The sequence below is a fragment of the Pantoea sp. alder81 genome, from assembly GCF_020179835.1.
GTDB lineage: Bacteria > Pseudomonadota > Gammaproteobacteria > Enterobacterales > Enterobacteriaceae > Pantoea.
Genome location: NZ_JAIUDA010000005.1, coordinates 172,818 through 288,160, shown reverse-complemented (window position 1 = coordinate 288,160; position 115,343 = coordinate 172,818). Strand labels below are relative to the sequence as shown.

The following is a 115,343-nucleotide window of genomic DNA, read 5'->3' as shown; positions in this document are numbered from 1 at the left end:
AAACGGTTGAGCCACCATTTCCAGCGGGTCATCGGGATACAACCAATCGGCCAATAATGCCATCAGTAACACGATGGCCAGTAGCAGACTGCCCAGCACCACTTCCAGCGATCGAAACCAACGACGCCAGGCGGCTAATGGCGTGAATGAGAGTGTGAGGGCCTTCATGCGCGACCCTCCATACGCGGGTCGAGCAGGCTTTGCAGCACATCGACCAGCACATTCACTATCACCACCATAAAGGCCGACAGCAGCAGTATGCCCAGCACCACATTGAAATCACGCGCCACGATGGCTTCCATCGCCAGGCTGCCTAATCCTGGCCAGCTGAACACGGTTTCAATGACTGCGGCACCGCCCAACAGATTGCCAAAATACAAGCCTGCAACAGTGGTCACCGGCGTCAGCGCGCAGCGCAGCATATGGCGCAGTACGATACGCCATGGTGCCAGACCTTTGGCGTGCGCGGTGCGGATGAAATCCTGATTGGCGACGTCCAGCAATGCGCTGCGGGTCAGGCGGGCATAAATCGCGATGAAATAACTGCTGAGCGCCAGCACTGGCAACAGCGCGTGTTGCAGTTTATCCAGCAAAGCGCCACCGGCCGAAAGATTGGCCCCAATCGTTTGGTTGCCGCCGCTGGGTAGCCAGTTGAGTTGCACCGAAAACAGCAGTAACACCAGCAATCCAATCCAGAAGCCGGGCAGGGAATACAACAGCAGGTTCACCAGCGTTAGCAGACGATCCGGCCATTTATTGGCCCAGACGGCCATAACGACGCCGAAGCCAATCCCGACCAATAATGCAACGGCTTGTGCCAGCAGCATCAGCAATAACGTATCGGGTAAACGGCCGAGTATCAGCCCGGTGACATCGGTGCCAAAGCGTGGAGAATAACCGAGGCTGAAGTGCGCAAGGTGCCACAGATAGTTCCAGAACTGCGTCAGAACAGGTTGATCAAGACCGTATTCGGCTCGCAGCCACGCCATGGTTTCGGCGGAGGCACTGCCAGACTGGCTGGCCATCACATCCACCACATCGCCGGGTACCAGTTGCAGTAAAACGAATACCACCAGCACGATCCCCAACGCAGCGGGAACCGCCTGAATCAGTGCATCACGCAGTGCATAGAGTACGCGACGGGTGGTGCGTGACAGCGGCCGTACGGGTTGGCGATCGGCCGCGTGGCTGCGCGACATTAAAGGGTCCATTGTGCCCCCCGATCCCAATACGGAGGGCGCAAAGCCGCCTGAAAGCTGTTTACCATCGTCAGTGTGTCATACACCGGCAGGCCAAAGCGTGCCTGCAATAGCGCGCTAAACGGCGCAAGGTTGGTGCATTCCAGCAGCAGTGCGCCGCTGTTGGGGAAGCGTTGTAAAGCGCTTGCCGCCGCACTAAGCACTTCATCGGCCAGGGTTGCCCAGTTGACGCTGCTGTCGCCTTCGCGGATAGAGCGCACAAACTCAGAATCTGCTGGCATACCGGCCACCTGCGCCTCAGCAGGAATGCCCACACGGGTCAGATAATCCGCTTTTAGCGTGCTCTCATCGAACGTTAGGATCAGCGGAGGGCGGTTAGCCGGCAGGAACTGGCGCAGGCTGACATACTGCAACAAACTGCTGGTGACGATGGGCACCGGTGACCAGGCCGCCAGTTCCTGTTGATACCAGGAAAGATAGCCGCAGCTGGTGGTGAGCCCATCAACACCCTGATCAATTAAGGTCTGAGCGGCACGCTTAAACGGCTCCAGCAGCGCGTGTTCGCCCAAATGCCCCATGCGCTGAGGAATGGCCTCGTCCACCACCTGATAGCGCACCGGAAATCGCCAGGTTTGCGGATTGCCAATATCGCCCTGGTAGCGACGAAAAGCAGTTTTGACCATCAGAATGCCAATGGTGGCGGGTTGGTGTATGGATTGCGTCATGATTGTGATCCCTGGAAATACCGAATGGCATAATAAACATTGACGTTAACAAAGGGGGCTGACGGGAAGAATCAATTAAAAGCGCAAAAGTTTTGCGCTTTTATGATAAAGAAAAGCGGCAGCGTTAATCTGCCGGATTAATTATTGTTGCGAGCGCTGCATTATTTGGCTGTCTTATCGATCCATACGCTGGATAAATTACCTTCCAGACCATCGGCAGTGGGCGAGTCATCATGAACATGTTTACTTCGGATGGTGATAAATTGCGGAGAGGCCAGATTAATATCCGGCAGTTCCTGCTGCACGATGTCCTGGAATTGCTGGAATTCCGCAACGCGCTTCGCCGCATCGTTCTCGGTTTGAGCCGCTTCCAGCAATTGATCAACCTGTGGATTCTGGTAATGAGAGATATTGGTAAATGGCACACCCGGACGGTAGTTCTTTGACCAATACAGGCGCTGCACACCTACGGTGGGATCGTACAGGTTGGCATACTGATCGATGGAGAAGGAAAAATCGCGTTGAGTAAACACGCGTGTGGCATAGGTTGACAGATCCTGCGAGCGCAATGTCACCGCGATACCCACGCGAGCGAGTGCGGACCGGACAAATTCAGCGTTGCGGCGGAAGGTGTCATCGAAGGTGCTGTAATCCAGCGTGACGCGCAGGCGTACACCGTCATCACCTTTCTTGTAGCCTGCCTCATCCAGCAAGGCGTTTGCTGCTGCCAAATCGTATTGATAAGGAGAAGGCTTGTTGCTATGGAATGCTTTCAGGTTAGGCCCAACAGGCGTTTCTGTGGGGGTGGCATAGCCAAAATAAACCACATTCAATAGCGACTTACGGTTGATACTGTGCGCAATCGCCTGACGCACGCGCAGGTCTTTAAACAGCTTATCGTCCAGGTTGAAGTGGATCGAGGCCACGCTGTTGGAGTAGTTATAGCCTTTGGTTTCAAATTCTAATTTGGGGTTTTCCTGCAGACGCTTCAACTCGCTGAGCGCGACTGGCGTACGATAGCCAATATCAGCCTGACCGGTTTGCAAGGCCAGTGAACGTACGGTGGGATCGGTTGAAAACTTCACAACCAGCTGGTCGATATAAGGCTTTGGCGCATCCCAGTAGTTAGGGTTGCGTTTATAAAGAATGTAACTGCCGCGCTCCCATTTTTCGGAAATATACGGCCCGGTACCAATCGGTGCATTGTTGTTAGGATTTTTCAGCACATCACCGTTTTCATAGATGTGTTTAGGCAGAATCGGTGTTTCTCCGGCGGCAAACGCGGTGATCAGATAGGGTGCCGGATGGCTAAGCACCAGTATCGCTGTCAAATCGTCTGGCGTTTCGATGCTAGTGACATTAGCAAAGGTGGATTTGGCTCGCGGATGGGTTTTCTTCAGTAAATCGAGAGAAAAGGCGACATCCGCAGAGGTAAAGGGCTGACCATCATGCCATTTCACCCCTTTACGCAAATGGAAAGTATAGCGCTTGCCGTCTGGGCTGATTTCCCAGGAAGTAGCCAACTGTGGTAGCGGATGGAGATTATAGTCGTAGGTCAGTAAACCTTCATTGACCTTGGCGCTGGTGGCAATCACAGGCTGCGCAACTGTTGCCAGCGCGACCAGTGCTGACGGTTCACTGGGTAAAATCAGCGTCAGCGTCCCGCCTTTTTGTGGCGCTTCCGCTTGAGCTGAAATAATACTAAGCGTTCCCATTAGTGTAATAAATAAAATTAGACCTAAACGTCGCAATGCATTCATTTCGCGAACCCTTTTGTGAGAATAATAAATATGTTGCAGGCTCGGGGAAATTAGCAGGTAAGGGTGGGGTTGACTATTAAGTAAAATGGGATTGGATTGCAGTCATTCAAATATTAACTTAATGGCGTGATGATGAAGTCAGGTCGTTATTAATAACGACCTGATACCTCATCACATCACGGTGATTACCACTTCATCTCGCCAGTATTCACTTTCGCACTCAGCTCCAGTGAGCTTTCATCCGGCAGATTCGGATAGGCTTTTTTCATCGCCTCAATCACTTCTGCTGACCCCTTGTGCTGCTGGAGTGCTTTTTCAAAAGTCTGCAGATAATTAAGGGTAAAGGTCACCGCGCTATCGCCTGCCGGGCGGGTGCCAATATAGTGTCCTGGAATCACTACTTTCGGTTTAAGCTGCTGAATTTCCCTTAGTACGCTGCGCCACTGCTCACGGCTGGCTGGCGTTTGCGTATCTGCAGTCCAGACGTGGATGCCAGCAGCGATGGCGGTTCCGCCCAGCACGGCTTTGTTGGCTGGGATCCACAGATAGGCGGATTTATCATCCGCATGGAGCAGTTCAATACGTTCGCCATCCACGCTAAACGAAGTCTGATGGGTGATCTGCGGTACATAAAGTTGGGTAGGCGCGCCGCCCGGCATTTTCGGGCCCCAATACGCTAACTTGGCGGCTTTGGTGGCTTCGATATGTTCAACCACCGTCGGTGCTGCGACAATTTTCACCTGAGGGAAGGCTTTGACGATGGGCTCCAGGCCAAAGTAGAAATCAGGATCGCCCGAGGTAATCACGATCTGCGTGAGTTTTTTACCGCTGGCTTTAATCATCTTCACCAGTTTCTCGCCGTCTTTCGGGCTGAACTGTGCATCGACCAGCAGCGCTTCGTGTGGCCCGGTAATCAGCGTTGACGATACCGGAAACACCCCTTGCTCTTGTGGATTGTAAACTGCCAATTGCAATGGGGCAGCAAACGCCGGGCTGCCTGCCAGTGCGAGCACCAACGTCAGTGACTTCATCTTCATCTCATTTTCCTTTCAGTGCCAACATGGCCGGTAAGCGCACCATTGTAAGGATTTTGTCGTCTGCTATAATTCCCGCAAATAGAGATGATCAGTTTCATAAAACGATCAGATGGAGAGCAGATGGACAGAGTGACAGCGGCATCGGTATTTAATCGCATCTGTGAACTTGGCAGCCTGAGTGCCGCAGCGCGGGCGCTGGATATCTCCCGGCCGATGGTGAGCCGTTATCTGGATGAAATGGAGAAATGGGCAGGTGCACGTTTGCTGCACCGTTCATCCCGTCGTCTGACCATCACCCCGGCCGGGGAAAAAGTGCTGGAAAAAACCCGCATGCTGGCACGTCTGGCCGATGAGATCACCGGGCAGGGTGAACCGGGAGAACCGCAGGGCACATTGCGCGTCGCCTGCGCGCACTCCACCGCGACCCATATTCTGGGGCCGATGATCCCGGCATTTCTGGCGCGCTATCCACTGCTGCGCATTGAGTTAGAAATCAACAATCAGCCGGTCAGCCTGGTAGGCGAGCGCATCGACGTAGCGGTAAGAATCACTGACAATCCTGAACCGGGCGCGATTGCCCGTCGTCTTGGCGAATGTGTTTCAGTGGTATGCGCAGCACCCGATTATTTGCGTAAACATGGTATCCCTGAAACGCCGCAGGATCTGAGCCAGCATAATTGCCTGCACTACAGCCGCTTTGCCGGGCAGAGTTGGCAGTTTAACGATGCCAACGGCGATGCGCTGACTACAGCCGTAAGCGGCAATTTCAGCGCTGGTATCTCATCAGTGTTGTGCGATGCCGCCATCGCCGGATGTGGCCTTGCCATGGTGCCAGAGATGGAGGCGCGCGCCGGGATAGCAAACGGTCAGTTACAATGTGTACTGCCAGACTTAACGCCGAAAACTCTCAGTATTTATGGTTTGTATATGTCGCGCGAACGCCAACCCGCCGCGCTGCGACTGTTTCTTGATGCGGTGCAGCTACAGCTGGCTTCATAAATGTATTACGCATAACGTCATACAGTTGTGTTATGTCTTGAGAATCCGACAAGCAAGGAGAACTCAAGATGCGCATTCCCGATTACCCTTCGCAACATAACGAACAGTGGGCACAAGTCGATAGTTACTTTGCGAACGCATTTGCAGCCGAGGACGTGGCGCTGAAAGCTGCATTAGCGCATAACGCTGCTCAGGGCTTACCGGTCCACGATGTTTCGGCATTACAAGGTAAATGGCTGGCATTGATGGTGACGATAACAGGTGCAAAGCGCGTACTGGAAATTGGAACATTGGGGGGATACAGCACCATCTGGATGGCCAGGGCGCTGCCGGAAAGCGGCCAAATTATCACCCTCGAATTCAATCCCCATCACGCCGAAGTGGCCCGTCACAACCTGGCGCTGGCACGTGTTCACGATCGTGCAGAAGTGATAGTTGGCGCTGCATTGGATAGCTTACCGATGCTGACTGCGCCGTTTGACCTGATCTTCATTGATGCCGATAAAGTCAATAATCCTCACTATATTCACTGGGCATTAAAACTCGCCCGAGTTGGGACCGTGATCATTGCAGACAACGTGGTACGTGGAGGGGCGATAGTCGATGCGGATAGTGAGGATCCTAATGTCAGCGGCCTACGTGAGTTCGTCGATATGATCAACCAGGATAATCGATTGGAAGCCACGGCACTGCAGACGGTTGGCGAAAAAGGCTGGGATGGACTGATCATGGCGGTGGTGAAAAGTTTGTAATCGTTTGAGCGCTCATTATGTCTTCCGAAACATGCCATCGAACTCAAATCGCGGGACAGAGCGCGCTGGGCTCGCACCCAGCAGGATGCGAACCAGGAAGCGCTGGCGTACTGCGAGCAATATCGAGAGAAGGGAGAGGCGGCGTGCACAGTTTACGCAGCCGGAGACCACCTCTCAGCGACGAAATGACGCGCTAAGCGACGGGCGTGACCTGCATAAAGTGCATGATCGCCACCAGTGTAACGATCGACAGCACCGTGGAGATGAGGATTGCGCCAGAAGTGATTTGCGCATCGCGCCGATAATACTCTGCCAGCATAAAGGGACCGGTGCCGGTGGGCAGTGCCGCCAGCAGAATCGCCATGTTGGTGAGATCCTGCGGCAGATGGAACAGCCAGATGGCTAATATCCAGGTCAGCAGCGGTTGCATCACCAGCTTAGCCACCACCACCAGGCCCACCGTGGTGAAACTCATTTTCGCTGCGGTGGGCAATTCGCTGGCTTTGGCTTTTTGCCGACTGGCAAGAAACACCCCCAAACACACCAGCGCGCATGGGCTGGCCGCTCCGCCTAGCAGTTTCAGGAAGGTTTCAACGCTGCCTGGCATCGTCAAACCTGCGCTGGAGCACGCCGCGCCCAACAGCGGCGAGATAATCAGTGGGTTCTTCAGAATGGCGCGCAGTACCTTAATCGCCAGTCGATGAAACTCGCGCTCGCTTTGCAAACCTATCTCGATCATCGCGATGGCAATTGCAAACAGGATACAAGCCACCACAATGGTCGCAGTGGTGGTGGGGATCAGGCTGCTTTTACCAAAAATCAGTAACAACAACGGGAAACCCAGATAACCGGTGTTGGGATAGGCGGCGGCAACGCCATCGACGCTGGCATCGGCAGTCGATTTTCCTTTGATTTTTTGACAGGCAAACACGATAACGAAAGAGGCGGCGCAGGAGAGGGCAAATGCCCAGAAGAATCCCGGTTGATAAATGGTGTGCCACGGCGTGTGTGCCATGATGTCAAACAGCAGCGCGGGCAGCGCCAGCCAAACCACAAATTTATTCAGTTCCGTCGCCGAAGTCGGTCCTAATACACCCAGCATGCGGCAAGCGTATCCCGCCACAATTAAGCCGAAAACCGGCAAAAGAATCAGAAACGTCGCTATCATAGTGTCCTCCCAGTAAGCTGGAGGACTCTAGTGACTTTATTGATGCAGATCCAATAGCAAATTTGACCGGGATTGATACGGAAAATGAATCATGCTCGATGTTAAACCCCTGCGTTATTTTATCGCGCTGGCAGAAGTTAAAAATTTCCACCGCGCCGCTGAGCGCTTGCATTTGTCACAGCCTTCCCTAAGTCGTCATATTGCGGCATTGGAAAAAGCGGTGGGAACACAGTTGGTGGAGCGCAATACGCGCCAGTTAATGTTAACGCCCGCCGGTGAGAGCTTTTACCGGGATGCGCGCAAGATACTCGAAACGCTACAGCAAGCGCAGCAGCTGGCACGTGACACCGCCGCGGGTAAATCGGGCTCATTGCGCGTGGGCTTCACCATGTATTCTGCACACAGCGTGATCCCTGAGTATGTACGGCTGATACGCCATCATTTCCCTAATATTGCTCTGGAGTTGGAAGAGGCGGTGACTGAAGATTTGCCGGATAAAGTGCTGGCCGGTGAAGTCGATTTAGCGGTGCTGGTGGAGGGGAGTGCGCGCGTGGGCATGCAAACCTTAACCGTGTTAACCGAGCCTTTATGTGTGGCGATGTCGCGCACGCATCCCAAAGCGAAAAGTCGAAAATTGCTGATCGAAGATCTGCGTGACGATCCTTTTGTGATGACCTCCGCCAGCGCCGGGAGCCGGTTAACCGCGGTAATTATGGATTACTGTCGTGCGCATGGGTTTGAACCCATGGTCAGTCTGCAGGTTCGTCTGCAACACACCATGCTCAGCCTGGTGAATGATGCCAGCTATGTGGCGCTGGTGCCTTCGTCGGTTCAACAACTGAAAATGGATGGCATTGTCTTCAAACCGCTGGCGGATGCGCCGCAGGTCAATCTTGCCGTTGCCTGGAGCAGCGACAACCGCAATCCCTGCCTCAACAGTTTTATAGAACTGCTGATTCAGCGACATGCACCAGTGTGAAACCTACGCCAGCCGCATAATCTTCTGCGGCGTAATAACTACCTATATTTAAATCAATTAGTTAACGTTGCACGATCCCGCGAGCCAGTAGCAGTTTCAGCCTGAAATCGCCACAAACACAGTATTGGGCTGTTCAAAAAATGAGCCAATATTTACTTTATCATTAAGCCAATTTTAATCTTCGCCACGTAGAGTGCCCTCACAGTTACAACCATCAGTAAACGAAGTCAGAATTGCCGAGGCCTAACAGAACTCCTGTTATTTGCCCGCGTCTATAGACCGTGCTGAGCTGTGTGTTATCCGCTGGAGAGTACCTTTGCTGCGACTATTATTTCTGTTGATGGGAGGACCGGCGTTAAGAGCGGGTTGGCCTTACCTGACCGGGCTAGGCCTGCTATGTGCTGGCGCGAGTGCCGGGATCCTAATGGATCTGGTACAACATGGGAGTCTATCGTTTCCCTTGCATGTGTTGGGAGTTTTCCTGGTCGTCGAAGGGTTGGCAGAAGCGATGAGTGCAATCTACTCACCTGCCGGCATTGCCTGGCCACCTTTAATGAAATCAGCTGGACTGATGCTGTTCGGCGTGTTGGTGTTCATTGCACCGCATGGCAGCAGCATCAGCTTATCACTGGGTTTTGCCTTGATTTTTCTACTGGATGGCGGTTTCCGTGTTATTTCATGCAGCTTGATGCGCTGTCGGAGATGGACGCGAAAATTTAGCCTCGGATGCGCGGAAATCCTGTTCAGCATTCTGATTGCCACCCATTGGCCGCTGGCTCCGCATGTGATCGTGCCGCTGTGTTTTGCACTTTTGCTGGCGGGATGGGGCATCAATCTTTTGTTTATGGGAGCGCAAATTCATGCGTTGCCAGAGAACACCAGTGTGACCGCACTCCCTCTCTTCACCCGCAAGGGTTTACGTGCGCCGCATGGGCTGAATTATGAACATCCGCCGCTACAAGCCGGGCATGCTAACGTGCCGCTGAATGTTTACATCTGGACCCCTCTGGGTTCGGGTGATGTCGCTGGACGACGTCCATGGTTTGACCGTTGGGTGGCAGCGATTGACCATCGCGGTGAAGTATCAACCGGCCATACATCGTTAGAGATGGGTGATGAACTCTATATCAGCCTCTACCCGGTTGATGATGTTTCACGCAGCTTGCGCGGTTTCCTGCAAACGCTGCGCGCGAAAGAGGAGTTTGACGTTGAGGGTTGTTTACTGCCATCGCTGGAAAATGAAATCAAAAGATGGTGTCGACCTGACAAACGTTTGGTTCTCACGCATTACAACCAGGCCGCATTGCGCAATTACTGGCGCGCGAATGCAACCGATACCCGCTATAACCTCACGTCACGCAACTGCTCGACCAGCGTGATGCAGGCGCTGGACGTTGCCACTGAGGGCTTGTTGGGTGAACACGGCTTAAAAGGCCTTTGGGTCATCCTTAACCCCGATTTTTGGTTATTGAGTCTGGTACGCAGCCGGGCAGAAGGTATGACGTGGACGCCAGGACAGGTGATGGATTACTGCATATTGTTGCGCCGGGTGCTGGAGACTCAACAGCGAACCAGCCGCTATCGTAAAATCATCAACCGTCTCAGAGTTGAATTAGTGGGCGCACGATTGGCAGTGCGCGGTTTGTTACGTTGAGCGCTTTTGAACAGCGTTCAGGCAAAACCATGCTGTTGCAGAATGGCCCTGGCTTCCGTTGTACTGAGAAAGGCGGCAAGGGGATTAGCAGAGTGGGTGAAAGTCGCCCATCCATATTCCGCCTGAATGTTGAACGGTTGCGGGATGCTAACTACCTGCAAATGCGGATGATGTATTAGACGTGGAGCATAGCTGACATATCCAATGAAGAGATCTGCGTGCTGGTGGTCGATTAACCATTGTGCTGCCAGTTGGCCCGAGGGAACCGCCAGGCTATCAATGCCGCCCACCAGCTGACGCGCTTTCTGTTTCAGCCGTTCACCCCGGCCCGGGTAAACCTGTTCGATGTTATCAAACAGCTGCCAGGTGTAATCGCCGGAAGGGTCACTTAACGGCGTCGATGTTGCCAGCCGCAGTTCGTCACGTTGTAAAAGTGAAAGCCAGTTATCGCTCTCAGTGACAACGTCACGTCTGGCAGTCAAACATAAACTGTTAGCGGCAAATTTGCCGGTATTCGTTGCCAGATCGCGCTGTAACAGTGCGGCCGGGTGCTGAAGATTGGCGGATGCAAACAGATCGCAGCGTTCACCTTGTTCAATCCTCTGCCGCAGTAAGCCAGCGGGGCCAAAGTGGGTGTCGGTCGTCAGGCCAGACTGGTGATGAAAGGCTGTCATCAGATCCGGCCAGACACCGCGCAGACTACCGGCTGCCAGAATGTGGAGCGTTGTCATGATAGGCGGTCCGATAAAAGTGCTGATACCAGCGATCAGCCTGCTGTTGCATATCAATATCGCGGAATTTTTCTGGATAGAGTTTCTTCGCCATCCAGAGCTCGCCTAAGCCGATAGCTTCAGGCATCGGATAACCCCAGGCTTTGGCATATTCCGGCATCAGCCAGACCCGATGATGCTTCACCGCGTCAATCGTGCGCCAGCGTGGATCTTGTTGGATCTCATCTACCACCTGTGGATAGCGATCCTGGACAAAAATCACCTGAGGGTTCCACGCCACAACTTGCTCCATGCTGACCTGCTTGAAACCCTGAACGGTCGATGCCGCGACGTTGTAGGCGCCCGCGTGCGACATCATCAATCCGGTGTATTTGCCAGAACCATAAGTGGTGAGATCCGGATTGGCCATGTAAGCGCGAACACGCTGTTGCTCAGTTAACCCCTGCAGACGATCGCTCACCAGTTTACGTCCGGCAAACGCCGCGGCAATCAGCTCTTTGGCCTGTTGCTGCTTATTCACCACCTCACCAATCAAGGTAATACCTTCTTTGATGCCGAGATCGTAGGCTTGATTCTCATTCTGCATGCTGGGGTTAATCTTGCCTTGTTCCCCTGCATCGTCATGGCGTAAGGAAATAGCCAATACCGGAATGCCCAGCGCCGAAATCTGGTCAATCATCTCTTTTGGCGCGTAGTTGGTGACAAAAACCACCTGCGGATGCAGCGCCACCAATTTTTCTAAATCCACATGAGTAAGATCGCCCAGCATGGCTTTCTGTGTCAGTTCAGGCACCAGCTGCGCGTAGCCATCACCCAATTGTTGCTTCCAGTTCGCGAGGATGCCGACGATCTTATCGGTCGCATTGAGCTGCACCAGCAGGTTCAGCGTTTGGTGCTGTAGCACCACCACGCGATCGACCTGATCGGGAATCGTAACCTGACGACCAATTTGGTCGGTCACCACACGGCTGGCGAAGGTGTTCAATGAGGTAAAGGTGAGTAAGCCCGCCAGAATCAGGCGGTTAATCGTAGTGTTCATGGGTTATCCCTGCAGCGTAATGCAACGGATTATATAGCGCTAATGGGCAGGCGCCTATGACTGTTTCAGTGATGCGCAGTCGTCGGAGGACATGGCACAGCGTCATCTGCTACTATATCGGCCCCATTGCAGCGCGATCCGCTGCACATATTCACCTGTCAATTTAAAAACAAACGTCATCGGGCGAATCAACCTGCATGGCGCTGGAGTAATGGTTGTTATGTTGCACGATGTAGGAATTATTAATGTCTGGACGTTTCTGGCGGGTGCGCTGGTAATTATTCTGCTGCCTGGTCCAAACAGTTTGTACGTATTGCGCACCGGGATGGGCCGTGGCGTAAAAGCGGCTTCTAAAGCGATAGCAGGGGTGATGATGGGCGACCTGATTCTCATCTTCCTTGCCTGGGCCGGCGTCGCGACGCTGATTCGCACCAGTCCGCATATTTTTATGGTGGTGAAGTATCTTGGCGCGATGTTCCTGCTCTATTTAGGCGTAAAGATCATTCTGGGTGCATTGCGCAAACGTGAAGGTAACCAGCCCGCTGAAGCCGTTAAAATAGAAAACTATTTCCTGCGCGCACTGCTTCTGGGCGTGACCAATCCTAAAGCCATACTGTTCTACGTCTCCTTTTTCATTCAGTTTATTGATCCGGCGGTCACTCATACTGCGCCTGCCTTCGCGGTACTGGGCTCGATGATCCAACTGATCAGCCTGAGCTATTATCTGATTTTGCTGATGGCTGGTAGCGTGATGGTTCGCTTCCTGAAAAACCGCACTCGACTGGTAAAAATCGGGAATATGCTCACGGGCATGTTGTTCTTTGGTTTTGCTGTGCGCTTAATGAGTGCACAAAGTTAATTTTACTCTCAGCGCCAATATCCAGGAAACAGCAGGAAAACCTGCTGTTTCCGTTTTCGAGTAGCATTTAAATCATCCCAGGCCTATCTACTCTCACCAAAATTTGTTGTGACCCGCCCAGCTTTTTTCTTTTTATTTATTCGACGTCCGTCATTAGCAGGATATTGTTTGCCATAGTGCAATGCACTATTGGCGTGCACCGTTAGGGCGCAGAAAAGATTAACGACTGCGGAAGCAAGCGGATATTTAACTGGCACCACTCTTGCATACTCTTGTATATACATGAGTGTATCACTTGTCTTAACACCCCATAATCATAACAGAAGGAAATAACTATGTTTTCTCTCCATGCTGTGAAGAAATCGGTTTCTTATGTTTGCTGCTTTAGTTTATTCACACTCGCGGCACACTCTGTTTATGCAGCGGAAGCAGCGCCTATCAAAATGGGGGTTGAACCCTGGTTGGGTTACGGTCAGTGGCACATCGCCTCAGCAAAGGACCTTTTTGCCAAATCGGGGTTGAAGAAGGTTGAAGTGATCAACTTCGCTGAAGATAAAGATATTAATGCGGCGCTGGCGAGTGGTCAGATTGATGCTGCCAATATCGCCACGCACACCGCTATGGGGATGATTTCCGCCGGGCTGCCGGTAAAAATCGTCCTGGTGCTGGACCAGAGCAATACGGCAGACGCCATTCTGGCGAGCAAAGAGGTTGGCAGCGTCAAGGATCTTAAAGGTAAGCAGGTGGCATATGAAGAAGGTACCACCAGCGACATTCTGCTGCGCAGCGCGTTGGCATCGGCAGGATTATCCTTTAGTGACATTAAACCGGTGCCGATGCCTGCAGCTTCCGCTGGTAGCGCTATCCTGGCCGGAAGAGTACCCGTGGCAGTCACCTACGAGCCGTATCTCAGCGTGGCGAAGAAATCAGACCCAAGTATTAAAATGCTGTATAGCGGATCTTCCGATCCAGGTTTAATCAGTGATGTGCTGGTCGTGCGTGATGATTTTATAAAAAGCCATCCGGATGAAATCAAATCATTAATTAAAACCTGGGGTGCTGCGCTCGATTTTTATAACGCCAATACCACTGAAGGTCGCGCCATTATTTCTAAAGCAGTGGGCGCTACGCCTGAGGATTTAGATACCGCCTTTGATGGGGTTAAATATTTCACCTTGAGTGAAAATAAAGCCTACCTCTCACATGATTTCACTACCAAAACTTTCCCACATATTTTAAAAGCGGCAACCGAGGCCGGAATTGTGACCCAACCGGTGACGCCAGCTCAAACCATTGATGCAGAGTTTGCCAATCAGCAATAAGCGTTGATAGCGCCTCTCTGCCGCACCTGTGAGCGGAGAGGCATGGAAATCAGGAGGGGGCATGAGTTCAGTCGAGTTGCAGCGGGTTAATCGTCAGGCGAAAAAAAAACGCCGTCGAAGTCACCTTTTAACCATAGGTAAAGAGCCAACACGGGCCCAATTTTTAACTATCGCGATTCTGGTGTTCGTATTCTTGATTTTGGCCTGGTGGCTGGCCACATCCTCAGGGGCAATCAAACCTATTTTTCTGCCGGGCATTGAGCGCGTCTGGCATCAGATGGTGACGCTGGCACAGAACGGTACTTTGCAAAGTGATATCGCCAGCAGCCTGTATCGCATGGTGATTGCGTTCGCGATTTCCTCAGCGATGGCCATTTTCATTGGCGTTCTGGCGGGTTGCTACGGTTTGTTTAAAGCCATAGTTGAACCTCTGGTCGATTTTATTCGCTATATGCCGGTGGTGGCGTTTGTCCCTCTCACCATTTTATGGACGGGTACTGACGATATTCAGAAATTCCTCGTGATCTGGATCGGTACCTTCTTTCAGCAGGTGCTGATGATGATCGATGCCATCAAACGCGTTCCACCTGATTTCGTCGGGCTGGGTCGCACCCTTGGCCTATCCGATCGCAAAATTTTACTGCGAATTGTCATCCCCTCAGCTTTACCCGCGATTTGGGATGCATTGCGCATCAGCCTCGGTTGGGCATGGACGTGGTTAGTGCTGGCTGAATTGGTGGCTTCAACCTCAGGTTTGGGCTACCGGATTGTGGTTTCCCAACGCTACTTCCAGACCGACACCATCATCGGCTACATCCTGTTACTGGGGCTGCTGGGCTTGATTACCGACCAAATCATGCGCGCCGCTGAGCGTGTGTTATTCCGCTACAACCGGAGACGTTCCTGATGGCGAGCTTAACAATGAATCAACTGGAGAAGAGTTTCGCTCAGGGGAAATCTCGCCGCCGCGTGCTGCACGGCATCGACCTCACGCTCAATGACAACGAGTTTGTTTCGATTGTTGGGGCTTCAGGCTGCGGCAAAAGCACACTGTTATCGATTGCAGCCGGTCTGGAGGAGTTTGACAGTGGCGATGTGCTGGTGGATGGGCAACCGATTCCCGGCCCAGGACTGGATCGCGGCGTAGTTTTCCAATCTTACACTTTGCTGCCGTGGCTGACGGCGCGCGGCAATATTGAATTTGCCCTGAAAGCCGCAGGCACGCCATCCAGCCAGTGCCGGGAAATCGCGCAGCAGCATCTTGAACTAGTGAAACTCGGTGATGCCGCCGATCGCTGGCCCAGTGAACTTTCAGGGGGGATGAAGCAGCGCGTGGCCATCGCCCGAGCGCTCTCGTATCGCCCCAAAATTCTGTTAATGGATGAGCCTTTTGGCGCGCTGGATGCCATGACGCGTCACCAGATGCAGCAGTTACTGATTGAGATTTGGGAAAAGCATCGCCTGACGGTGATGTTTGTCACGCACGATATTGAAGAAGCCGTCAGGCTGTCGGACCGCATTGTGGTGATGGGCCCAGGGAAAATCGATACCACCTTCGCAGTGAACTTACCGCGCCCACGTCATGAGGGGATCAATCGCGTACCAGAATTTATCGAGCTGCAGCATCAGGTGCTGAGCCGCATTCACCAACACGAATTCACGCACTGACAATATTGAGGATTTATTATGGCCGTTTCATTTCATGATCTGTCAACGTCTGACGTATTACCTGAGCAGCTGTTCAAACGTACCGAATCTGACCTGTCGAGTTTTGCCGAAAAGGTGAAGCCGATTATTGAAGCTGTCAGAACTGAAGGGGATCAGGCGTTAATTCGATTTGCCCGTGAATTTGATGGTGTGCAGCCAGAAACTTTTGCCATTAAGGCTGACGAACAGGAGTTCGACGCGGCATTCGAGCGCGTTGATCCGCAAGTGATCGACTCGATCCGTTTCGCGGTGGAGAATATTCGCGCGTTCCATGAAGCACAGAAGCCCGAGGAAATGTGGTGGAAAGAGATGCGTCCTGGCGCTTTTGCCGGGGATCGACATGTTCCGATTGATGCCGTAGCCTGCTATGTCCCGCGCGGTAAAGGTTCATTTCCCAGCGTATTGCTGATGACAACCATTCCCGCCATTGTCGCCGGTGTGCCGCTGCCAATTGTGATTACGCCACCAGGCCCGGATGGCACCGTTGATGATGCGACGCTGGTTGCTGCGCGACTGGTGGGGATTGAGCACGTTTATAAATGTGGTGGTGCACAAGGCGTGGCGGCAGTGGCGTTCGGCACCGATTCCATCCCGAAATGTTTAAAGATTGTCGGCCCCGGCAGTCCCTGGGTGGTTGCGGCTAAACGTCAGCTCGCGCATTTGATCGATCCCGGCGTGCCTGCGGGCCCAAGCGAAAGCCTGATCTTAGCGGATGATTCGGTGAATGGTGCGTTAGCGGCACTCGATCTGATTATCGAATCCGAACACGGCCCTGATAGTTCGGCCTATCTGGTGACGTCCAGCCGTCGCGTGGCGGAAGAGGCTATCGCCGCGCTACCGGGCTACTGGCAGCAAATCGGTGAGAAAAGGGCGGACTTTTCGCAACGCGTGCTCTGTGGCGACCACGGTGGCGTGATACTCACCAAAGACTTCGCCACGGCGATTGAATTCGTCAATGCGTATGCCCCGGAACATCTAGAAGTGCTGGCGCACGAACCGATGGATGTGATGATGGAAATCCGCAATGCGGGTGAAATTCTGCTGGGAGAACATTCGCCGATTGTGCTGGGTAACTTCGTGCTCGGGCCTAATGCGGTGTTGCCAACCAACGGGGCGGCGAAAACCGCAGGACCGCTCTCGGTGTTTGACTATATGAAGCGTATGTCTATCGCTTATGTCACCAGCCGGGGCTATCAGGAATTGGCTCCTAAAGCCAAACGTTTTGCGGAATATGAAGGGTTCCCCGGCCATGCATTGGCGGTGTCAGATATCCGACAGACCTTATTAAAAGGTGGGCGCGATGAGTGATCGCCTGCGTCCTCCACTTGCGGCACAAGCGCGTCGTTTAACTAAAGAGAACCAGTGGGAACGTGCCAGCGAGAAACTCCAGCAGCTGATCGCAGATGTCACCGGGATCGAGGCAATCAGCCTGCAGATCAACCGCGATCAGTACAGCCTGAACTCGTTAAATGGTCGCGTGGTGCTCGCGGATGGGCGCACGCTGTTTTTTAAATTCCATCACGAGGAAGGGGAAGAGCACACCATTGATGAGTATTACCGAGCTGAACTGCTGCGTGAGCACGGTTTCGCTGTCGATGTGCCGGTCTACACCTGCGGTGAGCCTGGACGACAGATTCTGCTGTATAGCTTACGCAACGATCAGCGTCTGGCAGATGTGTGCCGTGCAGTGGAATCTGTAGCTGACTGGGAGCAATCAGCAGCGATTATTGAGGCTCAGCGTCGCGCCGATAGCAATATTCTCGCTCACACGCTGCCCACGTTGCGCATGGCAACGGCGGCAGAAGTTGCCGCTGAATCTATTCACCAATTGTTCTGGAATCGACTGGTTTCCGCGGGTGATCCGGATGGCTTAGGTGGACGAGTGGCGCAGTTCTATGTCGGGCAGCGCTTCACACTGGGTGAGGTGCAGCTCGATTGGGAGAAACTGAGCCAGATGCACTGGCAGGTCAACGGCGTGTTATATCCCCAGACTCTTCACCAGCTTTTTCTGACTGCGGGACAAGTGTTGAAACCTGCTGCGCTGGCGTCACAGGGTGTCGTGGTGGCGCATGGTGATGCACACAATGCCAACGTGTGGTACGAAACGCAGCACGGTGAACCTGAACTGGTGAGTTTCGACCCTGCTTTTGCTGGCAGCAACATTCCCGCTCTACTGGCTGAGATCAAAGCTACGTTCCATAACATTTATGCGCATCCGTGCTGGCTGTATGAACCTGACGATGCCGCTGCCCGCTATCAGGTTAATGTGCGGTGCGATGGCGACACGCTGATTGTTGCACATGACTGGCAACTCAGCCCGCTACGCCGCGCATTTCTGACGAGCAAAGGAGAGCTGTACTGGAAGCCTTTGCTTGCAGCCTTGCAGAAGAAAGGCTGGCTACCCGCCAACTGGCAACAGATGGTGCGGCTGGCGTTGTTCTGCTGTCCGACGCTGGTGATGAATTTACGTGCCGGCTCATCCAGTAACCATAATCCGACCAGCTCAGCGATTGGCTTCTCGGTTGCCGTGATGCTGGCGTGCGGCGGAGAGGATGAATTCACCCATTGGATCGACAGCCTGATCACGGAGAACTGATATGAAAGCGGTACGCCTCAAAGGTATTGGTCAGGTCACTGTTGAAGAACTCTCCCCACCCGATTTGCCCGCCGGATGGGCCAGAATCAATGTGCACTCAGCAGGGATCTGTGGCTCCGATTTACATAATTTCAAAACCGGAAAGTGGATAGCTCATCTTCCGGTGACACCGGGACATGAACTGTTCGGTGTCATTAGCGAAATCAACGGCGAAAGCGATCGTTTCCAACTGGGCATGCGCGTGGTAGGTGATTCGCGTGTGTACTGCGGCCATTGCGCATTTTGTTCATCGGGCGCGATGAACCTGTGCGAGTCCCTGGGCTTTGTCGGAGAAGTGTTTGACGGTGGTTTTGCTGAACAGGTGGCGTTACCGCTGAGCAGTATGCTGGCGGTACCCGATGCGATTCCCGATGAAATAGCGGTATTGAGTGAACCGTTAGGCGTGGCATTGCGGGTGGTGAATCAACTCAATCCTGTAGAAGGTGATGCTGTGTGTGTCACGGGCGGTGGAACCATCGGAGGCCTGACGGCGTTACTTCTGCACCGCCTGAAAAAATGTCAGGTGGCGTTAATCGAACCGAATGCGCAACGCTATCAATTAATCGCTTCTGTAGTGCCGCTGGCCACGCTGGAAAAATATGCCTTGGGTGTTGAAGCCTCTGGATTTCCTGCCGCACTCTCGCAGCTGATAGCGGGGATAACCTCCGGCGGTCGCATCGCGATGGTCGGAATATTCCACCATACGGACGGCATTGATCTCAATGCTTTAGTGGAGCGGGAGATCACGCTGGTGGGTTGCAGTGTGTTCCAGCATGAACAACAAGCGGCACTGGATATCATGGCCTTGCTGGCGGACGACTTAACCCGGCTTATCGCGCCACGGGTGCAGCTGGATGATGTGCCTGAAACCTATCAGGCGCTGATTGCGGGCAAATCGGCTTTCCTGAAAACGGTGATAAAAATATGAGTGTCATGACGTCATTTTCCTTACAAGGTAAAAACGCATTGGTCACGGGCGGGACGCGTGGCATCGGTTATGCGCTGGCACAGGCATTGGCTCAGGCCGGTGCGCATGTGACGATTACCGGTCGGGATGCGGTCTCACTACAAGCCGCGGTGGCGCAGTTGCGTGCTTCTGGCGTAGAGGCGCAGGGCCTGGTTCTGGATGTCACTCAGGCTGAGAGCATCCAACAGGCGGTAACCGCTGCGGGTCGGGTGGATATTCTGATTAACAATGCCGGCACCGAACAGATTCGCCCGTCGCTCGAAGTGGATGAAGCGTTGTGGGACACGATTGTTGGCACTAACCTCAAGGGCGCATTTTTTTGTGCTCAGGCGGTGGCAAAAAAAATGGTTTCCACGGCAACCGGCGGCGCGATTATTAATGTGTGCTCGCTGACCACCTGTGTAGGCGTACCCGGCGCTGCAGCGTATGCCAGCTCCAAGTCAGGGCTGGCCGGGTTGACGCGCACGCTGAGCGCGGAATGGGCCGCGCATAACATCCGCGTAAATGGCATCGGTCCCGGCTATTTCGAAACGGAAATGACTCAGGTGTTTTATCAGGATGAAGGCTGGCGCGATGCGATGCAGAAAAAAATCCCGCTTGGTCGATTTGGTGAACTCGACGATCTGGCCGGCAGTGTGGTTTTTCTAAGCTCAGAGGCTGCCCGATATATCACCGGGCAGATTCTGTATGTCGATGGAGGATATCTGGCATCTATTTAATCTGCAGCATCTCTGGCCGCAGGTCTGAAAGGGTATTGCAGCCTAATTGGGCCAGCGTGCGGTCAACTTCCTGAACCAGCGCATTGATTACCTCGGTTGCCAGTGCTTCGCCACCTGCCGCCACCGCATACAGTAAGGGCCGTCCAATCAATACGGCATTAGCCCCGAGAATCAGCGCTTTAACCACGTCGGTACCGCGACGGAAGCCGCTGTCAATTAGGATGATAAATTCATCACCGACCGCCGCACGCACGCTGGCAAGCACAGACATCGGGCTGGCGGTGCCATCCAGTTGTCTGCCGCCGTGATTCGACAGGACAATGCCTTGCGCACCGATATTTTTTGCCATGAGGGCATCGTCAACGGTCATGATGCCTTTCACATACAATGCGCCGTCCCAGAGTGAGCGGATCCACGCCAGCGTTTCCCAGCTCAGGGTCTGGTCCATTTGCTGGGCAAAGTAAGTGGCGCCGCCGGCACCTTGCTGCTGTTCCGCGGGCAGGTAAGGCTTAAGATTGCCAAATCCCGGCATGCCGTGTGGTACCAAAGTGCGTAACACCCATCCCGGTTTCATCGCTACGTCGCAGAGTGCCGGAAAAGAGAGTTTCATGGGCCGTCGATAGTGCTGCTTATCGCGCTCACGATGACCAAAATGCACCGCATCAACGGACACCACTAATGCAGTGCAGCCTGCGTCTTTGGCGCGACTGATCAAATTCTCTGTCACTTGCTTATCTTTAAGGACGTAGAGTTGAAACCAACGTTCCTGATGACCGGTCGCTTGTATATCTTCAATAGAAGCGGTGGAAACGGTGCTCTGAATATGGCCAATGCCCGCCTGATCCGCTGCGCGTGCGAGCATCATATCGGCCTGATGTCTCAGCATGCCGTTATAGCCGGTAGGGGCAATAAGAAGGGGGGCAGCCAAGCGTGAGCGGCCAAGGGCAACACCGACATTGCGCTGGCTGGAATCACGTAATACTGACGGTAGAAATCGCCACTGGCGGAAGATAGACATATTGTGATTGAGCGTAACTTCCCCCTCTGCGCCACCATCAATATAGTCGAAAGCAAAATGGGGCAGTGTGCGTCTGGCTTTGGCGCGCAGTTGTTCTGGATTGAGCTTCATCTTTTTACCTGTCTGTCATTCGAGGTTACGTACCTGTATAGACAACTTGCAAGCAGCATGCCAATGATTTCACTGCTGAAGTTCAGAGAAGCTCAATCCGCGCATTAACCCAACCAGCCAATCAGCGCCGCAGCGCACAGGCAATAGCCACCAAACAGATGCCAGCGGTCATGCTCCAGCCAGCGGGAGAGCCAGCGAAGAGCCAGAAGACCGGCGACAAAACTCAGTAGCATGCCCACCAGACTGGGCAGCAACACGCCGCTACTCACCGCGACCGTGCCAGCAGAGCCTGAATTGAAAGCGCGCAACCCTTCTTTGACGATCACCGCCGGTGTCAACACCACGGCTAAAGCGAAGCTAAATTCTTCCGCACGCTGGCGAGCTACACCTAATGAGAGACCGGTGGAAATGGTGGCGCCTGAACGAGAAAAACCGCGAAACGGCAGGCACAAACCCTGAACGAATCCAATGCCAGCGGCGCTCAAGGGTGAAAGTTCGCCGCGATCTTTTTCTTTCAAGCGTGATGAGAAGATAATTAATAATCCTGCGGCGGCAAGGCCACTGGCGATTATTTTACTATTACTGAATAAGGATTCTATTTCGAAAGTATCGGCGTTAGCAGCGAAGAAATATTTAATCAGTTTCATTAACGCCAAACCCACCACGCCGGTCACAACTGTAGCGAGAATAATTAAAAATACATTTTTCTTAAATGCACTGCCTGAACTGAAATAGGTCTCCCGCCAGTTATTCCAGAAGTAAACAATCACCGCGAACATTGTGCCAGTGTGCAGCATCACCAACAACAGCGTCATGTCAGGGGCTGCCGGGTCAAGGCCCAACAACTTTTCTGTCATAATGACGTGTGCAGAGCTGGAAACCGGCAGCAATTCCGCCAGCCCCTGAATTACGGCCAGAATGGATACGTCGAAATAATTCACCCGTTCGCCCTCAGATAAAAGAATGGAAAATGAAACTTTGTTTAACCTCGAACACCCTGACACATTTCTCATTTTATCCGTGATAAGTATTATCCTATTCGTGATGTCGTTTATGAAATGTTTACTGAATTAAAATGCGAATAATAGGCAGGTTACAATTTCATGACGCGGAGCGGCATTTTTTGATGTTATTTCGTCTTGCGTTGTAGCTTTAAGCAATGATGAAAAATAGCAATGCCAGTGATGACCAAAATGGCGCAACGCTGCGCTATTTTTGTGCTTCCTGTGGAATCGAATGCATGACAAAGAAACATAAGGATCGTGGCTTCGGATGCCTGGTGCTGTCCGACTGCTGCGCCGCGACTGAGCTAAAACACCACGAAGCGGCACTAAGCATGATTCATATGCAGGGTGGTATTTTTGGTGCAGTAGCCAGTTCGGAGACGTTGCTGGCGGGCCTGGCTCAACCTTCCGCAGCGTTAGGCATTTAACCATTGCAGATAATGTCCCGGCCACTCAGTGGTTTGTGTGCCGGGCTTACCCAATCCAAAGCCGTGACCGCCGCTGGGATAACGATGCATTTCTACCGGCACATGCTGTTGCTTACAGGCAGCAGCCATGATCAAGGTGTTGTGCGGATCGGAAACAGGATCATCCTCGGCCTGAACCAGGAAAAACGGCGGTGATTGCGGGTTAACGTACGATTGAACCGACCAGGCGGTATCCGCGCTGAGTGACGCGCCTTTCCCCACCAACACTTTATGCGTGGAGGTGTGTGTGTAAGGCGGCTCTAATGTGATAATCGGATAGATCAGCGCGGCACGATCGGCCGTCGCGGGGAGGTTATCCAGCGCATCGCTGGCCTGATAGGCATGAAAATCTGCGCGGTTCGCCGCCATTCCCAGCAGGTGCCCGCCTGCCGAAAAGCCTAATACGCTGACATTGTTCTCACGGTGGCGCACGATGCGTAGTGCACGCTGTGCATCCTGAAGTGACACCAACGCGCCATCTTTCCAGCCTTCCTGTGGCAGGCGATAACTCAGCACATAAGCGGTATAGCCTTGCGCCGCCAGCCACGCGGCAGCGGGCCAGGCTTCTTTGCCCATTTCAATGCGCGTATAGCCGCCGCCAGCGGCAATCAGCACGGCGCGTCCCTTCGGTTGAAGCGGTTTGAATACAGTAAGGGTTGGCATGGCAATATTGCGCTGTGCCCCCTTGGCGCTGAACGCCATCGCCCCTAAAGGCCCGCCGCCGCCAGGCGGTTGTTTCGGCCACAAGGGCAACACTTGCGCGGGATTTGGCGCGGCAGCGACCAGACTAATGCCGCTGCGTGCGACTAAGGGTGAGAGAAGTAAACCGGTAAGAAAGTGGCGACGGAGCATGGCCGATCCAGACTGAATTTAAAAAAGGTATTGAATCAGAAGAATCGGCAGAGAGTATGAAGAAGATGTTGGATTATATGTGTAAACGCATCAATTATTGCTCCGCCAAAAGGGCAGTTTGCACGGCTGGTCGCGCATGAATACGTTGAAAATGCGCTTGCAGGGCCGGCCATTGTGCTAAATCAATCGCGAAGAATTTGCACCATCCACAGAGAACGTACAGATAAATATCAGCCAAACCGATCGTTTCACCCTGCAAAAACATGCCGAGCCTTAACGTATGTTCTAAATAAGCCAAACGTTGAAAAAGGCGCTGTTCAAATCCCTCACGTACCTGCTGGGGTAACGCACGATTAAACAGCGGCGCCATACCCGCATGCAGTTCAGTGGCAAGAAAATTGAGCCATTCCAGCAGCCTGATGTAATCCATCCCGCCGGGTGCCAGGAACATCGGTGCGGAGGGGCGTAAACTGACGAGGTACAACAAAATCGCCGGGCCTTCCGTCAGGATCGTTCCATCATCCATTTCCAGCGCAGCGACATAACCCTTGGGATTGATGTGATAAAAATCCTGTCCGTCTTCGGTCTTTTTTGACTGGTTGTTGACACGTACCAGCGTGAAAGGCAGAGCCAGTTCACGCAGAACGATATGTGGCGCTAGTGAACACGTATCAGGGGCAAAATAGAGTTTCATCGCAAATCCTGGTTGCTGTTGTCTGCAGACATCTTGCTTACGCGTAGGTTGTCAGTAAAATTAATGTTCAATTACCTCATCATTAGCTGAGCTACTGACATGATGAATCTTACGCATTGGCGACTTTTAGTCGCGGTGGCCGCGCACGAGAACTTAACCCGTGCGGCGGCCACAATTGGCATGACGCAATCAGCCGCCAGCCAGGCCATTACGCAACTCGAAAAATCCCTCGGTGTCACGTTGATTCATCGCAGCCGCATCGCCATCTCGCTGACGGAAGTTGGTCGTGAAGTGGTGCAACAGGCGCAGCAAATGCTCGACCATTTAGACGATATTCGTTCACTGGCTCATCAGGCGCGCGGTCTTGATCAGGGGCGTGTACGGATGGCGTGCTTTCCTTCAGTGGTGTCAGTCTTGTTACCTGATTTGATTAAGCAGTTCACACACGATTTTCCCGGCGTCAATCTGAGTGTCATTGAGGGCAGTGACGAGGAGGTCGTCACCTGGCTGCAGCGTGATGAGGTGGATGTGGGCGTGGTGTTAAATCCCCATCCTGAAAATAATGCCATCCTGCTCGGGCAAGATCGCTGGATGGCGCTAATGCCTGCTCAGCATAAAGTGGTACGCAGTCACCGCATGGGGATGACGTTAAGTGAACTTCATCAGCAACCTTTCATTTTGGCAACCGGGGGGTGCAAAGTGAATGGCGAGAGCCTGATGGAAGAGGCAGGATTAGCCTTAACCGATGTGCGAATTACGGTGCGAGATTGGACCAGCGCCTGCGCGCTGGTGAAAGAAGGCATGGGTATGGCAATAGTGCCGGAATCGACGTTACCCGATCATATGACAGGCGTTGTTGCCGTGCCCATCCAACCGCTCACGGTGAGGCGTTTTGGTTTGGTTCGCGCTGCGGGCCGTGAAGTTTCGCCCGCGCTGGACGCCTTTTGGACATTTGCTGCCCGCAGCTTTGAATAATCCGTTCTCTGCGCGGGCTCAGTGCCATCACGCTATGTGATGTAACGTTTCACCTACAGCGTCAAACAAGCGATCCAACTCGGCAGGCTGTGTATTGAACATCGGGCCAAACTGCAATGTATCGGCACCGAAGCGCACATAGAAACCGGCTTTCCACAGTGCCATACCCGCTTCAAATGGGCGAAGGGTAGCATCGCTGTCACGTGGCGCTAACTGGATCGCTCCCACCAGGCCGCAGTTGCGGATATCAATGACGTTCGGGCAATCACGCAGCGCATGCAATGCATGGGCAAAATGCGGTGCCAGCTCGGCGGATTGCGCAATCAGCGCGTCATTTTCCAGTAACTCCAGCGTGGCCAGTCCCGCTGCGCACGCCACCGGATGGGCAGAATAGGTGTAGCCGTGAGCAAATTCCACCGCATGTTCTGGCAGTTTTTGCGCCATAAAGGTGCTATAGATTTCTCTGCTGGCGACCACGCCACCGAGTGGCACCGCGCCATTGGTGATCTGCTTGGCGAAATTCAGGATATCGGGTGTGACGCCAAAGTACTCAGCGCCGCTCCAGCGGCCCATGCGGCCAAATCCGGTGATCACCTCATCAAAAATCAGCAAGATATCGTGTTGGGTGCAGATTTCGCGCAGGCGTTGCAGATAGCCTACCGGCGGGATGATGGCGCCCGCGGAACCAGAAAGAGGCTCGACAATCAGGGCGGCGATGTTGGAAGCATCATGCAGCTCAATCAGTTTCAGCATCTCATTGGCTAATGCCACACCGCCGGTTTCGGCCTGTCCAGAAGTGAAGGGCAGATCGGATTGCAGCGTGTGCGGAATATGGTCAACGTCCATAAACTGACCGAACATTTTGCGGTTACCGCCAATGCCGCCAAGGCTGGTGCCGGCGATATTCACGCCGTGGTAACCCCGCGCGCGCCCGATAAATTTGGTTTTCGCTGGCTGGCCTTTGATGCGCCAGTAAGCGCGTGCCATTTTTACCGCCGTGTCAGCTGATTCCGACCCAGAACCGGTAAAGAAAACATGGTTCAGGTCACCCGGCATATGCTGAGCAATCTTATCTGCCAGCTGAAATGACAGCGGATGCCCGTACTGGAAGCCGGGTGAATAATCGAGTGTGCCCAGCTGTTTCGCCACCGCCTGCTGGATTTCACTGCGGCAGTGACCAGCACCACAGGTCCAAAGCCCGGAAAGGCTATCAAAAATCTGTCGTCCTTTATCATCGGTCAGCCAGCGGCCCTGGGCGCCAACAATGAAACGTGGAACGCGCTGGAAGTTGCGGTTCGCGGTAAACGGCATCCAGTGCGCGTGCAGATTGAGTTCAGTGGTGTTGACAGCATCAGACATGGTGTTTCTCCAGACGGGTGTATGAAGAGTTTGCATTTAATGGTTAGTTAAGTTAAATCCCTATTAATTCATCTTCAGTTATTGATTTACTCACCTATATGAAAAGCAAATCGCTCGCGCAGGTCACTGACTTTGATCTCAAATTATTGCGCCTGTTCAAAACCGTTAATGAGAGCGGCAGCTTCTCTGCGGCAGAAAGTTTGTTGGGGATGACGCGCTCGGCCATTAGCCTGCACATGGGCGATCTGGAGAAGCGGCTAGGCATGCGATTGTGTCAACGCGGGCGCGCGGGTTTTGCCTTGACCGATGAAGGGCGGGAGATCCTGCGTCATAGCGACAGTATGATGGCGGCAATCGAACAATTTCGCCTGCAGGTCAACCAGATGCACAAGCAGCTGCGCGGTGATCTGAACATCGGCATCATCAATAATCTGGTGACCCAGCCGCGCATGAAAATTACCCATGCGTTGGAGAAACTGCATGAGGTAGGGCCCGACATCAGGCTGAATATCAGCATGATGACGGCCGCAGAGATTGAAAGAGGGCTGATGGATGGTCGATTGCACGTCGGTGCGCTGCCAGTCACCGCGCCGATTTCTGGCCTGGATTACAGGCCATTGTATGATGAGCGGTCGCAGCTTTACTGCAGCGACACCCACGCGCTGTTTTCCCTAGAGCCTGACGATGAGCAACTGAAAGGGTGCGATGCCATCGCGCCTGCTTTTCGCATGACGGCAGAGGCCATTACCATGCATCAGAAACTCAACTGCAGCGCCACAGCAACCGACCGCGAAGGCATTGCCTTTTTGATCCTGACCGGACGCTTTATTGGTTTTTTGCCCGACCACTATGCCGCTCAATGGGTGGATAAAAAGGCAATGCGCGCCATCGCACCGGAACGTTTTCACTTCACCAGTAAAATCGCTGTCGTCACGCGCAAAGGGCGCAGCCAGAATGCGATTCTTGAACGCTTCCTGCAGGCGATTGTGTGGGAATGATTTTTACCGCAAACCGTTAAGCTAATGTGTTACTAGTTACAACATACTTTTAACCTATATTAATGCGCTGACGCCGGCTATCGTGCCTCAATGGTTAAACAGGGAAAATTAAGGGAGCGTCTGGATGTGCTTAACCCAAAATGCTGGACTTTAAACCGACATAATTGGATTGACGTCCCTTTAACTTGTTTTACCCTACTTTTACAGCGCCACTATCACCACGCCACGCGCTTTGCCGGAACAGGCATCAGCCAACGCCTGTGGTGCAGAATCTAATCCCTGATAGGTGCTGCTAGCAAAATGCAGATCCTGCCAGCCGGGATTTGTCAGTTGCTGCAGCCACTCGCCAAACGCCTCAGGATGTTCATCAGCGCTATAGCCCTTAAGCGTGACGCCTTTGACAATCAGATCAAAACCGTCAATCTCAACCGGCGCGATTTTGCTGGAATGGCTGGTTGCCAATTCAGCGGAAAGGGCACCCAGCAGCACATAGCGTGCGTGCTCGCGAGCCTGTGAAACGGCTGCGGCTAATTGTTCACCTCCCACAATATCGACCAACACGTCGATTCCATCGGGGGCAGCGTGACGCAACTGCTCAGCGATAGAACCCTTACCGCGTTCGATAGTGGCGTCATAACCAAGCTGCTGGCGCATCCATGCGGCTTTTTCGGCAGAGCCGGTGCTGCCGATAATGCGCGTTGCGCCTAATCTACGTGCGATTTGCCCGGCCATCGACCCGATTGCGCCTGCGCCGCTGGAAACAAACACCGTATCGCCATCGTGCACGGAAATTCCACGCGTGAGTGCCGCATAGGCTGTCCAGCCGTGACCGAGCCAGGCGGCAGGGTTCAGTAAAGTTTTGCCCAAAAGTACGCACTGTTGCTGTTCAACCCACGCGAACTCTCGCCAGCCGTAAGGGTGCATAACCAAATCACCGACGCTCAGATCGCTGCCTGCTGGCGCACTCATGACTTCGCCGATTGCCGCATCGGCCAGCGTGTCACCTATCTGCAATGGGGGAAATGGAATGCCTTTAACCACTTCGGCTTCCACGCTCATCATCAATCGGGTGGAGATGGAAACGCGAAACCAGTGATTTTTGACCAGCACTTGATTGCCTGGTGGCTGGATCAGAGTGGTCTCTACCACATTAAAATTATCCCGAGTGGGCATACCATGACTGCGCTGTGCAAGACGAATCTCCCTGCTTCGAATATTTTCAGGTAACATCACGGTTTTCCTCCATATGTGAGTGAATACTCGTATTATCGGGCGGAGGGTCCTCAATGAATACTCGTGTTACTGACGCATCGAGATCGATGCGCAAAGCGCCACGCCAGCGGCGTTCGCAGGTGATGGTGGATGTGATATTGCAGGCGGCGGCTCGCGTCCTGGCAAAGAGCGGTTGGGCAAAATTCAACACCAATGAGGTCGCGCGAATTGCGGGCGTCAGTATTGGCTCGTTATATCAATATTTTCCCAACAAACTGGCGCTCGCTGAGGCGATTCGTGAACAGCATCTGGCGGCGATTCTGCAGGTTCTTGCTGGTGCGGTAACAGATGAAGATTCCCTGACCGTACGTATCGATAGGTTGATTGAGGGTATTATTGCGGCGCACTTGATCAATCCCAGTTTGCATCGTGTGTTGCTGGATGAGGTGCCGCTTTCTGAACGCAGCGCGCATGAAGAGTTTGAGCAGCAGTACGCGGATTTTTACCGACAGTTTGTCGTTACAACGTTGAGCAGGGATTCAGCACGCGTCACGGTAGTCGCTGTGGTGCTCGCTTCAGCTGTTGAGGGGGTGGTGCATGATGCCGCAAGACGTGACCAGCTGGGATCATATGACATTAAGCTTGAGTTAAAGAGGCTGATTATGGCTTATCTGCAAAGCTAGCGGGAAAAGAGCAGGGTGACGAGATGCCACCCTGCGAAGAGGCTCTTAAGCGCGCTTCGGCTCGCCACGAACCGGCAGATCGCCAGCGACGAAGTAATCTGCTTCGCTGCGCGGCAACGGTTGACGGCCACGAATGTTATCCGCGATCTTTTCACCGATCATGATAGTGGTGGCATTAAGATTGCCGGTGATGATCAGCGGCATAATTGATGCATCTACCACGCGTAACGCCTGCAATCCATGCACACGGCCTTCGCCATCGACCACGGCCATGTCATCACTGCCCATTTTGCACGTACCACACGGGTGATAGGCGGTTTCCGCATGGTTGCGCACAAATTCATCCAGCTGCTCATCGGTCTGGCATTCGAGGCCCGGACTGATTTCTTTGCCGCGATACTTATCCAGCGCAGGCTGATTGATGATTTGACGCGTGATACGAATCGCGTCGCGGAACTCATGCCAGTCCTGTTCATGCGCCATGTAGTTGAACAAAATGGCCGGATCACGACGCGGATCGCGTGACTTAATCTGCACGTGCCCACGGCTCGGTGAACGCATCGAACCCACGTGACACTGGAAACCGTGCGCTTCAACGGCATTGGAACCGTTGTAGTTAATCGCTACTGGCAGGAAGTGATACTGAATATTCGGCCAGGTAAACTCTTCGCGGCTGCGAATAAAGCCACCGCCTTCAAAATGGTTGCTGGCACCGACGCCGGTGCCGTTGAACAGCCACTCCGCGCCGATCTTCGGCTGGTTCCACCATTTCAATGACGGATAGAGTGACACCGGCTCTTTGCACTCATACTGCAGGTACATTTCGAGGTGATCCTGCAGGTTTTCGCCCACGCCAGGCAAATCATGCACCACCGGAATATCAAACTTGTTCAATAGCGCCGCAGAGCCCACGCCCGAACGCTGCAGAATTTGTGGCGAAGCGATGGCTCCAGCGCACAGTAATACTTCACGGCGCGCATGAACCTGATGCGAGGTATTGCTCGAGCCTTGCAGATATTGCACGCCCACCGCGCGCTTGCCTTCGAACAGAATCCGATCGGTGGTCGCGTGCGTCACAATTTTGAGGTTCGGACGTACCTTGGCGGTATCGAGATAGCCACGCGCGGTACTGGAACGGCGACCTTTAGGCGTAACGAAACGGTCCATCGGTCCAAAGCCTTCCTGCTGATAGCCGTTCAGATCTTCCGTGCGCGGATAACCAGCCTCAACACCGGCTTCAATCATCGCGGCAAACAGCGGATTGTTATCGGGCTTACAGGTAGTGATGCTTACCGGACCTTCGCCGCCGTGGTAATCATTGGCACCGATATCACGCGTTTCAGATTTACGATAGTAGGGCAGGCAGTTCAGATAGCTCCAGCTTTCCAGACCTGGCTGCTGCGCCCAGTTATCGAGATCCATGGCGTTACCGCGGATATAACACATACCGTTGATCAGCGATGAACCACCCAGACCTTTACCGCGTCCGCACTCCATGCGGCGGTTATTCATATGTGGTTCTGGCTCGGTTTCATACGCCCAGTTATAGCGTTTGCCCTGCAACGGATAAGCCAGCGCGGCTGGCATCTGTGTACGGAAATCGAAGCGGTAGTCAGGGCCACCCGCTTCTAAAAGCAGCACATTCACACTGCTATCTTCGGTCAGTCTTGTTGCCAAAACGTTCCCTGCGGATCCGGCTCCGATAATGATGTAATCAAATTCCATTAGTCGCTCCTCAGGTTAAAGCTGAATTAAAATACGGACTGAAAACGGGATAACTCGACCTGCACCGACTTCACCTGGGTGTAGTTTTGCAGTGTCATCAGGCCATTTTCGCGGCCAATACCAGAGTGCTTGTAGCCGCCCACCGGCATTTCGGCGGCAGATTCGCCCCAGGTGTTGATCCAGCAGATACCCGCTTCAATCTGATGAATCACGCGGTGCGCGCGGTTCAGATCCTGCGTCACCACGCCCGCAGCCAGACCGAAATCGGTGGCATTGGCGCGACGCACCACTTCTTCTTCGCTCTCGTAAGTCAGAATCGACATCACCGGCCCGAAGATCTCTTCACGCACGATGGTCATCTCATCGCGGCAGTCGGTGAACACGGTCGGTTCAACCCAGGCACCGTTATCGAAATCGGCACCGCTCAGGCGTTTACCGCCACAAAGCAGGCGAGCGCCTTCGCTGACACCGGATTCGATATAGCGCATCACATTGTCACGATGCGGGAAGCTCACCAGCGGACCGAAATTGGTGTCGGGATCGTTGAGATCACCCGCTTTGATGCGTGCAACACGCTCAGCGATTTTCGCTTCAAACGTGGACTGGAATTTGGCAGGAATAAATACGCGCGTGCCGTTGGTGCACACCTGGCCTGAGCTGTAGAAGTTGGCCATCATGGCGATATCTGCCGCCAGATCGAGGTCAGCGTCATCAAAGATGATCAGCGGTGATTTGCCGCCCAGTTCCATGGTGACTTCTTTCAGGGTGGATCCTGCGGCATTCGCCATCACTTTTTTGCCGCTGGCCACGCCACCGGTGAAGGAGACTTTGTCGATGCCAGGGTGATCGGTCAGCAGTTGGCCAGTAACAGCACCGCGCCCGTTCAGCACATTGAACACACCGGCGGGTACACCGGCTTCGGTATAGATCTCGGCCAGTTTCAAGGCGGTGAGTGGGGTGACTTCGCTCGGCTTAAAGATCATCGCATTCCCCGCCGCAAGGGCAGGCGCGGATTTCCACAGCGCGATCTGAATTGGGTAGTTCCACGCGCCGATACCGGCAACCACGCCGAGCGGTTCACGACGGGTGTAAACAAACGCCGTGTCACGCAGCGGAATCTGCTGGCCTTCCAGGGTAGGAATCAAGCCTGCGTAGTACTCCAGCACGTCAGCACCGGTCACGATGTCCACGTACTGGGTTTCACTCAATGGTTTACCGGTGTCGAGGGTTTCCAGGGCGGCTAATTCATCATTACGCTCGCGCAGGATATCCACGGCACGACGCAAGATGCGTGAACGCTCCATGGCGGTCATCGCGGCCCAGATTTTCTGGCCTTTGCGCGCGGCCGCGACCGCACGATCAACATCTGCCTGTTCTGCTTCATGCACGTCGGCCAGCACTTCGCCATTGGCCGGATTGATGGTCTGGAAAGTATTGCCTGCGCTTGCTGCAACAAACTGACCATCGATATAAAGCTGCTGTTCTGTGAATCGGGACATGATTCCTCCTTCCTCAGTGATTCAGTGCGCCAGCGAGTTGCTGACGAATAAATTGGGTGGTGAGCGTTTTGGCCACATCCAGATTGAAGGGTTTGCCGCTTAAGGCGGCGCGAAGCCAAAGTCCATCAATCAGTGATGCCAGACCGTGCGCCGCTAAGCGTGCTTGTTCACGCGGTAGCTCGCGACGAAACTCGGCAGCCAGTGTCGAAAATAGACGACGGCTGCTGACGCGCTCTAAACGACCCAGCTGCGGCTGATGCATGCTGCTGGCCCAAAAATCCAGCCAGGCTTTCATTGCTGCGCTGTGCACCTGGGTATCATCAAAGTTGCCTTCCACAATCGCCAGCAAACGCGCTTCGGTCGCGGCATCCGCTAACGGTTTCAATCTTGATGACACCGCATCCCGCAGTTGGCGCGTGATGTCGCGCATCGTTGCTTCCAGCAAACCGTTTTTGTCTTTGAAGTAGTGGCTGATGATGCCGGTTGAGACGCCAGCCCTGCGCGCAATCTGCGCAATGGTTGCGTCGTTGATACCCACTTCGTTGATGGTATCGAGGGTTGCATCAATCAGCTGCCGACGACGAATCGGCTGCATTCCCACCTTTGGCATGACTCCAGCTCCACCACAATGTCAGGGCACCATTAAAACTTTTTTTGATTGCACGTTCAATATAAAAAAGAAATTTGTTAGGATGCTGTGCTTCGATTGTTACAAAACAGCAGCGGTGAACCGGGCTATGCGGCGCATCGCTAGTGGAAAACACTATGTGGAGGGGAGTGCAGGGAGAACCAACAACGACAAGGCCTGATTAACGGGTCACGCTAATCCATTGAGTCATTACAGGAAATTAACCAGAGGTCATCGATGATTAATCCACCTGCCAGTGAAAAAGACAGAATCAATCCTGTGGTGTTCTTCACCTCAGCCGGACTGATTCTGACATTTTCACTTGTCACTATTTTTTACAGCGAGCTGGCCGCGAGCTTGATTCAGACTGCGGTTAACTGGGTTACCGCTACGTTTGGCTGGTACTACATGCTGGCCGCGACGCTGTATATCGTGTTCGTTATCTACATGGCCTGCTCGCGTTACGGCGCCATCAAGCTCGGGCCTGAACAATCCAAACCGGAGTTCAGCTTATTAAGCTGGTCAGCGATGCTGTTTGCCGCCGGTATCGGTATCGACCTGATGTTCTTCTCTGTGGCCGAACCCGTAACGCAATACATGCAACCGCCGGAAGGTGCCGGACAAACCATGGAAGCCGCGCGTCAGGCGATGGTCTGGACGCTGTTCCACTACGGCGTTACCGGTTGGTCGATGTATGCGCTGATGGGCATTGCGCTCGGCTACTTCAGCTACCGCTACAATCTGCCGCTCACCATTCGCTCCGCGCTGTACCCGATTTTCGGCAAACGCATTAATGGCGCGATTGGTCATACCGTGGACATCGCCGCGGTGATCGGCACTATATTTGGTATCGCCACCACCCTGGGGATTGGCGTGGTGCAGCTCAACTACGGCCTGAATGTGTTGTTTGATGTTCCGGAAGGCTTCACCGCACAGGCGGCGTTAATTGTGCTGTCGGTGATTATCGCCACCATTTCCGTGACCTCCGGCGTGGATAAAGGCATCCGTATTCTGTCAGAGCTGAACGTGGCGCTGGCGCTGGGATTGATTCTGTTTGTGCTGTTTATGGGCAAAACCGACTTCCTGCTGAACGCGTTGGTGCTCAACGTGGGTGATTACATCAACCGCTTTATGGGCATGACGCTGAACACCTTTGCGTTTGACCAGCCTAGAGAGTGGATGAACAGCTGGACGCTCTTCTTCTGGGCATGGTGGGTCGCCTGGTCGCCGTTTGTCGGCTTGTTCCTGGCGCGTATTTCACGTGGTCGTACTATCCGTGAGTTTGTCCTCGGTACGCTGATTATTCCGTTCACCTTTACTCTGTTATGGCTGTCGGTATTTGGTAACGCGGCGCTGTATGAAATCATTCACGGTGATGCTGGCTTTGCTCAGGAAGTGATGGCGCATGCGGAACGTGGCTTCTACAGCCTGCTGGCGCAGTATCCTGCATTTAAGTTCAGCGCCTCAGTCGCCACCATTACCGGTATGTTGTTCTACGTCACCTCAGCGGATTCCGGGTCACTGGTTTTGGGTAACTTCACTTCGAAGCTGAAAGACATTAACAGCGATGCGCCAAACTGGCTGCGTATCTTCTGGTCGATTGCGATTGGTGTCTTAACCATGGGAATGCTGATGACCAACGGCATCTCTGCGCTGCAGAACGCCACAGTGATTATGGGTCTGCCATTCAGCTTTGTGATCTTCTTTGTGATGGCGGGATTGTATAAATCACTGAAGGTGGAAGACCACCGTCGTGCCAGCGCCAATCGCGATACTGCGCCGTACATTCCGGCCAGCAACGATCGCCTGAGCTGGAAGAAGCGCCTGTCACGTCTGATGAATTATCCAGGCACGCGTTACACTCAGCAGATGATGGAGAACGTGCTGTACCCGGCGATGCAGGATGTGGCGAAAGAGCTGGAACTGAGAGGCGGACGTGTGTCGCTGGAAAGCGTCGAGCCGGAAGAAGGGCATCCGTTAGGCTATCTGGATTTGCGTGTGCTGCTGGGTGAAGAGCAGGACTTCGTTTACCAGATTTGGCCGCAGCAGTACTCGGTGCCGGGCTTTACCTATCGTGCGCGCAGCGGTAAATCGACTTATTATCGTCTGGAGACGTTCCTGCTGGAAGGCAGCCAGGGCAACGATTTGATGGATTACAACAAGGAGCAGGTGATTATCGATATTCTCGATCAGTACGAGCGTCACCTGAACTTTATCCATCTGCATCGTGAAGCGCCGGGCAGCAATATGACCTTCCCAAGCGTGTAACCCAACGGACAGCGGCAGCCCCGCCGCTGTCCGTGCACTTTCCCTGGAGCAAGCTACACTTTCAGCCTGCTCTAAGGGAGACTGAAATGAAATTGGGTTTTGCGTGTAAGTACTTCGATGCACAGGCTAAGCAGCCGTTTCCGTTTAAAATCACCACGCGTACGCGTTTCCTGAGTCTTGAACGCGAGGAACAAACGCGTTTGCTGGCGCAACTGGCAACCAACAACCTCGAAAACCAAATCCTCACGCTGCAACAACTGGCGAAACTGCCGGATGAGATGCGCATGATGCGTATTGGCAGCGATCTGTTGCCGTTGTATACCGTGCCGGATGCCACCGCCATCTACACCGAATTAATGCCCGACTTACAACCGCTGTTTGCCAGGTGTGGCGAAATCGCGCGCGCAAACAACATCCGGCTCTCATTCCATCCCGGACAATACTCGGTATTGGCATCTGATAATGAAGGCGTGGTGGATCGGGCAATTGAGGACGTGGAGTACCATACGCTGTGCGCGGTATTAATGGGCTATGGTCGCCAGTTTCAGGATTTCAAAATCAACATCCATATGAATGGCAAGAAGGGTATTGATGGCTTTCGCGCGGCGTTTCAGCGTCTCTCTCCTGAGGCGCGCAATATGCTGACGGTTGAAAATGATGAAATCTCTTGTTCGCTGGATGACGTACTGCAGGCGCGCGATCTCTGTCCGGTGGTATTGGATATTCACCATCACTGGGTGAAAGAGAATCAATTTATCCAAGCGGATGATACGCGTATTGCGTTAATTATCGAATCATGGCGCGGTGTGCGACCGGTATTACATTATTCGATTGCTCAGGAAGGTTTAATCCAAGAACACGGCTTCCCGGATCAGCACGATTTAACGGTGCCGAAAACCAAACTGCGTGCACATTCTGACTACTACTTTAATCAGGATTTAAATGACTGGGCGCTGTCATTCAAAGACTTCGATATTATGTGCGAAGTGAAAATGAAGAATCTGGCGGTCGAGCGCTTATACCGTTATGCGCTCGACCAGGGTGCGATTAAGGCGAGGTAATCACAATCGCGACGCGGCGATTCTGGGCGCGGCCCTGCGCACTGTTATTACTGGCGATAGGGGCGGTCATGCCCATACCGCGGGTGATAATGTTGGCGCGTGGAACACCCGCGCCTGACGCCCATTGTGTTGCCACGGCATCGGCACGTTTCAGTGACAGCTGCTGGTTATAATCTGCCTTGCCGTAATTATCCGTATGACCGTCAATGCGGACATGCTGAATACCAGTGGCTGAGAGGTTTTTCGCCATATTAGCGATGTTGGATTTACTGGCCGCGGTGAGTTCAGACTCATTCACCCCAAACAGGATTTTGTCGGATAAACCCAATCCCCATCCTTCCATGTTTTCGGTAAAGCCCGCGCTTTGCATCGCCGCAATCTGTGCGGCGGTGAAACGACCTTTTGACTGACATCCCGCGCAAACCAGAACACACAGCAGTAGAAAGAGTTTAATTTTCATACTCGTACCTTACTTATCCCTTTATTTTTGTACATATGCATATCCGCACGTTCCAGAATCGATTGCACCGTATCGCCATGCTGTGACCAGGCGTAACCAATGGTGACGGAAGTGGTAATCGGTGTGCCTTCGGCAATCATGATCTTCTGCGCAATCGCTTCTCTGATTTCTTCAGTGAGTTGCAGCAACTGTTTTTCACTGGCGCGGCTGGTAATCAACATCGCAAACTCATCACCGCCGAGGCGCGCGACCATATCCTGTTTGTAGGCCAGCGCAACAAGGCGGGAACCGATGGCTTTCAGCACTTCATCTCCCGCCGCATGGCCCCAGTTATCATTGATGCTCTTAAACCGATCGCCATCCAGGAACAGCAACACAAAGCGTTCCTGAGCGAATTGGCCATCAAGCAATCGGGTTAACTGCGTAACAAAGGCGGCGCGGTTGGCCAGCCCGGTTAGCGGGTCTTCTAAAGCCTTCGCCGCTAGTGAACGGTTATCACGCAGTAACGAAGCTTGTAGCGACTGCATCTCGGCTAACAACGAGTTGAGATCGTCCGAAAACAGCTGAAACTCTTTGGTCGGGCTTTCGGGAATACGTAACGAAAAATCACCCGAGCTGATGACGTAATGAATCGAGCTGGTGATATTGCGCAGCGTCTGCAAAATCCCCCGATGCAGAAAAGCGCTCAGCATAAAGGCAACGATCAATACACACAGCATGCCGCTGGATAAAATCATCACAGAGTAGCGGATAAAATCCGTGGCCCCTTTCACCGTGCCCGCCAGCGTCAAACTGCCAACGACATTTTCCGCGTGATTGATGTTCACACTCAGCGGGCGCGCGTAAATCCATTCGCGTAAAAAGTTCTCATACCAGCCATCCTGCTGCTGTTGATCTTGCCAGTTAACCAGCACCGTTTGATCGTCAGTCACCAGCTTCGCCGAGGCAAACATGCCTTCATTGCCCAACATGGCAATTTTTTTGTGGGCGTCATAGCTGTCTTCAAATACGGTGGCGGCGGTCAGGCTGTTGCTCAGCGTCGCAGCAATCAGCTCCAGATTGCGCTTCTCATAACGTTTGATGAAAAGTAACGAGGTTGATGTCAGCAGCAGCCAGCACAGCAACAAAATAACAGCGGAATTGATGATGCTGATTTTGCGCAACCTGATGCGGATAGATGATTTTTCATTTTTTATTTTTTCAAATTTCATCTTATTGGCTTCCTTTGCGCGACAGCAATAACACATCCGGGCTCACACGAACGCCACTGCGAGCCAGTGAATCGAGGTTTACGGCAAACATCGGATGATCGGCATTAAAAATAAGACAGAAAGCGGCTCCGATGGCGCAATCGGTATTATTTTCAGCCAGAGAGAGAACGGCGTGGCCTTTCTCCAGACTAAGCAGTTCGGTCTGCTGCTGGGGTGACTGATCACCAAAATAGAGGGCATCACAACGATTGCTGGCTAACTCAGTTTCACTCTCGAGATAGACCACACTAAAGGGCAGCGCTGTCGCGGTGGTGCTGGCAGGAAAATTGACGTGGCGCGCTGAATTAAACACGCATAGTTGTGGGGCTTCGTGCAACGCCGGCCAACGGGTGAAACTAATGATGCCGCTAACAATACGATTGGCTTTGTCATCTTTCGATGCGGGGTTTTGCGCCGCCGATGCGGAAAGAGAAAGCGGCAGGATTAATAATGCCAGTGCAATGATGCAGGTCAGTGCTGCTTTAAGCTGAGCCAAAAGCAGAAATAAAACTTCACGAGGGTGAAGACGAGGTTCAAAACGTAACATGCCGCCATTCCGCTGGGTTCAACGCGGAAATAGTACCATCGGCATTTATAAAAGAGTACAGATGTTCAATAACCTAAAACGCTGACTTTTAACTCCAGCAGGATAATCAGATCCAATCATTAATAGAGTGTTCGGAGTGGTATTCGAATAAACATGCCGGGCGAACTGACATCACCCGGCAGTGAATCGCAAAGATTATTCACTTAAATCGCGGCCATTGCTGGCAATCACTTTTTTATACCACCAGAAAGATTTTTTGCGGGTGCGCGCCAGTGAGCCATTGCCCTGATCATCACGATCGACATAAACAAAGCCGTAGCGCTTACTCATCTCGCCGGTTGAAGCGGCGACCAGATCAATGCATCCCCATGTGGTGTACCCGATCACTGCGATGCCATCAGCAATCGCTTCGCCCATCGCTTGAATGTGCTGCTTCAGGTAGCTAATACGGTAATCGTCCTGGATTTCGCCGTTGGCATCGATTTCATCACGCGCGCCCAGGCCGTTTTCCACCAAAAATAGCGGCTTTTGGTAGCGGTCATACATCATGTTCATGGTGATGCGCAGGCCTAATGGATCGATGCCCCAGCCCCAGGCGCTACGGGGAATGTGCGGGTTGGTCAGCGATTTCACCACGTTCGCTGCGCTGCTGTTTTTCTCGTTCATATCGGCCGAGGCACAGCGCGACGCGTAATAGCTGAAGGAAACGAAATCCACCGTGTGACGCAGGAGTTCTGCATCACCGTCCTGCCACTGGATCTCAATGCCTTTCTCGCGGAACACGCGAGCAGCGTAAGAGGGATAAGCACCGCGCGCCTGCACATCAATAAAGAACAGGTTCTCGCGATCTTTCTCCAGCGCGGCCCAGACATCTTCAGGATTACATGACCACGGATAGAAATTGCCGCCCGCCAGCATGCAGCCGACCTGGTTTTCGGGGTCAATCTCGTGTGCAATTTTCGTCACCAGCGCACTGGCGACCAGTTCATGATGAGCCGCCTGATATTTAACCTGTTCTGGATTATCTTCTGGTCCGAAGACCAGACCGGCACCTGAGAACGGGCTGTGCAGCAGAATGTTGATCTCGTTAAACGTCAGCCAATATTTCACCAGCCCGTTGAAAGCTTCAAAGCAGGTGCGGGCATAGCTGGCGAAGAGTTCAATCATCTTGCGATTACGCCAGGAGCCGTACTCGGTGACCAAATGCATTGGCACGTCAAAATGGCATAACGTCACCAGCGGCGTGATGCCATATTTCTGGCACTCTTCGAACAGGCTGCGATAGAAAGCGATACCTTCAGAATTCGGCGTTAACTCATCACCCTTTGGATAAATGCGGCTCCAGGCAATGGATGTACGAAACACGGTGAAGCCCATTTCCGCCATCAAGGCGATGTCATCTTTATAACGACGATAAAAATCGATGGCATCGTGGCTCGGATAGTACTCATCGTCACGCAGGGCAAAGCGCGGTTCCAGCCCGAGTTTGACCGGCATACGATGTTCGCCATGCGGGATCATATCCACCGTGGTTAAGCCTTTACCGCCCGCCAGATAGCTCCCCTCTGACTGATTGGCGGCTAACGCGCCGCCCCATAAAAATCCCTCTGGAAATGTCACTTCAGACATAAAAAACCTCAGTTAATCAATTCACATTGACGGCTTTAGCGGCATCCACAACCGGTTTAGGCTGTGCTGTTTCACTCACCGGAATATCTTCAAAGCCAAGAATCAGCGTCAGAACAAATGAAAGCACCACCGACAACACCATCACGCCACCGACCCACACAATGCTCATCGGATTGGCCGGATCAAAGAACTGTACACTGGTGAACAAGCCGGGCGAAGCCATGGAGTGGCTGGCGAGTCCGCCGATGCCGGCCACTGCGCCACAGATAAATCCGCTAATCAGGCTGGCTATCAGCGGTCGTTTAAGGCGCACTGCAACGCCATACAAAGCGGGTTCCGAAATTCCGGCCACAATCGCTGAGGCGGCTGCGGCAAACGCGGTCTGACGCAGTTCCGGATTTTTGGTTTTAAAGGCCACGGCCAGCGATGAGCCACCGAGGGACAGATTGGCGCCGATTTCAGACGGCATCACCATGCCTTCTTTGCCGGTTTCCGCGATGGTCTGAATGATGGTCGGGGTGAACACGCGATGCATGCCGGTCATCACCAGAAGTGGCCACAACGCACCCATGATCGCCACGGATAACCAACCCAGATAGCCATGAATGGTGTAAACCAGCGCTGAAATACCGCTACCAATCCAGATGCCGAGCGGACCAATCAGCACAATGGCAATCGGTGCGGCAATCAGCACAATCAGCATCGGTTTGAGGAAGTTTTTGGTGACCGCAGGCGTAAAGCGATCAACCCAATATTCGATGTGCGACAGGATCCACGTCATCACCAGTGCCGGGATCACGGTGTAAGTGTATTTCACCGCCGTCACCGGGATGTAGGCAAACTCCACAGCCTGGCCTTGTGCCGCTTTGGCCATCAAATCAATAAAGTTGGGATGCACCAGTACGCCGGCAATCGCAATGGCCAATGACATATTGGTTTTGAATTTCAGTGCCGCCGAGGCAGCCACCATCACCGGCAGGAAGAAAAAGGCACCGTCACCGATCACATTCAGGATCACCAGCGTAGACGATCCTTTCGCCAGCACGCCGCTCATCTCCAGCACCATTGCCAGCAGCTTCACCATCGATCCACCGATGATCGCCGGGATCAAGGGCGACATGGTGCCCACCAGCGCATCAAGAATCCCCGCACCAATACTGCGCAGGGTAATTTTGCGTTTCACCGGGGGAGAGTTGTCGCCATTGGGGGTGCCGAGTTTAAGCACCTCCTGATACGCGAGGTTGACGTTATTGCCAATGATCACCTGGCATTGGGTATCGGTATGCACCACGCCCATCACGCCCGGAATCGCTTTCAGCGTGGCGTTATCGATCAGGGCAGCGTCCCGGAGTACGAAGCGCAGGCGCGTCATGCAGTGGGTAACGGCTTCGATATTGGTTAATCCGCCGAGCGAAGCCACAATGGCGCGTGAAACGTCAGCATAATTTTTAGCCATGGATTGTAGGTCTCTGATTTTTATTGAGTAGGGGTACGTTTGCTCGCATATCTGTTGCGAGTCATGAGAAACCGGTTTCACAAAATCATGAATATGAAGTTAAGACCAATCAAGATATTTAAATTTTGATATTTAAAAATGTGATGTTGATCGATAGCGAAGTGAAGGGTCGGCAAACAGCACCGTGAAAAAAATCTCCGCATAATTCGCGACTTAGGTACACTTCAGCGATACAGGCGTAAATCAGAGTGAAATATGGCAACCATAGTTGAGGTGGCGAAGGTCGCAGGCGTATCTAAAGCCACGGTTTCCCGTGTGCTGTCCGGCAACGGTTATGTCAGCGAAGAGAAGCGTGAATTAGTATTTAAGGCCATCGCGGAAACCGGCTTTCGTCCCAATTTACTGGCGCGCAATCTGGCAACCAAGTCGAGCCAGACCATTGGCCTGGTGATCACCAACACGCTCTATTCCGGCAGCTACTTTACCGAACTCATGCAGCATTCGGCCCGACTGATGGAACAGCAGGGACGACAACTGCTGTTGGTGGATGGCAAACACAGCGCGGAAGAAGAACGCGCCGCGATCCAATTTCTGCTCGATTTGCGCTGTGACGGAGTCATCATCTATCCGCGCTTTCTCACCATCGAAGAAATGGATGCGATCATTGATCAGCACTCGCATCCGATTCTGGTGATCAACCGCCGTTTACGGCAACACGACAGCTACTGTATTTACGCCGATCAGCAACGCACCAGCGCCGATGCCGTCGAAGCGTTAATCAAACTGGGTCATCGCGACATTGCCTTTATCACCGGTTCGCTCGATTCACCCACCGGCCGTGAGCGCCTGGCGGGTTATCAATCGGCGCTGGAAAAACACCAGATTCCACTGCAGCAAGCGTTAGTTATGGAAGGGAAGTGGCAGGCGCAAAACGGCGTGGCGGCGGTGGAAACATTGATAAATCAGGGCAGTCATTTCAGTGCGCTGGTGGCCAGTAATGACGATATGGCGGTGGGGGCATTAAAAGCGCTGGCAGCACACAGCATTGCGGTTCCCGCTCAGGTCTCCGTGCTGGGGTTTGATGATATTCCGCTGGCGCCCTTTACCGTTCCGTCGCTCTCCAGCGTGAAAATGCCGGTGACCGAGATGATTCAGGAAACGTTAGAGCGGCTGATCTCGATGCTCGACGGAGGCGAAATGCGCAATCGCCAGCGCTTCTCGGGTGAAGTGATAATGCGAGAATCGATTGGTTCAGGCCCCTTCGCCTGATCAAAAACGATGACGGATCAGTAATATAACGCTGATAAACAATAGGTTGACGAATTTTATCGATATATAATTGAAAATATAGCGATAGCTTAACGCGCGCATCCTTTCGTTAGTCATCCTGGAATTGTCATGTTTATCAAACGTATTACCCTGGTGAAAACAGGTTTCACCAGCGTCTTGTTATTGTCCGCCGTTCCGCTGTATGCCACATCTGAGCAACCGACCATTGCGGTTACTGCCTCGCCGAATCAAACCCCTGCGGAAACCGATAAAAAAGCCACGCTGGGTAATCTCGGTAAACAGGAAGTGCGCAACACGCCCTGGTCGGTGCAAACGGTGTCACCTGAGTTGATGAAGCGCCAGCAGTTCAAAAGCGTCAGCGATTTGTACCGCTATATGCCATCAGTGCAGGGCGATGGTGCGCGCCCGCAAACGCGGGGTATGCAAGGAAGTGTGGTGCAGAACAGCATGATCGATGGGCTGAATGTGGTGTCGACCACCGACTACGCCGCCGAACAGTTTGATCATATTGAGGTGCTGAATGGTCTTGCCGGATCCTTATATGGCCCGGCCAATCCGGCAGGTCTGTTCAATTTCGTTAGCAAACGCGCCAGTGACACGCCTATGCACTCCATTACTGTGGGCGCGGGGACCGGATTAAGCCATCAGCTGGCCGGTGATTTCAGCGGACCGCTGGATAGCAATGACCGTCTGCGTTATCGCCTTAATTTCCTCGATGATGAAGGCGATGGCTATGTGAAAGGCAGCAAAGTGAGGCGTCAGCTGTTTAGCCTGGCGCTTGATGCCAATCTGACCGACCAAACGGTGCTGGAAACCAACTTCAGCTATTACCATTTCTACGACAAAGGGCTGCCGGGCAAATTTGCGCTTGGCAAGGGGTTATCATTCCCCTCTGCGCCCGATCCGAAAACGGCGCATCTGGGGCAATCTTATGCGGGTGATGACAACCACACGCTGACCGCTGGCCTGCATCTCAAACATGATTTCGACGGAAACTGGCAGGGTGAAATCGGTGTTTTACGCCAGATTGCCGACCGTGAATCCACGGCGGTGACCAACACCTTTACAGACAGCCGCGGCAATTACACCACAACCACCTCTTCTGCCACCGCCAGCCGCTTTACGATTAATAGCTACATGGCGAATTTGAATGGAGAAGTGGATACCGGCTGGATTCATCATCAAATCTCAACCGGGCTGCGCGGTTTTGTCTGGAAGAATTACAATCCTCGCAACGGTGCTTCCTCGACCCTGGGCAGCGCTTCGCTGGATGATCCCCAGGCGTTCGCCGAGCCGGATTACCCGGATTTTACCGACCGCTACCATTCCGCCACTGCCAGCCAGCATGCATTCTTGCTCAGCGATAATCTGCAGTTTTCCCCGCAATGGAGCCTGTTACTGGCGGGCAGTGAGAGCCTGCTCAGCTCCTCCAACTACAGCAAAACAGGCAGTCGCAGCAGCAACTCTGCTAACAGCGGATTCAGCGGTTCTGCCAGCCTGATGTATAAGCCGGTTGATCCCCTGACGTTGTATGTCACCTATGCTGACAGCCTGCAACAAGGGGACACCGCACCGGCCACGGCCAATAATGCCGGTGCGATTCTGGCGCCGTATCGCAGCCGTCAGGTGGAAGTGGGCAGCAAGCTGGCAGTGAATAAACTGCTGCTGACCGCCGCGCTGTTCCAGATTAAACGCCCGTTTGCGTATACCAACGCCAGCGGTGATTACGCCATTGATGGCGAACAGCGTAACCGTGGGCTGGAACTGATGGCGGATGGTGACCTCACCGATCGTCTGCATCTGTTTGGCGGCATGACGTGGTTAGATCCGCGCCTGCTGGACACCGCCAGCACGCAAACCGATGACAAGCAGATTGTTGGGCTGCCTCGCTACACCGCCAGCCTGTTTGCCGCTTACGATTTACCGATGTTTAGCGGTACCGATATTCACGGCGGCATTCACTATGTTGGTCGTCGCACTACCGACAATCAGAATGACGGTTGGGTAAGCAGCTATACCACGCTGGATGCCGGAGCCGCCTATAAGACCCGCATGTTTGATACCGCCACCACGTTCCGTCTTGATGTCACTAACCTGACTAACCGCCATTACTGGACCAATATCGTGCCAGGCGGTTTAAACGGATACAGCGGTGCAGGCTATGCCAGCGCTTCCCTCGGTGCGCCGCGTATGGTGCAGGTCTCCATGCAACTTAACTTCTAAGGATGCAAACGATGAGCAAAATGTGGCGTCGGCTATTACCGATGTTGATGGTGAGTACACTGGCTTCAGCCCAAACGGTGATCGATGACAGTGGCAATCATGTCGAAATCAACAAACCGGCGGTGCATATTGCTGACGCCTGGTTTGCGCATCACTCGTTGTTGATGACGTTGGGCGCGGGAGATCGCATCGTGGCGACGGTGAATCATCCCGCCGATCGTCCGTGGATGTTTAAAGTTCAGCCATCCCTGAATCAGGCGTTGCAGGCGAAGGGTAAAACCTTCGCCAGTGAAGCTCTGGTGGTGCGCAACGTTGACGCCATCTTCGTGCCAGCGAATGATCCTGATGCAGAATCGTATCGACTGGCGGGTATCCCGGTTCTGGCAATGAACTTCGATGATTTTGCTTCCATGAAGCGTTCACTGATCACGACGGCGCAAGTGGTGGGTACGCCAGAGGCGGCGAAGCGAGCAGAAGCTTATAACCGCTACCTTGATCAGCACATTGCTGACATCAGCGGGAAAACGGCGGGTCTAAGTGAGGCACAGCGACCACGGGTGTTGCACATCCAGTCGCTGCATCCACTGAAAGTCGATGGGCGCGATACACTGATTGATACCTGGATTAATCTTGCCGGTGGTCGAAATGTCGCTACAGGCATTGTCGGCAATATGAAGCCCATTTCGCCTGAAGAAGTGATTCGCTGGAATCCTGATGTGATTATCATCGGTGCGGGCGCCGGATCGCTGGCAGATTCCGAGTTTAAGACGTTGTTTGGCAGCGTAAAAGCCGTTCAGCAACATCGTGTGTGGCAGAACCCGGCAGGGGTGTTCCCGTGGGATCGTTACGGCACCGAGGTCGCGTTACAGATTCAATGGGCCGCAAAGCAGTTGCATCCGGCGTTGTTCCCTCAGCTTGATTTGGTGAGCGCTACGCAGGCGTTTTACCGACAGTTTTATGACTATTCACTGACGGCGAATGAGGCGCAGCGAATTTTACAGGCGCTGCCACCGGAGTAAATCGCATTTTTTAAAAAAGTCATTTTCAATTGATTAACGCCACTGTTGAAATTCCATGAAAAACCCGTTAACGCTCAACTTATGGCGGGTTTTTTCATTAGCCAGTTTAAGAGTTTTTAAAAAGATTGAGTTGTCATGCGCACTGGTTTATATAGGGGTTTTCATGTGCTCCATACTGGATTGGTAAGTCCAGTGAAAAGTAACGTTAATACTTTTATACATTAACAAAACGCGTATTAAGAAATATTTGAATCAGACTAAGTCTTATTGTTAGTAAAGAACTGTCAGTGCTAAGTTGAATTTACACATCCGGACATCTTTCCTGAGGGAATTATGCACGCACGCATCAAGCATCTTGACGGAATGCGCGGTTTAGCCATCTTAATGGTGATTGGTTACCACGCCTATGCACGTTGGCCAGAACTCTTGCCCTATGCAAACCTCACACAACATATTCCAGTCTTCTCTTTTGGCTGGCTTGGCGTAGAGTTATTTTTCATGATCTCCGGGTTTGTTATTTTTATGACGCTGGATAAGTCAGAGAGCTATATCAGTTTCCTGAAAAAACGCTGGCTGCGACTGTTTCCGGCGATGCTGATTGCCAGCTTACTACTCTTTGCTGTGGGTGGTTTTTTCCCGGAGTGGTCGGCTATGACACCCTATGTCAGGAATCTGCTGCCTGGGCTTATCTTCACCAACCCTGAAACGCTAACGCAAATAACTGGTACTGAATTTAAATCGATGGCGGGTTCTTTTTGGTCGCTGTATGTCGAAGCGGTATTCTATCTGATTATTGGTGCCATCTATTTTACCCTGGGACGGAAGTATTGCCTGCCGGGCTTGCTGGTGCCCATGTTACTGCTATCCGCCTCCTCAGTATTAAAATCCTTAGGTCATCCCATTTTTATTGATGTTATTTCTAAGTTTGGATTTATTCACTACGCCTGGTTTATGGTGGGTTGCCTGGTGTATGAAAGAATGCATGGCCGTGATAAAGCACTACATTATGCGATTGTGGCTTTTGCGATGCTGATTAATTTCAGCTATTACGTTAAGAATGCCGGGGTGATGACGGTGATCCCGCTGCTAATAGTGATGTTGTTCTTTATTGCCAGTTTTTATTCAAAACAGCTGGAGCGTCTGTTATCACTTCGATTCTTCACCGCGATAGGTTTTGCCAGCTATGCGTTTTATCTGATACACGAAAACCTCATGATTGCCATGCTGATTAAACTTAATGTGCATATCAAAAGTGAGATGACCATGTTGCTCATGCCAATTGTGGTCGCCACCGGGCTGTATTATCTGGCCTGGTTCATCACTAAATACCTCGAACCGGCGTTGAGAAATATGTTGAAGGGCAAGCGGACACCGGCACCAGAGGTGGGGTAATAAAATGGGTGCGGTGTGAACCCCGCACCCGTTGCTTATGGCTACAAACCAAACCCGTAACGCAGCGCAGTATACGCCACCATGCCTGCAAGGACGGTGGCGAACAGGCCGCGCGTGACGATGCCGGTGATCGCTGCAATTAGCGCCGCCAGTAACGATAAACTCAAGCCTGAAGCGGTTAACGCCGGTTTTTCGATCAACTCGGCTGTGACAATGGCCGCCATAATGCCCGCAGGGATAAAGCTCAGCCACTGTTGCGCCAGCGGGGCGAGGCGGAAGCGGGAAAGCAGCAAAATCGGGCCAACGCGCATTACCGCTGTGATCAGCGCGGCAACCACAATGGTCATCAGGACATTACGTTCCATGTTACTTCCCCTCCTTGTATTTAATGCGTAACAGCAGCGTGGCCAGACTGGCGGCCATCGAGGCGGCGATGATCACCACCACGCTGAGATCGAGATGTCCCGCAGAGAAAAAGGTCACCAGCACCGCCACTACAATCGCCAGCGTCTCCAGCCATTTGCGGCGGCTGGCAAACCACGTCATTAAAATCAGCCCGATAAACATTGATACCAGACTAAAACTCAATCCGGCCATTAGCGATTCAGGGACGGCAGAAGCGGCATAAGCGCCAATCACACAGGCAATAATCCAGTTCAGCCAGGCGGGCAGGTTGAGACCAAACATCCAGGCGAAAGCAATTTTGCCATGCTGGCTGCCGTGCTGGACTGCGACGCCGAAGGTTTCATCGGTGAGCAGCAGGCCGCTGACGACTTTCTGCCAGCCGCTTTGGCCGCGGAAGAACACGCTAATCGCCGAACTCATCAGCAAATAGCGCAGGTTCACCAGCATCACGCTCAGCACCACTGAAGTCATTTCCGCACCCGCTGCCCACAGCGAATAAAATAAGAACTGCGCCGAACCGGTGTAGAGCAACGTCGCCAGCAGCGCCGTTTGCAGCACGGAGAAACCGGCCAGCGTACCAATGGCTCCGGCCGCAAAACCGATGCTCAGATAACCGGGCACGGTAGGTAAACAGGCGATAAAACCCGCGCGAAAACTCAGTGGATCGCTGTGTTTCGGCACGGTGTGACTATTCAACGACATGACAATTTTCCAAAACCTTCTCAACAGATGCACCAATTTTAAGCCACGATGCTCAAGGCTATAGTAAAATCCTGCTCCCGGAGTACATCAGCGAAGGATTTGTGATGCAGGAAAAACGTGATGACATCAAATTGTGGCGTGACGGCGCTATGCACGGCGGTATGGAAATCCTGCGCGCACGCTGCTACGAGCACAGTTATCCGCCACACTTCCACGACGAATTCGTGATCGCGGCGTTTGCCCGAGGGGCACAACGTACCCGCATTTGCCGTCAACAGGGCATTGCCGCCGCAGGTACGGTGATGGTGATCTTGCCGGGAGAAGTGCACACCGGTGAAGCGGTCCAACGTGATGAAGGCTGGGACTACTGCGCGTTTTACCCTTCTGCCGCACTGGTCAATGAGATTGCGGAGTCACAGATCGGCGGCAAAGGCGAACTCAATTTTGGTGCGGAAGGGATGCGTTATGATCCGCAGCTGGCGCAGCAGATGCTTCAGGCTTCCGCCGTGATGCAGCAAAGTCCGGACGCAGTGGAAAAAGAGTGTGCGCTGTTTCAGGTGCTGAGCACGCTAATCCGTCAACACGGCGAACGCACGATAAAAGGGGGCGAGCGGCACGCTTTACGCGCCGATATTCGGCAAGCGATCGATTTTCTGCATAGCGATTATCACCAGCCACTGTCGGTCAATGAAATCGCCGCCGTCGCCGGGTTAAGCGAATACCATTTTATGCGCACCTTCCAGAAGCTTACCGGCTTATCGGTACATCAATACCTCACGCAAATTCGCCTGATGCGGGCAAAACGACTGCTGTCGAGTGGCTTCGATGCCGCGCACACCGCCAGTGAAGTGGGCTTCTTCGACCAAAGCCACTTCATCAAGAAGTTCCGCGCCCATTTTGGCATTACGCCGGGTGCATTTGCGGCGGCATCGCAGTGATGGAAAGAGGATCTTGCCATGAATTCCCGTAACAAACCCAATGAACAGGCGACGCCGTTGTCGGTCGGTTTCGTCCTGCTGAACCGCTTTACGCTGCTGCCGTTCGCCGCATTTGTTGACTGCCTGCGCCTCGCCGCCGACGAAGGCGATCGTAGCCGTCAGTTGCGCTGTAGCTGGACGTTTATGTCCAGCTCAGGCAGCGAAGCCACCTCAAGCTGTGGTGCAGTGATTTCACCCTGTGAAGCCCTGAAGAATCCGGAACATTTTGACTACATCGTGGTGATTGGCGGGGTGCAGGATGAGAAGGACAAAACCGACCATCGCGCGCTGGATTATATTCGCCTTGCCGCGCAGTTTGGCACGCCATTGGTCGGCTTATGCACCGGCGTCTTTGCATTGATTCAGGCTGGCGTCATGAAGGGAAAACAGTGTTGCGTGAGCTGGTATCACCATGGTGATTTACAGCGGCGTTTTCCCGATATCACGCCGGTGGCGGATCGCATCTTTGTCGATGAAGGCAAACTGATCACCTGTGCGGGTGGGGTGGCGGCGGCAGATGTTGCCGCGCACCTGATTGAACGCCATCTGGGCCGCGCATGGGCGATAAAAAGTCTGCATATCATGCTGATTGATGAAGCGCGCACCACGCATCATCCGCAGCCGCAGCCGGTGATCTTCGAAAAAATAAAAGATCGCATGGTGCGCAGTGCCGTTGATGTGATCTCCCAACATATGGGCGAGGTGATTTCGGTTGAGCAACTCGCTCAGCGCCTCAATACCTCACGCCGGAATATTGAGCGTAAATTCAAAGATGAGCTGGGTGTCAGTCCGCAACGCTTCGCACGTGATTTACGATTGCGTTACGGTTTATGGCTGCTGCTGTACAGCGCGAAGACAGTGACAGAAATTGGCGAGCGCTGTGGTTTCTCCGATACCGCGCATTTTTCCCGTCATTTCCGCGATGCTTTTGGTTATCCTCCCAGCCTGGCACGCAAGCAGGCGGCATTGCGCGATCAGCAGCATGTCGATCCATTCTTTATTCATATTGATAGCGCGATTGAAGGGCGTTGATTTTAACGCCCTCGCTTTGTCCTCCTGTAAACATCTAATGATTACCCATTGATTTTAATAAATATTTCATCCCGCACTGCTCAATCATCCCTACTCAGACATCACATTTTCTTATTTAATCGTGATGTACCTCAAACAATACAAATCACCTTCAAAAATTAACTCATTGATAAATAAAGGTTGTCGCGATTTTGTCATATTAAATGTCGCAAACGTTCAAGCTTGCACCCAGCGATATTCAGTAGTGTGAAAACGTACTGAATTTGGCCACCAATCCTGATGATGAGGGTGTAGCAATGAATGCAAACGATTTGAACAGTGCCGATCCACAGCTGTTTGCCGCCGTAGTGGGTGAGCTGGTCCGACAGGAAACACATATCGAATTAATCGCCTCAGAAAATTATGCCAGCTCCCAGGTGATGTCCCTGCAGGGCAGCCAGCTGACAAACAAATATGCTGAAGGCTATCCGGGAAAACGCTATTACGGTGGCTGCGAACATGTCGACACCATCGAACGTTTAGCCATTGAGCGTGCCTGCCTGCTGTTTGGTGCAGATTACGCCAACGTGCAGCCTCATTCAGGTGCTCAGGCGAACGCCGCCGTGTTTATGGCGTTGATCAAACCCGGTGACACCATTCTGGGCATGAGCCTGGCGCACGGCGGTCACTTAACCCATGGCGCCGCGCCGAATGTCTCGGGTAAGCACTACAACGCCGTGCAATACGGTTTGAATGCCGAAACCGGTGAGATTGATTATCAGGAAGTTGAACGCCTGGCAAAGGAGCACCAGCCGAAACTGATTGTGGCCGGTTTCTCTGCTTATTCACGCATTGTTGACTGGAAACGCTTCCGCGAAATCGCCGATAGCGTCGGTGCCTGGCTGATGGTGGATATGGCGCATGTGGCGGGTCTGGTGGCCGCGCGCTGTTATCCCAATCCGTTACCGCATGCACATGTGGTAACCACTACCACCCACAAAACCCTGCGCGGCCCGCGCGGTGGCCTGATTCTTTCGGCGAACGGTGATGAAGCACTGTACAAAAAACTCAACTCTGCGGTGTTCCCCGGCCAGCAGGGCGGCCCATTGATGCACGTGATTGCCGCCAAAGCGATGGCCTTCCGTGAGGCGATGGAGCAGGACTTCATTCACTACCAGGCCAAGGTTATCGATAACGCCAAAACCATGGCGAAAGTGTTCATCAAACGCGGTTACGACGTGGTGTCTGGCGGCACCGATAACCATCTGTTCCTGGTCTCGCTGATCGGTCAGGAAATTACGGGTAAAGAAGCCGATGCCGCACTGGGTCGCGCGCATATCACCGTAAATAAAAACTCTGTGCCTAACGATCCGCAAAGCCCGTTTGTCACCTCCGGTTTACGCATCGGCACGCCTGCGGTGACCACGCGAGGCTTTGGCGAGAAAGAGTGCGAAACCCTGGCGGGCTGGATTTGCGACATCCTCGATGTGCTGGCGCTGAAACAGAACAGCGACAACATCGAAGCCTGGGTGCGTTTCAACGTTTCAGAGCTGTGTGCCAGACATCCGGTGTATGGCGAGCATTCACCACAGGCTATCGCCAAAAAAGCCATTGCCTGACCATTTTTCCCGGCTCAGGCCGGGAGTTTTAGGAGACGAGTATGCAACGTTTTTCTGGTTTCGGGCTGATTAGCCACGGACTGAGTTATCACGAAAACTGGCAGCGCATGTGGCGCAATCCCACGCCGAAGAAGTCCTACGACGTCATCATCATCGGCGGGGGTGGACATGGCCTGGGTACGGCTTATTACCTGGCAAAAGAGTTTGGTATCCGTAACGTCGCTGTGATCGAAAAAGGCTGGCTGGGCGGCGGTAACACCGCGCGTAATACCACCATCGTGCGCTCAAATTATCTGTGGGATGAAGCCGCCGCACTGTTCGAACACTCGGTGAAACTGTGGGAAGGGCTGACGCAGGAGCTGAACTACAACGTGATGTTTTCGCAGCGTGGCGTACTGAACCTCGGGCACACCCTGCAGGACATGCGTGATATCCAGCGCCGCGTCAACGCCAACCGCCTGAATGGCATTGACGGAGAAGTGCTGGATGCACGCGGCGTGTTGGATCTTGAACCGCTGCTGGATTGCTCTGCCCGCGCACGTTTCCCAATCATGGGCGCTTCATGGCAACCGCGCGGCGGTGTGGCGCGCCATGATGCGGTAGCGTGGGGCTTTGCTCGCGGCGCAGACGCGCATGGTGTGGATATCCTGCAACAAACAGAAGTGACCGGCCTGATGATCCGCGATGGCCAGATTTACGGCGTGCACACCAATCGCGGTGATATCGAAGCGAAGACTGTGGGCTGCGTGGTGGCGGGTAACTCGGGCGTGCTGGCTAATATGGCCGGTATCAAACTGCCGCTGGAGTCACATCCTTTGCAGGCGCTGGTCTCCGAGCCACTCAAGCCGGTGGTGAATACAGTTGTGATGTCGAACCACGTACACGGCTACATCAGCCAGTCCGACAAAGGCGATCTGGTGATTGGTGCGGGCATTGATGGTTACACCGGTTACGGCCAGCGCGGCAGCTATCCGATTATCGAACACACCCTGCAGGCAATTGTTGAGATGTTCCCGGCCTTCTCGCGCGTACGCATGAACCGCCAGTGGGGCGGCATTGTGGATACCACGCCAGATGCCAGCCCGATCATCTCGAAAACCAAGGTGAACGGCCTCTATTTCAACTGCGGCTGGGGCACCGGCGGCTTCAAAGCGACACCGGGATCGGCACACGTGTTTGCCGCCAGTCTGGCTAAACGTGAGATGCATCCTCTGGCGGCGCCGTTCTCTATTGACCGTTTCCACACCGGCGCTCTGGTGGATGAGCACGGCGCTGCGGCCGTTGCGCACTGATTATTGTTCGGGAGAAAGACAACATGTTTCATATTTATTGTCCGTGGTGCCAGGAGCATCGCGAAGAAGAAGAGTTTCATGCTAAAGGCCCGGCACATCTGGCGCGCCCGAAAGATCCGGAAGCCTGCAGTGACGAAGAGTGGGGCGATTATTTGTTCTTCCGTGATAATCCACGCGGCGTGCATCACGAACTCTGGGTGCACGCGGTAGGCTGCCGTAAATTCTTCAATATCACGCGCAATACGGTGACCTACGAGATTCTGGAAACCTACAAAATTGGTGAGCTGCCAGGCAAAAGTGTGCAGGCGGACGTGGTGACCTTACCGGTGCGCCAGGAAGCACGAGAAGCGGCCAATGAGAATGTGAAAGTGCAGGCCGGAGGCGCATCATGAGCCAGGTTAATCGCCTCAAACAGGGCGGTCGTATCGATCGCAGCCGCAAAATCAACTTCACCTTCAATGGTAAAACGCTGGAAGGTTTTGTCGGGGACACCCTGGCATCAGCCCTGATTGCCAATGGCATTGATGTGGTCAATCGCAGCTTCAAATACTCCCGACCACGCGGCATTGTTGCGGCTGGTGCGGAAGAGCCGAACGCCGTCGTACAGCTCGGTGGCGCAGAGCAGGAACAGATCCCCAACGTGCGTGCCACTCAGCAAGCACTCTATCAGGGTCTGGAAGCCGCCAGCACCAACGGCTGGCCCAACGTCGATCGCGATTTGATGGGCGTGGTAGGTAAAATCGGTGGGCGCTTTATGCCGCCAGGTTTTTACTACAAAACCTTCAAACAGCCGGCATCAATGTGGAAAACCTACGAAAAATACATTCGTAAAGGTGCCGGTCTGGGTCGTAGCCCAACCGTCGCCGATCCCGATATTTATGATCACTTCAATCAGCACTGCGATGTGCTGGTGATTGGCGCTGGCCCAGCCGGACTCGCTGCGGCGCTGGCCGCAGGGCGCAGTGGCGTGCGCGTGATTCTGGTGGATGAGCAGGAAGAGATGGGCGGCAGCCTGCTCGACAGCCGCGAAATCATTGATGAGAAAGGCGCTGCGCTGTGGGCACGCGATGTCCTGCAAACCTTGCAGGCGCTGGACAATGTGCAGCTGCTGGCAAAAACCACCGCCAACGGCTATCACGACCATAACTTTGTCACTCTACTTGAGCGTCGCACCGATCACTTGTCGATCACCGCGCCAGTCATCAAGGGGCACAAACAGGCGCGTCAACGTATGCACCGGGTGCGTGCCGGACGGGTAGTACTGGCCACCGGCGCGCATGAGCGTCCATTGGTGTACAGCGGCAACGATATTCCCGGTAACTATCTGGCGGGTGCGGTTTCCACTTATATCCATCGCTACGGCGTCGTGCCGGGCAACAAACTGGTGGTCTCCACCAGCAATGATGACGGCTACCGCGCCGCGCTGGACTGGCTGGAGAGCGGGCGTGAAGTGGTGGCAATTGCCGATGCGCGCCCGAGTCCGGACGGCGAGTTAGTCAAACAGGCGCGCCTCAAAGGTATCACCATCATGACCGGCAGTGCGGTGATTGAGGCGCAGGGCGCAACGCGCGTGCGCAGTGTCGATATCGCCCGCATCAACAGTGAAAGCTTTGTGTTGGTCGGTAGCGCCACGCGTCTAGTGTGCGACACCGTCGCCAGCTCTGGCGGCTACAGTCCGGTCATCCATCTTGCGTCACATACCGGCGGGCGTCCTCAGTGGCGCGACGATATTCTCGGTTTTGTGGCGCCGCAGGTCAAAGGGATGATGGTAGTGGGAGGCGCGCAGGGCATCTATAGCTTGCCTGACGTGCTCAGCAGCGGTTTCGAGGCGGGCAAACGTGCCGCTGAAGAGACCGGAGGCACACCTCAGCCGATGGCGCTACCGCAAACACGGGCGCGTCGCGATGGTCCGGCGCTGGCGCTGTATCAGGTGCCACACCTCAAAACCACCATGCGTGCACCGAAACAATTTGTCGATTTGCAGAACGACGTAACGGCCGCCTCCATTGAGCTGGCAACACGTGAAGGCTTTGAATCGATTGAGCATATCAAACGTTACACTGTCATGGGGTTCGGCACCGATCAGGGCAAACTGGGCAATATCAATGGACTGGCGATTGCGGCGCGCGTATTGAACCGCAGCATTCCTGAGGTCGGCACCACCATGTTCCGCCCTAACTACACGCCTGTAGCCTTTGGCGCGGTAACCGGACGCCACTGCAACGAACTGTTCCAGCCGGAACGCTATACCGCGCTGCATCAATGGCACGTGGAAAATGGCGCGATGTTCGAGGATGTCGGGCAGTGGAAGCGCCCATGGTACTTCCCGCAGCGCGTCAATGGCCAACTGGAAACAATGCATCAGGCGGTAGTGCGTGAATGTCGCGCAGTGCGAGAAAGCGTCGGCGTACTCGATGCCTCAACCCTCGGCAAAATCGACATTCAGGGGCCGGATGCGCGTGAATTCCTCGAACGCGTCTACACCAACAAGTGGGCCAAACTGCCGGTGGGCCGTGTGCGCTATGGCCTGATGTGCCGCGATGATGGCATGGTGTTTGATGACGGTACCACCAGCTGCCTCGGCCAGAATCACTTCCTGATGACCACCAGCACCGGCAATGCCGCTACCGTACTGGAGTGGCTGGAACTCTGGCATCAAACCGAATGGCCGGAACTGCAGGTTTACTTCAATTCGGTCACCGATCACTGGGCCACCATCACTGTTACCGGACCGAAAGCCCGCGAACTGCTGGCGGAATTCAGTGATATCGATTTGGCGCGTGACAGCTTTAAATTTATGGACTGGCGTGAAGGCAAGGTAGCGGATGTTCCGGCCCGCGTGTTCCGCATCTCGTTCACCGGCGAACTGGCGTATGAAATCAACGTGCAAGCCAACTATGCATTGCATGTCTGGCAGGTACTGTTCGCGCATGGCAAGAAATACAACCTCACCCCTTATGGGACGGAAACTATGCACGTGTTGCGTGCGGAGAAGGGGTTCATCATTGGCGGTCAGGACACCGACGGTTCGATGACACCGCACGATCTCGGCATGGAGTGGTGTGTGGGCAACGACAAACCGTTCTCGTGGATCGGCAAACGATCGCACACGCGATCCGATGTGCTGCGCGAGGATCGTAAACAGCTGGTGGGGCTGTTACCGAAAGATCCCAAAGTGGTACTGGAAGAGGGGGCGCAGGTGGTGTTCGATCCGCAGCACGCGATCCCCGTGCCGATGTATGGCCACGTCACCTCCAGTTACTACAGTCCGACGCTAGACAGCGGCTTTGCCATGGCCGTGGTGACACGCGGACATCACCGCATGGGCGAAACCGTCTGGCTTGCCAGTTCAGATGGTCAATTCACAGAAGCCAAAATTGTTAGCTCCGTCTTTATCGATCCCAAAGGAGAGCGCCAGAATGTCTGAGACCCTCACTGCCAACCTCTTTAATACACATCCCGCGACGCCGCTGGTGGGCGAATCTCCGCTGGTGTGGAGCTATATCAAAACAGGTGTTCCTACTGGAGCGGGCGCCTCTGATATCACACTGCGCGAGCGTGCTGACCTCGGTCATCTGACGCTGCGCGGATCGGCAATCGAGATGGATAAGGCGCTGCGCGCCGTGTTGCATCTCTCTTTGCCCGCTCAGCCCTTATCTCTGACGCAAGCTGGAGAATATAGCGCTCAATGGATGTCACCGGATGAGTGGCTGCTGATTGTGCCGCAGGGTGAAGAGTATGCGATTGAGCAGCAGTTACGTGCTGCGCTCGGCGATGCACATTACGCAATTGTGAACATTGGCGGCGGCCAAACCTTGCTGGAGCTGCGTGGTGATCAGGCGATCAATCTGCTGAAAAAATCGGTGGTGTATGACGTTCACCCGCAAAACTTCCCGGCAGGCAAAGGTGTGATGACCTGTTTTGCCACTGTTACGGTGATCCTGCGTCGCCCAACGGAAGATCGCTGGGAGCTGGTGGTGCGCCGCAGTTTTGCGGACTACAGCTATCGCTGGCTGCTGGATGCCGGCGCGGAATATGGCATTACCGTGCTGTCCTGATAGGACATCGTCGCCAATTTGACGCGGTGGCCTGAGGGTCACCGCCATTCGGCTCAGTTGCCAATGATGTGAGGGTCTTTTATGAGTCGTAGCAATGCCAACTGGATTTTGACCGCGCAATGCCCGAGTAAACTGGGCAGCGTGGACGTGGTAACGCGCTTTCTTAAAGAACAGCGTTGTTACATTAATGAGCAGCACAGTTTTGATGACAAATGTGCGCAGCGATTTTTCATTCGTACCGTGTTCGAACCGCAGACAGAAAGCTTTGATGCAGCGGCATTTCGTGATGAATTCAGCACGCGCGCGGCTGACTTTGACATGTCGTTCGAACTCACCGAACCCGGCTATAAAGTGCCGGTGGTGATTATGGTGTCGAAAACCGATCACTGTCTCAACGATCTGTTATATCGCCATCGCGCCGGTAAGCTGGCCATCGATATCAAAGCGGTGATCTCCAACCATCCGTTGCTGGAGCCCATCGTGGCCTGGCATGGTTTGCCTTACCACTATTTCCCGGTCTCGGCGGCGAATCGTGCGGAACAGGAGCAACAAATCTGGCAGGTGGTGCAGGACACCGGAGCGGAACTGGTGGTGCTGGCGCGTTACATGCAGGTGATGTCGGCGGAGATGTGTCAGAAGCTGTCGGGTCGTGCAATCAATATCCATCACTCCTTGTTACCCGGATTCAAAGGGGCCAAACCTTATCATCAGGCCTATGACAAGGGCGTGAAGCTGGTGGGGGCTACTGCGCACTTCATCAATGAAGATCTCGATGAAGGGCCGATCATCAGCCAAAAAGTCGAGGTCGTCAGTCATGCAGATTACGCCGACGATCTGGTGGACAAAGGGCGCGATATCGAGCGCTTAACGCTGGCTCATGCGGTCTCGTGTTATGCCGAGCGCAGAGTGTTCCTGTATGAAAATCGCACCGTGGTGTTCTCACGGTAAGGTGCGGTGGAGATGGACAATTATCCGAATCCGACCACTGACGAACAGGCATTGCCGCTGCGGCCTGACATTCGCATCGGCTTTGTGCTGATCAACAAATTCACGCTGCACTGTGTGTCTGAACTGATCGAACCCATCCGCTTTGCGGCGGATGTGTCTTTCCTCAGCCGCCAGATTTTCTGTCAGTGGGAGTGGATGAGCTGCGAGAATCAGCCGGTGACATCCAGCTGTGGCTTGCAGATTACCCCGACTGCGTCTTTTAACCTGCACGATCAGTGGGATTACGTGGTGTTTGCCGGTGGCCTGCTTGATGAGACGCGCGATTCGCCAGCGTGGCTGCTGGAGGCGATGCGATCGTTACAGGCGCGACGTATTCCCATCATTACCTTGTGCAGCGCGACTTTTATGGCCGCTCAGGCAGGTTTGCTGGAAGGTAAGAAGTGTGCGATTCACTTCACGACGCGCGATGAATTTCGCCAACGCTTCCCTTCGGTGACGCCGGTGATCGATCAAACCTACCTGAGTGACGGTGGGGTAATATCCTGCCCGGTCGGTACCGCTCGCGACCTGGCAATGGATATCATCCTGCAGCACTGTGGTGAGTTGCGGGCGAAGAAAGTGCAGAAGTACCTGCTGATGGAGGAGAGTAAAAAGCGGCAAGTCACCACAGCACGTTCCAGCATGGGCGGGGAGTTGAAAAACTACGATGACGAGTTGGTAAAGCGCACCGTTGCGTATATGCAGCAGCACCTGTCCTCTCCTGAACCGTTGCAAACCCTGACGCATGCCATGCAGATCAACCTTCGTCAGCTGAACCAGGCATTTTTACACAGCACCGGTGATACCGCGGCCGTACACTGGCGCAAAATGCGGCTGGAGCATGCGCGCAAATTAATGACCAGCAGTAATGTGAGTATTAATAGTGTCGCGAAATCATGCGGTTTTTCTGATGCTTCCCATCTTATTTCCTGGTTCCGTAAACAGTATGGTGAAACGCCCGCCGATTACCGTAAACGACGGCGTGATGTAGAACGATTAATACAGTGACGACCGCGCTGTTTATAGGTAAGGCCCACTCGCTAATAAAGCGTGGTGGGCTTTATTATTTGCATGACTCAACCTGATAATACTGATTAGAAAACGCCGGGTTGGATATAAGGAAAAGCATCAATTCTGTCCCATTTCACAAAAATAAGAAAAGGATATGAATGAATTGTTAATAATTTATAGCTATGATTTAATTGGTTTTTTGTCAGGGTGGCGTGATAAACATTATATTAAAGTGAGTTTTTATATTATTTCCACTTTGGCGACAGGTTGACCCACATCGAGTGCTGATGCAATTATTCCATTACGAATTCACGGATATAATGTGAGGCTGAAATGAAAGGGTCAACCTGTAATCTGATAGCACGCACGGCACTCCCACATAAAGCGTATGGAAGGCATCGCGCGCGAGGAAGTGTGAAAAAAATTGATGTGATATTCTGCGCGGTGAGTAATGGCATCATTGAGAATTCCTACATCAAACCGGGTAAAACTCTGTTGCGTCTCGGCAAAGCACTGTGGAACTTAATTGCCGCGCCCAATGCAAAAGATGAAGAAAAGCGTAAGTTCAATTACTAACTCTTCAGAGGGCGCAACTTGCCCTCTCTGTTTTACCTCCTGCAATTTCCCTTCTTTTTCTCGTCCGGCTTCCCATTCCACGTTGCATGCTGTGCTGTTGAGATTCCTGGTCCAAACTTTGAGTTGATTTCTGTGCCGCAGAAGGGGACTTTATGTTCGCCGAACTGCAAAATCAAAGGAATAGCAACATGACGAACGCTTTGTGTCAGGCGCTTCAGCTGCAATACCCGCTTATTCAGGCCCCGATGGCGGGCGTCTCCACCCCCGAAATGGCCGCCGCCGTCACCAATGCCGGTGCGCTCGGTTCAATCGGTGTGGGGGCATCCACATCCGAACAGGCAGCGGTGATGATCACGAAAACTCAGGCACTCACACGTGGCCCCATCAACGTTAATCTCTTCTGCCATGCACCGGCTGAACGCCACGTTGAGCGCGAGCAGGCGTGGATCAATCGCTTTGCGCCGTTGTTTGCCCGTTATGAAGCCGAGTTACCTGCTGCACTTACCGAGATTTATCAAACCTTCCTGAATAACGATGCGATGCTCAACGTGATTGAGCAGGCGTTGCCAGCAGCGGTGAGCTTTCATTTTGGTATCCCTTCCTCGGCAGCGATTCAACGACTCAAAGCGCGGGGGATCGTGTTGCTGGCCACCGCGACCAGTGTGGCAGAAGCGATGACCATCGCGCGCAGCGGCATCGATTTCATCGTGGCGCAGGGGATTGAAGCAGGCGGGCATCGAGGACATTTTGATCCTCAGGGTTTCGACCATCAAATGTCGACCTTCACGCTGGTGCAGGCGATTCGTCAGCAAACTGCGCATCCGGTGATTGCGGCGGGTGGCATCATGGATGGCGCGGGTATCGCAGCCATGTTGCAATTGGGCGCAACCGGTGTGCAGTTGGGCACTGCCTTTGTGTTATGCCCCGAATCGGCGGCAAACGCGGCTTATCGCGAGGCAATGAAGCAGGCCAGTGCAACCGGCACCGAACTTACCGCTGCGATCTCTGGCCGTCAGGCGCGCTGTTTACGTAATGATTTCTGCGATTTTAGTCGTGACTTCGCCGCCAGTGACGTGCCGGATTATCCGTTGACCTATTCGCTGGGCAAAGCGCTGGCTGCTGCCGCTGCAGCGAAACAGCACCACGGCTTTGGCGCGCAGTGGGCTGGGCAGGGTGCAGCATTGGCGCGTGAAATGCCTGCGGGTGATCTGGTCGGGGCATTAATGCGTTCATAGCCAGCTTATAGTTTCTCTATCTGACCGCGACAAGGCGGTCAGATTTGCGAAAATCCTCTGAACTGTATCGTTAACGATTTTAATGTCACCTGGTTCAGCGGGTTGTGAGGTGTAGCGCTTAAACGAGGCATTGCTAGTTTTAAGGTCACATTTTTAAAACTTAGATAAGCTTTCAAGCCACTAATTTTCTCAAATTGATAACCCTGTCATTATTAACACGTCATCAGAAAAGCCTGAATTCGCCGACATCTCTCTGTTGAGGGGAGCACCTACGGAAAGAAATTTAAGTGTTCAATGATATGTCCACAATCTGCCCATCATTTAGTATTTAAGCCGCGATTGAAACCTTTTATAACGCTATTTATGGAATAGCGCAGGGTCTTCAATAATGACAACACTGAACAAGAGACAAAGCGGAATTATCGATTATCTCGTGGCTGAAAATGATTGGATAGCCGCTAATCGTGTTGCGGAATCATTTGCGATCTCGGTGAGCACTTTACGCCGTGATATTGATGTGATCAATACGTCTCTTGGTGATCAGAATAGCCACATTAAAAGCAAGCCAGGCCTGGGGCTGCGTTATGATGGCGGTTCACCTTTTAATCGTGGTCAAGTCAGTGTTACAGGAGTAAAGGGTGAGATTTTTTCCACCAAGCGTTTAGTAGGCATTGCGACCGATTTATTAACGCAGTCGCCTCAGCCGATTTCCATCAGTGCGTTGGCCGAAAAATATTATGTGAGTCGCTCTTCCATTGTCGAAGACCTGAAGAAAGTAGAGCTTTGGGTGGCTGGTTTTGCTTTGACGATGGTGAAAGACCACTCCGGCACGCATCTCTGCGGTGACGATCTGAATATACGGATGGCGTTAAAAGAGATTATTACTAATAGTGTGTTCAGCCACTATCAAATGGTAGATAGCCGGATTGACCGTTTTTCTCGCAGAAAATTAGTGGATCAATTTGGGAAGATTAATGTCGAAAATTGTACCTCTTTAATTGGCTTTATCGAAAGTGAACTCTCAATAGCCATCAGTGAACCTTACTACACTAATTTATTCTCTCATCTGTTGGTCACTATTCAGCGCGTCTCTGGTTTAGCGGAGCAACCCACGATCACAAGCTTTCATCGACACAGTTGTAAAGAGTGGATGATCGCAGAGAAAGCCGTGGCATGGCTGGAACAAGAGTACAATTTGCGCCTGCCAGAAATCGAAGTCAGTTATATCTATCAATATATTATTTCATCCGGCCATCATGTATTGAGGGCTGATGCAGCAAGTGCTTTACCGCAACAGGGTGAAGCGGATGAATACGCTTGCAGATTTATCGCCGTCTGCTCGCAGGAACTCGGTCTCAACCTTAGCCTGGACACAAAACTACGCCGTGATTTGGCTCAGCATATTAAGCCGATGCTCAACCGTCTCGAGTATGGCATCGCTATTCATAATCCTCTATTAGAGGACATTAAATCTGAGTTTGGCCGCGCGTTTGAATCTGTCAGATATGCCACGGAAAAACTAAGCGTTAAGTATGACTATCCGACCACTTCTGACGATGAAGTCGCTTACCTCACGCTCTATATTCAGACTGCGTTAGAGAAATTCAGTGCCTGTAAGAAAATCATCATTGTTTGTTCCAGCGGCGTCGGCACATCTCAGCTATTGGCCAGCCGTATTAATCGTGCATTCCCTGAGTGGGAAATCGTCGACATTGTGCCTGGAAGCCAGTTGAGTGCCACATTAGGCATAAAAAACTGCGATCTCATTGTATCAACCATCAAATTAGAAGACGTTGAGTTGCCGATTGCCTATGTCTCAGCGCTGTTTTCGAAAAAAGATATTGCAAGAGTTTCTGAAAAGATAATTTCCGCAGAAAATATAAAGGAGAATGATGATGCTCGATAAAGTGGTAGTCTCAGATATTCTTAGCCGCTCCTGCGTTGTTACCGATTTAGTAGCAGGCAATAAGGTAGAGGTGATCGAGTATCTGTCACAATTGTTATTTGAAGAGAATATTATTAACGATAAACCCGCCTTTATTCGCGATGTCCTGGCACGTGAAGAACTTGGCCCAACCGGCTTTGATAATCAGGTTGCCATCCCCCACGGTAAGTCGTCAGCCGTGCGCGAAACGCGTATGGCGGTGGCACAGCTCCGGCACCCTGTAGATTGGGAAACAGAAGATGACGTTGCCGTCCGCCTGGTCATTCTGTTTGCCGTCAGAAACGCGGACAGCGGTATCGGGCATATTAAAGTATTAGCCAGTGTGTCAGTCGCACTCGGTGATGATGAAATTGTTGAGCAACTTATGCAGGCGGAGAGTAATGAAGCGTTGTACCGCTTGATTGTCAACAATACCGGATTATAAACTTTCCTATCGGGAGTTTTATCATGAGACTCATTGCGATTACCGCCTGTCCAACAGGCGTAGCACACACCTATATCGCCGAAGCGAATCTTAAAAAGAGCGCGGCTAAAATGGGTATAGATATTTTAGTGGAAACCCATGGGGCAGTGGAGAGTGAATACCATTTCACTGACGATGATATTAATAATGCCGACGCAGTATTGATCGCGGCGGATAAAATTATTGATACCGGAAGGTTTAAAGGAAAACGTATATTCAAAGTTCCGGTTGCACGTGCGGCAAAGGATGCCACTGGCTTGTTGAATAATATTCTGAACGGTGCACTAAAACCCGAATTAGCCGGTGAGACCTCCTCAGTCAGGATTGATGATGCACCCAATTTCTCTGGTGGAAAGTCATTAGCCTCTCAACTTTATATCCATTTGATCACCGGCGTGAATCTGATGATCCCGTTTGTGGTGGCTGGCGGGATTTTAATTGCACTCAGTTTCTCATTCGGTATCACGGCCGCTACCCCGGGTGATGCCAATTTCAGCCCCATTGCCAAAATGTTATCCGATGTCGGAGGCGGCGCGGCTTTCGCGCTGATGCTGCCGATATTGTCCCTCGGGATCAGCAAATCCATCAGCGGTAACCTCGGTATTGTTTCTGGCGCGGTAGGCGGCATGTTAGCGGTGCATACCGGCGCTGGTTTTTTAGGTGCCTTGTTTGCAGGGTTTCTCGCCGGGTATATCACGCTATTTGTCGTAAAATATATTCAACTGCCTAAAGCCTTAGCCGGGCTCAAACCCATTCTGATCGTTCCATTATTGACGGTGCTACTGACCGGTGCATTGATGATTCTGGTCATTGGTCAGCCTATCAAATTGTTGCTAGAGGCATTGACCACCTTCTTGCAAACCATGGGGAATATGAATGCTGCGGTAATGGGCTTAATGATTGGCATTATGGTGGCATTTGATATGGGTGGCCCATTAAATAAAACCGTCTGTATGTTTGCCATCGGATTAATGTCGACAGGAATCTATGAACCGATTGCGGCCTGTATGGCTGCGGGCATGGTACCTCCGATCGGTATTGCACTGGCGACCACGTTATTCAAACGTAAATTTACGGCGCAAGAGCGTGAAACCGGAAAAGTCACCTATGTATTAGGGCTCTCATTTATCACCGAAGGCGCTATTCCCTACGCAGTTTCTGACCCACTGCGCGTTATTCCCGCCATCTGTGCAGGTTCTGGTTTAGCCGGTGCACTTTCAATGGGGCTTGGCTGTGCTTCTCGCGCACCACACGGCGGGGTGTTCGTACTGTTTATTCCTAATGTAATTACACATGTACTCGCTTATATCTTCGCGATTGCTGCTGGGGCTTTGTTCACTGCAGTAATCCTACGTGTCATTAAAAAAGACGTTAATCAGACCCTGACTGAAGGAGTGAAAGATGTTAATCAACATGAAGAATCTTTTGAGCGTGGCTAAAAATAATAAGTTTGGCGTGGGGGCCTTTAATATCGCTTCAGCAGAATTCGCGCGCCTGGTGATTGAAGTAGCAGAGGAGTTACGTTCACCAGTAATTCTTGAAGTGCATCCGGTTGAGCATGATTTTTGCGGTGATGCCTTTATTGTTTATTTACGCGAACTAGCCGCTAAAGCCAGCGTGCCGGTGGTTATTCATCAGGATCATGGTCAGTCACTGGAACACAATATCAAAGCCATTCAGACCGGTTATACCTCGGTGATGATTGATGCCTCTTTGCTCGCGTTTGAAGACAACATCGCCCTGACGCGAAAAATGACGGAAATAGCGCATGCAGCAGGGGTTTCAGTCGAAGCGGAGTTGGGCACCATCGGCGTTGCTGAAGGCAGTTCGGAAGGGGGGCACAGTGAGATCCTTTATACCGATCCTGACCAGGCAGCGCGGTTCGTTAAAGAAACCGGCGTCGATACACTGGCAGTGGCGATTGGAACCTCACATGGCCTTTATCCTGTTGGCAAACAGCCGAAACTGGATATCCCACGACTCAAAGAGATCGCTGCACGCGTGGATATTCCGCTGGTATTACATGGCGGGTCAGGCAATAAAGACAGTGAAGTGGCAGAAGCTATTCAGCACGGTGTAGGGAAAATCAATATCTCCAGCGACATGAAGAAAGCGTTCTTTGTTGCGCTCGAAGATGAGATTAAACGTGGCAGTCATGAACCGAGTGAATTGTTCCTTAAACCGATGGCAGCAGCGAGAGAAGTTGTCGCTCACAAGATGCGTTTATTCTCTTCGGCGGGTAAAGCAGAACTCTATGCCTGAGCCAGGTTAGTCAGTGAAGGATGATGCATCACCCTTCACTCTATTCACTATGGCCGTAGCGAAAGGTACGGCCCCCTCAAATTATCGATGGCAGATGCCTGCCTGCAGGACGTAATAGACGGGTTAGGATTTACTTAACCAACACCTCGGTTAATGCTGTTTTACGGGAGGCCATTTGGCCTCCCGCCGCGTCATTAAAACACTTCATCCAGCAATTGATACAGGCGTTTGAAAGCACGCTGAGTGACTTCCGGGTGATACTGTGACACACCAGCGTTGCCGGCTTTCGGATCGGTGAATGAGTGCACCGCACCCGCAAAGCTCACCAACTGCCAGTCAACGCCCTTGCTGTTCATCTCATTCGCGAAGGCGGCTAACTGCTCGCGCGGCACCAGGGGATCGGCTGCGCCGTCCAGCACCAGCAGTGAAGCCTGAATCGTATGACTGTCATAAGCGCCTTGGGTATCCAGCGTACCATGGAAAGAGGCGGCCGCTTTGATATCCGCGCCGCTGCGTGCCAGTTCAAGCGCGCAATGGCCGCCGAAGCAGAAACCGATAGCCGCAACGTTATCCGCGTTGACGGGGGCGGTGGTTTGAGTGCGCAATGCGCTGAGGGCTGCTTGCATGCGCGCCACTTCGGCTGGTGTGTCTTTCACTGCCATCATCATCGCGCCTGCTTCTTCGCCGTTGGTTGGGCGTTGACCCTGACCGTACAGGTCAGCCACCAGCACCACATAGCCGTGGGCGGCAATGGCTTTGGCTTGTTCAGCTGCATCAGCGGTGGCACCCATCCAGTTGGGAGCAATAAGAATCCCCGGTTGAGCATGGTTATTATCAGCCTGATAAACTAAATAACCTTCAAATGTATCGTTATCCACGGTGTAAGAAAGGAATGAAGACTGAATATTGCTAATTAATTAAGCTCGCTTGTTTTTATTAGCAGATGAAGCCACGACGTTACCGACTATTTTAAATTTAGCAATTGCATGCTGAACTCACCGCACCAAATGTTTAATGCCATATTTAATGTTTCACCGTAGCATTAAATTTCTGCCATTTTGGGCTGAGATTTCCCACCGCCAAGAGTGCTAAGAAAACTGAGCAGGGTGAATACTGTCATAATACTCACCATGATCCATGGCGTGCCGTTGTTAAGTCCGGCCAGCAGCAGTGAGGAAACAATTCCGCTGCCGTATTGCAATGAACCGATAAGCGCAGAGGCGGAACCCGTGGCATTCGGCACGGCATCGAGCGCAGCCGCGGTGGCAGAAGCCGCAATAATTCCGTTCATTGAGAAGAAAATGAAGATACAGATGACCAATCCCGCCAACGCAGCCGGATGCGTTTTCAGTACAAAACACATCACTAATGTCATCAGCGCGGCGATAAAAGAGGCGGATTTCAGCAGCGTCTCAAGCCGTACCTTTTGCACTAAACGTTTATTGACGGTGCTGACTGTCACCAGTCCAAGGATATTAATGGCGAACAGCCAACCATAATGTTGCGGATCGATACCGAAATAGCTGATATACACCGCAGGCGATCCGACAATAAAGGCGTAAGCGGCAACGTAGTAAAAAGTGACGCATAAGGTAAAACGCATAAATTTTGTATTTTGCAGCAACGCGCGATAATTATGCATTATTTGCAGTGGTGAAGCCTTTACCCTTTTTTCTGCCGGCAGCGTTTCAGGAAGCCAGAGCAGTGAAACGAACATCAATGCGCCGACTACCGCCAGAAACCAGAAAATCACCGGCCATTGGGAGTAACGAATGATTTGCCCGCCCATTAATGGCCCCGCGATAGGCGCAATCGCCATGACAATGATCAGCGTCGACAGCATCTGCGCAGCACGCGTGCGGGTGAAAAGGTCGCGGATCATCGCACGCGCCAGCATCGGGCCGGTGCAGGCGCCAGCGGCCTGAATGACGCGCCAGAAGACAATCTGAGTCATGTCGCTGGAGAGTGCGCATCCCGCAGAACCGACAGCAAAGATAATCATGCCTATATACAGCGGTGCTTTTCGGCCGAGTTGATCGCTAATCGGGCCCCAGATTAACTGTGCGATGGCAAAGCCAATCAGGAATCCGGTGACCGTCAGTTCCGAATCGCCGTGTAACGCGGCTGACATCGCGGGCATGGCAGGAAGATAAATGTCGGTTGAGAGCGAGGTGAATGCCATCAGCGCGCTAAGAATAATAATAAAGGTGATGCCGGTTTTCATATCCGGAGGATGCGTTGTAGTTTTGATATCCATAGTGTCTTTTTATGAGGAAAGGAAAGGACCTGTGCGGTGCCAGGGCTTGAATACAGTGATTGAAAAGGGGTTGCGGAGTAGCTTAACAAAGGCGGAAGGGATTGATTAGGCGCGCCATTCTACTAGCACCTATGAGAAAATTTCATTAATGGGGTGGTTAACAAGATGAAAGCACATCACCGCCAGAGCAGTGATGCGCTTCAACGCGATTAAGGCTGTTGTGCTGCCAGTTGCAGCAGCAGTGCTTTGGCAACATCTTCTGAGCTGGCCGGATTTTGCCCGGTGATCAAATTACCGTCTTCTACGACAAACGGCGCCCAGTCAGTGCCTTTTTGATAATGCGCACCCAGTTTGATGAACTCATCCTCAATCAGGAAAGGCACCACGTCGGTGAGTTCAACGGCCGCTTCTTCGCTATTGGTGAAACCAGTGACCTGCTTACCCTGAATTAACGGAGCGCCGCTCGCAGCTTTCACATGACGCAACGCGCCCGGTGCGTGGCAGACAAAACCAATCGGCTTACCGGCACGATCGAGAGATTCAATCAACTGGATGGAGTCTGCTGACTCCGCCAGATCCCACAGTGGACCGTGGCCGCCAGGGTAAAAGACGGTATCGAAATCTTGCTGATCGATGCCTGCCAGCTTCACGGTATTGGCCAGCGCCTGTTGTGCCGCCGCATCAGATTTGAAGCGCGCGGTCATTGCAGTCTGGAATTCAGGTAAATCACTCTTTGGATCCAGCGGCGGTTGTCCACCAGCCGGAGAAGCCAACACCACTTCGGCACCCGCATCTTTAAACACGAAGTAGGGTGCGGCAAACTCTTCCAGCCAGAATCCGGTTTTTTTGCCGGTGTTACCCAACTCATCATGTGATGTCAGAACCATCAAAATTTTCATTGTCTGTCCTCGATTCTTGCTTCACAGCGCTCTGCGCTAACCTTACTGAATTGTCTTCTTTCACGCAGGTAGAAGCCTTGTATCTCCAATGCTTCTACCTTGGTCAAAATGCCTTTTTTCTTAAGATTAACCAGAAGTTGTTCGATCATATCAAGTTCAACTATGTCTTCGGTCACGCAAGTGATGGCTACAGCCATACGACTAATACCATCTTGTTGAGTAGTCACCCGGTGAACCTCGGCCAGTTCGCATACCTTATTAGCAACACTTAATGATGCAGATTTAGCCATGTCTTTGCCTCATTTTATGAAAATTAATTTTAGCACGCTAAAGATTGCTGTCTGCCCTGCGTCATTGCCTTATTAAAAGCAAAAAAAAAGCCGGACATTGTCCGGCTTTCTTCATTAACGCGAGGGGGAATTACAGCGCCATATCCTGCTTGGCGGATTCTGCGCGAGGCTTAGCCTGCGTAGGAGCAACTGACTGGTCACCCATGTTGATCACCGGTGGTTTGGTCAACTGCAGCGTAGCTGCGGTGTTGTCCCAGACCTGCTGAGTCAGCGCAGTGTTGCCGTTCAGTTTCTGACCGAAGCTTGGGATGATGCCGCGGATCTTCTCTTGCCATTCAGGAGAAGCGAACTGCTCCGGGAACAACTTCTTCATCACGTCGAGGGTGATTGGCGCAGCAGTAGAAGCACCTGGTGATGCACCCAACAGAGCAGCAATGGTTTTCTGCTGATCGGTCACGATTTCAGTACCGAGTTTCAGCACGCCGCCTTTATCCGCATCTTTCTTGATGATCTGAACGCGTTGACCCGCCTGGATCAGTTTCCAGTCTTCTTTACGTGCGTTCGGGTAATACTCTTTCAGCGCGGCAAAACGATCGTCGTCGTTCAGCATCACCTGACCAATCAGGTATTTCACCAGGTCAAAGTTATCAATACCGACGTGAGTCATTGGCATGATGTTGCTGGTGGTGGTGGCGCTTAACAGATCGAACAGAGAGCCGTTTTTCAGGTACTTGGTGGAGAAGGTCGCGAACGGTCCAAACAGCACCACGCGCTTACCGTCCAGATTACGGGCATCGATGTGTGGAACAGACATCGGTGGCGCACCGACTGAAGCCTGGCCGTACACTTTTTCCAGGTGACGGCTGGTCACTTCTGGATTCTCAGTCATCAGGAACGAACCACCCACCGGGAAGCCGCCGTAGTTATCCGCTTCAGGAATACCGGTTTTCTGCAGCAGTTTGATTGCCGCGCCGCCTGCACCGATAAACACATATTTCGCGTCAACCGAACGGTTCTCACCGCTCTTCACATCTTTGATGGTGACATGCCATGAGTTATCGCTGTTGCGCTTGAAATCAGTGACTTCTGAAGACGTTTCTAATTTGAAGTTCTGGTCTTTCTTCAGGCTACCAATCAACTGACGGGTAATTTCACCGTAGTTAACGTCAGTACCTACTGGCGTCCAGGTGGCTGCCACTTTTTGATTGGCATCGCGACCTTCCATCACCAGCGGAGCCCACTGCTCAATCTGCTTGTGATCGGTTGAGAATTTCATACCCTGGAACAGGGTGGTTTTCTGCAGTGCATCGTAACGCTTAGTCAGATACTCAACGTTTTTATCGCCCCAGACAAAGCTCATGTGCGGCGTAGAGTTGATGAATGAACGCGGGTCATGCATCACACCACGCTGAACCTGTGAGGTCCAGAACTGACGGGAAATCATGAAGGATTCGTTGATTTCCAGCGCCTTGCTCACGTCGATTGAACCGTCTGCACGCTCTGGCGTGTAGTTCAGTTCCATATTCGCAGAGTGACCGGTACCGGCGTTGTTCCAGCCGTTAGAGGATTCCAGCGCCACGCCATCCAGACGCTCAACCATCAGCTGTTTCCAGCCTGGTTGCAGTTCCTGTAGCCAGGTTCCCAGTGAGGCGCTCATGACGCCGCCGCCAATCAACAACACATCGGTTTTTTCTGGTGCGTTTTCAGCGTGGACCACTGAAGAAACAAGCAGCGCTGCCAGCGAAAGGGCAGACACGATTTTTTTAGAGTGAGTCATTCTGATCCTGATCTTTGTACTTTGCAGGTGAACGTTAAATTTTCGGTTTGCAAATTAAAAGATTGTTACGAAAAGATTAACTTGTTTTTAGTTAATAAAGTATTGGTGTTAATTACTTAACTTACATAAAACCAATGTGGTGGGAATTTAAGCAATAAATGCGAATGGTAGGGAGATATATCCGTGGGTACTGCGCGGTTATTCTTTATAGCGAGCCTCGCGACTTAGGTCAAATAAAACACCTTAGCGATGGGTGTTTTATTTACATCATCAATAGGTGCGCATTTCTGCGCACCACAGCAATGACTAAGCGCGCACCTTAAAATTGCGTTTAAGCGACATGCCGTATCCCATCAATGCGCAGCCAGCAATGAACCAGGGAATCATCTTAACCACGCTGGAATCGCTGCCGCTTAAGGATTGCAGATTGTTGACCACCAAAATAATTGTCACGCTCATGCACACCATTGACAGCAACGGTGCCCAGAATACGGTGAATTGATTTTCGTTATTGTCCATCCGACGGAAGAACAGCACCACGGCAGCGGAGACGCCCAGTTGTAAAATCAAAATACACAGTGTGGCGACGGCAGAACCAATGGCGAAGATGTGCACCATCGGGTCCAGACCCGCGCTGCCCATACCTGCCAGCAGCATCAGCATGATCACGCTGTGAACGTGGCTGGCGTTGTGCGGCGTGCCGTTAGTGGGATGGGTTTTACACAACTCTTTCCAGATCAAACCATCGCGGCTAATGCTGAACAAATAACGTGAAATATTGTTATGAAACGCCAGCGCCGCCGCAAATAAACTGGTGATGAGCAATACCGACATGGTTTCGACGGCCCACTGTCCGACATATTGCCGTGTAATGTTAAACACGAAGTTACCGGGATCTTTGCTGGCAATCGCAACAATCTGATCAAAACCGTATGCCTGCACCAGTGACCAACTGGTGAAACAGAAAAATGCCGTGATCAGCAACAGGGCGCATACCGTGGCACGCGGCACAGTTTTGTGTGGGTCACGGCACTCCTCCGCATAAATGGCGGTGGATTCAAAACCGATGAACGCCGCGATGGTGAAAATAAAAGCGATGCCGAGGTTGCCCTGCATAAACACCGACGGCTCAAACGATTGGAAGCTGTATGGGCCGACTTTTTTGATCAGCAGCATGACGTCGGTGAGTAATACGATGGCCACTTCCGCCAGCATTAATATACCGAGTAATTTGCCACCGACCTCGACACGTTTGATGCTCAATACCCAACACACCAGCACAAATAGCATGCTCAATGCCCACCAGGGAATATGGGCAGAAAAGTGTTCTTCAATAAATAGCTGCGTGAAGAATCCCAACATCGCCACGATGGCAATCTGAATGGAAATATACGCCATCAATGCTAAAACTGACGCGGATGCGCCCCAGTTTTCGCCCATGCCTTTAGAGATATAGGTATAAAAGGCTCCCGCATTATTCACATGGCGGCTCATGGCAATAAAGCCCACGGCGAATAACATCAAAATAATGCATGAGAGAATATAAAACACCGGAATGCCACCGCCGTTGCCAGAAATAATCGCCACCGGCAAGCCGCCCACCACGCCTGTCAGCGGCGAGGCTGCCGCGACGACAAAAAAGACCAGAGAAAACAAACCCAACGTATTTTTGCGTAAGCCTGAATCCGTATTCATCGCCAAAGCCCTCAACCGCTTAGAGAAAGTTCTCAGGCAATCTTTGCCGCCTGAGGCAGGTAACATAGCGGCATCATTTCTCAGCTGAGTATCTGACGGATAGAAAAAATCGGACAGCGTCACAGTGCAACGCTGCACTCTTTTAGTGCTCAGTGGAAACGCAAACGATGGAAATAGGCATCATGTGAAATACGTCGCTGATAATCACAGGGCGTGGTGCTAACAAACTTTTTAAACTCGCGCAGAAAGTGCGACTGATCGCTAAATCCAAGATCAAAAGCAAGGTCGCTAAACGACATTTCCAGCTGCAGATGAATGCTGCCCAGCGCCGACTGGCAGCGCAAAATACGACTGAAAGCCTTGGGAGACATCCCTGTGTCCTGACGAAACTGGCGTTGAATGGTGCGGCAGGTGTAGCCGGTCAGCGCTTCCAGTTGATCAATGCGAATGTTGCCTTTCTGCTGGCGCATGGTGTGGATAATCAATGAGGTTACGGCGGAAGCTTTGCGCACCAGGCGCGGCGTGAAACAAGCGTTGAACAAGGCAATCTGCTGCGAAAAATCGCGCGTCTGCACGATCTGTTCAAAGGCTAGTCGCGCATCCGGCACCACATCAAGGAAATTGAACTCGCGATCGGGAATCTCTTCTGCCATCACATCGAGGAAATCAGGAATGATGCCTGGCGCGAAACGCACACCAAAATAGTGATGATTATGCTGCATATCGGCACCGCGCGCTTCCAGCGTGGTGCCACATACGCGTGCAGCAGGGCGCTGCGCATCACAATCAAACACGATATCCACGCAGCCGTCGGGGATCGCCAGCGTCATGCTGGCACTCTGCGCCACATCAAAACTGTAGAAATGGGAAATAGCCGGATTGTCTGAAGCAATCAGAGAGTAATGCTGCGCGGCATTTAGCACAAACCAGGGCTGCTCGGGCTGAAATCCATTGTGGCGATATAAAGGCAATTGTGTCATGGCGGGCTCCGCTGCGGGCTATTTACCTTTTGAATGATGCAAGTGCTGTGCCACGCCGAGGATTCCTCATGTCGCAAATATTCAATACAGCAGGACAACCAACAGGCTATTTCTATTTCACGCAGCGAAGACCATCGACACCTAAGACGGTTTAGCCAGTGAAATCGCTATTTATGGCAGTGCTCGCTACAGCGGGAAATAGACCAAAAGACTGATTGAAGAGGCGACTAATGAGTGATTCAACCCGGATTGATTTTATTTACCTGTCGGAGCAAGACATGATTCGTGCGGGCGTGACCGATATGGCCGCCTGTGTCGATACCATGGAAGAGATGTTTGGCCTGTTGTATCACGGCGACTATCGCATGGCCGGATCCAATAATGACTCACACGGCGCGATGGTGACCTTCCCGGAAAATTCCCCGTTCCCGTCGATGCCAAAACCCACTGCCGATCGCCGCATGATGGCGATGCCTGCCTACCTTGGCGGCAATTTCGGTACCGCTGGGGTTAAGTGGTATGGCTCCAACATCGCCAATCGCGAGAAAGGGCTGCCACGCTCGATTCTTATGTTCACCCTCAATGATGCGGACACCGGCGCACCGCTGGCGCATATGTCAGCCAATCTGCTGTCGGCTTATCGCACAGGTGCGGTACCGGGCGTCGGCGCACGTCATCTGGCACGTAAGGATTCCCGCGTGATCGGTCTGCTCGGACCGGGCGTGATGGGAAAAACCGCCGTGGCGGCATTTATCGCTGTGTGCCCGCACATCGACACTATCAAAGTCAAAGGACGCGGTCAGCGCAGCCTCGATAACTTCCTCACCTGGGTGCAGGAGACCTACCCGCAAATTAAGCAGGTGGAGATTGTCGATACGCTGGAAGCGGTGGTACGCGACAGTGACATTGTCACTTATTGCAGCTCGGGTGAAGTCGGTGATCCCACCACTTATCCGCTGGTGAAACGTGAATGGGTGAAGCCGGGCGCCTTCCTCGCCATGCCCGCGCTGTGCAATATCGATGAAGGCATGGAACAACCCGATGTGCGCAAGGTGCTGGATAACACCGGTCTGTATCACGCCTGGTTTGAGGAAGTGCCCAAGCCTGCGCATCGCTGCGTGCCGATCATTGGTGTGCGTTTTATGGATATGGTCGCTGAAGGGCAGCTGCAGGCGGAGCAACTGGAGGATATCGGCAAGATCGTCGCCGGCGAGGCACCAGGCCGCCAAAACGATAGCGAAATCATCATCATGTCTGTCGGTGGTATGCCGGTGGAAGATGTGGCCTGGGGCACGGTGCTGTATCGCAACGCGCTGGAAAAAGGCATCGGCGTAAAACTTAACCTGTGGGAATCACCGGTTTTAAGCTAATTCATTTATTAATTGAGAAAACATCATGACCAACATCATCAAAGTAAAAACCGGTTCGAAATTTGAAGAGCAGGCGAGTTATTCGCGCATCGTGGCCGTGGATAACTGGATTTATGTCTCCAACACCGCCGGTCGTAACCCACAGACCAAAGAGATTCCCGAAGACCTGCGTGAGCAGACTCTGCAGGTGTTTGCCAATATCGAAGCCGCGCTGGCGGCCATTGATGCCTCGTTACAGGATGTGGTGTGCTCGCGCGTGTTTATTCAGGATCCGGCGGATGTGCCTGCAGTGATGGCGATCATTGGTGAGAAGTTCCGCGGAGTTAATCCCGCCTCGACAGTCACTTGCCCGCCGCTGGGATCGACCGTTTATAAAGTTGAACTGGAAGTCACGGCCTATCGCGGTGCCGGTAACGCTCAGGTTCAGGAAATTACCGTAGCCCTTTAGGGGCGGGAGATGCGCTATGGCACCTGTTATTTCTCCGGTCACGCCTTCGCAAACGTTGCCGGATGCCACCACGGTGGTAATTATTGGCGGCGGGATTGTAGGGCTGACCGCTGCACTGACGCTGGCGGAGCGCAATATTCCGGTCGTGGTGTTGGAAAAAGGGCGGATTGCGGGCGAGCAGTCTTCCCGTAATCTCGGCTGGATCCGTAAAACCAGCCGTGCGCTGGAGGATATCCCGCTGGCGCAGGCCGCTGACCGATTGTGGGCTGGGATGGCCACGCGTGTCGGCAGTGACGTGGGCTATCGTCAGGCTGGCATTATGTTTGTGGCACGCAACGAGCAGCAGATGTCACTGCATGAAAAATGGTTAAGCGGCGTCAGTGCCGCTGGTCTGGATACGCACTTGCTGAGCCACGCGCAAATTGCAGCACAGGTGCCAGGCGGCGCGGAGAAATGGGCGGGCGGGATTTATACCGCTTCTGACGGGCGGGCAGAACCGACGCTAGCGGCCAGCGCGATAGCGAATGCCGCCATCGCCAGGGGGGCGATTATCATGGATCACTGTGCGGTGCGTGGACTGGTCACCAGCAGCGGTAAGGTAAGTGGCGTAATGACTGAGCGCGGTGAGATACGTTGTGACCAGGTGTTGCTGGCGGCAGGTGCCTGGTCGCGTCGTTTCCTTGGTAATCACAGTATTAGTCTGCCAACGCTGCCGCTGATTTGCTCGGTGATGCGCACCAAACCGCTGGAAGGCCCGGCCAATATCGCCGTGGGCGCCCCTGATTTTTCATTCCGTAAACACCAGGACGGTGGCTTTATCATCACTCAACGCGGTGCGCTGGATGCGCCAATAACGCTTGATCATCTATTGATCGGCACACGTTATATGCCTCAGCTACGTCAGGCACGAGACAACCTGCGTATTTCATTAGGCAAATACTTTATGAAGGATCTTGCACTGGCACGTCGCTGGCGCAGCGATCGGCGTTCACCCTTTGAGCAGGTCCGCACGCTTGATCCTCTTGCCAATCCAGCACTGAACCAGGAAGCGATGCGCAACCTGCGCGCGGCGTGGCCGGTGTTCCAGCAGGCGGAGATGGCGGAGTCGTGGGCTGGCGTGATAGATGTTACCCCTGATTCGAATCCAGTGATCGGTCCTGTCGCCTCGATGCCGGGGCTGACGCTGGCCACTGGTTTTTCCGGTCATGGTTTTGGGACATCACCCGCGGCCGGACAGCTAGCCGCAGATTTGGTGACCGGACATACGCCGCTTATCGATCCCGCCCCTTATCGCTTCGAGCGTTTTTAGTAGCGTCATACCCTTATGGGCGGCATTGAGGTCGCCCATACAACACATTTCATAAACCATCACTTCACGTACTGTGTTCACTGTCTGAACCACAACTGTATTACCTTAGAGTCTCTAATGACTTGTTAATACTTTTATGTGGGCAATCGCATGGCTAGCAAAACACTGTATGAAAAACTGATCGATCAGCATGTGGTACGTCAGTTAGACGATGAAGGGCATGTGTTGCTCTATATTGATCGGTCAATACTCAACGAATACACCAGTCCGCAGGCGTTTAGCGGACTGCGAGAGCATCAACGTCCGGTGCGTCATCCGGCAACCATTCTGCTCAATGTCGATCACGTTAATCCCACGCGTCCTGAGCGTGATGACGCGATGACCGATGCAGGCGGGCAGCTGCAGGTGGATTACTTCCGTCAAAATGCCGCGCATTTTGGTATCGAACTGTTTGATGTCATGGATCCGCGCCAGGGAATCGAACATGTGGTCGCGCATGAGCAAGGGCTGGTCATGCCCGGCATGGTGATCGCCGCCGGTGACAGCCACACCACCACCTATGGCGCATTTGGCGCATTAGGTTTCGGCATCGGAACGTCAGAAATTGAACATCTGCTCGCCACGCAAACCCTGATTTATCGCACGCTAAAAACCATGCGAGTCACGGTGACGGGAGAACTGCCTTACGGCTGTTCGGCGAAAGACATCATTCTGGCGCTGATTGAAGATATCGGCGCATCAGGAGCAACCGGTTATGCCATCGAGTTTGACGGCCCTGCGATTGACGCACTGAGTATGGAAGGGCGCATGACGCTGTGCAATATGGCTGTCGAAGCCGGTGCTCGCGGAGCGATTATCGCGCCAGATGAAAAGGTATTCGCCTACATCCAGGGCAAACCACAGATGCCAACAGGTGCATTGTGGGAGCAGGCAAAGGCCGAATGGAAGACTTTGCGCAGTGATGTCGGGGCTAAATTCGACCGTTCGATTGAGCTGGATTGCAGCGAACTCGAACCTAAAGTGACCTGGGGCATCAGCCCGGATCAAACTAGTGCTATCGGGGATAGCGTACCCGATCCTCAGCAGGAACCCGATTTGATCAAACAGCAGGCCATGCAAGCTGCACTGAAATACATGGGGCTGGAACCTGGCATGCGTTTGTCAGACATTGCCATCACGCATGCCTTTATTGGCTCCTGCACCAACGGCAGAATCGAAGATTTGCGCGCCGCCGCCGCGGTGATTGGCGACCGTAAAATCGCCCGACACGTGCGCGGGATTATCGTGCCGGGTTCTACGCAGGTGCGACTTCAGGCAGAAGCGGAAGGGTTAGCACGTATTTTTATCGATGCAGGATTTGAGTGGCGGCAGTCGGGGTGTTCCATGTGTCTGGCGATGAATGAAGATGTGCTGGAACCCGGTGACCGCTGTGCTTCAGGCACCAACCGCAATTTCGCCGGCCGTCAGGGTGCGGGCGCGCGCACTCATTTAATGAGTCCGGCGATGGTCGCCGCCGCTGCGGTGGCCGGTCATCTGGTAGATGTACGCAACTTCAAGACAGCAGAGGTTTAACATGGACGCCTTTAACAGCATCACCGGACGCATTGCCCATTTGCCGGCCGCCAACATTGATACTGATGTAATCATGCCAAAACAGTTTCTGAAGGGCATCGATCGCCAGGGATTAGATCGCGGAGTGTTCTTTGACCTGCGATTTTTACCCGACGGCAGCGCGAACCCCGCGTTTATCCTCAATCAGCCTGCGGGAAAAAATGCGGCATTCTTGCTGGTGGGACCCAACTTTGGCTGCGGCTCCAGCCGCGAACATGCGGTGTGGGGACTGAATCAGCTGGGCATCCGCGCCATCATCGGCACCAGCTTTGCCGGCATCTTCGACGATAACTGCCAGCGCAACGGCGTATTGACGCTGACGCTGAGTGAAGAAGCCTATCAGCAGCTCAGCGTGGCCACCGCTGATGCTGAGCACAATTCAATCACGGTTTCGCTGGAAGATAAGACCATCGCCTGCAACCAGCAGGTGTTTCATTTTGAGGTGAGCGCGCTGAAACGTGAGATGTTAATGGGCGGCGGCAGTGCGGTTGACTGGACACTACAATACGAGTCTGACATTGCGCAGTTTGAACATCGGCACTTTGCGCAGCGCCCCTGGCTGCAGCGGGTTAAAGGACAAACAGCATGAGTGGAATTAAGGATTGCGGCGCATCGCCGTTTATCGAAGGTTTTGCCTTAAAAGAAGTGACACTGGCCAACGGTATTACGCTGCGCGTGGCGATGGGCGGCGAAGGTACGCCACTGCTGATGTTGCACGGTCATCCACAAAACCATCTGGCGTGGCGTAAAATCGCTCCGCAACTGGCAGAGAAGTATCAGGTGATCCTGCCCGATCTGCGCGGCTACGGCGACAGCGATAAACCCGCCAGCGATGAACGACATCTGGCCTATTCTAAACGTGCCATGGCCGATGATATTAGCCTGTTGATTGATGCGCTGGGATTGTCGCGCGTCGCGTTTGTTGGGCACGATCGCGGTGCGCGGGTGGGACATCGGCTGGCGCTCGACCATCCGGAAAAAGTGGCCTGCTGCACTTTCGTCGATATTGCCCCGACTGCCACCATGTATGCACAGACCAACAAAGACTTTGCCACGCGCTATTTCTGGTGGTTCTTTCTGATCCAACCTTATCCACTGCCCGAAACGATGATCGGCCAGGATCCGGCTTTCTTTCTGCGGAAACATATTGACGGTCAACTCAAAACACCGGGTGCGACTTCAGAAGCAGTGTTCAATGATTATCTGCGTTGTTATCAGCAGCCCGAGATGATCCATGCCGTCTGTGAAGATTATCGCGCGGCCGCCACGGTGGATTTAGAGCACGATGCAGAGGATAGCGACAAACGCATCGTTTGCCCGCTGCAGTTGCTGTGGGGGGAAAAGGGCACGGTCGGCCAACTGTACGATGTGGTTGCCACCTGGCAGGACAAAGCCATTGATGTGCAGGGCAGTGCGCTGCCTTGTGGACATTCTCCCCAGGAAGAGGTCCCGGAGGTGTTTTTAACGCAGCTTCAGGGCTTTCTCGATTCTGTGTTATAACCGCTCGATGTTGGCTAACCGCGTGTTGATATGAAGCTTTTGCTTGCCGGAAAAAACGTTCAGAAACCGCTGCAGGGCTGGCCCTCTGTCGAAGATCTCTATGTATTTATCAGTGTGGCGCGCCATGGCGGCTTTGGTCGTGCTGCCGTGGAGTTGGGCCAGTCTCCCTCGTATATCAGTAAACGTATTGCCATTCTTGAGAAGCAACTCGATACGCGGCTATTTTTTCGCACCAACCGCGTGATGCGACTCACGCCAGAAGGTGAGAAAGCGCTGGAAGGCGCGTTGCAAGTGGTGCAGGAGATGGATACGTTTCTGAGCAATTTTCAGCAATGGCGCGGTGAATTGAGCGGAGATTTGACCGTCGGCTGTTCACTGGGTTTTGGTCAGGCCTACCTTTCTGATGCCATTTCGGCGTTTATTTCTCAGCATCCGTCTTTAAATATCAAACTTATTCTGAGCGATCGAGAGATTGATCTGATGCAGTCCGGTACCGATGTGGATATTCAGGTTGGCGATAATCTGAATCACTCTTATATCGCGCGCAAACTGGCCGCAAATCGACGTGTTCTTTGCGCATCCTCTGAATATTTAGCCCGTTCAGGTGCCGTCAATTCACTGGATGACTTAATTAATCACAGCTGTCTTATTATCAATGAAAAGAACAATTCATTCGGTAATTGGGCGCTGACTGATGGTGAGCAACAGGTATTGTGCCGCCTTAACAGCCATTATTCGTCAAACAGTGGCAAAGTCATTTTGAATTGGGCGTTGAAGTCACACGGGATTGCGCTTCGCTCGGCGTGGGATGTAGCGCCTTATCTTGAAACCGGCGAGTTGGTCCATGTTTTACCTCAGTGGTTCCAGCAGGCGAATATCTGGGCGGTGTATACGCAACGGACATCTGAATCGCCGCGCATAAAAGTGTTTATCGATTTTCTCGCTGAGTACTTTGCAGAAAAAAGCCTGTCACGGGAGTGGCAGGCTTAAATGCAACAGCGAAGGGGTGGTTAACATTAGCCGTACGCCACTTTGCTATTGATGTGGTACAGGGTTGCGGTAGCCGCCATCACATGCTGACCATCGTGGCCCGGCTCATGGGATTCAACATCGGTAATGTGATAACCCACGGCACCTGCTGCCAGCGTTTTTTTCACAATCGCATCGGTCAGCTCTTCCATTGAGGTGGCCCAGCTAACGGAAGTGAAGCCCACAGGATGAATAGATGATAATTCACGATGGGTTAAATCAGCGCGAACCAAAACCGGTTGAACATTTTGCGGTGTGAAAATTGAGATAACATCATTAATAAGTTCTTTCATGGTCTTACTCCTCAAAAAACTACTGAGCCGATTTCAAAGCTACGCGTTTTATTGTTGATAGTCTGTTTATTGATTCCGGCAGTTGCGCACGGCGGGTAATCGGTGCCGGTAGGCTTAATAAACACCTTTTGAGGTTATGCGTTTTAGCTAAAATTGCTAATTAGTTGTTAAGAAAAGTTCAGCCACAACTCTGATAAACTTTCGGGAATATTCTTTCATCTGGTTACATTTGTCGCAGCACAATTAACGCAATGGAGCGTAATTTACGCCCCATTTTGTTAAAACTCGCGCTGACCGCCTAACTCGATAACCCGATTGGGTGGAATATTAAATTGCTCATGCGCACGCAGCGCATTGCGTTGGCAGAAGTGAAAGATGCCGCCTTTTATTCTGGCCAGTCCTCGGCGCTTTTTCATCACCAGGGTATCGTGCGAAGTAAAGAATGACGCTTCATTGACTGTACAGCCAAAACCTTCAAGCCCGCACAGGTGCAAAACTTCCGCCATCGAAGGCACCTCTCGCCAGCCGTATGCTGCCGTTACCTGCCAAAAGGATGGCGAAAGTTGGGTAATGGTGAGGCGCTTCTGATTATGCACGCGCGGGGTATCCGTGGTGCGGATGTTTAGCAACACCACGCGTTTATGCAGCACCCGATTATGCTTGAGGTTATGTAGCAGCGCCTGCGGGATCTCAAACTCTTTGCGCGCCAGGAAGATGGCGGTACCCGGTACGCGACTCGGCGGGTTGGTTTCCAGTGATTTCACCAGCGCCTGCAGACTTTCCGGATCGTTATTCAATTTCTTGATTAACCGATTACGCTCGGTGCTCCAGATCAGCATCAATCCCATCATCGTCAGCGCCATCAGTACCGGTACCCAACCGCCTGACAGCAGTTTCATCAGGTTGGCTGCAAACAACGGCACATCAATGGTCAGCATGCACAGCAGGAATATCACCGCCAGCGGCAGTGGCCATTTCCAGTTACGCAGCGCTACCACGCCGGCCAGACAGGCGGTGATCACCATGGTGCCGGTCACCACGATACCGTAAGCGGAGGAGAGGGCGGACGACTGACGAAACGCCAGTACAATCACGGTAACCGCCACAAACAATAGCCAGTTCACTACGGGTATGTAGATCTGACCAGATTCAGTATGAGAGGTGAACACAATGCGCATGGGTGGCAGAAAACCCTGACGTATCGCCTGATGCGTCAGCGTATAGACGCCGGTGATCACCGACTGCGCCGCGATAACCGTGGCGAGCGTTGACAGCACAATCAGTGGAATCTGTCCCCAACCCGGTGCGAGATTAAAGAACGGGTTGTTGACCGCCTTTGCGTCCGCAATCACCAGCGCGCCCTGACCGAAGTAATTCAATACCAGTGCAGGCATGGCAATCACCAGCCACGCCAGGCGAATCGGCGCTTTGCCGAGATGCCCCATATCCGCGTACAGCGCTTCAGCACCGGTGACGGCCAGCACCACCATGCCCATCGCGGCAAAGGCGAGAGCTTCATGTGTCAGTAAAAAGGTCAGCGCATAGCTGGGATTAAGCGCCTGCAATACTGTGGGATTGAGTGCGATGCCGCGAATGCCCAGTAAGCCAATCGAAACAAACCAGATAAACATCACCGGCCCAAACACCTTACTGACTTTTTCCGTTCCGTGTTTTTGAATGATGAACAACAGGGAAAGGATCACCACGGCCAGCGGCACCACATATTTGTCGAGATGCGGAGAAACCACTTCAATACCTTCAATGGCGGAGAGCACTGAAATCGCCGGCGTGATGATGCCATCACCGTAAAAGAATGCGCCACCCGTCAAACCAGCCAGGATGATGATGTGGCCAATTTTCGGACCGACATTACGGCGAGCCAGCGACATCAGCGTCAAAATACCGCCTTCACCATCGTGGTCGGCGCGCATCACAAAGCAGACGTATTTCAGGGTAACAATCAGGGTTAGCGCCCAGAAAATCAGTGACAGAAAACCCATCACAGCGGTGGTTGAGATCGAGCCATCTGGCAGGATCGACAGGCACTCTTTCAGCGTGTAAAGCGGGCTGGTACCGATATCACCAAACACGATCCCTGCGGCGGCCAACATGCCAGCAGGCAGAGATTGTTTCTCGGTCTGACTCATATTTTTCCTGTTTCTTATCAGCGTGGAACGGCGATGGCTGTGTCTATGACGGCGAACATACCTGTTTACCCGAACGGTTAATAGCGGGTGGTGCTTTTGTGACCTGCATTTTTACGCCTGGCAGCGAAATTTTTACGACATTTTTATATGGCGGCTGTTTTTTAATCTCAGAATAGTCGAAAGGTGAGAAATAAAATGACGGATGGTTATCAGAGATAAACGAAAGCTAACTGAACCGCTTTTCCTTCACACCGCGCAGATCGCATTTATCCGCCATTTATCTTCGCTGGCATACATTCGAAGCCACGCTCAATGGACCGTTTTCGTCCAGAAACCAACTGATAGCTAAATACTATGAATACGATTTTAATTACTGGCGCGACCGGATTTTTAGGTGGAGCAGTAGCGGTTAACTTATTAAAGAAAAGCGAGAATAATCGACTGTTACTGCTGGTGCGCGGTGATTCACCCGCCGAAGGACTGAGTCGGTTGCAATCCAATCTGGCTAAATTTGGCGTGGCTCAAGATCTGTTGGCATTACTGACCACAGATAACATTCTTATCGGCGATCTCGCGGAGCCAGAGCAGTTTACTGCCAACCAGCGTCTGGATAGCGTGACGCATGTTCTCAACTGTGCGGCTGTGGCTTCGTTTGGGGCGAATCCTTACATCTGGAAAGTTAACGTTGAAGGGACATTCTCTTTCGCCAGTCGTATGAATCAGGTCAGAGGACTTAAGCGTTTTATTCATGTTGGTACGGCAATGTCGTGTGCGCCGGAAGCTAACACGCTGGTAACCGAGAGCAAACTGAATACGTTGCGCGATCAACACATCGTTGAGTACACGTGGAGCAAAGCCACGGTGGAGAAGATGATGAGTGAGATGTTGCCTGAATTGCCGCTGGTTATTGCGCGTCCCTCTATTGTTGTGGGCCATTCCGATCATGGCTGCACGCCCTCGCCGAGCATTTTCTGGGTGTTCCGCATGGCACTGACATTGGGTAAGTTTATGTGTGAGCTGGACGACCGTATTGATGTGGTGCCCGTTGATTACTGCGCGGATGCGCTGGAGCTGCTTCTCACCGCTGAAAACGTCGATAAAAGCATTATTCATATCTCAGCCGGACTCAACAGCAGCGTCACTTTTGCAGAGATTGATAAGGCGATGGCCAAAGCCTCAGGCAATGTGCCCGTGGGCGGAAGTTATCAGAAAGTGAATTATCGCGAACTGGCCGAAAGTAAGAAAAACTTCGCGTCACTGTTTGGGCCTTGTAATGAGCGTATTGTGTTGCGCGCCATGAATCTTTATGGCCATTTCTCCAAACTTAACGTGGTGTTCAGCAATGACAAGTTGCTGGAGTTGGGTATGCCGCCATCCTCGAAATTTACGGATTACCTGCACCGTTGCGTGGCCTCAACCCAGGATTCAACCATCGCTGAATTAATGGCGGTAGATTTTAAATAATAAAAAGCCGCGCAACATACCTGGTGCGCGGCTATTCAAACGGCGATTACCAACCTTTGATAATGTCGCCTTTGTAAATCTCGTTCGCTTTATCCAGCACTTCCTGCGACTGGAAAGCCTCTTTCAGCTTCTGCACATTTGCGCTGTCTTTGTTATCTTCACGCGCCACAATAGCATTCACATACGGCGACGCTTTGCCTTCCATAAACATGCCATCCTTCGACGCGGAGAGGTTAACCAGCGCGGCAAAGTTGTTATTGATGATGGAGATATAGACTTGCGGATCGTCGAGTGTGCGGGCCAGTTGCGGTGTATCCACTTCAACGATTTTAAGCTTCTTCGGATTATCAGTGATATCCAGCGTGGTCGGCAGCAGGCCGGCTTCAGGTTTCACCTTGATCAGGCCCTGAGCTTGTAACAGCAGCAGGCTGCGGCCAAGGGTGGTTGCTTCGTTGGAGATGGTGATGGTCGCGCCATCTGGCAGTGCATCCAGTGCTTTAATCTTGCGAGAATAGCCGGCAATCGGGAACACAAAGGTGTTGGTGACAACCGCGAACTTATAGCCACGCTCTTTAGACTGCATTTCCAGATAAGGCAGGCTCTGGAAGGCATTGGCGTCAACATCCTTATTGAACAGGGCTTCGTTCGGCTGAACATAATCGTTAAAGGCTACCACATCGACATCCAGATGATATTTATCATGGGCGACCTGTTTAACCGTCTGCCACAGCGCTTCGTCAGGGCCGGTGTTAATGGCGACTTTGATGGCGTTGTCTTTATTGTTGTCGCAGGCGCTGAGCAGTGAAACTGCGGCGGCGAGAAGGGTGGTAACGAGTAATTTGTTCATAGCACGGGTCCCTGAGTAACGTAGGAGACGGACTATAATATACGTCTGGACGTCTGTACATCCATGCGCAGTGCGTTCGCTGTAAATTTGTTCAGTACAATAAACAGTCGATGCATAGCAAATAGTAATTAATATCGGTGAATGACATTGTGCATTGCTGATATATCCACCATGAAACCATTTAGAAATTCCACAGTTTTTCGTTTTGCCTGAGGTGTGTATTGCACTTTGTGGGGCTGAGATCGATCTCATTTATCAGAGAATCTGCGGGTTTATCGCAGGTTGACAGCCATTCATCATCGGATTTTTTGCAGATTGTAATATTAATATAACTGCATTGTGCATCAAGAGACTTACAAGATAATCTGTTGCTGCAGATTATCTTGTTATAGATCGGGAGAAGATGATGGAGTCTGTTAAAGCGTTAAATATGGAGCAGTTAAACTCGTTTTTGAGAAGCGGTAAGCATCCTTCAGTTATTATTGGCTTCAATTTAACCAGTGATGCGTTCTTCAGTATGGCGGCATACTGGCGCGAACGTGGCGTCAAGATTGAAAAACACGATCAGTATTTTGTCGCCAAATCGGACAGTTCAGTCACCACGTCCTGAAACTAAAAATTGTCACAATTCAAAGCGCGAGTTTAATAAAGGCATGCAGATCGTTAATTGCCTGTTCCCGCGCTTCAGCTCCCTGTAACACTATCAATAAATCAGCATAGCCGTTCAGCATAGCACTGAGCTGCCGCGCAACCTGTTCTGCATCAGCCTGACGAAAAACACCTGCATTTATCCCATCACGTATGATGTCGGTCATCAGCGCATGCCATTGCTTTGTCACCTGAGTGGCGAGTTCTGCATAGTCGACTTCCGTGGTGGCTTTACGCCAAAGTGAGCTATAAAGCTGCCATACCGCATCCGGTTCCAGCGGCAGATAATCGGCAATGAAGGCTTCCAGTCTTTCATGAAAGGGCAACAGGCCAATTTGCTGCGTAAATTCCTGAAGATCTTTTTGTGCGAAGCGCGAGCACGCTTCCAGACTCAATGACGCCCAGCCTGAAAAATAGTGATAGATGTGACTACGTGATAACCCTAACTGCGTCGTCAATTCGCGGGTTTTCACATTCTCCAAACCTTTTTCAATAAACAGTGCCACCGCTGTATCCAGGATCTTGTCGCGCAATTCCGCTGTTGTCTCTTTCATCACCACCACCGTTGACTTTGAGCAAGTGCTCAAATACACTTTTGCCACTTTTGAGCAACCGCTCAAAAGTATCAATTTGAACGTAATCTAATGCAAATCATACCTGAAAATATACAAATCGGGGCCTCACGCAGCGCCCTTAATACACTGAAAGTGCTGGCGAAACGTAATAAGAAAAAATTACTGCTAACACTGATGCTGGTGATCGCTGAAAACGTGGTTTACCTGCTTTATCCGTTGCTGGCGGGTTTCGCGATCAACGCTATCATGTATGGCAACGCACTACATGGCCTGTTCTATGCCGGGTTAGTGTTGATCATGTGGTTGATTGGCGCAGCTCGTCGCACCATGGATACCCGTACTTTTGCACGCATTTATGCCGGGCTCGCGGTGCCGGTGATCCTTGCTCAGCGTGAAGAGGCGCATAGCCATTCGGCTATTGCGGCAAGGGTGACGCTTTCACGCCAGTTTGTGGATTTCTTTGAAACGCATCTTCCGATGTTGATCACTTCCGCGGCTTCGATGTGTGGGGCCGTGGTGATGCTGCTGACCATTGAACCCTGGGCAGGATTGGCGTGCTTTGCCATATTGCTGCTGTTTGCGGGATTCTTGCCAGGTTACACCCGCAAAAATGAATCGCTTATCGGGCGGATGAACGATCGACTGGAGCGGGAAGTGGGTTTTGTCAGTACTGCAGGCGAACAGAAACTCAATCGTCATTATCACTTTCTGGCGCAGGTGCGGATTCGCTTGTCTGACCGCGAAGCGATTGGTTATTTGTCGATTGGTATTGCTTCCGCACTGTTGTTTGGCGTCACCATCAGTGTGATGGCGTTAAAAGGCGGCATGAGCGCGGGCCATATTTATTCGGTCATGACCTATTTATGGATGTTTGCCATGAGCCTCGATGATGGCCCGTCATTACTGGAAAAGTATTCCCAGTTGAAAGAAATCGGCAAACGGGTGAATACCGGGCTGGTCGGTTAATTATTGCAGGCAGCGGATATAGCGTTCTGCTGCCTGTCTGACAATGAATTGTGCATTCTGAGTGATTTCCCGACCTGCAAATGCACCATAAATCTGCGAGAAGGCGACCTTATCCAGTCGATGAATGAGGGTATTAACTGACGCTGCTGAAAGAGGCAACATGTTGGGATAACTCCACATAAATGACACGGTGTTTGCACCGGGTGCCACTTGCACAACATCACCGCTCAATAATACTCCATCATGTTGCGCCCAGTGCAGCACACAGCCTCCGCTAAAATGTCCTCCCAAGCGTAATAAAGTGACATCGGGCAGTAAATCCCATTCGTCACCCTGCCAAAGTTGAATGTGCGGACTCTGGCGCATAATCCACTGCTGGTCATCCGCGTGCAAATAGATTGGCGCTTCAAATGCCGCAGCCCAGTCTTGCATGGTGCTGTAGTAATGAGGATGAGAAATGGCGATGGCATGCAGACCGCCCAGCGCACGTATTATTGATTCCGTGGCGCTATCCAGATTTGCAATGCAGTCCCACAGAATATTCCCATGTGCGGTTTGCAGTAAAAAAGCACGTTGGTTGATGGCAAAATTCGGCACGGTTTGTACGCTGAATAATTCATTTTGATGTTGCTGCCATTTATTCTGGTGTGTGGCCCGCAGAGCCGATAATGAAAGCCAGTGCTGTCCACTGACCGGCACAAACTGCCGCTCGTCTTCGCAAATTTTGCAATGTGTGATGCCTGGATCATCTTCATAAGAAGTACTGCAGGCGGTGCAGAGTTTGCTCATTTGAATGCTCCTTGATGAGGTTTACATTCATTTTAGCCTGGCTTATTAAGTGCGAGTGTGCTGCAACCAATGCCGCGGAGAATACCTATGCCGCAGTAGCCAGATGTATTCTCCTCTCGCAAGGTATCGTGGGCGTTGCGCTTGCTTAGGCTGGAAAAGAGCAGGGCAGATTAGGCCTGTGGCGGCTGTAACTGATAAATCCACGCTGTGATTTTCTTTCCTTCGGGGGTAGTGACTTCAACATCCACACGATCATAACCATCCTCGAACTCATCCAGCATTGGCCAATGCGATTTCAGATGCTCTGAGAAGAAGAGTGAGCCCGTAACAACACCCGCATTGTTATCCAGTACAATCCCAGGAAAATCTGCTGCTGCTCCCCAACCGCGTTCATAGAAGACGCCGTTGACCGTCCCACTCAGCCACTGTCCGCCAATACTTTCCAGGATATGCGCATTCGAGTGACCCGGTTGTAAGGTGCCGTATACAAATAAAGGTTTCATTTTCCCTCGTAAAATCAAACAAAAGAGAGACTTTAGCGCTCAGTAAATGAAATGTCATCTTAAGCATGAGTTTCATAACCAAACCGCCAGTTATGCCATATAGGATTCACCAAAAACCGTTATTCTGAACCACCGCATTCGTCCAGGTAATAGATCAATGTTGAATTGTTCAAGCGTCTCCCGCAGTGCCATCAAGGGTTATCCGCAATCCGCTCAGTTTGATGGTAAGCGCTTTGCCAATGTTGCTCCCCGGCAGTCGTTGAAATTCAGCGAATATTTGAAGATGTTTTGGGATTTAGCGTTTAATAAGCCTAAAGAAACCGTTCCTCAGCAGCCGTTACCCGTGGAGCCTATCACGTCCGCGGCACTTGCCCAGGCAGCCGATAACAGTGTGTTTCGACTGGGTCACTCATCGCTGCTGCTCAAATTGAAAGGCAAGTATTGGCTTACCGACCCGGTATTTAACTTACGTGCTTCTCCGTTCCAGTGGCTGGGGCCTAAACGTTTTCAGCCTGCGCCAATTGAGCTGAGCGATTTACCGCCTATTGAAGGGATTATTTTATCTCACGACCATTACGACCATCTGGATTACCAGACAATCATGGAGTTGAAGGATCGCGTGCGCTATTTCCTTACTCCATTGGGTGTCGGCGATTTACTGGCAAAGTGGGGAGTGGCTGAGGAGAAGATCACTCAACTGGATTGGTGGCAGTCCACGGATGTAGGCGAAATTCATTTTGTCGCCACGCCGTCGCAGCACTTTTCAGGCCGCGGTCTGTTTGATGGTAATAAACGTTTGTGGTGTTCATGGAGCATCATCACAGATGAATTTCGATTCTTTTTTGGCGGGGATTCCGGTTATTTCCCCGGTTTCAATGAAATTGGTAATAAGTACGGCCCATTTGATGTTGCCTGCCTTGAGAATGGGGCTTATGACAGCCGCTGGGCGGATATTCATATGTTGCCAACTGACACCATCCGGGCGTTTCAGGATTTGAAGGGAAAATGGTTAATGCCCATTCATAACGCGGCCTTCGACCTCGCTTTCCATCACTGGAATGATCCCCTAAAACAAATAGCGGCGCTGGCGCATGAGCAGAAAATTAAATTGTCCCTGCCAGTGATCGGGCAAGGGGTAAATATTCTGCAACCAAGGGAAGAAGCGGTCTGGTGGTAACGGGAATGTAGGCTGCTATTTACTGTAAAGTAGCAGCCATCCTGTTTACCATTCAGACTGAAAAACGCAATAAATAGCATTACTCAGCAGTAAGCTCATCATAAAGACTGCGTAATCGCGTGCGCAGAGAGAGCACCGCTTTGTGTTTGCGTGATAACAAAGCCTGGACACTGGTACCACTCTCTTCAGCCAGTTCGTTGTAGCTGTAACCCAGCAGCTCCGTTTTTTCGAACACCTCGCGCTGAGCGGACGGTAGTTCGGCTAAGGCTTCCTCCAGCTCTTCCCATAGCAGCGCTTTGAGATACTCATCTTCCGGCGTTTCCGGCACGCCAAATAAGGTTTCAGCCAGCTCATCTTCTGGAAAATCCGCTTCCTCATCGTTGTTCAATAGATCGGCTAGGGGTAGTTCACGCTTTTTTCGTGCCCGATCGGTCATTTCATTGCGTGCGGCACGGAATAACCAGGCCGCGACATTTTCCACCGGTTGCTCGACCTGCATGAGCTTGTAGGTCACTTCCTGCAGGATATCGTCAGCATCTTCACGTACCGACGTGCGGCCGCGGATAAATGCGCTTAATTTTGACCGACAGGCGCTCAACGCGGACATCAGCAGTGAATCCTGCGCCATGGCGTTTACTCTGCGTCTGGCGATTTAGCGGGTGCTTCGCCTGAAGGTGAGCGCGCATCATCGCGGCGGCCATGCCAGTCACAGCGATCGCGGCGTCCACGGTGCGAACGTTCACGGCGGTGTTGCATAAACTCTTCGCGCTGCTCTGGAGTCATCTGCATCCAGCGTTCGTGCATACGACGACGCGCCATGCCGAACATGCCGGGGCGGAAACCTAAACCGCCAAACAGGATACGGCACAATACCAGCAGCCCAAGCGCCTGCCAGAAGCCAATCGTCTTCACGCCGATAATCGCAGGCAGCACGGCATTCCACAGCGACATCACCAGCAGCCCAAGCGCCGCGATAATCACCACGCCGATCAACAGCGGCTTAATCATGCGATGGCCACCAAAATGGTGGTCACGGTGGTGTTGTCTGCGCATATCAAAATCTCTCATTGTTGTTATTCCTCATTACAGTAGCCGATATTGGCCAGTACTGAGGTAGACGGATGAGCGATGTGAATATTGCTAAAAAAAGAAAATATTTTCAGAAGCGATGAATTGAGGGGTGCCAGGCGTGGTTCTGAGCCATTTTGGGCTTCTGATTCATCGGTGCACCCTCTACATTATCTTTGATTAAGGAACTGGGGCATTCGACAATATTTGCGCGCAAACCCCCTCACTATTTTTGATAATTAGACCATCAGCTGACGTATAAACGTTAACTCAGATTGCTGCGCTAACCCTTTCAGGTGTTGATAAAGTGAATCTGCATTGGGCAGTGACGCACAGCAATCGTAGAATTTTTCCCGCCGATCTTCAGCGCTGAAAGGCTCATCCAGCGCGCCTCTCGCTCGTAATCTCGAGTGGACAATTTCCCGACCCTCTTTTAAACGCAACGTGACGATATGCGGTAAGTTTCTGTCCTCTGACTCCTGTTCTGCGGTCCAGGGGGAGAGGGTAATCATCGCTAACAACTGCGCATCAGCCTGTTGTTTTACGCTGGCGGCAGTAAAATCCAGCACGCTCAGCGTGCCATTCTTCAGCATCATGGCAACGCAATACTGCATTGAGAAGCGGGCTTGCATTTCATCCTGCGGCTGGTAATAGGCGAGGTTGCGCCAGTTGGCTATCCCCACCTGGCAGTGCACGCTTTCAATGTCGTCAATCTTCAACGTTTGCTGTTGCTGGATATCAGCAATCGCATCAAGAATGCGGTGGGTAGAACCACAGCACGGGTATTTTTTAGGCATCACCCCAATATGCTCAATCACGTGCGGCTCAGCGTCAGGCAGTGAAGGTTGGCTTAACTGTCCGGCATAAAGTTCAGCAAAACCTTGTGCGCACTCAATAATATCCAGACGACCTTGCATACCGGTTTGCGCCAGCGTGGCAGCCTCCACGGCATTGCGCGCCGCCATTCCGGCATGAAACGGTTTCAACGGCGTGCCAAACTGGCCTTTTACGCCACTGGCCATACTTACCGCAATGCTCAACGTCCGGGCAATCCCTGCGGCATCCAGACCGAGCAGGGCAGCAACACCTGCCGCGCTGCCAATGCATCCCACGGTGGAAGTACCATGCCAGCCAGCAGTGTAGTGCTGATAGCCAATGGCTTCGCCAATAAAGGCTTGTGCCTGCAGACCAATTAAATAAGCGCGTATCAACGATGCGCCATCGCTGTTGTGTGCCACCGCCAGCAGCGCCGGCACCAGCACGGCCGAAGCATGACTCATGCCCGGTGCAAAGTTGTCGTCAAAGTCGATAGCGTGGGCGGCAGTGGCGTTGAACAACGCATCGAGCGCCTGACTACGGGGTATCTGTGGCCATGCCTGCTGCACCGCCTGCGTAGAAAAGTCGTTACGACCTGCCACCATGCAACCCAGCGTATCGGTGATGGCGTCAATCGCCAGCTCACGGGCACGAGGAGAAAAGGTCGGTGGAGTGGCACACCACTGTGCCAGAGACTCAATCAGCGTCATGATTATGCCTCCCTGTCCAATGCGGTAAATAGCGTGCGTAACAGCGACCCAATCTGGAAGCGGTTCACCTCTTGTCCCGGCGTGCGGGTATCAACACGATGCACGATCACCATATTTTGTTGCGGCATCACAAGGCAGAAGTGACCTCCTGCGCCGCGCGCTGAGTAGCTGCCCGCTGACAGAATCACCTCTGGCCACGCCACGCCATCGCGCGTGACCCACCACATATAGCCGTAGCCTCCACGATCGCCCGCATGAGATACAGGCAAGGTGCTGGTACGTACCCAATGTTGCGGGATGATTTGTCGATCTCCCCAGCGCCCTTGTTGCAGAAAGAGCTGGCCGAATCTCAGCAGGTCGCGGCTTGAGAGCGTAAAGGGATAGGCCGGATAATCAGAAAAGCCTCCGGGTTCTAACCAACTATCCTGATCAACGCGATAATCCTGCATCCCCAGCGGGTCGGCAATCCGCTGCGCAAACGCCTGGTTAATGGCTTCGCCTGTCAGCTGCCGATAGGCACTGCCCAGCACATTAAAATCCCAGTTGCTGTAGCACCAGTTTTCGCCCGGCGCATGCAGGTGGCGCGGAGGCTTAATGCGCTGCATCCAGGACGTTTCATAGTTTGCAGGATGATAAATGCCAGAACGAGCGGTCAGCAGATCGTAAAGCGTGGCCTGTTTCTCATCGGCGCTCAGCTCATCGCGGTCATCTATCCCCAATGCCTGCAACGTTAAAGAGAGATCGAAGCGGCCTTCCTCCACTGCGCAGCCGATCAGCGCGCTGAGGAAGCTTTTACGCATCGAGTGGCAGGGATAACGCTGTGCTTCATCGCCGTAGCTGTAGAGGATTTCTTCACCCCGCACCACCAGCAGCACCGCGGTGGCCTGATCTTCAAGTTGTTGCTGAAGCAATTCAAACATGGCAAAGCCTCATTGTTTTAGGTTGGAGCAGACGTTCACGCTTCACTCGCCGCCAGGAACTCGCGGGTGTAGATTTCACGAGCTGCGCCCTGGCGCACGCTGTCCGCGCTGAGTTCTTCCAACAACTTGCCGTGATGCATAATGCCGATGCGGCGGCACAGATGTGTCACGACGGCCAAATCATGCGTCACCATCAAATAGGTGAGGCTGCGCTGCCGCTGCATGCTGCTAAGTAAATTCAGGATTTCCGCCTGGACTGAGACGTCCAGTGCAGAAGTTGGCTCATCCAGTAACAGCACCGAAGGCTCCAGAATCAGTGCACGCGCAATGGCCACACGCTGCCGTTGACCACCGGAAAGCTGATGGGGATAGCGATATCGAAAGGCATCGGAAAGTCCGACCGCGTGCAGCACATCGCTGATGCGCGTTTCATGACGGTCCATGGCATGTAACTTCAACGGTTCGCGCAGGCTGGCCCAGACCATTTTTCGCGGATGGAGTGAGGCGTAAGGATCCTGAAAAACCATCTGCACCTGCCGATAAAAGGCTTTATCTCGCTGCGGCTGCTGTTCACGATTGTTGAACAGAATATGGCCCTGATAATCGTGATTAAGGCCAGCCAGCGCGCGCAAAATAGTGGACTTTCCACAGCCCGATTCACCAATCAGACCGTAGCACTCACCTTGTGCCAGCGTCAGGCTAACGTTATCGACCACCTGGCGCTGATGCGATCCCTGACCGAATGCAATACTGACATCCACCATTTCAATGCTACGTTGCGAGGTTGGAATGGGATTCATAATGCGACTCCATCACGAAAACAGGGACCATTAAGCCAGCTGGCATCACGCGTTGGCACGCGTAGCGTATCAAGCGGATGATGCAGGCGTGGCTGACTGGCAAGTAATGCCTGCGTGTAAGGATGCTGAGCCTGCTCCAGACGATCTGCACGGATCTCTTCGACGATGCGCCCGGCGTACATCACCAGCACGCGATCGCAGAAGCGAGAGACCAGATTGAGATCATGACTGATAAACAGCAGGCCAGTCTGACGGCGCTCAAGCTGTTCATTCAGGATGCTCAGTACCTGCTGGCGTACCGTCACGTCGAGTGCGGAGGTAGGTTCGTCGGCGATGATTAAATCCGGTTCGGGGATCAGCATCATTGCGATCATTACGCGCTGGCCCATACCGCCAGAAATCTCGTGGGGATAGAGGCGCGCCACTTTCCCCACGTCGCGAATATGCACCGATTCAAGCATCGCTGACGCGCGCGCTCTGGCTTCACTTTTGCTGACCCGCCGATGCAGCCTGAAGGCTTCCGCCACCTGATCGCCAATGCGCATCAACGGATTGAGAGAAAAGCGGGGATCCTGCAGGATCATCGAAATACGATTTCCACGAATCTGCCGCATCTGCTTTTCGCTGCTGTTGAGCAGATCGATATCATCGAATTGCATCTGATCGGCGGTGACGCGGCCGATTTTGGGTGTCAGTTGCAACAATGCACGGCAGGTCTGCGATTTTCCCGAACCGGACTCACCAACAATCGCCACTTTCTCTCGTCCTACATGGAAAGAGACGTCACGTACCGCGCGGTGTTCCCCGTGCGCGCTGCGAAACACGATGTTGAGGTTTTTCACCTGAAGCAGATTATTCATGGCGGATATCCATTACGTCGCGCAGGCCATCACCTAACAGGTTGAAGGCAAGACTGGTGAACAAAATCGCTAATCCGGGAATGGCCGCGATCCAACCATTGTTCAGCATGAACTCGCGGCCGGAAGCCAGCATCGCACCCCATTCCGGGCTGGGTGCCTGTGCACCAAGACCAAGGAAACCCAGTCCGGCAGCGGTAAGGATAATCGCCGCCATGTTCAGCGTGACGCGTACCACCACAGAAGGCAGGCACATGGGGATGATGTGTCGCACAATAATGTGCCAGGCGGAGGCCCCTTGTAAGCGTACCGCTGCGATGTAATCCATCTTTCGGATCGCCAGGGTTTCGGCACGCGCGAGGCGGGCAATCGGTGGCCAGGCGGAGAGAGAAATCGCGATAATCGCATTCTCGATACCTGGCCCCAATGCCGCGACAAACGCCAGCGCCAGAATCAAACTAGGGAAGGCAAGGAAGATATCCACCAGACGCATTAACACCGTATCGACCCAACCGCCGAGATAGCCTGCACTGGTGCCGACCAGTAAGCCAATCGGTGTGATGATCAGCGCGGTCAAGCCAGCGATATACAGTGTGATTCGCGCGCCATACAGCAGACGGCTGTAAATATCCCGACCCAATTCGTCGGTGCCAAGCCAGTGTTCAGCAGAAAACGGTTGCAGACGGAAGGCGAGGTTTTGGGCATAGATATCGTGAGTGGCTAACCAGGGTGCAAACACTGCAGCGCCAGCAATTATCAACAGCACCAGCAAACCAAAGAGCGCTGAGTGATTAGCGCAGAAGCGTCGCCACTGAATCCATAGCAGTTGCATGTGCGCCTGAAAAGGTGACTGCGGCGCAGGGTCGCGTAGCCAGGCGCGTAAGCTACGCGAAGGGTTAACGCGCATCGATTTATTGACTGAATCGGTCATGCTTCCTCCTGACGCGTACGCGGATCGAACAGACGATAAAGCAGGTCGCACAGTAGATTGATGCCAACAAAAATCGCGCCAATCAGTAACGTGCAGCCCACTACTGCATTCATATCGCCAGCCAGCAAGGCGTTGGTCAGGTAGCGACCAAAGCCGGGCCAGGCGAACACGGTTTCGGTGAGTACTGCGCCTTCCAGCAGCCAGGCCCAGGAAAGGGCAACCACCGTCAACGTGGGCACAGCAATATTGCGGAATGCATGTACCCAAACGCAGCGCGCCCACGACATCCCCTTCACGCGAGCGGTAATGATGTATTCCTGCGACAACTGTTCGAGCATAAAGCTACGCGTCATACGGCTGATGTAAGCCAGTGCGCTCAAGCCAAGAATCGATGCAGGTAAAATGATGTGACCAAAAACGTTGCGGAACATTTCCCAGTTTCCGCTCAGCGCGCTGTCGACCAGCCAGAATCCCGTCACGGGATGTAAATCGAACTCGTAGATAAAATCGATGCGCCCTGGCCCGCCAATCCAGCCGAGCGTGGCGTAAAACAGCAGCAACCCCATTAAACCAAGCCAGAAATGCGGCGTGGAATAGCTGAGTAGTCCCACGAAGCGCATCAGATGATCAAACCAGGTATTGCGGTACATTGCCGCCAGCACGCCCGCCGGAATCCCAAAACCGACGCCGATGATTGCCGCTACAGTGGCCAGTTCCAGCGTAGCAGGGAAGACGCGCGCGATATCCAGCGCCACCGGATGGCTGGTGGTCAGGGCGATACCAAAATCGAGGTGCTGCAGTTGCCATACGTAATCGACAAACTGATGCCACAACGGTTGATCCAGCCCCAACTGATGGAACATCTTGTCGTAGGCTTCCTGACTGGCGTTATCCCCAATGATTGCGACCACCGGGTCGATAGGCAGTAAGCGGCCAATAAAGAAGGTCAATGCCGCCAATCCCAGTAACGTACAGGCTATCGAGATGAACCCACGAGCAAGGCGTCTTAGCAGACGCCAGCCAGCGGAAGGGGTGTTATGTGCAACGGGCATCATGACCTGTAACATCTGCCACCTCCGTTATTTGCTTGCGGCACCATACCAAACGCGAAAACCGTTCCAGGTCCAGTTTTTGACCGTTGGGTTTATTCCCGCGGTGTTGTACATCTGGAACATGATCGCCATCGGCCCTTTTTGCATCTGCTCTTTCTGTAGATCGCCATACAGTTTGATGCGTTTGGCGTCATCCGGCTCTAACAGTGCGGTTTCCACTTTCTGATTCATCTGCGGATCGTAGTAAGCGGCACGCCAACTCGGGTACTGCGTAGCGCGCGCTTCCTTACGATTGTCCGGGTTATAAACCAGACGCGATGCATTGCCGTAGGCATCAGGGACCGAGGTTTGCCACGCCATCATGGCGCTCTGGAATTCTCGTCCGCGTACCCGACTGAATAACTGTGCGTTAGCCATACGTTCCAGATTCAGTTTCACGCCGATTTTGGCGGCATTCTGCTGTACGCTTTGCGCGATTGGCGCCGAATGCGGCAGGGTGCCAAACAACACCGCCGTGCTGAAACCATTGGGATAACCAGCTTCCGTCAGCAACTGTTTGGCTTTATCCAGATCGAGGTGGAAAGGCTGACCTTCTTTGGCATCCAAAGCTCCAAACGCGCCTTGTTGCACGAAACTGGCGCGCGGCACGCCGAGATAAGGCATCACGCTCTTCGCTAACCCGTCGTAATCGATCAAGTAGCGCATGGCGAGTCGTACTTTTTCGTTTTTGAAGATGGGGTCCTCGTTATTGAAGGTCCAGAAAAACAGCTGTGGCTTCAGGACTTTATCCACTTTAACTTTGCCGCCCTGATCCAGCGTTTTCAGATCGTCCGCCGAGAGATCGCGCGCGATATCCACATCGCCCTGCGTGACCAGCAGACGCTGAGTGCCGGTTTCTGCCACATGGCGAATCAAAATGCGCTTCAGCACCGGCGCTTTGCCCCAGTAGTTCGGTGTAGCTTGCAGCACCACACCTTCGCCGGCATTCCAGCGCACCAGCTGATAAGGCCCAACACAGGCGGTATGAGTAGAAAGGTATTTGTGGCCGAGGTCGCCATCAACGGCCTGTTTGTCTACTTCTTTGCGATTAAGCAGGGAAGAAACGTTATTGGCGGCAATCGCCTGTAACACCAGATTGGTGGGGTAAGCTTTATCGAAGCTCATCACCAGCGTTTTGTCATCGGGCGCGCTAATGCGCGTGTCGACGTTATCTTTATCAAAGCCATATTCTTTAATCGCGGCTGCATTGCCGTAGCCCAGTTTCACTACGCGTTGCATTGACCACGCCAGGTCGCCGGCGGTTGCGGCTGAGCCATCGGCGAATTTCAGGTTGTCCTGCAAATGAAAGGTGATGGTCTTGCGATCGGCAGAGACATCCCAATTTTTTGCCAATGCAGGATCGAGCTGCGTTTCATCGCTGACGCGAAAATCAACCAGGGTGTCACAGGTGTTTGAATAGATTTCACTGGTGACCACTTCACCAATCTGTGCCGGATCCCATGTGCTGATGGCATCAATGTTCCACGCCATCACCAAAGAATCGGGGGGCGTTGCGGCCTGTACTGAGGCGCAACAGGTCGCTGCCAACGTCAATGCGGCAGTTAACATCTTGTTTTTCATTAATCTCTCCTGAGGCGTTACAGAGTATCCGGGCGTGGCTGAATCGGCGGTTTCACCTCAGCCGGAATAGGGCAGTGATACGGTTTTTCACTGACCTGCTCGAAATGGGCTTTCTTCATCTGCGCCATCAGTATTTTGTCGGTTAACACATCGACTGCCGTGGCGGCCATAACCTTAGCGACATGGCCCAGCGCTTTGTGTGCTGCTGGCATTTTTCCCTGCGCGGTAAGTTGCCATGAGTGGCCCGGGGTTCCGATGGCCATGGTAGGTACGTGCGCCTGCACGGTCGGGATTACCCAACTGACATCGCCGACATCGGTGGAGCCGATCATCACTTCACCGTGGGTATCAAGCGGGATGATGTAGTCGCTAAGGGGTTTGGGGGCGGTGGGTTTCACACCGGTTTTGCGATAGCAGTTATCGATCTCTTCCGGTGTTAGCGTGGCCTGGATTTCGGCTGCAAAGGCGTGGTCGGCATGATCGAATGGCACCGGGCCCAATGCTTCCAGATTACGTTGCATCGCCTCTTCTAACGGACGATTGCCAAGCAGGTTGGACACAGCACTCATGATGCTGATATCCACTTCGGTATCGGTCATGATGGCGGCACCTTGCGCCACGCGCTTGACCCTTTCATTGAGTTCGAACATCGCGTGGACATCGCGCGAGCGGATAGCGTAACGCACTGTTGATTTTGCCTGTACCACGTTGGGCGCCACACCACCGGCATCAAGGAAGGCGTAGTGGATACGGGAATCTTGCGGCACGTGCTCGCGCAGGAACTGTACGCCAACGTTCATCAATTCTGCGGCATCGAGCGCACTGCGCCCGAGATGGGGAGAAGCGGCAGCATGCGATGAACGGCCACGGAAAGCGAAATCCATTCGGGTATTGGCCAGGGAGAGCGGTTTTGCCACTTCATGATGCGCGCTTGGATGCCAGGTGATGGCAACATCGACGCCATCAAATGCACCGGCACGCGCCATAAAGGATTTAGCGGCACCGCCTTCTTCTGCCGGACAGCCATAATAGCGAACTCGTCCCGGCGTGCCGCTCTCCTCAAGCCATGATTTTAAAGCAGTAGCTGCCAGCATGGCAGCAGATCCCAGCAAGTTGTGGCCGCAGCCGTGACCATGGCCATTACCCGGCAACGGAGAGTAACGCGCCACGCCAGCTTCCTGACTTAATCCAGGCAAGGCATCATATTCGCCGAGGAAAGCAATGATTGGGCCGCCTTCACCCGCTTCACCCATTACCGCAGTGGGAATGTCGGCCACGTTTTCTGTGACGCGGAACCCTTGCTGTTTAAGCATCGCGGTGTGCTCAGCCACTGAACGATACTCGGTATAGCAAATCTCCGGCATGCCCCAGACGCGATCGCTCAGGTCACAAAATACCCCTTGAAATTCTTCTACCCACTTCCAGACTAACGCTTTGTTTTCCATGATAGTCCCCAGCATGGTTGGTCAGGTTTTCGTCTCTCTGAACCCCAGCATGGAGCAAATCATTAACGTAAGGCCAATGAGCAATTCACACTCCCCATTCCAAAACGACATAGTTTCGTGTCAGGCCGCATTGGCCGTCTCGCCAGCGCAGGCTCGTAACCACAGTTGTTCAGCCTGAGGATTGTGCAGAACCGGTTGGCGGTAGAGCCGAATTGCCAGCGACATATCCCAACTGCTGTCATCGGCGCGCACTAAACTGCCGCTGGCCAGTTCTTCATGCACCAGACTCAGAGGCAACCACGCCACGCCGCCACCGGCCAGGACCATGGCTTTGAGATTCACCGACATACCATTTTCATATACCGCTTCAAGAGGAAGCGGGCGTTTGCTGAGCATTTGCGCCAGTGCGTGAGCAAAAAAGGTATGTTGCCCATAACTTAACCACGGAATCGGGCCGCCATCCGCGCGCACCGGATAGAGTGGCTTGCCGCTGCTATCCGGGCGACACACGGCAATGGCACGCTCACGGCCCAGTTGCACCATGGGATACGCCGCCAGCTGATGTATCAGCGATACCGCATCATGCGCGTAAGTCAGCAGAAAATCGGTTTCACCACTGTGTAGGGTAGAGATGTGCTCAGCGAAGGTCGGCTTTTGGTTGCACAGGCGAATATAGCTGAGGTTAGGTTGCAGATTTAATCGCTGGATCCAGTCAGGAAAGAACGTCAGCGAAAGGGTATTTAGCATCGCAAAACGTAATACAGCAGTGCGCGAGCTATAGCGCTGGTGCAGATCATTACGCAGATGCGTCATGGAAAATACCGTTTCGCTGGCAGTTGCGAGGAAGGTTTGTCCTTCTGGGGTGAGCGTCACCGGATAAGTTTTACGATCAAACAACGGCACACCCAGCCACTCTTCCAGCTGCCGGATGCGCCGACTCAGCGCCGATTGCGTGATATGACGCTCATCGGCGGCGCGGGTGAAACTGTAACAGCGGGCAACACTGAGAAAATCTTCAAACCATTTCAATTCCATAGCACGGACCTCTTTGGATGAATGGGAAAGCAACGTCAGCGGTGGGAAACCTTTTGTTACACGCAAGAAACGCGCCAGGCTTAATTACAGCGGATAAGGCACCTATCTGTGCCAAATGAGCCATTACCCAGTACAAAACGCTTACGATAGGGCAATGGTTGCACTCGTGGGGTGCAGAAGGTTTGCGCATATGATGGCTGGATGTTGGCAAAGTCGTTTTTACCAGGCGACAATAAGCGCCTTTAAAACTCATGCGATGAAATCAACCTATGAATACCCATATTGAATCTGTTGAGCTGGAAAAAGCCTATCGTCTTATCAACCATGGCCCAACCACACTGGTTTCCTCACGCCATGAAGGGGTTGATAATGTGATGTCCGCATCCTGGGTGTGTGGATTGGAGTTCAAACCGGCAAAGCTCACCGTGGTGCTGGATAAATCCACTTTCACGCGTAAGTTGATTGAACAAAGCCATAAATTCGTTATACATGTCCCAACTGTCAGTCAGGCGCAAATGGTTCATTATCTCGGTACGCATTCCCTTACGGATCAGTCAGATAAGCTGGCCGCATCTGGCGTTGAGTTATTCCAGTTACCTGAAAGTCCTCTCCCTTTAGTGGCAGGCTGCGCGGCATGGTTGTATTGCGAGTTGATTCCTATCGAACAAAATCAAATCGACCATGATCTGTTCATCGGTGAAATTAAGGGTGCATGGGCGGATAGCCAAGTATTTAAAGAAGGGCGCTGGTTATTTGAGGACGCACCAGAGGAAATGCGTAGTTTGCATTATATCGCTGGGAAACGTTTCTATAAAACGGGCTCACTGCTGGATGTCGAGTAAGCCACGTTTAATGAATTAATCAAGCCTGGCCTGACGCATAGGCATTTTATCAATGGTCGACAGCAACACCTCGGTATCCAGAGGTGTTTGTTCACGTAGCTTCATTCCACCATCTTTTCCGACCAGCACCACTTCAAATCCTTTCGGATTAAGTTGCTTACGCAGAATGCCATTTTCCGTCGGTGAGGTGTCACTGAGTACGATGATATCGCGTTCGGCCAGTTCAGATTTCTGCTTCTCCAGCATCGCCATTTGAGCGACATAGGCAGGATCTGTTTTGGACGGAGCAAAGATCACGAGTGGGCGATGGTGCCAGCGATATTGTGAGAGGTCTGAGACCTTCGGCGATAAAGGCTGGAACAGAGGATCTTCAGCTGCATGAACGTTGTTAATGCTCATCATTAAAGCAATGGTTATCAGCAGCAGTGGCGTTTTTAGCAGTAAATTCGTCTTCGACATGTTGGTTTCCACGGCAGGTTAAAGAACGTGTACTACAAAGGTTAGCGGAACCGTGCGTATGCGTTGCTCACTTCACGTTTCTTTACCCACAGTGGTAAAAACGAAAACATTAAATGTCTTTTTGTGTTGCTAATGTCACCCGGAACTCGCGATTGCGAATATCACATTTTGATGTTTGCGCGAGTACCGGGTTTAGTTCTGGAAGACTGGGTGAAGTAAGTCGATAATCAATCCCGTGACGCTCCTGAAGTTTTTCTGCGGCAAGTGTGGGGCCGAAACCCACGTAATTTTCACGTAGCAGCGTCAGTATGCGGTGGCGCAGACTCTCACCGATGTGATGCAAGCGAAGTAGTGAGCCTGCCATCAATGACATCCTGCAGGATCTTGAGGCGGTTAACTTCATTCATCGTAAAGCACTCCGAACCTTAAGCCGTCATCAGTTGCGTCCTCAGCTGGGAAACCCTGGAAAAAGGACGATGAAGCGGACATCTCAATATAGCCAGAGGCGGACATCTGAATTTAGCCACTACAATCATAGTGCGCATAATCATGATTATGTTAAATGATTGGGATTTGTTTAAAGAGGTTCAGCCGTGGTAATGCACAATTACCCTGTGCGATACCAGTTAGACTGGCTTCTGTCCGTTTTGATTTCAACTATAAACAGCTACAAATAAATTTCGCTAAGCACCTTCCCTGCCGGTTTTGCCGAGTTGGTGATGGCGTCGCTACGTGAATTCTGAGGTGTTTGTGTACATCGGCCCGCAAACTTTCGCGTAGCGTGACGGGTAAAGAAAAGCCGGTAAAACTGTGCGCTGTTTGCGGTCAGGTCGATGCCTGCCGGAAGCGCCGCGCCGCCGTGATATTTTTCCCCTTCATTGTGCGCAGCGCTCGCCAGATTACAGGCATAAAAAAACCGGCTGTGATAGCCGGTTCTTTATTATTCACCTGCACATTCAACCAACAAGGCTTTCAAGCGGAATATGGAACTGTTTGTGCAAATTACGAATCATTGGCAACGTGAGTTCGCGTTTACGGTTAAGCACTTCATATACGCGATTCTGCCGACCAATTGCCGGAGCTAAATCTTTTGCCGTCAGTCCCATCTGGTCCATACGAAATTTAATAGCCTCAATCGGGTCAGGCGGCGCAATTGGGTAATGCTTTGACTCATAGTTTTCAATAAGCAGACACATTACTTCAAAGAGATCGCTTTCAGGTGAGCCCAGCACGGGTTCATTATCGAACATAGGCTCCACGATGCGGAGCGCCTCTTTATAATCCTGCTCTGTTTTAATCGGTTTGATATTCACGTCAGGGCTCCAGTGTAACTGTGTTGGCGTCTATCCTGTCATAAAATCCCGTAGTGGGACTACTCTATTGAGGACAGTGCTTAACTATATAATTGTGCATGTAATTTATTTTTTTGGTCTTCGAGGATACCGGCCCGGACAGCGCAAAGTTACATCGTTACGCACCCCAGACTGTATTGTGCTACCACCTGTTGCAGAAAGCTTTACCGCTGTCTGTTGCCTGTTGCGCGCCGCCCCAACCCAATCTTTAAACTGTTGGTCGCGGCGGCGCCATCTAACGCTCAAGTTCAAACACAACTCAGCCCACTCACCTCATTTCTTTTTACTCTTAGCTTTCTCTTTACTAACCACCTTCGCAGCTTTCTCCGCTGGTGCCGGTTCGCTGGCACCCGTTTCTGCTATGAATTTCTCATAGTACTCACGCGCGAGTTTACGTATCGCCTTCCCGATGTTGGCGTAGTCATACTCATTGAGATTCGCCAGAGATACACGCCACGATGGATGCGGCGTACCAAATCCCTTGCCCGGCAACAAAATCACGCCGGTTTCTTCTGCCAGTTGGAACAGCGCCTGATTGGGTTTCATCCTACCCATCATCCATTTCACGAAGTCCGGTCCGTACATTTCGGTCGCCAGTTCTTCCAAATCCAGAAGATGGTAATAACGCACTGAATTGGCGTCCTTCGGCATTGGCAGCCCGAGTTCACGGTACAACGCCTCTTTACGACGCAGCACGATGCGTTTCATTTCAGCTTTGTAAGCGCCGGGTTCATCCATCAAACAGAACAGCGAGAATAACGTCATTTGCGCCTGCACCGGCGTGGAAAGTCCAGCGGTATGATTGAGAGCCACCGTGCGACTATCCGCCACTAATCGATCGATAAATTTAAGGCTTCGCGGTGTTGTGGTAATCGAGGTGTAGCGATGATCTAACTGTTTTTTCTTGGCTTCCGGCAAATCGGCGATCATCGCATCAATCAGGTTATCTTCGTGAGTTGCCACTACCCCCATACGCCAACCGGTTGCACCGAAATATTTAGAAAATGAGTAAACCAGGATAGTGTTAAAAGGACAAATGGCAAACAGAGAAACAAAGTTATCCGCAAACGTCGCATAAACATCGTCAGTAAGGATGATTAAATCAGGTCGTTGTTTAACGATTTCAGCAATATAAAGCAGTGTTTCATCATCGATTTTCACTGAAGGTGGATTACTCGGATTGACGAGGAAGAAAGCTTTAACCTTGGGATCCAGCAGCTTATCTAATTCATCATGGGTGAATTGCCATTTATTCGATTGCGGCGCATCAATATGGATAGTCTTCAGGTTGTAATCACTGAGTTCCGGGATCTCGATGTATGGCGTGAAAATTGGCATCCCTAACGCAATGGTGTCACCTTCACTGATAATATGGTTAGCTTTGAGGCTGGCGAATAAATACGTCATCGCCGCCGTACCCCCTTCCAGCGCGTACATATCAAATTTGCCGACAAACGGATAGGTGCCGACCATTTCATTGTGGATGTATTTACCAATAATCACTTCACTTATCCTGAGCATGCGGTCAGGGACTGGGTAGTTACAACCCAAAATCGCCTCACACATTTCATAGATAAAATCACCCGCATTCAGCCCCATCTGATCTCGCACATAGGACACCGCAGCTTCGATAAAGCGCACGCCGGGCACACTCTCGTGTTGTTTCGCAAACAACTCAAATCGTGCCTCAATGCCCTCGCGCTGCGGGAAACCGCCAACGTGCTCCATGTACATAAACGAGCGTTCTGCTTCGGTCATAGCAAACAGACCAAACTGGAAAAACCCATGCCGCGGTGTCGTCGCAAGAAAATTAGGATTGCCGCGACCTGCATTCAACATCAATTGATTACTTTGTACGGCCTGTTGCATTAATGCGTCTTTCAGTTCAAACGGGCTCAACAGCGCGAGCTTCTCGGGGTCGGTGAAATTCATGTCACTACTCCTTGCTGCATCATTGAAACGTAAATTACCAGCCAGGTTTTTTCCGGAACTGGCGACTTGTCATACAACACTTAACTAAACCAACGCGACGACCAGCGGCCCTAACAGGGTCAGAAATACATTGGCCAGAGCATAAGTGATGGCGAAGGGAACGGTTGGTACGGTGTTTTCTGCTTTATCCAGCACTTCACCAAAGGCGGGGTTAGCGCTGCGTGTCCCGCTTAACGCGCCGGCGAAAATCGCCGTATTGTCATAGCGCAGCACGTAGCGGCCGAATAGCATGGTGAGCACGAGGGGTAAAATGGTGACGACGACGCCGATGATAAGGATCTTCAATCCCTGGCTTTCTACGGTTTGCACCGCCTGCAAACCTGAAGAAATACCCACTACCACCACAAAAGCCGCCAGTCCGAGATCCTTTAATATTTGCACCGCACCGGAAGGCATATAACCAAATGACTGCCTGCGCGATCTAAACCAACCAAACAACAGGCCCGACAGCAGCGCCCCGCCACCACTTCCTAGCGTCAGCGGAATGGAGCCAATTTTTGCCGTTAACATCCCAACCAGTAAACCCACTACGAGACCTGCGCCCATATACACAAAGTCGGTTTTGGCACTGGGTACAATCGCGTGTCCAGCTTGATCAACTACGCGTTTCACATCATGTTCAGCACCAAACACCGTGACCACATCGCCCAGCATCAGCATGGTTTCAGGAAGTAATGGCAGCGCTTTGCCCTGGCGTGAGATCTGCGAAACATAAACGCCATGACGCACATCCTGCGCCACCGTTGATCGGATATCGCCAAAGGTGCGTTTATCTAAAAGCTTGTTGGTGATAACGACATCGCGTTTTTGCATGGTGAGTTCCATGCCCTGCTCATCCTGCAACTCCTTGCCGAGCCTTGCCGCGACAGTGACCATTGCGGAGCGGCGTCCAACGACCAGCACAATGTCATCTGCCTGCAAAGGCATGTCTGGCGTGGGTTCCATGATTTGTTTACCGCGCTTGACACGTTCGATCGTGATGGGTACATCCGTCGATTGTTCGAGGACCTGAATAGTCTCGGAGGTGTTGGCAGGCAATTTGAAGATACGTCCGACCAAATCGGGTGCGGCGGATTCCTGACCAGGACCGTAAACCTGTACTCCCGTCTGCAAGGCGTTCTCTGCTTTCAGCGCATCCTCTTTGATCGACCGGCCCATGAATTTGGGCAGCAAGTTGACGCAAACCAGAATGGCGCCAAACGAACCAAACACATAAGTCACGGCATAGCCGATGGCCACATTGCCCTGCAGACGTGTCGCTTCAGCGGCAGGCAATCCGAGTTTGGCGATGGCGTCACCTGCCGTTCCGATAATCGCAGACTGCGTCAATGCGCCAGCGGCAACTCCCGCGGCCAGGCCTTTATCCAGCTCAAACATTCTCGCCAAAACAACTACCGTGAGTAAGCCGGAAATCGCCAGAAATGCGGCAAGAATGATCTCTTTGATGGATTGTTTACCCAGCGATCGGAAAAAATCGGGGCCGCTTTCATAACCCACAGCATAGATAAACAGGGCGAACATCACGGCCTTCACCCCGTCATCAATGTGTACCCCGACCTGGCTGACCAGAACCGCGACCAACAGTGAACCGGCCACGCCTCCTAGCTGGAATTTACCGAATTTAATTTTACCGATGTAATAACCTACGGCGATGGACAGAAATAACGCAATTTCAGGCGATTTCTGGAACAAATCGTGTAACCAGCTCATGTGCGCTCCTGAGTTGTTAATGAGACAAAACGGACAGCTAAACAGGCTGCAGCGAACTGGCAAGCCCGACGATTAACGGCCCCATCAGGGGCAGCACAACATTGGAAATGGCATAGGTGATGGTGTATCCAAGGAGTGGTGTGGAATTTCCACTCGCATTCTGAATAGCGCTCAGTGCAGGCGTACTGCATTGTTGACCAGCAATCGCGCCTAATAACACCGGTGCTGGCAGCTTGAGCCACCAATGACCAATTAATAATGAGATAGAGGCAGGAATCACCGCGATGGCCACGCCGAGCAAAGGTAATGTGATGCCGTATTGCATAATGAGCGTAATGGCCTGCGGGCCGGAGGACAGCCCTACGCCTGCAATGAATCCCGCCAGCCCGAGATCCTTGAGTAACGCTAGCGCATCCGTATTAACTGAATGTAAATCTGCTCGTCTGCCGTGATACCAGCCCACCACTAATCCGACGATTAAGATGCCGCCACCGGTGCCAGCTGAAAAAGGGATTCCACCGAGGGTAAGTTTAAAACTCCCCAACCAGGTACCGAGTGCAATCACTAGCCCGGCGATACCCAGATTACTGGCGAGTTTGTCTGGGAGAAGTTTGCCGATAGTGTTCAACGCAGGAACAGGCAGCCGAGCACGATTAGGTTCGGCATCATAAATCTGCAGTACATCCTGCAATTGCAGGCGGGTTTCGGGCAGAGCGGGCAGTATAATTTCACCCCGCTTCACAGCCGCTACGTGTGCTCCAGCGGGTAAATTCAACTCGTATAGCGTTCTGTTCGCCATCGACGGTTCAAGTAAAACAAGGTGATAAGTATCAAGCGCAGAAGAAACTAAGTCACTATCGGGGATTTCGTTGCCTAGCGTGGCCGCAGCTTCAATTACCGATCCGCGATATCCCACCAGAAGGACGTGATCGCCACGGCGAAGCTTGAGTTGCGGTGAAAGTGTCAGTGTTCGACCATGGCGCTGCACGCGCACAATGCTACTTTGTTGTGCCAATCGTTGCTGGATATCAGCCACTCGATTACCCGCACCGGCTTGCACCTGATAAACACGACCCACGACGGCCGGTAAAGCAGAAAGTCCATTAGCGTCCGCCTGTCCTCCCATTTTTATCCAAAGTTTTTCTGCTTCATCACGTAAATTCACACGCAATAAAAGCGGAAAAATTTGGCTGGTCACGATCACAATGGTGATTAATCCGCAGATATAAGTGATGGAGTAAGCGGTTACAACGTTGCCTTGCAGACGCTGGATTTCACTGACCGGGATATTGAGACGTGATATTGCATCCGTAGCGGTTCCCACCACGGCGGATTCAGTTGCGGCACCCGCCATCATGCCGGCGGCCGTACCGGGATCCAGATGCATGAAGTAAGTTGCGGCCAGTACCAGCGTCAAAACAGCGATGACTTCAATCAAACAAAATATGCCGAGTTGAATATTTCGGGCATTAAGATTGGCAAAAAACTGCGGGCCACCGCTGTATCCTAAAGCAAAGATAAACAACATGAAGAAAACGTTTTTGAGGTCGTCATTAACTGAAATATGCAGTTGGCCGATCAGTAAAGCGGCAATCAATGTTCCACAAACGCCACCTAATTGAATAGGCCCAAGCCGAATTTGACCTATGGCATATCCCACTGTCAGTGAGAGAAAAATTGCCAGCCCAGGCACTGTCTGCAGCGCCAATATTATAGGACCAAGAAAATTACCAGACATAGTCAAATCCCTGGTTAATGAGCGGTTCCGATTTTACACGGAATTAACTTCGCCTTTTCGAGCAACATAAGGTGCTCGTATGTGAAAACTTTTCTATCACTAATAAAAATAAGAGATTACGTGGTGGTTTTGATTCTTATCAGATCGTTTTTGAAAAATTCTGTCTATTTATAAAAGTAGTTAAGGATATACCGAACGTTGGTTTTTTATAGAAAGTTAATTTTAATGGTAATAATGATCGCGCTATTGATAAGTTGCCCTGCTTTCACAGGGCATTGAATTCATTTGTAAACTGTAGCTGTACCTTGTACTTTTCCTTCCACCCTTGCAGAAGTAATGACGTAATATTTACCCCCCTTCTCATCGGCTAACTTAGAGAGCTCATCCTTGGCATCCTTGGGATCGGTAAAGGTGCCCGAAGTGGATACAGTCCCCACTTCAGTATGGTTTTTCGCCTCATCCTTGGAAATTTCCTGCGCGGCCATGACTGAAAATGACATCGACACAAAAACAACTGCAGATAATCCTATCGCATTGAATTTATTCATATCACCACCCAGATTGATGTAAGCCTACACAATTGTGTGCAGGCAGTAATAATGACTAGATGATAAACAACATAAAAGCAAAATAAATATTTCCAGCTTATGATGGTTGTCGTCAAAATATCTATAAAAACTGATTGTTAACAATTAGTATCATAGCCTTAAATCACCCTGAAAATTAAATTAACGAAATAAGATAATTCTTAAGGCGCGTATTCAATGTTTGATGTGGGGAAAGTGAAGCTAGACCTTTGTCACAATTTTAAAATGGCACTTGGCATTCCAGTTTTAACCCGCTATTGTCTTTTCATAATCAAAAGCATCTCATGCCAGCATGTTTACAAACACAACCATTATTATCTTTTTAATGTGGTATATCTTCCAATGAGTGACTCTGGCAGATAATAAAGTACTGACAACATTCAGACTTACTATCATCAACATCTTGAGCAAGTTAATTGCCCAATAATGGCGATCTTATCGCGCGCCAAACCATAGATTTACGTTGGGGTGCTGAGTCATGCAACGCATCATAATGTTATTGAGCGTCCTGATCCTTTTGACAAACGGTGCATGGTCGGCAGAACCGCGCCAGGCCCCAACGCCACAGGAACGTGCCCGTACATTGATTTTACTCAACCAGCCAGTGGTCATGCTGCAGGCAACCTTTGGACTGACAACTCCCGAGGAACGTATTAAGCGTATTGTCAGCAATGTACGAGCCTTAAGTGACGAAGATTTAAAACACCCCGTTGAGATTGAAATGCTGCATCGCTACCAGCAACAGGTCGTATTGTTTACCATCAACAATAAACCTTTCATGCTGCTGGCCGAGCAGGATCTTGATGAAGGCGACGATTTGACACTCGATCAGGCGGCACAGCGTGTACAGCTCCGTTTTGAAAATCTGCGCCATGCCTTGATCCAACAGTATTCCAGACACTATCTGCTGATCTCTGGTGGAAAAAGTATTCTCGGCTTTATGAGCCTGCTGCTATTGATTGTTGGTCTTGTGGGCATTAATCGTCTGGTGTCACGTCGTTTCCATGTTGAGGAATTAAAACCTCAAGGGAGCGTTCTACCCCCGCTGCGGCAGTTCGTACGCCCGATAGTGCAGCGAACGCTGAATATATTGTCACTCCTCACGGTGTTAATCGTGACTTATATCTGGCTGAGTTGGACGCTGCGGCTTTTCCCCTGGACTCGTACGTGGGGACAGGATTTAGGTGATTACGCGATGGCGCTAATGCAGGGCATTGCGCTAGCCTCACTAGCGGCATTGCCGGGATTGACCGTGGTCGCGGTCATATTCCTGATTACTGCTGGCATCATGAAGCTGATTAATCTCGCTTTGACTCGCATCGAACATGGCAAACTCAAAGTGGCCGGTTTTCATCCAGAAACATTGGGGGTCACGCGCCGATTGATTGGGCTAGCCATTTGGTTGCTGGCATTGTCAGCCGCTTATCCCTTTTTACCGGGTGCCAACACGCTGGCTTTCAAAGGAATTAGCGTATTTTTTGGCCTGATGCTGACATTGGGATCGGCCGGAGTGATGAATCATGCCATGAGCGGATTGGTGCTCACCTACTCACGGGCACTGCGCAAAGGCGACATTATCCGTATTCTGGAGCATGAAGGCGTCGTCACAGATGTGGGCATTTTAGCGACCAAAATTCAGACACGGGAAAATTACGATGTCACCATTCCTAACGCAGTCGTGGTAAGTGGCAAAATCATCAACCTGAGTAGCGCTTCTCAGGGCAAAACATTGAATCTCACCACGTCGGTTACCATTGGCTATGATGTTCCCTGGCGTCAGGTTCACGCCATGCTGCAACTGGCCGCCAGCAGAAGTGATTGCGTGAATGCGCTACCTACGCCGTTGATCAGGCAATTAGCTTTGCAGGACTGGTACGTTAATTATGAGTTGCAGGTGAGTTTGCCCCCAGGCACCGCGTTATCCGCTGCACGCACAGAACTCCACAGTAAAATCCAGGACGTATTTAATGAGTATGGTGTCCAAATCATGTCACCTAACTTCATAAGCCAGCCAGATCATCCTGTTGTCGTTAGCCGTGAGGCCTGGTTCACTCCTCCGGCTTCACCACCAGATCTGCGTGGATGAGCGATTACAGCAGGTTTAATTGGGCCTGATACTCAATATCCCGATGGCTCGATAAACCCATAGCCGCCAAAAAAGCGTGACGAACGTGTGAATGCATAAATTTTTCTTTACTCGGCTTATTACAGTTGCATGAATCCTGTAATATCTCATTCAGCCTACCTTTTCAGCATTCACAAAGAGTATCAATGCGTAAAAGTGTTCTCTCAGATAGCGCCCCTCGCCTGCTAAATACCTCTCTCGGAAGAAGTATGGCCGTATTTCTGCTATCCATCAGTTTACTGGTGGTGGCGATTAATGCCTGGTCTCTTTGGCACTCCTGGCAGCAGCACCTGATAGAGAAAGAGGAAGATGCACGTAACCTTTCGCTCTCATTAGCGAAACAAGCCGAGGATGCCTTCTTACAGGTCGATATTACCCTCGCGGATGCCGTGCGGCAGCTACGTCAAAACGGCAACAGCTTTGCGGCAACGCCGCAGTTCTTGCATCAAATAAAGGATCAGCAGAGCAAACTGCCGCAGCTTCATGGGTTGTTTGTTTACGATACCGAAGGACATTGGGTCGCTTCATCTGGCAACTTCACGCCGACCAATGCCAGTAACGCCGATCGCGATTACTTTGTCTGGCATCGGACGCATCCCAGTCTTGATATTCACATCAGCCATGTGATTCGTAGTCGTTCAACCGGTGACCTGGTGATCCCTGTTTCGGTTCGTCTCAATGATAATGCGGGCAATTTCGCCGGCGTTGCTCTGGCTACGGTCAAAGTGGATTATTTCCGTCAGTACTACAGCTACTACACGCTCGGGGATAAAGACGCGCTGGGCTTGATTCTGGCAGATGCCACGGCTCTCTACATCCGACCTTTCCCTGACACTTTCATTGGCAGAACCCTCTCCGCCAGCCCGTTGTTTAAAACCGAACTGAAATCGGCATCGAGCGGCAGTGCGACCTGGCGTTCAACGCTTGATGGTGTTGAACGTGTGTTCGGTTATGCACGACTGGAGCGCTATCCACTGATCGTGACGGCAGGATATGACCGCGACCGGATTCGTATGGAATGGATGGCGGCCAATCTGACCAATGTCTTGCTCAATGTTGTGCTGTTATTAACCATTACTGGCATGGGCGTCTTTGTATTACGCCAGGTGGGCACTAATGTGCGCAATCAAGTTGAACTCACCCATGTTCGTGATGAACTGACCACCATCAACCACACGCTGCAATCTTTAGCCTTGGTAGACGGTTTGACCGGTCTGGCTAACCGTCGTCAATTTGATGCGCTGTTGGAACAGGCGCTGCTTCGTTCAGAAAAGAATGACGAGCCGCTATCACTGGTGATGATCGATATCGATTACTTCAAGCGCTATAACGATACCTATGGTCACGTTGCCGGCGACGAGTGCCTGCAGGACGTGGGTCTGGCGTTAAAGGATAGCGTGCATTATCAGGGCGATATCGTGGCACGCTATGGTGGAGAAGAGTTTGCGATTATCCTGCCCAACACCTCAGCTTATGATGCAAAGAAAGTGGCGGAGCGCGCGGTGAGATTCGTTGCAGAAACGGGCATTGCGCATGAAAGTTCGGATCTCCCCGCTGGCGTAGTGACCATCAGCGCCGGTTACAGCACGCTGACGTCAACAGGTAAAACCGGCGAAGCGGATCAGCTGAAGCAGGATGCCGATAAAGCGTTGTATCTGGCAAAGCGCGGCGGACGTAATCAAATTAAGCCCTGATGCGCGCTGAACAGTGCAAGCTATTTCTCAACGCGGAGAGACAGGGTTTTAGCCAGCAAAAACGGCCTTAAATACCCGACAGCATTGGATAACGGCAAGACATCGGCATTGAGTTCAATGCCGATTTCATCGCGCAGGTAATCACGTCGGGTCGTAATTCGCTGCCAGAGCTTCGGATACGTTTCGGCGATCGCGGCCTGAAGTGATGAATCGGCCAACGCCACGCACTCTTCTGCGCTGACACCGTTATAGCCCGGCACAGAAGGAATGATATCAATCTGCAGCATCATGCCACTTTTTAAATGTTCGTCGGAATTTGGGTAAATCGGCGAAGACATCCATTCTTCATCCCCCACCAGGTGGCCCGGATTCAGATGCCAGCCAAAACGGGCTTTAGGCAG

At 52.3% G+C, this 115,343-nt stretch carries 106 protein-coding genes and 1 pseudogene (2 of these 107 cut by a window edge); 51 read left to right on the top strand and 56 right to left on the bottom strand.

The genetic code is table 11. The features are described from left to right. From LBW88_RS16025 to LBW88_RS16005, 5 genes are all read right to left on the bottom strand, one after another. Positions 1–168: the beginning of an ABC transporter permease gene (locus tag LBW88_RS16025; RefSeq protein WP_224933106.1), read on the bottom strand. It extends 699 nt beyond the left edge of the window; only the first 168 of its 867 coding nucleotides appear in the window; its start codon is at positions 166–168; its stop codon lies off the left edge, out of view. Beyond that, on the bottom strand, positions 165–1,199 hold the full coding sequence (locus tag LBW88_RS16020) for an ABC transporter permease (protein WP_224933107.1): 1,035 nt from the start codon (positions 1,197–1,199) through the stop codon (positions 165–167). Before LBW88_RS16020 ends, LBW88_RS16025 begins: the two co-directional genes overlap by 4 nt. Then, positions 1,199–1,924 (bottom strand): aspartate/glutamate racemase family protein, encoded by a 726-nt coding sequence (locus LBW88_RS16015; protein ID WP_224933108.1) that lies wholly within the window; start codon positions 1,922–1,924, stop codon positions 1,199–1,201. The genes LBW88_RS16020 and LBW88_RS16015 overlap by 1 nt, the downstream gene beginning before the upstream one ends. A gap of 161 nt (positions 1,925–2,085) precedes the next feature. Further along, positions 2,086–3,639 (bottom strand): ABC transporter substrate-binding protein, encoded by a 1,554-nt coding sequence (locus LBW88_RS16010; protein ID WP_224933109.1) that lies wholly within the window; start codon positions 3,637–3,639, stop codon positions 2,086–2,088. A gap of 230 nt (positions 3,640–3,869) precedes the next feature. Further along, positions 3,870–4,721: a Vmh family MBL fold metallo-hydrolase gene (locus LBW88_RS16005; RefSeq protein ID WP_224933110.1), complete on the bottom strand. Its 852-nt coding sequence runs from the start codon at positions 4,719–4,721 to the stop codon at positions 3,870–3,872. 120 nt (positions 4,722–4,841) lie between these two features. Between LBW88_RS16005 and LBW88_RS16000 the strand changes: the two genes are divergently transcribed. Together LBW88_RS16000 and LBW88_RS15995 are read left to right on the top strand one after the other, a co-directional pair. Beyond that, positions 4,842–5,720, top strand: a complete 879-nt coding sequence (locus LBW88_RS16000) for a LysR family transcriptional regulator (RefSeq protein ID WP_224933111.1) — start codon at positions 4,842–4,844, stop codon at positions 5,718–5,720. Between the two features lie 68 nt (positions 5,721–5,788). Beyond that, positions 5,789–6,472, top strand: a complete 684-nt coding sequence (locus LBW88_RS15995; protein WP_224933112.1) for an O-methyltransferase — start codon at positions 5,789–5,791, stop codon at positions 6,470–6,472. A gap of 193 nt (positions 6,473–6,665) precedes the next feature. Here the strand turns inward: LBW88_RS15995 and LBW88_RS15990 are convergent, their stop codons facing one another. After that, a complete protein-coding gene (locus LBW88_RS15990) occupies positions 6,666–7,640 on the bottom strand; it encodes an AEC family transporter (RefSeq protein WP_224933113.1) in 975 nt (324 codons plus the stop codon). A gap of 91 nt (positions 7,641–7,731) precedes the next feature. Here LBW88_RS15990 and LBW88_RS15985 point away from each other — a divergent pair, with 91 nt between their 5' ends. Together LBW88_RS15985 and LBW88_RS15980 are read left to right on the top strand one after the other, a co-directional pair. Then, a complete protein-coding gene (locus LBW88_RS15985; RefSeq protein WP_224933114.1) occupies positions 7,732–8,619 on the top strand; it encodes a LysR substrate-binding domain-containing protein in 888 nt (295 codons plus the stop codon). Between the two features lie 424 nt (positions 8,620–9,043). Further along, the gene (locus tag LBW88_RS15980) at positions 9,044–10,273 is read left to right on the top strand and encodes a DUF4105 domain-containing protein (protein ID WP_224933115.1); all 1,230 of its coding nucleotides are present in this window, start codon (positions 9,044–9,046) and stop codon (positions 10,271–10,273) included. Positions 10,274–10,290: 17 nt separating this feature from the next. On the opposite strand, the gene LBW88_RS15975 is transcribed toward LBW88_RS15980, so the two are convergent. Both LBW88_RS15975 and LBW88_RS15970 read right to left on the bottom strand, forming a co-directional pair. Next, complete coding sequence (locus LBW88_RS15975; protein ID WP_224933116.1) at positions 10,291–11,004, bottom strand: substrate-binding domain-containing protein; 714 nt, start codon at positions 11,002–11,004, stop codon at positions 10,291–10,293. Beyond that, positions 10,973–12,043 carry an ABC transporter substrate-binding protein gene (locus LBW88_RS15970; protein ID WP_224933117.1) on the bottom strand — a complete coding sequence of 357 codons (1,071 nt, stop codon included), beginning with the start codon at positions 12,041–12,043 and terminating at the stop codon, positions 10,973–10,975. The genes LBW88_RS15975 and LBW88_RS15970 overlap by 32 nt, the downstream gene beginning before the upstream one ends. Positions 12,044–12,263: 220 nt before the next feature. On the opposite strand from LBW88_RS15970, the gene leuE reads away from it, so the two are divergent. From leuE to LBW88_RS15930, 8 genes are all read left to right on the top strand, one after another. Then, positions 12,264–12,902 carry a leucine efflux protein LeuE gene (leuE, locus tag LBW88_RS15965; RefSeq protein ID WP_224933118.1) on the top strand — a complete coding sequence of 213 codons (639 nt, stop codon included), beginning with the start codon at positions 12,264–12,266 and terminating at the stop codon, positions 12,900–12,902. A 335-nt stretch (positions 12,903–13,237) separates the two neighbouring features. Continuing rightward, on the top strand, positions 13,238–14,224 hold the full coding sequence (locus LBW88_RS15960; protein WP_224933119.1) for an ABC transporter substrate-binding protein: 987 nt from the start codon (positions 13,238–13,240) through the stop codon (positions 14,222–14,224). Positions 14,225–14,285: 61 nt separating this feature from the next. Continuing rightward, positions 14,286–15,131 carry an ABC transporter permease gene (locus LBW88_RS15955; protein WP_224933120.1) on the top strand — a complete coding sequence of 282 codons (846 nt, stop codon included), beginning with the start codon at positions 14,286–14,288 and terminating at the stop codon, positions 15,129–15,131. After that, a complete protein-coding gene (locus LBW88_RS15950; RefSeq protein WP_224933121.1) occupies positions 15,131–15,892 on the top strand; it encodes an ABC transporter ATP-binding protein in 762 nt (253 codons plus the stop codon). Before LBW88_RS15955 ends, LBW88_RS15950 begins: the two co-directional genes overlap by 1 nt. 18 nt (positions 15,893–15,910) lie before the next feature. Beyond that, positions 15,911–17,239, top strand: a complete 1,329-nt coding sequence (gene hisD / locus LBW88_RS15945; protein WP_224933122.1) for a histidinol dehydrogenase — start codon at positions 15,911–15,913, stop codon at positions 17,237–17,239. Beyond that, a complete protein-coding gene (locus LBW88_RS15940) occupies positions 17,232–18,527 on the top strand; it encodes a hypothetical protein (RefSeq protein WP_224933123.1) in 1,296 nt (431 codons plus the stop codon). The genes hisD and LBW88_RS15940 overlap by 8 nt, the downstream gene beginning before the upstream one ends. Position 18,528: 1 nt before the next feature. After that, positions 18,529–19,494: a zinc-dependent alcohol dehydrogenase gene (locus tag LBW88_RS15935; protein ID WP_224933124.1), complete on the top strand. Its 966-nt coding sequence runs from the start codon at positions 18,529–18,531 to the stop codon at positions 19,492–19,494. 5 nt (positions 19,495–19,499) lie between these two features. Further along, complete coding sequence (locus LBW88_RS15930; protein WP_224933125.1) at positions 19,500–20,252, top strand: SDR family NAD(P)-dependent oxidoreductase; 753 nt, start codon at positions 19,500–19,502, stop codon at positions 20,250–20,252. Here LBW88_RS15930 and LBW88_RS15925 read toward each other — a convergent pair. Continuing rightward, complete coding sequence (locus LBW88_RS15925; RefSeq protein WP_224933126.1) at positions 20,245–21,381, bottom strand: alpha-hydroxy acid oxidase; 1,137 nt, start codon at positions 21,379–21,381, stop codon at positions 20,245–20,247. The two genes, LBW88_RS15930 and LBW88_RS15925, sit on opposite strands and share 8 nt — an antisense overlap. A 104-nt stretch (positions 21,382–21,485) precedes the next feature. Continuing rightward, entirely contained in the window at positions 21,486–22,394 is a 909-nt protein-coding gene (locus tag LBW88_RS15920) for an undecaprenyl-diphosphate phosphatase (RefSeq protein ID WP_265112746.1), read from the bottom strand. A gap of 233 nt (positions 22,395–22,627) precedes the next feature. Between LBW88_RS15920 and LBW88_RS15915 the strand changes: the two are divergent. Beyond that, positions 22,628–22,813 (top strand): annotated as a pseudogene (locus LBW88_RS15915) (cysteine hydrolase); the annotation flags it as partial. On the opposite strand, the gene LBW88_RS15910 reads toward LBW88_RS15915, so the two are convergent. Next, a complete protein-coding gene (locus LBW88_RS15910) occupies positions 22,802–23,704 on the bottom strand; it encodes an alpha/beta hydrolase (protein ID WP_224933127.1) in 903 nt (300 codons plus the stop codon). The pseudogene LBW88_RS15915 and the gene LBW88_RS15910 sit on opposite strands and share 12 nt — an antisense overlap. Positions 23,705–23,798: 94 nt before the next feature. Then, a complete protein-coding gene (locus LBW88_RS15905; protein WP_224933128.1) occupies positions 23,799–24,398 on the bottom strand; it encodes a glutathione binding-like protein in 600 nt (199 codons plus the stop codon). Between the two features lie 99 nt (positions 24,399–24,497). Between LBW88_RS15905 and LBW88_RS15900 the strand changes: the two genes are divergently transcribed. Then, positions 24,498–25,373, top strand: coding sequence for a LysR family transcriptional regulator (locus LBW88_RS15900; protein WP_224933129.1), 876 nt, complete (start codon positions 24,498–24,500; stop codon positions 25,371–25,373). Between the two features lie 27 nt (positions 25,374–25,400). On the opposite strand, the gene LBW88_RS15895 is transcribed toward LBW88_RS15900, so the two are convergent. Beyond that, the gene (locus LBW88_RS15895) at positions 25,401–26,732 is read right to left on the bottom strand and encodes an aspartate aminotransferase family protein (protein ID WP_224933130.1); all 1,332 of its coding nucleotides are present in this window, start codon (positions 26,730–26,732) and stop codon (positions 25,401–25,403) included. Between the two features lie 98 nt (positions 26,733–26,830). Between LBW88_RS15895 and LBW88_RS15890 the strand changes: the two genes are divergently transcribed. Next, positions 26,831–27,730 carry a LysR family transcriptional regulator gene (locus LBW88_RS15890; protein ID WP_224933131.1) on the top strand — a complete coding sequence of 300 codons (900 nt, stop codon included), beginning with the start codon at positions 26,831–26,833 and terminating at the stop codon, positions 27,728–27,730. Positions 27,731–27,931: 201 nt separating this feature from the next. On the opposite strand, the gene LBW88_RS15885 is transcribed toward LBW88_RS15890, so the two are convergent. Beyond that, complete coding sequence (locus tag LBW88_RS15885) at positions 27,932–28,960, bottom strand: MDR family NADP-dependent oxidoreductase (protein WP_224933132.1); 1,029 nt, start codon at positions 28,958–28,960, stop codon at positions 27,932–27,934. A 56-nt stretch (positions 28,961–29,016) separates the two neighbouring features. On the opposite strand from LBW88_RS15885, the gene LBW88_RS15880 reads away from it, so the two are divergent. Next, on the top strand, positions 29,017–29,625 hold the full coding sequence (locus tag LBW88_RS15880) for a TetR/AcrR family transcriptional regulator (RefSeq protein ID WP_224933133.1): 609 nt from the start codon (positions 29,017–29,019) through the stop codon (positions 29,623–29,625). A 45-nt stretch (positions 29,626–29,670) separates the two neighbouring features. Here LBW88_RS15880 and betA read toward each other — a convergent pair whose 3' ends face one another. From betA to betI, 3 genes are read right to left on the bottom strand one after another with little or no spacing between them, the layout of a single operon-like run. Continuing rightward, positions 29,671–31,350 carry a choline dehydrogenase gene (betA, locus tag LBW88_RS15875; RefSeq protein ID WP_224933134.1) on the bottom strand — a complete coding sequence of 560 codons (1,680 nt, stop codon included), beginning with the start codon at positions 31,348–31,350 and terminating at the stop codon, positions 29,671–29,673. 26 nt (positions 31,351–31,376) lie between these two features. Beyond that, positions 31,377–32,849 (bottom strand): betaine-aldehyde dehydrogenase, encoded by a 1,473-nt coding sequence (gene betB / locus LBW88_RS15870; protein ID WP_224933135.1) that lies wholly within the window; start codon positions 32,847–32,849, stop codon positions 31,377–31,379. A 13-nt stretch (positions 32,850–32,862) separates the two neighbouring features. Beyond that, complete coding sequence (gene betI / locus LBW88_RS15865) at positions 32,863–33,459, bottom strand: transcriptional regulator BetI (protein ID WP_224933136.1); 597 nt, start codon at positions 33,457–33,459, stop codon at positions 32,863–32,865. A gap of 255 nt (positions 33,460–33,714) precedes the next feature. Between betI and LBW88_RS15860 the strand changes: the two genes are divergently transcribed. Continuing rightward, complete coding sequence (locus LBW88_RS15860) at positions 33,715–35,745, top strand: choline transporter (protein ID WP_224933137.1); 2,031 nt, start codon at positions 33,715–33,717, stop codon at positions 35,743–35,745. Between the two features lie 86 nt (positions 35,746–35,831). Further along, positions 35,832–36,806, top strand: coding sequence for a UV DNA damage repair endonuclease UvsE (uvsE, locus tag LBW88_RS15855; protein ID WP_224933138.1), 975 nt, complete (start codon positions 35,832–35,834; stop codon positions 36,804–36,806). On the opposite strand, the gene LBW88_RS15850 is transcribed toward uvsE, so the two are convergent. The 5 genes from LBW88_RS15850 to ascF form a co-directional block, all read right to left on the bottom strand. Then, a complete protein-coding gene (locus LBW88_RS15850) occupies positions 36,793–37,266 on the bottom strand; it encodes an OmpA family protein (RefSeq protein WP_224933139.1) in 474 nt (157 codons plus the stop codon). The two genes, uvsE and LBW88_RS15850, sit on opposite strands and share 14 nt — an antisense overlap. Beyond that, positions 37,263–38,477, bottom strand: coding sequence for a diguanylate cyclase domain-containing protein (locus tag LBW88_RS15845; RefSeq protein WP_224933140.1), 1,215 nt, complete (start codon positions 38,475–38,477; stop codon positions 37,263–37,265). The genes LBW88_RS15850 and LBW88_RS15845 overlap by 4 nt, the downstream gene beginning before the upstream one ends. 1 nt (position 38,478) lies before the next feature. Continuing rightward, complete coding sequence (locus tag LBW88_RS15840) at positions 38,479–39,063, bottom strand: YfiR family protein (RefSeq protein WP_224933141.1); 585 nt, start codon at positions 39,061–39,063, stop codon at positions 38,479–38,481. A gap of 195 nt (positions 39,064–39,258) precedes the next feature. Beyond that, positions 39,259–40,692: a 6-phospho-beta-glucosidase gene (locus LBW88_RS15835; protein ID WP_224933142.1), complete on the bottom strand. Its 1,434-nt coding sequence runs from the start codon at positions 40,690–40,692 to the stop codon at positions 39,259–39,261. Positions 40,693–40,708: 16 nt separating this feature from the next. Next, a complete protein-coding gene (gene ascF, locus LBW88_RS15830) occupies positions 40,709–42,148 on the bottom strand; it encodes a PTS cellobiose/arbutin/salicin transporter subunit IIBC (protein WP_224933143.1) in 1,440 nt (479 codons plus the stop codon). 255 nt (positions 42,149–42,403) lie between these two features. Between ascF and LBW88_RS15825 the strand changes: the two genes are divergently transcribed. The 4 genes from LBW88_RS15825 to LBW88_RS15810 all read left to right on the top strand — a co-directional run bounded on the left by LBW88_RS15825 (position 42,404) and on the right by LBW88_RS15810 (position 48,072). Next, positions 42,404–43,417, top strand: coding sequence for a LacI family DNA-binding transcriptional regulator (locus tag LBW88_RS15825; protein WP_224933144.1), 1,014 nt, complete (start codon positions 42,404–42,406; stop codon positions 43,415–43,417). Between the two features lie 129 nt (positions 43,418–43,546). Beyond that, a complete protein-coding gene (locus LBW88_RS15820; protein ID WP_224933145.1) occupies positions 43,547–45,661 on the top strand; it encodes a TonB-dependent receptor in 2,115 nt (704 codons plus the stop codon). An 11-nt stretch (positions 45,662–45,672) separates the two neighbouring features. Then, positions 45,673–46,680, top strand: coding sequence for an ABC transporter substrate-binding protein (locus tag LBW88_RS15815; protein WP_224933146.1), 1,008 nt, complete (start codon positions 45,673–45,675; stop codon positions 46,678–46,680). Positions 46,681–47,013: 333 nt separating this feature from the next. Continuing rightward, positions 47,014–48,072 (top strand): acyltransferase family protein, encoded by a 1,059-nt coding sequence (locus tag LBW88_RS15810; RefSeq protein WP_224933147.1) that lies wholly within the window; start codon positions 47,014–47,016, stop codon positions 48,070–48,072. 41 nt (positions 48,073–48,113) lie between these two features. Here the strand turns inward: LBW88_RS15810 and LBW88_RS15805 are convergent, their stop codons facing one another. Together LBW88_RS15805 and LBW88_RS15800 are read right to left on the bottom strand one after the other, a co-directional pair. Continuing rightward, positions 48,114–48,437: an AzlD domain-containing protein gene (locus LBW88_RS15805; protein ID WP_034824025.1), complete on the bottom strand. Its 324-nt coding sequence runs from the start codon at positions 48,435–48,437 to the stop codon at positions 48,114–48,116. Position 48,438: 1 nt separating this feature from the next. After that, positions 48,439–49,179, bottom strand: a complete 741-nt coding sequence (locus LBW88_RS15800; RefSeq protein WP_224933148.1) for an AzlC family ABC transporter permease — start codon at positions 49,177–49,179, stop codon at positions 48,439–48,441. A gap of 104 nt (positions 49,180–49,283) precedes the next feature. Here LBW88_RS15800 and LBW88_RS15795 point away from each other — a divergent pair, with 104 nt between their 5' ends. The 15 genes from LBW88_RS15795 (at position 49,284) to LBW88_RS15725 (ending at position 66,615) form a co-directional block, all read left to right on the top strand. Further along, entirely contained in the window at positions 49,284–50,117 is an 834-nt protein-coding gene (locus LBW88_RS15795) for a helix-turn-helix transcriptional regulator (RefSeq protein ID WP_224933149.1), read from the top strand. Positions 50,118–50,135: 18 nt separating this feature from the next. After that, positions 50,136–51,188, top strand: coding sequence for a GlxA family transcriptional regulator (locus tag LBW88_RS15790; RefSeq protein ID WP_224933150.1), 1,053 nt, complete (start codon positions 50,136–50,138; stop codon positions 51,186–51,188). 296 nt (positions 51,189–51,484) lie between these two features. Then, on the top strand, positions 51,485–52,786 hold the full coding sequence (gene glyA / locus LBW88_RS15785; protein ID WP_160867564.1) for a serine hydroxymethyltransferase: 1,302 nt from the start codon (positions 51,485–51,487) through the stop codon (positions 52,784–52,786). 41 nt (positions 52,787–52,827) lie between these two features. After that, positions 52,828–54,078 (top strand): sarcosine oxidase subunit beta family protein, encoded by a 1,251-nt coding sequence (locus LBW88_RS15780; protein WP_224933151.1) that lies wholly within the window; start codon positions 52,828–52,830, stop codon positions 54,076–54,078. Positions 54,079–54,101: 23 nt separating this feature from the next. Then, positions 54,102–54,470 (top strand): sarcosine oxidase subunit delta, encoded by a 369-nt coding sequence (locus LBW88_RS15775; protein WP_224933152.1) that lies wholly within the window; start codon positions 54,102–54,104, stop codon positions 54,468–54,470. Continuing rightward, positions 54,467–57,505, top strand: a complete 3,039-nt coding sequence (locus LBW88_RS15770) for a sarcosine oxidase subunit alpha family protein (protein WP_224933153.1) — start codon at positions 54,467–54,469, stop codon at positions 57,503–57,505. The genes LBW88_RS15775 and LBW88_RS15770 overlap by 4 nt, the downstream gene beginning before the upstream one ends. After that, complete coding sequence (locus LBW88_RS15765; RefSeq protein ID WP_224933154.1) at positions 57,498–58,136, top strand: sarcosine oxidase subunit gamma; 639 nt, start codon at positions 57,498–57,500, stop codon at positions 58,134–58,136. Before LBW88_RS15770 ends, LBW88_RS15765 begins: the two co-directional genes overlap by 8 nt. An 81-nt stretch (positions 58,137–58,217) precedes the next feature. Next, positions 58,218–59,084, top strand: a complete 867-nt coding sequence (purU, locus tag LBW88_RS15760) for a formyltetrahydrofolate deformylase (RefSeq protein ID WP_224933155.1) — start codon at positions 58,218–58,220, stop codon at positions 59,082–59,084. 12 nt (positions 59,085–59,096) lie between these two features. Further along, positions 59,097–60,131, top strand: a complete 1,035-nt coding sequence (locus LBW88_RS15755) for a GlxA family transcriptional regulator (RefSeq protein ID WP_224933156.1) — start codon at positions 59,097–59,099, stop codon at positions 60,129–60,131. Positions 60,132–60,548: 417 nt separating this feature from the next. Continuing rightward, positions 60,549–60,710 carry a hypothetical protein gene (locus LBW88_RS15750; protein ID WP_224933157.1) on the top strand — a complete coding sequence of 54 codons (162 nt, stop codon included), beginning with the start codon at positions 60,549–60,551 and terminating at the stop codon, positions 60,708–60,710. Positions 60,711–60,898: 188 nt separating this feature from the next. Next, on the top strand, positions 60,899–61,945 hold the full coding sequence (locus LBW88_RS15745; protein WP_224933158.1) for an NAD(P)H-dependent flavin oxidoreductase: 1,047 nt from the start codon (positions 60,899–60,901) through the stop codon (positions 61,943–61,945). A 388-nt stretch (positions 61,946–62,333) separates the two neighbouring features. Further along, positions 62,334–63,851: a BglG family transcription antiterminator gene (locus LBW88_RS15740; protein ID WP_224933159.1), complete on the top strand. Its 1,518-nt coding sequence runs from the start codon at positions 62,334–62,336 to the stop codon at positions 63,849–63,851. After that, positions 63,838–64,314: a PTS sugar transporter subunit IIA gene (locus LBW88_RS15735; protein ID WP_224933160.1), complete on the top strand. Its 477-nt coding sequence runs from the start codon at positions 63,838–63,840 to the stop codon at positions 64,312–64,314. The genes LBW88_RS15740 and LBW88_RS15735 overlap by 14 nt, the downstream gene beginning before the upstream one ends. A gap of 23 nt (positions 64,315–64,337) precedes the next feature. Next, positions 64,338–65,792, top strand: coding sequence for a PTS fructose transporter subunit IIC (locus LBW88_RS15730; protein ID WP_224933161.1), 1,455 nt, complete (start codon positions 64,338–64,340; stop codon positions 65,790–65,792). Next, positions 65,755–66,615, top strand: a complete 861-nt coding sequence (locus LBW88_RS15725) for a ketose-bisphosphate aldolase (protein WP_058961368.1) — start codon at positions 65,755–65,757, stop codon at positions 66,613–66,615. Before LBW88_RS15730 ends, LBW88_RS15725 begins: the two co-directional genes overlap by 38 nt. A gap of 194 nt (positions 66,616–66,809) precedes the next feature. Here LBW88_RS15725 and LBW88_RS15720 read toward each other — a convergent pair whose 3' ends face one another. The 7 genes from LBW88_RS15720 to LBW88_RS15690 form a co-directional block, all read right to left on the bottom strand. Then, entirely contained in the window at positions 66,810–67,493 is a 684-nt protein-coding gene (locus LBW88_RS15720) for a dienelactone hydrolase family protein (RefSeq protein ID WP_224933162.1), read from the bottom strand. Between the two features lie 164 nt (positions 67,494–67,657). Then, complete coding sequence (locus LBW88_RS15715) at positions 67,658–68,872, bottom strand: multidrug effflux MFS transporter (protein WP_224933163.1); 1,215 nt, start codon at positions 68,870–68,872, stop codon at positions 67,658–67,660. Between the two features lie 209 nt (positions 68,873–69,081). After that, positions 69,082–69,771 carry a type 1 glutamine amidotransferase domain-containing protein gene (locus tag LBW88_RS15710; RefSeq protein WP_224933164.1) on the bottom strand — a complete coding sequence of 230 codons (690 nt, stop codon included), beginning with the start codon at positions 69,769–69,771 and terminating at the stop codon, positions 69,082–69,084. Beyond that, positions 69,768–70,061 carry a hypothetical protein gene (locus LBW88_RS15705; RefSeq protein ID WP_224933165.1) on the bottom strand — a complete coding sequence of 98 codons (294 nt, stop codon included), beginning with the start codon at positions 70,059–70,061 and terminating at the stop codon, positions 69,768–69,770. Before LBW88_RS15705 ends, LBW88_RS15710 begins: the two co-directional genes overlap by 4 nt. Positions 70,062–70,191: 130 nt before the next feature. Continuing rightward, positions 70,192–71,838 carry a malate dehydrogenase (quinone) gene (gene mqo, locus LBW88_RS15700; RefSeq protein WP_224933166.1) on the bottom strand — a complete coding sequence of 549 codons (1,647 nt, stop codon included), beginning with the start codon at positions 71,836–71,838 and terminating at the stop codon, positions 70,192–70,194. Positions 71,839–72,144: 306 nt separating this feature from the next. Next, positions 72,145–73,533, bottom strand: coding sequence for an APC family permease (locus tag LBW88_RS15695; RefSeq protein ID WP_224933167.1), 1,389 nt, complete (start codon positions 73,531–73,533; stop codon positions 72,145–72,147). 149 nt (positions 73,534–73,682) lie between these two features. Then, positions 73,683–74,513 (bottom strand): helix-turn-helix domain-containing protein, encoded by an 831-nt coding sequence (locus tag LBW88_RS15690; RefSeq protein WP_224933168.1) that lies wholly within the window; start codon positions 74,511–74,513, stop codon positions 73,683–73,685. A 230-nt stretch (positions 74,514–74,743) separates the two neighbouring features. Here LBW88_RS15690 and LBW88_RS15685 point away from each other — a divergent pair, with 230 nt between their 5' ends. The 7 genes from LBW88_RS15685 (at position 74,744) to LBW88_RS15655 (ending at position 81,741) form a co-directional block, all read left to right on the top strand. Continuing rightward, positions 74,744–75,883 (top strand): tyramine oxidase subunit B, encoded by a 1,140-nt coding sequence (locus LBW88_RS15685; RefSeq protein WP_224933169.1) that lies wholly within the window; start codon positions 74,744–74,746, stop codon positions 75,881–75,883. A 25-nt stretch (positions 75,884–75,908) separates the two neighbouring features. Then, positions 75,909–76,331: a RidA family protein gene (locus tag LBW88_RS15680; RefSeq protein ID WP_224933170.1), complete on the top strand. Its 423-nt coding sequence runs from the start codon at positions 75,909–75,911 to the stop codon at positions 76,329–76,331. A gap of 16 nt (positions 76,332–76,347) precedes the next feature. Continuing rightward, positions 76,348–77,640, top strand: coding sequence for an NAD(P)/FAD-dependent oxidoreductase (locus LBW88_RS15675; protein ID WP_224933171.1), 1,293 nt, complete (start codon positions 76,348–76,350; stop codon positions 77,638–77,640). A gap of 150 nt (positions 77,641–77,790) precedes the next feature. Beyond that, on the top strand, positions 77,791–79,212 hold the full coding sequence (leuC, locus tag LBW88_RS15670; protein ID WP_224933172.1) for a 3-isopropylmalate dehydratase large subunit: 1,422 nt from the start codon (positions 77,791–77,793) through the stop codon (positions 79,210–79,212). A gap of 1 nt (position 79,213) precedes the next feature. After that, a complete protein-coding gene (gene leuD, locus LBW88_RS15665; RefSeq protein WP_224933173.1) occupies positions 79,214–79,840 on the top strand; it encodes a 3-isopropylmalate dehydratase small subunit in 627 nt (208 codons plus the stop codon). Further along, positions 79,837–80,751 carry an alpha/beta fold hydrolase gene (locus LBW88_RS15660; protein WP_224933174.1) on the top strand — a complete coding sequence of 305 codons (915 nt, stop codon included), beginning with the start codon at positions 79,837–79,839 and terminating at the stop codon, positions 80,749–80,751. The genes leuD and LBW88_RS15660 overlap by 4 nt, the downstream gene beginning before the upstream one ends. A gap of 30 nt (positions 80,752–80,781) precedes the next feature. Further along, positions 80,782–81,741 (top strand): LysR family transcriptional regulator, encoded by a 960-nt coding sequence (locus LBW88_RS15655; RefSeq protein ID WP_224933175.1) that lies wholly within the window; start codon positions 80,782–80,784, stop codon positions 81,739–81,741. A 26-nt stretch (positions 81,742–81,767) separates the two neighbouring features. Here LBW88_RS15655 and LBW88_RS15650 read toward each other — a convergent pair whose 3' ends face one another. Continuing rightward, positions 81,768–82,073 (bottom strand): DUF1471 domain-containing protein, encoded by a 306-nt coding sequence (locus LBW88_RS15650; protein WP_034823979.1) that lies wholly within the window; start codon positions 82,071–82,073, stop codon positions 81,768–81,770. 278 nt (positions 82,074–82,351) lie between these two features. Beyond that, positions 82,352–84,220 (bottom strand): low affinity potassium transporter Kup, encoded by a 1,869-nt coding sequence (gene kup / locus LBW88_RS15645; RefSeq protein WP_224933176.1) that lies wholly within the window; start codon positions 84,218–84,220, stop codon positions 82,352–82,354. A gap of 354 nt (positions 84,221–84,574) precedes the next feature. Between kup and LBW88_RS15640 the strand changes: the two genes are divergently transcribed. Then, the gene (locus LBW88_RS15640) at positions 84,575–85,684 is read left to right on the top strand and encodes an SDR family oxidoreductase (protein WP_224933177.1); all 1,110 of its coding nucleotides are present in this window, start codon (positions 84,575–84,577) and stop codon (positions 85,682–85,684) included. 46 nt (positions 85,685–85,730) lie between these two features. On the opposite strand, the gene LBW88_RS15635 is transcribed toward LBW88_RS15640, so the two are convergent. Beyond that, positions 85,731–86,531 (bottom strand): MetQ/NlpA family ABC transporter substrate-binding protein, encoded by an 801-nt coding sequence (locus LBW88_RS15635; protein WP_160833866.1) that lies wholly within the window; start codon positions 86,529–86,531, stop codon positions 85,731–85,733. Positions 86,532–86,937: 406 nt separating this feature from the next. Here LBW88_RS15635 and LBW88_RS15630 point away from each other — a divergent pair, with 406 nt between their 5' ends. Next, the gene (locus LBW88_RS15630) at positions 86,938–87,141 is read left to right on the top strand and encodes a hypothetical protein (RefSeq protein ID WP_224933178.1); all 204 of its coding nucleotides are present in this window, start codon (positions 86,938–86,940) and stop codon (positions 87,139–87,141) included. Positions 87,142–87,160: 19 nt separating this feature from the next. On the opposite strand, the gene LBW88_RS15625 is transcribed toward LBW88_RS15630, so the two are convergent. Next, on the bottom strand, positions 87,161–87,733 hold the full coding sequence (locus tag LBW88_RS15625; RefSeq protein ID WP_224933179.1) for a TetR/AcrR family transcriptional regulator: 573 nt from the start codon (positions 87,731–87,733) through the stop codon (positions 87,161–87,163). 90 nt (positions 87,734–87,823) lie between these two features. Between LBW88_RS15625 and LBW88_RS15620 the strand changes: the two genes are divergently transcribed. Then, on the top strand, positions 87,824–88,720 hold the full coding sequence (locus LBW88_RS15620) for an ABC transporter six-transmembrane domain-containing protein (protein WP_224933180.1): 897 nt from the start codon (positions 87,824–87,826) through the stop codon (positions 88,718–88,720). On the opposite strand, the gene LBW88_RS15615 is transcribed toward LBW88_RS15620, so the two are convergent. Both LBW88_RS15615 and LBW88_RS15610 read right to left on the bottom strand, forming a co-directional pair. Next, positions 88,721–89,509, bottom strand: coding sequence for an MBL fold metallo-hydrolase (locus LBW88_RS15615; RefSeq protein ID WP_224933181.1), 789 nt, complete (start codon positions 89,507–89,509; stop codon positions 88,721–88,723). 170 nt (positions 89,510–89,679) lie between these two features. Then, the gene (locus LBW88_RS15610; protein WP_224933182.1) at positions 89,680–90,012 is read right to left on the bottom strand and encodes a gamma-glutamylcyclotransferase family protein; all 333 of its coding nucleotides are present in this window, start codon (positions 90,010–90,012) and stop codon (positions 89,680–89,682) included. Between the two features lie 157 nt (positions 90,013–90,169). Between LBW88_RS15610 and LBW88_RS15605 the strand changes: the two genes are divergently transcribed. After that, positions 90,170–91,189, top strand: a complete 1,020-nt coding sequence (locus LBW88_RS15605; protein ID WP_224933183.1) for an MBL fold metallo-hydrolase — start codon at positions 90,170–90,172, stop codon at positions 91,187–91,189. A gap of 79 nt (positions 91,190–91,268) precedes the next feature. Here LBW88_RS15605 and LBW88_RS15600 read toward each other — a convergent pair whose 3' ends face one another. The 11 genes from LBW88_RS15600 to LBW88_RS15550 form a co-directional block, all read right to left on the bottom strand. Next, the gene (locus tag LBW88_RS15600; RefSeq protein ID WP_224933184.1) at positions 91,269–91,817 is read right to left on the bottom strand and encodes an RNA polymerase sigma factor; all 549 of its coding nucleotides are present in this window, start codon (positions 91,815–91,817) and stop codon (positions 91,269–91,271) included. Between the two features lie 5 nt (positions 91,818–91,822). Beyond that, positions 91,823–92,257, bottom strand: a complete 435-nt coding sequence (locus LBW88_RS15595; RefSeq protein ID WP_224933185.1) for a hypothetical protein — start codon at positions 92,255–92,257, stop codon at positions 91,823–91,825. Between the two features lie 239 nt (positions 92,258–92,496). Continuing rightward, positions 92,497–93,783, bottom strand: a complete 1,287-nt coding sequence (locus LBW88_RS15590) for an MmgE/PrpD family protein (RefSeq protein WP_224933186.1) — start codon at positions 93,781–93,783, stop codon at positions 92,497–92,499. Between the two features lie 2 nt (positions 93,784–93,785). Next, entirely contained in the window at positions 93,786–94,703 is a 918-nt protein-coding gene (locus tag LBW88_RS15585) for a serine hydrolase domain-containing protein (RefSeq protein WP_224933187.1), read from the bottom strand. 35 nt (positions 94,704–94,738) lie between these two features. Further along, positions 94,739–95,503, bottom strand: a complete 765-nt coding sequence (locus LBW88_RS15580) for an ABC transporter ATP-binding protein (RefSeq protein ID WP_224933188.1) — start codon at positions 95,501–95,503, stop codon at positions 94,739–94,741. Further along, a complete protein-coding gene (locus tag LBW88_RS15575) occupies positions 95,500–96,363 on the bottom strand; it encodes an ABC transporter ATP-binding protein (protein WP_224933189.1) in 864 nt (287 codons plus the stop codon). Before LBW88_RS15575 ends, LBW88_RS15580 begins: the two co-directional genes overlap by 4 nt. Further along, positions 96,356–97,291, bottom strand: a complete 936-nt coding sequence (locus LBW88_RS15570) for an ABC transporter permease (protein ID WP_224933190.1) — start codon at positions 97,289–97,291, stop codon at positions 96,356–96,358. Before LBW88_RS15570 ends, LBW88_RS15575 begins: the two co-directional genes overlap by 8 nt. Next, a complete protein-coding gene (locus LBW88_RS15565; RefSeq protein WP_224933191.1) occupies positions 97,288–98,358 on the bottom strand; it encodes an ABC transporter permease in 1,071 nt (356 codons plus the stop codon). The genes LBW88_RS15570 and LBW88_RS15565 overlap by 4 nt, the downstream gene beginning before the upstream one ends. 12 nt (positions 98,359–98,370) lie before the next feature. After that, positions 98,371–99,963: an ABC transporter substrate-binding protein gene (locus LBW88_RS15560; RefSeq protein WP_224933192.1), complete on the bottom strand. Its 1,593-nt coding sequence runs from the start codon at positions 99,961–99,963 to the stop codon at positions 98,371–98,373. Between the two features lie 17 nt (positions 99,964–99,980). Beyond that, positions 99,981–101,408, bottom strand: a complete 1,428-nt coding sequence (locus LBW88_RS15555) for a M20 family metallopeptidase (RefSeq protein ID WP_224933193.1) — start codon at positions 101,406–101,408, stop codon at positions 99,981–99,983. 120 nt (positions 101,409–101,528) lie between these two features. Beyond that, entirely contained in the window at positions 101,529–102,443 is a 915-nt protein-coding gene (locus LBW88_RS15550) for a LysR family transcriptional regulator (protein WP_224933194.1), read from the bottom strand. A 269-nt stretch (positions 102,444–102,712) separates the two neighbouring features. Here LBW88_RS15550 and LBW88_RS15545 point away from each other — a divergent pair, with 269 nt between their 5' ends. Further along, positions 102,713–103,285 (top strand): flavin reductase family protein, encoded by a 573-nt coding sequence (locus LBW88_RS15545; RefSeq protein WP_224933195.1) that lies wholly within the window; start codon positions 102,713–102,715, stop codon positions 103,283–103,285. A gap of 15 nt (positions 103,286–103,300) precedes the next feature. Here LBW88_RS15545 and LBW88_RS15540 read toward each other — a convergent pair whose 3' ends face one another. The 7 genes from LBW88_RS15540 to LBW88_RS15510 form a co-directional block, all read right to left on the bottom strand. Continuing rightward, positions 103,301–103,744: a DUF4174 domain-containing protein gene (locus tag LBW88_RS15540; protein WP_224933196.1), complete on the bottom strand. Its 444-nt coding sequence runs from the start codon at positions 103,742–103,744 to the stop codon at positions 103,301–103,303. Between the two features lie 109 nt (positions 103,745–103,853). Continuing rightward, on the bottom strand, positions 103,854–104,108 hold the full coding sequence (locus LBW88_RS15535; protein WP_224933359.1) for a hypothetical protein: 255 nt from the start codon (positions 104,106–104,108) through the stop codon (positions 103,854–103,856). 592 nt (positions 104,109–104,700) lie between these two features. After that, positions 104,701–105,057 (bottom strand): helix-turn-helix domain-containing protein, encoded by a 357-nt coding sequence (locus LBW88_RS15530; RefSeq protein WP_224933197.1) that lies wholly within the window; start codon positions 105,055–105,057, stop codon positions 104,701–104,703. Between the two features lie 312 nt (positions 105,058–105,369). Then, positions 105,370–107,028 (bottom strand): bifunctional aspartate transaminase/aspartate 4-decarboxylase, encoded by a 1,659-nt coding sequence (locus LBW88_RS15525; RefSeq protein ID WP_224933198.1) that lies wholly within the window; start codon positions 107,026–107,028, stop codon positions 105,370–105,372. 84 nt (positions 107,029–107,112) lie between these two features. Continuing rightward, positions 107,113–108,798: an aspartate-alanine antiporter gene (gene aspT, locus LBW88_RS15520; protein ID WP_224933199.1), complete on the bottom strand. Its 1,686-nt coding sequence runs from the start codon at positions 108,796–108,798 to the stop codon at positions 107,113–107,115. A 37-nt stretch (positions 108,799–108,835) separates the two neighbouring features. Beyond that, positions 108,836–110,536: an aspartate-alanine antiporter gene (gene aspT, locus LBW88_RS15515; protein WP_224933200.1), complete on the bottom strand. Its 1,701-nt coding sequence runs from the start codon at positions 110,534–110,536 to the stop codon at positions 108,836–108,838. A 281-nt stretch (positions 110,537–110,817) separates the two neighbouring features. Beyond that, positions 110,818–111,084: a DUF1471 domain-containing protein gene (locus LBW88_RS15510; protein ID WP_224933201.1), complete on the bottom strand. Its 267-nt coding sequence runs from the start codon at positions 111,082–111,084 to the stop codon at positions 110,818–110,820. A 517-nt stretch (positions 111,085–111,601) separates the two neighbouring features. Between LBW88_RS15510 and LBW88_RS15505 the strand changes: the two genes are divergently transcribed. After that, the gene (locus LBW88_RS15505) at positions 111,602–113,209 is read left to right on the top strand and encodes a mechanosensitive ion channel family protein (protein WP_224933202.1); all 1,608 of its coding nucleotides are present in this window, start codon (positions 111,602–111,604) and stop codon (positions 113,207–113,209) included. 248 nt (positions 113,210–113,457) lie between these two features. Continuing rightward, the gene (locus LBW88_RS15500; protein WP_224933203.1) at positions 113,458–114,942 is read left to right on the top strand and encodes a GGDEF domain-containing protein; all 1,485 of its coding nucleotides are present in this window, start codon (positions 113,458–113,460) and stop codon (positions 114,940–114,942) included. Between the two features lie 20 nt (positions 114,943–114,962). Here LBW88_RS15500 and LBW88_RS15495 read toward each other — a convergent pair whose 3' ends face one another. Next, positions 114,963–115,343, bottom strand: the final stretch of a protein-coding gene (locus tag LBW88_RS15495) for a M24 family metallopeptidase (protein WP_224933204.1). Its footprint extends 1,014 nt past the window's final position; only the last 381 of its 1,395 coding nucleotides appear in the window; the start codon falls outside the window, past its right edge; it ends in the stop codon at positions 114,963–114,965.

Bases quoted from the DNA above. Each gene is read 5' to 3' on its own strand.
- LBW88_RS15735 (WP_224933160.1), top strand. From the start codon at position 63,838: ATGATGCTCGATAAAGTGGTAGTCTCAGATATTCTTAGCCGCTCCTGC.
- LBW88_RS15970 (WP_224933117.1), bottom strand. From the start codon at position 12,043: ATGAACACTACGATTAACCGCCTGATTCTGGCGGGCTTACTCACCTTT.
- glyA (WP_160867564.1), top strand. From the start codon at position 51,485: ATGAATGCAAACGATTTGAACAGTGCCGATCCACAGCTGTTTGCCGCC.
- LBW88_RS15545 (WP_224933195.1), top strand. From the start codon at position 102,713: ATGAATACCCATATTGAATCTGTTGAGCTGGAAAAAGCCTATCGTCTT.
- LBW88_RS15935 (WP_224933124.1), top strand. From the start codon at position 18,529: ATGAAAGCGGTACGCCTCAAAGGTATTGGTCAGGTCACTGTTGAAGAA.
- LBW88_RS15990 (WP_224933113.1), bottom strand. From the start codon at position 7,640: ATGATAGCGACGTTTCTGATTCTTTTGCCGGTTTTCGGCTTAATTGTG.
- purU (WP_224933155.1), top strand. From the start codon at position 58,218: ATGAGTCGTAGCAATGCCAACTGGATTTTGACCGCGCAATGCCCGAGT.
- LBW88_RS15660 (WP_224933174.1), top strand. From the start codon at position 79,837: ATGAGTGGAATTAAGGATTGCGGCGCATCGCCGTTTATCGAAGGTTTT.
- LBW88_RS15695 (WP_224933167.1), bottom strand. From the start codon at position 73,533: ATGAATACGGATTCAGGCTTACGCAAAAATACGTTGGGTTTGTTTTCT.
- LBW88_RS15755 (WP_224933156.1), top strand. From the start codon at position 59,097: ATGGACAATTATCCGAATCCGACCACTGACGAACAGGCATTGCCGCTG.
- LBW88_RS15725 (WP_058961368.1), top strand. From the start codon at position 65,755: ATGTTAATCAACATGAAGAATCTTTTGAGCGTGGCTAAAAATAATAAG.
- LBW88_RS15745 (WP_224933158.1), top strand. From the start codon at position 60,899: ATGACGAACGCTTTGTGTCAGGCGCTTCAGCTGCAATACCCGCTTATT.
- LBW88_RS15890 (WP_224933131.1), top strand. From the start codon at position 26,831: ATGAAAAGCAAATCGCTCGCGCAGGTCACTGACTTTGATCTCAAATTA.
- LBW88_RS15740 (WP_224933159.1), top strand. From the start codon at position 62,334: ATGACAACACTGAACAAGAGACAAAGCGGAATTATCGATTATCTCGTG.
- LBW88_RS15895 (WP_224933130.1), bottom strand. From the start codon at position 26,732: ATGTCTGATGCTGTCAACACCACTGAACTCAATCTGCACGCGCACTGG.
- LBW88_RS15920 (WP_265112746.1), bottom strand. From the start codon at position 22,394: ATGAGAAATGTGTCAGGGTGTTCGAGGTTAAACAAAGTTTCATTTTCC.
- LBW88_RS15565 (WP_224933191.1), bottom strand. From the start codon at position 98,358: ATGTTACAGGTCATGATGCCCGTTGCACATAACACCCCTTCCGCTGGC.
- LBW88_RS15560 (WP_224933192.1), bottom strand. From the start codon at position 99,963: ATGAAAAACAAGATGTTAACTGCCGCATTGACGTTGGCAGCGACCTGT.
- LBW88_RS15640 (WP_224933177.1), top strand. From the start codon at position 84,575: ATGAATACGATTTTAATTACTGGCGCGACCGGATTTTTAGGTGGAGCA.
- LBW88_RS15805 (WP_034824025.1), bottom strand. From the start codon at position 48,437: ATGGAACGTAATGTCCTGATGACCATTGTGGTTGCCGCGCTGATCACA.
- LBW88_RS15925 (WP_224933126.1), bottom strand. From the start codon at position 21,381: ATGAAGCTCAATCCAGAACAACTGCGCGCCAAAGCCAGACGCACACTG.
- leuC (WP_224933172.1), top strand. From the start codon at position 77,791: ATGGCTAGCAAAACACTGTATGAAAAACTGATCGATCAGCATGTGGTA.
- LBW88_RS15770 (WP_224933153.1), top strand. From the start codon at position 54,467: ATGAGCCAGGTTAATCGCCTCAAACAGGGCGGTCGTATCGATCGCAGC.
- leuD (WP_224933173.1), top strand. From the start codon at position 79,214: ATGGACGCCTTTAACAGCATCACCGGACGCATTGCCCATTTGCCGGCC.
- LBW88_RS15850 (WP_224933139.1), bottom strand. From the start codon at position 37,266: ATGAAAATTAAACTCTTTCTACTGCTGTGTGTTCTGGTTTGCGCGGGA.
- ascF (WP_224933143.1), bottom strand. From the start codon at position 42,148: ATGGCTAAAAATTATGCTGACGTTTCACGCGCCATTGTGGCTTCGCTC.
- LBW88_RS15820 (WP_224933145.1), top strand. From the start codon at position 43,547: ATGTTTATCAAACGTATTACCCTGGTGAAAACAGGTTTCACCAGCGTC.
- LBW88_RS15955 (WP_224933120.1), top strand. From the start codon at position 14,286: ATGAGTTCAGTCGAGTTGCAGCGGGTTAATCGTCAGGCGAAAAAAAAA.
- betI (WP_224933136.1), bottom strand. From the start codon at position 33,459: ATGCCAAAGGTGGGAATGCAGCCGATTCGTCGTCGGCAGCTGATTGAT.
- LBW88_RS15765 (WP_224933154.1), top strand. From the start codon at position 57,498: ATGTCTGAGACCCTCACTGCCAACCTCTTTAATACACATCCCGCGACG.
- LBW88_RS15845 (WP_224933140.1), bottom strand. From the start codon at position 38,477: ATGAAATTTGAAAAAATAAAAAATGAAAAATCATCTATCCGCATCAGG.
- LBW88_RS15910 (WP_224933127.1), bottom strand. From the start codon at position 23,704: ATGCTCCGTCGCCACTTTCTTACCGGTTTACTTCTCTCACCCTTAGTC.
- LBW88_RS15880 (WP_224933133.1), top strand. From the start codon at position 29,017: ATGAATACTCGTGTTACTGACGCATCGAGATCGATGCGCAAAGCGCCA.
- betA (WP_224933134.1), bottom strand. From the start codon at position 31,350: ATGGAATTTGATTACATCATTATCGGAGCCGGATCCGCAGGGAACGTT.
- LBW88_RS15715 (WP_224933163.1), bottom strand. From the start codon at position 68,872: ATGGATATCAAAACTACAACGCATCCTCCGGATATGAAAACCGGCATC.
- LBW88_RS15975 (WP_224933116.1), bottom strand. From the start codon at position 11,004: ATGACAACGCTCCACATTCTGGCAGCCGGTAGTCTGCGCGGTGTCTGG.
- LBW88_RS15690 (WP_224933168.1), bottom strand. From the start codon at position 74,513: ATGACACAATTGCCTTTATATCGCCACAATGGATTTCAGCCCGAGCAG.
- LBW88_RS15985 (WP_224933114.1), top strand. From the start codon at position 7,732: ATGCTCGATGTTAAACCCCTGCGTTATTTTATCGCGCTGGCAGAAGTT.
- LBW88_RS15705 (WP_224933165.1), bottom strand. From the start codon at position 70,061: ATGGCTAAATCTGCATCATTAAGTGTTGCTAATAAGGTATGCGAACTG.
- hisD (WP_224933122.1), top strand. From the start codon at position 15,911: ATGGCCGTTTCATTTCATGATCTGTCAACGTCTGACGTATTACCTGAG.
- LBW88_RS15635 (WP_160833866.1), bottom strand. From the start codon at position 86,531: ATGAACAAATTACTCGTTACCACCCTTCTCGCCGCCGCAGTTTCACTG.
- LBW88_RS15835 (WP_224933142.1), bottom strand. From the start codon at position 40,692: ATGTCTGAAGTGACATTTCCAGAGGGATTTTTATGGGGCGGCGCGTTA.
- LBW88_RS15810 (WP_224933147.1), top strand. From the start codon at position 47,014: ATGCACGCACGCATCAAGCATCTTGACGGAATGCGCGGTTTAGCCATC.
- LBW88_RS15980 (WP_224933115.1), top strand. From the start codon at position 9,044: ATGGATCTGGTACAACATGGGAGTCTATCGTTTCCCTTGCATGTGTTG.
- LBW88_RS15600 (WP_224933184.1), bottom strand. From the start codon at position 91,817: ATGGCGCAGGATTCACTGCTGATGTCCGCGTTGAGCGCCTGTCGGTCA.
- LBW88_RS15860 (WP_224933137.1), top strand. From the start codon at position 33,715: ATGATTAATCCACCTGCCAGTGAAAAAGACAGAATCAATCCTGTGGTG.
- LBW88_RS15730 (WP_224933161.1), top strand. From the start codon at position 64,338: ATGAGACTCATTGCGATTACCGCCTGTCCAACAGGCGTAGCACACACC.
- kup (WP_224933176.1), bottom strand. From the start codon at position 84,220: ATGAGTCAGACCGAGAAACAATCTCTGCCTGCTGGCATGTTGGCCGCC.
- LBW88_RS15825 (WP_224933144.1), top strand. From the start codon at position 42,404: ATGGCAACCATAGTTGAGGTGGCGAAGGTCGCAGGCGTATCTAAAGCC.
- LBW88_RS15510 (WP_224933201.1), bottom strand. From the start codon at position 111,084: ATGAATAAATTCAATGCGATAGGATTATCTGCAGTTGTTTTTGTGTCG.
- LBW88_RS16020 (WP_224933107.1), bottom strand. From the start codon at position 1,199: ATGTCGCGCAGCCACGCGGCCGATCGCCAACCCGTACGGCCGCTGTCA.
- LBW88_RS15940 (WP_224933123.1), top strand. From the start codon at position 17,232: ATGAGTGATCGCCTGCGTCCTCCACTTGCGGCACAAGCGCGTCGTTTA.
- LBW88_RS15500 (WP_224933203.1), top strand. From the start codon at position 113,458: ATGGCCGTATTTCTGCTATCCATCAGTTTACTGGTGGTGGCGATTAAT.
- mqo (WP_224933166.1), bottom strand. From the start codon at position 71,838: ATGACTCACTCTAAAAAAATCGTGTCTGCCCTTTCGCTGGCAGCGCTG.
- LBW88_RS15550 (WP_224933194.1), bottom strand. From the start codon at position 102,443: ATGGAATTGAAATGGTTTGAAGATTTTCTCAGTGTTGCCCGCTGTTAC.
- LBW88_RS15900 (WP_224933129.1), top strand. From the start codon at position 24,498: ATGATGAATCTTACGCATTGGCGACTTTTAGTCGCGGTGGCCGCGCAC.
- LBW88_RS15775 (WP_224933152.1), top strand. From the start codon at position 54,102: ATGTTTCATATTTATTGTCCGTGGTGCCAGGAGCATCGCGAAGAAGAA.
- LBW88_RS15795 (WP_224933149.1), top strand. From the start codon at position 49,284: ATGCAGGAAAAACGTGATGACATCAAATTGTGGCGTGACGGCGCTATG.
- betB (WP_224933135.1), bottom strand. From the start codon at position 32,849: ATGTCCCGATTCACAGAACAGCAGCTTTATATCGATGGTCAGTTTGTT.
- LBW88_RS15580 (WP_224933188.1), bottom strand. From the start codon at position 95,503: ATGAATCCCATTCCAACCTCGCAACGTAGCATTGAAATGGTGGATGTC.
- LBW88_RS15625 (WP_224933179.1), bottom strand. From the start codon at position 87,733: ATGAAAGAGACAACAGCGGAATTGCGCGACAAGATCCTGGATACAGCG.
- LBW88_RS15575 (WP_224933189.1), bottom strand. From the start codon at position 96,363: ATGAATAATCTGCTTCAGGTGAAAAACCTCAACATCGTGTTTCGCAGC.
- LBW88_RS15605 (WP_224933183.1), top strand. From the start codon at position 90,170: ATGTTGAATTGTTCAAGCGTCTCCCGCAGTGCCATCAAGGGTTATCCG.
- LBW88_RS15710 (WP_224933164.1), bottom strand. From the start codon at position 69,771: ATGAAAATTTTGATGGTTCTGACATCACATGATGAGTTGGGTAACACC.
- LBW88_RS15930 (WP_224933125.1), top strand. From the start codon at position 19,500: ATGACGTCATTTTCCTTACAAGGTAAAAACGCATTGGTCACGGGCGGG.
- aspT (WP_224933199.1), bottom strand. From the start codon at position 108,798: ATGAGCTGGTTACACGATTTGTTCCAGAAATCGCCTGAAATTGCGTTA.
- aspT (WP_224933200.1), bottom strand. From the start codon at position 110,536: ATGTCTGGTAATTTTCTTGGTCCTATAATATTGGCGCTGCAGACAGTG.
- LBW88_RS16000 (WP_224933111.1), top strand. From the start codon at position 4,842: ATGGACAGAGTGACAGCGGCATCGGTATTTAATCGCATCTGTGAACTT.
- LBW88_RS15590 (WP_224933186.1), bottom strand. From the start codon at position 93,783: ATGACGCTGATTGAGTCTCTGGCACAGTGGTGTGCCACTCCACCGACC.
- LBW88_RS15815 (WP_224933146.1), top strand. From the start codon at position 45,673: ATGAGCAAAATGTGGCGTCGGCTATTACCGATGTTGATGGTGAGTACA.
- LBW88_RS15595 (WP_224933185.1), bottom strand. From the start codon at position 92,257: ATGAGAGATTTTGATATGCGCAGACAACACCACCGTGACCACCATTTT.
- LBW88_RS15800 (WP_224933148.1), bottom strand. From the start codon at position 49,179: ATGTCGTTGAATAGTCACACCGTGCCGAAACACAGCGATCCACTGAGT.
- uvsE (WP_224933138.1), top strand. From the start codon at position 35,832: ATGAAATTGGGTTTTGCGTGTAAGTACTTCGATGCACAGGCTAAGCAG.
- leuE (WP_224933118.1), top strand. From the start codon at position 12,264: ATGTTGCACGATGTAGGAATTATTAATGTCTGGACGTTTCTGGCGGGT.
- LBW88_RS16015 (WP_224933108.1), bottom strand. From the start codon at position 1,924: ATGACGCAATCCATACACCAACCCGCCACCATTGGCATTCTGATGGTC.
- LBW88_RS15790 (WP_224933150.1), top strand. From the start codon at position 50,136: ATGAATTCCCGTAACAAACCCAATGAACAGGCGACGCCGTTGTCGGTC.
- LBW88_RS15655 (WP_224933175.1), top strand. From the start codon at position 80,782: ATGAAGCTTTTGCTTGCCGGAAAAAACGTTCAGAAACCGCTGCAGGGC.
- LBW88_RS15960 (WP_224933119.1), top strand. From the start codon at position 13,238: ATGTTTTCTCTCCATGCTGTGAAGAAATCGGTTTCTTATGTTTGCTGC.
- LBW88_RS15540 (WP_224933196.1), bottom strand. From the start codon at position 103,744: ATGTCGAAGACGAATTTACTGCTAAAAACGCCACTGCTGCTGATAACC.
- LBW88_RS15680 (WP_224933170.1), top strand. From the start codon at position 75,909: ATGACCAACATCATCAAAGTAAAAACCGGTTCGAAATTTGAAGAGCAG.
- LBW88_RS15570 (WP_224933190.1), bottom strand. From the start codon at position 97,291: ATGACCGATTCAGTCAATAAATCGATGCGCGTTAACCCTTCGCGTAGC.
- LBW88_RS15950 (WP_224933121.1), top strand. From the start codon at position 15,131: ATGGCGAGCTTAACAATGAATCAACTGGAGAAGAGTTTCGCTCAGGGG.
- LBW88_RS15525 (WP_224933198.1), bottom strand. From the start codon at position 107,028: ATGAATTTCACCGACCCCGAGAAGCTCGCGCTGTTGAGCCCGTTTGAA.
- LBW88_RS16010 (WP_224933109.1), bottom strand. From the start codon at position 3,639: ATGGGAACGCTTAGTATTATTTCAGCTCAAGCGGAAGCGCCACAAAAA.
- LBW88_RS15555 (WP_224933193.1), bottom strand. From the start codon at position 101,408: ATGGAAAACAAAGCGTTAGTCTGGAAGTGGGTAGAAGAATTTCAAGGG.
- LBW88_RS15615 (WP_224933181.1), bottom strand. From the start codon at position 89,509: ATGAGCAAACTCTGCACCGCCTGCAGTACTTCTTATGAAGATGATCCA.
- LBW88_RS15650 (WP_034823979.1), bottom strand. From the start codon at position 82,073: ATGAAAGAACTTATTAATGATGTTATCTCAATTTTCACACCGCAAAAT.
- LBW88_RS15685 (WP_224933169.1), top strand. From the start codon at position 74,744: ATGAGTGATTCAACCCGGATTGATTTTATTTACCTGTCGGAGCAAGAC.
- LBW88_RS15885 (WP_224933132.1), bottom strand. From the start codon at position 28,960: ATGTTACCTGAAAATATTCGAAGCAGGGAGATTCGTCTTGCACAGCGC.
- LBW88_RS15995 (WP_224933112.1), top strand. From the start codon at position 5,789: ATGCGCATTCCCGATTACCCTTCGCAACATAACGAACAGTGGGCACAA.
- LBW88_RS16005 (WP_224933110.1), bottom strand. From the start codon at position 4,721: ATGAAGATGAAGTCACTGACGTTGGTGCTCGCACTGGCAGGCAGCCCG.
- LBW88_RS15630 (WP_224933178.1), top strand. From the start codon at position 86,938: ATGGAGTCTGTTAAAGCGTTAAATATGGAGCAGTTAAACTCGTTTTTG.
- LBW88_RS15535 (WP_224933359.1), bottom strand. From the start codon at position 104,108: ATGGCAGGCTCACTACTTCGCTTGCATCACATCGGTGAGAGTCTGCGC.
- LBW88_RS15610 (WP_224933182.1), bottom strand. From the start codon at position 90,012: ATGAAACCTTTATTTGTATACGGCACCTTACAACCGGGTCACTCGAAT.
- LBW88_RS15905 (WP_224933128.1), bottom strand. From the start codon at position 24,398: ATGAAACTCTATTTTGCCCCTGATACGTGTTCACTAGCGCCACATATC.
- LBW88_RS15620 (WP_224933180.1), top strand. From the start codon at position 87,824: ATGCAAATCATACCTGAAAATATACAAATCGGGGCCTCACGCAGCGCC.
- LBW88_RS15675 (WP_224933171.1), top strand. From the start codon at position 76,348: ATGGCACCTGTTATTTCTCCGGTCACGCCTTCGCAAACGTTGCCGGAT.
- LBW88_RS15840 (WP_224933141.1), bottom strand. From the start codon at position 39,063: ATGTTACGTTTTGAACCTCGTCTTCACCCTCGTGAAGTTTTATTTCTG.
- LBW88_RS15505 (WP_224933202.1), top strand. From the start codon at position 111,602: ATGCAACGCATCATAATGTTATTGAGCGTCCTGATCCTTTTGACAAAC.
- LBW88_RS15780 (WP_224933151.1), top strand. From the start codon at position 52,828: ATGCAACGTTTTTCTGGTTTCGGGCTGATTAGCCACGGACTGAGTTAT.
- LBW88_RS15585 (WP_224933187.1), bottom strand. From the start codon at position 94,703: ATGTTTGAATTGCTTCAGCAACAACTTGAAGATCAGGCCACCGCGGTG.